The organism is Paenibacillus sp. FSL H7-0735, from assembly GCF_038008505.1.
In the GTDB taxonomy this organism is placed as follows: Bacteria; Bacillota; Bacilli; order Paenibacillales; family Paenibacillaceae; genus Paenibacillus_AQ; species Paenibacillus_AQ odorifer.
On the sequence record NZ_JBBOZH010000001.1, the window covers coordinates 1,730,146 to 1,845,488 of the forward strand.

Sequence of the window (115,343 nt, forward strand, 5' to 3'; positions counted from 1 at the left end):
TTCAACCGATCCTTGGTATTGGTCTGCTACTGCTGATGAACTGAAGAACCACCCGATTACGAAAGCGACAGTGGCCCATCCACAGCAAATTCTGTACCAACTTTATCAAAAAGAGGATGGTCAAACCAAAAAGAAAGAGATCCTGTTAGTGGCTTCTAAAGCTCTATTTGATCATTCGACCGGCCGTATCTATGGCACTATGTACATTGCAATTCGTGATAGCGATTTTAAGGCCTTCTATGCCAATTTTACGAGTGAAGGTAATGATGTTGTTTTGCTGAATGCAAAAGGGCAAATTGTATCCAGCAACAGGACAGAGCTGATTGGGCTGACCGATCAACAGCTGCTTCAAGAAGTAGTTGATGAACAGAGCACAGGAGACAATGGAGAATCTGTCTATGTGATGGGGAATGAACGGGTAGTATTCTCGGAATACTTGCCTGAATTTGATGTTTATTTGGTGAATCTGATCGATAAGAAAGCTGTAACGGGTCAGATGGTAAATGCTAAAGCAGTGTCGTTGACGATCATGGCTATCGTAGCCATTTCGCTTATTATTGTATTTTTAATTACCAGGAAAATGACGAAGTCCCTGCGTGTACTCGTTGAACAGATGTCGAGTATTCCTAAGGGGGGATTTGATAATCATGTGGATGTCGCCACTAGTAGTTATGAAGTTAAGGAGCTAGGAAATGCCTTTAATTTTATGCTTGATTCCCTACATGATTATGTTGATCGGTTGATGGAGACCCAGAAGCAGCAGCGTAATGCGGAGCTGGCCGCCCTTCAAATGCAGATCAATCCACATTTTTTATATAATACGCTGGCTTCTATCAAATTTCTGGTGCAACAGGGCAACAAGGAAAAAGCAGCTGGAACAATAAATTCGCTAATCTCACTCCTGCAAAACACTGTCAGTGATATTCAATCCACTATACCTGTTAGTCAGGAATTAGAATCGCTGAAGCATTATGTGTATATCAATCATGTAAGGTACGGTGAAAAGATCCGCGTGAATTATTTTGTGGAGCCTGAAAGCTTGGATTATCATATGCCAAAGCTAATTCTGCAGCCTTTTATCGAAAACGCGTTCTTTCATGCATTCAATCTTAAAGATGAGGGAAGAATTCTGATCATGATCGCCGTTCAGGAAGATCAGCTTGTATGCGAAGTTGTAGATAATGGTGATGGGATGGACCTTGATCCGAATTTGATGAAAGAAGAACAGCTGCCAGCCTCGAAGCACAAACGACAATTATTCTCCGGGATCGGTATACGGAATGTTGATGACAGAATCAAATTGTTGTACGGAGAGCGCTATGGTATTAACATTACAAGCAAACGAAATGAAGGTACGAAGATCATAATTACGCTTCCATTGTTAAAAAGCTAAAATTTTTACAAGAACCTAAAAATAGTACCAGAGTCGATCTTAGAGTAAAAATAGAATCCAATAATAACACCAAAGCTAACAAAGATACTGCCAAAGAAAGCGAATACAAAATGATAAGATGGAAGCGTAGCAGAGAAAACGCTTCCATCTTTATTATTTTACAGATTATCAAGGGGGTTACGAAGTGAAAAAATTATTATCCGTAATGCTGGCTAGTGTGGTTCTACTTTCGGCATGTTCCTCAGGTGGAACGAAAAACGAAACGAGCAACTCCGGAAGCGAAGGTAGCAGCAAGCCACAAGAGATCACAGTTTGGGCTTGGGACCCAGCGTTTAACATTGCAGCCATGAATGTTGCTAAAGAAGCTTATGCGAAAGTCAATCCAGACGTAACGGTAAACGTCGTTGAGAACGCGCAGGCTGATATCGTGCAAAAGCTGAACACAGGACTGAACTCTGGATCTACGAAGGGTCTTCCTAACATTGTATTGATTGAGGATTACCGTGCGCAAAGCTTTTTGCAAGCGTATCCGGATTCCTTTTATGAATTGACGGATGTTGTAAAAGCTGCTGATTTTGCGGATTACAAAATTGGCCCGACCAGTGTTGACGGCAAGCAATATGGTGTTCCGTTTGATTCTGGTGTAACTGGAATGTATGTACGTACAGACTATCTTGAGCAAGCAGGCTATAGCCTGGATGCACTACAGGATATCGACTGGAAGCAATATATCGAGATCGGTAAAGCTGTAAAAGAAAAAACCGGCAAAAGCATGATCACACTGGATCCCAATGATCTTGGACTTATCCGGGTCATGATTCAATCGGCGGGTGCATGGTATACGGGTGAAGACGGTCAAACTCCGACCATTGCAGACAACGCTGCTTTGAAAGAGGCGCTTGTATTGTACAAAGAAATGATGGATTCCGGCATCGTGAAAGTTAACTCAGACTGGAGTCAATTTGTAGGCGCATTCAATAGTGGTGAAGTGGCTACTGTGCCAACGGGTAACTGGATTACACCTTCAATTAAAGCCGAAGCTTCCCAATCCGGTAAGTGGGCAGTAGCTCCACTTCCTAAGCTGGCAGCCACAGCAGGCTCCGTCCATGCATCCAACCTTGGGGGCAGCTCCTGGTATGTAATGAATGTAGATGGTAAAGAAGCTGCTGCGGAGTTCCTTGCAAAAACATTTGCTTCTGATGCGGAATTGTATCAGACGTTAAATACAAAAGTTGGTGTTATCGGCACTTTAAAAGCTGCGGCAAGCGGAGAAGCTTATTCAGCTGCGGATGAATTTTTCAAAGGTCAAAAGGTCGTATCCGATTTTGCGGCTTGGACCGAACAAATTCCTAACGTCAACTATGGCATGAACACTTACGCAATAGAGGACATTATGGTTGTAGCAGTGCAATCTTATCTTGGTGGAAAAGATGTAGATACTGTTCTGAAGGATGCCCAGAAGCAAGCAGATACCCAAGTTCGCTAATCACACTTAGGCTGTACAATCTAGGCCCTTGCTTCTTCTTCTCCTGTAAATTGGATTTCTACAGAAGGATGGGTAGCAGGGGCTTTCATCTCTAATTTATCAGACAGAAGGGTGTGGAGTGGAGTGGAAACTGTAAAGCCAGGGCTAAGCCCTCAAAGACATAAGAGCACTAAAGGTCAACGGCAAATCCATCTGACAGGCTGGTTATTCGTTCTTGTGCCGGTCATTATGATCAGTATTTTCTATTTTTATCCAATGATTCAAGCCTTAATTCTATCCTTCAAGACAGGCAGAGGCAACAATCTTCAGTTTACCGGCCTTGATAACTATATTCGTCTGTTTAGCGACACCACTTTCCTTACAGCCGTCAAAAACACTTTTATTTACTTGATTATTCAGGTCCCAGTTATGCTGGTGCTGGCGCTCTTTATCGCTGTGCTGCTAAATGACGAAAGACTGAAATTTAAAGGATTTTTCAGAACGGCGATATTTCTGCCAACGGTAACTTCACTTGTAGCGTACTCCGTTGTTTTCAAGTACATGTTTGGAGCCGAAGGTATCGTCAATAAATTTCTGGTGAATCTGCATCTAATCAGCGAACCGATTCAATGGATTACCGATCCCTTCTGGGCCAAAGTTACTATCATTATCGCTATCACTTGGCGCTTTACTGGCTATAATATGATTTTCTATTTGTCCTCACTGCAAAATGTCGACAAATCAATATATGAGGCTGCTCATATAGATGGAGCGAGTGCATTTACACAATTTTTCAAAATTACAATTCCCCTATTGAAGCCGATTATCTTGTTCACGACGATAACATCGACCATTGGAACACTTCAGTTGTTTGACGAGGTGGTTAACATCACGAAAGGTGGACCCGGCAATGCAACCATGTCGATTTCCCAATATATTTATAACCTTTCCTTTGAATACACACCTAACTTTGGATACGCTGCAACCGTCTCCTATTCGATTGTTGTAATGGTGCTCATTCTGACGCTTATTCAGAACAAACTAGGAGGGGATAAGAGATAATGAAAACCAAACGCATGTTTACTTACGTATTTCTAATCATCGCTGCGCTGATCTCTATCTTTCCATTTATCTGGATGGTTATAAGCGCCACGAACCAGTCGGTTGATGTAACCAAAGGGACATTGTTGCCAGGTGCACATTTAGTGGAAAATATAAACAATCTATTTAGTTCAGTGGATATGTGGCAGGCTCTCTGGAACTCTGCAAAAATCTCTGTGGTGACTACTGTGCTTTCACTGCTAGTGGCATCGGCGGCTGGATATGGTTTTGAAATGTACCGCAGCCGGAGTAAAGATATCGTATTCAATATTTTGCTGGCTTCAATGATGATTCCATTTGCGGCGATTATGGTACCTCTATTTCAAATGTTCGCCAAAGTATCTAGTGTAGTGCCGTTTCTCGGTATCGATACAGCATCGGCAGTCATTCTTCCGACATTTACAACAGCATTCCTAATTTTTTTCTTTCGTCAAAGTACAAAAATGTTTCCTAAGGATATGATGGAGGCTGGGCGCATCGATGGGCTTTCGGAATTTGGTCTGTTCTTCCGCATTTATATGCCAACGATGAAATCAACTTACGCCGCCGCTGCGATAATCACATTTTTAAACAGCTGGAACAATTATCTGTGGCCTTTGATCGTATTGCAATCACCAGAAAATATGACTGTGCCCCTTCTTATCTCGAATCTAGGCTCAGGTTATGCCCCTGACTATGGTCTGATCATGTCAGCGATTGTCATTACGACCTTGCCGACAGCATTAGTGTTTTTCATGATGCAAAAGCAATTTGTGGCTGGGATGACGGGTTCGGTTAAATAAGTTAGCGTTCATGTGAAGAATAGAGGAGGAAGTATAGATGAAGCAGCAGGTTGAACGAAACCTCACTCCAAGTCTGGAATGGTTATCAGACCCGTCCATTTATGCAATAGGCAGAGTGCACGCGCATTCTGACCATCGATATTACCAAACGAAAAATGAAGCCGAAGCGCTTGGAGAAATGCCCTGGCGCCATAGCCTGAACGGCAGCTGGAAATTTGGTTATGCCCAAAATGCCATGGAACGACAGGTTCATTTTTATAAGGAGGACGTGTCTTGCAGAGGCTGGAAGGATATTAAAGTTCCCGGTCATATCCAACTTCAGGGTTATGGGCAGCCTCAGTACGTGAATACGATGTATCCATGGGACGGTCATGAGCATCTTAGACCTCCGATGATCTCTGAGGACCACAATCCTGTAGGCAGCTATGTCAAATATTTTGAAGTTCCTGCGGGCTGGGAGCAACGTCCGGTGTATATATCTTTTCAAGGAGTTGAATCGGCTTTTTATATATGGCTAAACGGGGAGTTTGTTGGCTATAGCGAAGATAGCTTTACACCGAGTGAATTTGATTTAACATCGTACTTGACGGAAGGCGAAAATAAGCTGGCGGTTGAAGTCTATCAGCGCAGCACGGGGAGTTGGTTGGAGGATCAGGACTTCTGGCGTTTTTCGGGAATCTTTCGTGAGGTGTATCTATACACCGTGCCGGATGTTCATGTGCGGGATCTCCACGTTCAAACCGATTTGGATGAAAAGTTTGAGCAAGGAACGCTGACGGCTGAATTGCAGTTGCTGGGTAAACCTGCCTCAAAAGTGCTCCTTGAGCTTAAGGATAGAGCAGGAAATCTTGTGGCTAGTACTGAAAGTGAAGTTTCAGGAGATTCCCTTTCGCTTACGCTTGCGGCAACAAAGGTGCAGCTGTGGAGCGCAGAAGCTCCTAATCTGTATACCCTTTACGTATCAGTTTACAACGCATCCGGGGATCTTGTAGAAGTTGTGCCGCAAAAAATTGGTTTTCGGAAATTCGAAATGATAGATAAGATTATGCACTTGAACGGCAAGCGTATTGTATTTAAAGGCGTTAACCGGCATGAGTTTAATCCGCGCTTTGGACGCAGTATTACAAAAGAAGATATGCTGTGGGACATAAAAACCTTAAAGCAGGCGAACATCAACGCGGTGCGGACCTCGCACTATCCGAATATGACACTGTGGTATGAGTTGTGTGATGAATACGGAGTCTATGTCATTGACGAGATGAATTTAGAGTCGCATGGATCATGGCAGAAAATGGGGGCAGTTGAGCCGTCTTGGAACATCCCCGGCAATAAGCCTGAATGGCAGGATATCGTGATGGATCGTGCGATTTCCATGGTGGAGAGAGACAAAAATCATCCCTCCATTCTAATTTGGTCCTGTGGGAACGAATCTTTTGCAGGAGAAGTAATTCTGAACGTAGCCAATTATTTTCGAGAGAAGGATCCTACTCGTTTGGTTCATTATGAAGGGGTGTTCCATAACCGTGAATATGATGATTCGAGCGATATGGAGAGCCGGATGTATGCGAAAGCAGCAGATATCGAAAGGTATTTAACAGAAGATCCGTTAAAGCCATATATTAGTTGTGAATACATGCATGCGATGGGCAATTCCGTCGGGGGGTTGCATAAATACACAGAGCTAGAGCAGAAGTATCCAATGTATCAGGGTGGATTTATCTGGGATTATATGGATCAGGTGATTGTGAAAAATGATCGATACGGTAAGCCCTTCATGGCTTATGGAGGAGACTTCGATGACCGTTCAACCGATTACAACTTCTCTGGTAACGGAATTGTGTATGCGGATCGGAGATGGTCGCCAAAAATGCAGGAAGTGAAATTTCTGTATCAGAACTTCAAGCTGCTCCCGGACAGTCAGGGTTTTACAATCAGAAATGAAAACTTATTTGTGGGCTTGGATGCTTATGAATTACAATACGCTCTGAACTATGAGGGTAGGGTCATCCAGCGTGGAACTGTCTTCGCTCAGGTTAATCCGGGCGAGGAAAAATATGTAGAAGTTGATCTACCCGATATTAAGAATCAGCCTGGCGAGTATAGCTTGGATGTTTCACTTGTCCTGAAGGAAGATTCTTTATGGGCGAATAGCGGTTATGAAATCGCTTTTGGCCAGCATGTTTTTCAAGTGGCAAATACGTCAGCCGAGGAGTCTTTAACAGATGCTAAGATAACATCTGTCGTGAATGATTTTCGCGTGGTTGAAGGAGATGTGAATATTGGCGTACATGGTCGTGACTTCTCCGTAATGTTCTCAAAGCAGGCGGGTACATTAATTTCTGTTAAATATTCAGGGCAGGAAATGATCTCTTCACCGCCGGCACCGCTCTTCTGGAGAGCAATGACAGACAATGACAAGGGGGCAGGAATGCATTTTGACTCTTCCCCTTGGTATGCAGCAAGCTTGACCCGTAGAACGTTAAGCTTCGAGCTCGTGGAGGAGAAGGACCGTGCGACGGTGACTTACGTGTACAAGCTTAGGGTATCAGAGGGAGTACGGGTAAGTGTAACTTACACAGTGTTCTCCGATGGAAGCATAAAGGTGAAATCAAGCTACCATGGAGCAGCGGGTTTACCAAAGCTTCCGCTCTTCGCTTTAAGCTTTAAGGTGCCAGCGGATTATCATCAGCTGAATTGGTATGCAAATGGGCCGGAAGAAAATTATATCGACCGTGCGTGTGGGGCGAGATTGTGTCGCTTCCAGAATCATGCGATGGATAATGTGTCGTCCTATTTGGTGCCGCAGGAATCGGGTAACCGCACAGGTGTGCGCGAAGTATCCATAATGAATGATTATGGCCAAGGCATTATAATATCTGCACCAGCTGCAGCCCCTGTTGAAGCCAATATCTCGCCTTACTCGGCAATGGAGCTGGAGAATGCGACACATCATTATGAGCTGCCGAACGTTCACTATACCGTTGTTACCATTGCTGGACGTCAAATGGGCGTAGGCGGGGATGACAGCTGGGGAGCTCCAGTTCTTGATGAATATCAAATCAATCCATCCTTAGATATGGATTTTGAATTTACAATTCGCAGAGCATGATTTTTTTGCAATATTTGAAGTTCATGTATTAGATGATAAATATTCCAGGCTCGGTTCAACGTTAAATTTGAACCGAGCTTTTTTATGCTCGTTATAATCCCGTATAATTTGAGCTCAGTAAAACCTTATAAAGTCCTTAGATTTGCTATATATGATCAACGTATAGCAAATGAGAGGATGATAAAGGATGGGAGAGTATATTTTACAAACTAATAATTTATGCAAGAATTTCAGGGGGCAGCGTGCGGTTAACGATATCAGCATAACCGTAAAAACTAATTCGATTTATGGACTGTTAGGCCCAAACGGCGCAGGTAAATCGACGACTCTAAAAATGATAACAGGAATACTTCGAGCGACGTCAGGACAAATTTTATTTGACGGTCATCCATGGACACGTAAGGATTTACTACACATTGGAGCGCTGATTGAGTCCCCGCCACTTTATGGGAATCTGACTGCTGTCCAAAATTTGAAGGTACACACGACAATATTAAACTTACCGGATTCTCGGATTCGGGAAGTTCTTGAAATTGTTGATTTAACAACAACAGGCAAAAAAAGAGCGGGACAATTCTCTATGGGCATGAAGCAACGTCTCGGGATTGCGATCGCTTTGTTAAATCAACCTAGACTCTTGATTCTGGATGAACCGACAAATGGGCTTGACCCGATTGGAATTCAGGAATTACGTAAGCTTATACGCTCATTTCCTGCACAAGGGATTACAGTTATTTTATCGAGTCATATTCTTCATGAGGTGGAGCAAATTGCCGATCATATTGGAATCATTAGTAATGGTGTTCTAGGGTATCAGAATGCAATATTTCCTGGTGATGATTTGGAGAAATTGTTCATGGAAGTCGTGAGTCGGAACAGACAGGAGGTAACCAGATGATCCACTATCTTTTATCCGACAATATTAAATTCAAACGAACATTTTCGCGAAAATTGATTGTCGTGGTGCCACTGTTTTTTCTTCTATTTTCATTTTTTACACAACAGAACCTGCAAACTGAAGACCACTATTTTATGGAAATGGTCTTTAATTGGTGGCCGCTGTTATTCATGACCATAGGATCTGCTTTGTTGTCTACACTATCGAATAACAAGGATCGTAAGGCTGGAGGATACCGCAGCTTAAGCAGTCACGGAATTAGCATCGTTAAACTTTGGCTCAGTAAAATTATTGTGGTGTCATATTATTTGCTGTTGTCTTCGCTGCTCCTTATTGCAGTAATGTACCTATCTGGTCATTTGTTTCCTTTGGGTGCAGCACCCTTATCTGAAATTACAACAGCCGCTATGGTTGTTTGGTTGACCTCTTTGGGGATGATTCCAATCTATCTATTCTTAGCTGAACAATTTGGGTCTGTAGTATCTATTCTTGCAGGTCTGTTTGGGATGATTGTGAGTGTACTAGCAGCGGATCAACCTTCATGGATTTATGTTCCGTGGAGTTGGGCTTTAAGGTTAATGTGTCCCATTGTTGGTGTACGTCCAAATGGTGTGGCTCTTTCAGCACAGGATGCTCTAAGAGACTCTTCGGTTATTTTACCTGGAATTGTGGTGTCGCTTGTATTCTTTTTGGTAACCCTCACCTTAACTAGCTGCTGGTTTAGTAGAAGAGAGGTGCGATAGAGATGGTGATACTCCGGCTATTACAAGCTGAATGGTTGATGACTAAGCACACTGCAATTCGTTGGTTGATATTCCTTGTTCCTGTTCTATATCCGATGATGGTACTTTGGTATTTTTCACAGCGTGCGGATCAGTTTCACATCTATGATGGTTATTTTTCATTAATAGCCTTTGGGTTGCCTGTTGGGATAGGATTATTCTCTGCTTTAATGAGTGGTTTAGAGGAGGGGGCAGGGGGATTCTATAATCTATTAAGTGCTCTTTCACGTCCGAAGTGTTATATAAGAAAACTCGGGTTCATAATCTTGGCGATGATATGGATCGTATTCGGTTCAACATCAATTCTAATACTGGGCATGAAACAAATTTTGCATATAGAGCAGATACAATATCTAATATTCTGGCAAGGAGCTTGTTGGGTAGTAGGCACTGCTCTAATCTTAATGATCTTTCATCTCATCTTAAGTTATGCTGGAGGTTTGGGACTTTCTCTAACGGTGGGTAGTGCAGGTACGCTAATTGCAGCCATCGTAGGTGGAACAATTGTAGGAGATAAAGTGTGGTTATACATACCGTGGGCCTGGTCGATGCGGATGATTCAACTTCCCTTGTTTTATGCACAACCCAACGGGTTCATTGAAACGGAAGTATTGAAGCTGCAACTTCTTCATTCCGTACCTGCTATACTTATTAGTACAATGATAATGACAATGTTAGGCTTGACATGGTTTCATTACTTTCAGGGTAGGAAATCATATGAATAAATAGGAGTGAGGTCACTGGCTAATATTTTAATAATAGATGATGAACCTGATATTTTGGCGCTAGTAAATAATATTCTTAGCAAAGATCACCATAGGGTTACGGTAAAAACAAGTGCACGACATATGCCTTTGAACGAGTACTCGACATTTGATTTAATCCTGTTGGACGTGATGATGCCAGATATCGATGGTTTTGAGCTCTGTACTCAAATCAGGGATATCGTAGACTGTCCGATTCTGTTTCTTACAGCTAAATCAATGGAGACAGATATTATGTTTGGACTTAGTGTAGGGGCAGATGACTATATCGTGAAGCCTTTTCGCGCAGGCGAGTTGAAGGCTCGGGTTAACGCTCATTTGCGGCGTGAGGATCGAGGGAAAAATCATATGTTAAGCGCATCTGGAGTGAAATTCAATCTCTCGGCAAAGGAGGTTTCTATTGATAAAGAGAAAATAAATCTCACTAAAAGTGAATATCAGATATGTGAATTTCTTGCTAGAAATAAAGGTCAGGTTTTTTCCAAAGAACAAATTTATGAATCGGTTTATGGCTATGACAGAGAAAGCGATAGCTCAACTATTACAGAACATGTAAAAAATATCCGCAGTAAGCTGAGTGCGAGGGAGGTTTCACCGATTGAAACCGTTTGGGGGATAGGTTACAAATGGGTGTGAAACGAATACGGCTCCGTACAGTCTTCATTCAATATTTATTATCATTAGGTGCGTGTACTCTATTATTGGCATTTCTGTGTTTAGGGGTATTTACTCTCTTAATGCAGTATGGAATGATTGTTCCAGCAAACCATACTGAGCAATCCATTGCAAAGTCTTGGGATGTTTTGCAGCGTGCGCCAGAAATTACGCAAGAAATGATCCCTTGGGGAGCGGAACATGCGGTATTGGATCAGCAAAAGAACTATATTTCAGGAAATATTCCTAAAGAACGCGCTCTAGATATATTGCAGAAGAATCAAAGCAGTTGTAATCTCATGGGTACAAACTGCACCGATGTGATTGAGCGGGAGCATGAGGTTATCGTACTGCAATATGCAATCGTACCGCAGTTCACCTCGAATTTTCTGCATAACACGCTGCCTAATCCGCAATTAACGTTATTGCTGTTTTTTGTAGTTCTGATGTTACTGGAAGTTATTCTGATTTCTGGATTTTTCGCTCGAAGACTGAGTCAAAAAATGGCTTCCTTGCAAGAAGCTGCACATCACATTGAAGCTAAGAATTTGGATTTTACTGTCGTGTATTCTGGGGTCAGTGAAATTGATGAGGTGCTATCATCCCTGGAACAGCTGAGAGAGGAATTGAAAAAGTCGCTAGAACAGCAATGGAATTTGGAACAAATGAAAAAAGAGCAGATTTCTGCGCTTGCCCACGACATTAAGACTCCTCTTACGATTATTCAAGGAAATGCAGATTTACTGATAGACTCAGATTTAGCGGAGAATCAGCAAGAATATATAGGGTATATTTCCAAAAATGCGGATCAAATCGAACAATACATGGCAACACTTATTGAGATTTCTAATACGAGGAAACAAATTTCTCCCCGCTCTAAATGGGTTAGAACGGAAGCTTTTATCCAGCAAATTCGTACGCAGTTAGATGCGTTGGTTGTCCCTAAGCATCTTCGGATAGAATTCCACCAGGACAATAATCTGCCCCCTGAGGTGTTGATAGACAATGAACTACTTCATCGGGCTGTGATGAATGTACTCGCTAATGCGGTAGAGTATTCCCCGTATGAGAGTGTGATTTATTTGCAGGTTGAGGCAAAACAAGATTGGTGGAGTATAACGGTAGCAGACAGTGGATCAGGATTTACGAGTGAAGGACTCCAATCTGCAGTTAAGCAGTTTTATCGAGGGGACAGTAGCCGTACCTCCAAAAGTCACTATGGATTGGGACTTTATATTGCCGACACCATTGTCAGGCAGCATCAGGGCAGTCTGCATATTAGCAATTCTCCCCTGACGGGTGGAGGTCAAGTTCGAATCGACGTCCCAGTTCGTGGAGTTAGGTAGAGGTTTATTACACCTCTTAGAATAACATTGGATAAAACTTCTGGTTTATCTGATGAAATTCTAAGGGGTGTATTTTTTATGACGATCAAAACCAAATTCTCAATTGTTGGAAAAGTAGATTAAAATATTGATTGCTATATACAATTAAATACAATAAAGTTGTCATATAGAGGATAATTTTGTCGATTTTTCTGCAAAAATGTTCCAATCTACACTGTATCAGGTGACATTAGGGTCTATGAGGTTCAAATCCTCTTCCTGAAAAAGACATAAGAAAGTGGTGCGCATAATGAGTAGCAACAGATTTGAAAACAAAGTAGTTATTATTACGGGTGCTGGTACCGGAATCGGAAAAGCTACAGCATTGAGAGTAGCAAGAGAGGGTGGTACTGTAGTAGTTGCCAATCGATCAGATGCTGGCGCTAACACAGTCGAAGAAATCAAAGCTTTAGGTGGAGAAGCGCTGTTTGTGCGGTCAGACGTTTCAGTTGAAGCAGACTGCAAAAATATCGTAGATCAAACCTTAGCAGCTTATGGAAAGATTGATTGCCTTTATAATAACTCAGCAATTACAGGAGATAATGCGGATGTTACAGAATATGATCCGATATTGTTTCAAAAGGTGATTCAGACAAATCTTAATGGCCAATTCTACATGTTGCATTATGCATTACCACATATGAAATCCGGTGCTTCCGTTCTAAACTGTTCCTCCTTGCATGGTATTTTTATTGGGATGGCAAATGATGCAGCTTATTCAGCAAGTAAACACGCCATTGTGGGCATGACTAAATCGGTTGCTAAAGAAGTGGGTCACCGTAATATCAGAGTAAATGCTATTTGCCCTGGTCCTATCCCTACACCAACCATGAACAGATACGAAAAGCTGTTGTCTGATGATGTAGAGATGCTTCAATCTCTTATCGCTTCTGGAACGGCTTTGGGCAGATATGGTACGCCTGAGGAAGTAGCTGCTTTTGCATGTTTCCTTCTAAGTGATGAGGCTTCATTTATTACAGGTACAGCACATGTGATTGACGGGGGTTACTCCGCAACTAAGTAATTAGACGGATTAATTTACTTATATAAGCATCTAGTATCGAAGGCTTTGCGGCGTATTCCTGTTCGGAAATCCTGTAGGATAAATGGACTGGAGTTGGAAGGCGCACGCAGAGCCTTTTTTAGTTGTTTCTAAATGATAACGGAATTACACAAGTGTGAATGAAATTAAGGCAAATATAACCATGGATATGTTGGAATTTGTAGAAATTTGTATTTTAATATAAATAAAAAAAGAAATTTGTCGATAATAATATAGGTAATAGGTATGAGTTAAAATATATTAGAAAGGATGTTGCAATAAAACGATACAGGAAATAGATGTCATTTACTATTGATTGTAACGATATGGCATCATTTAAACAAGGCAGTTTGTTCCAAACCCAGTTGCCAAAAGTAGAAGTTACTGAAAAGCCTGGGCAGAAATTTTTTTGTCTGTTGGAGTTACATACATTACTTTCTATTATTAAAAAATAACTATTAAAACTTGGAGGAATACAATTATGTCATACACAATTAAATACAACAAAAGTGAAAACCACATCGATGTAGTATCTATCGATTTTTCTGCTGAGGATGTTCCAGGATACTTGAAAGATTTTGAGAATATCATGAAGCTTGTTAGTCCTAAATTTACGGGTACAACTGATGTAACTGAATCTGCAAGTGTACTTTCTCCTGAAGTTGCAGCAATGTTGGCTCCAACAGGTGAGATGGCGAAAGCAGCTGGTCAAGCAGGATGGGCTTATGTAACTAAAAACCCAATTTGGAAAATGCAATTGAAACGTATTTTTGGCAGAGATTTTGCTGATGCTTACGATACCTATGAAGAAGCTAGAACAGTACTGAAAAAATTGCAATAATCTAATAAATAGAGTTAGCAAAAAGTGCGGAGAGCTTTCTCCGCACTTTTTGTTTTATCTATATTTAAAATTGAAAATCTTCATCCTTCAGTGGCTCCACATTAAGCGCCCGGACATATCCGTTGCCTTTCTTCGAGAAGAAGTCATGCTGCTTGGTGTGGGTGCTGATCCCGTTCTGAACAATCGGGTTGATCTCTTCCTCGTCAAATAGCGGATCATGGCCCAGATTCATCATCGCTTTATTGGCATTGTATCTTAGGAAAGTCTTAACCTCGTCCACCAATCCGATAGGGGCATAAATCTGCTCGGTATAACGCTCTTCATTCTCATGCAGCAGTCGAAGCAATTCTACCAGCGTATGGTGAAGTTCGCGTTGCTCGTCTTCTGGGAGCCCGTCAAAGATCTCTTGTGCCAGCACGCCGACATATACCCCATGGATGCTCTCATCCCGTAGAATAAGGTCGATGATCTCACCGCTGCAAGTCATTTTGCCCTGCCCAGCCAGATATAGGGGATAGAAGAAACCACTGTAGAACAAGTAGCTCTCGAGCAGGACGGAGGCTGCCATGGCAAGGTACAGGTCTTTAGGTGAGTCTATGTTTTTGTAATATTGTGATATGGTCTCCGCTTTGAACTGGAGGAAGGGGTTCTCTTCTACCCAGCGGAATACACTGTCGATCTCCTCTGTAGAGGACAAAGTGGTGAAAATACTGCTGTACGATTTGGCGTGAATTTGTTCCATCATGCCCATGAAGCCCAGTACGGCTTTACGTTGAAGGCCTTCGACATGCTCCATAATCTGCGGCATTCCGACTCCGCCTTGAATCGTATCCAGCAGTGTCAGACCGCCCAGCACCTTCATATAGGAGTCCTTTTCTTGCTCACTGAGCGTGAGCCAGGACATTTTATCATCGGATAATGGAATTTCATCGTCCGTCCAGAATTGCATAATGTTCTGATTCCAGAACATCAATGAGAAATCGTCGTCGGGACGGTTCCAGTTAACGGCTTGGATAGCGGTCATAATATTGCAATCTCCTTTTCTGCGGCTATAGCCTTCCTTTTAGATTGAGCAGGTGAGGCATTCCTCGACAGACAGCTTTTTGGTCCGGGTGTAATACAGCGACTTCAAGCCTTTATGCGCCGCATACAGGTAGGAGCGGGCCAGTTCTCTGGTGGAAACATCACTGTTAACATGCAGAACGGTCGAGATACCTTGGTCGATATGGGGCTGAATTTCCGCGATCAGATCGATTACCTTGAACTGGTCCATCTGGTAAGCCGATTTATAGAAAAACACATTGTCCGGCCGCAGGTACGGCATCGGATAATAAGTAGTTGAATTAGCATAAGTCCGAGTCTCAATCTGCTCAACAATCGGCATAACGCTTGAAGTGGCGTTTTGGATATAGGAAATGCTGGCCGTTGGCGCAATCGCCAAACGGTAAGCATGGTATAGGCCATTTGCTTTTACCGCATCCCGCAATTGTTCCCAGTCAGCTGGGGATGGGATATAAATATCTCCGAATAACTCTTGTACCCTTGGGGTAACCGGACGGTAATCGGTAGTCAGGTAACGCTCAAAATAAGCTCCCGTAGCATAATCAGAAGCCTCAAATCCATGGAAAGATCGGCCCGTCGCGGCAGCGATTTCCATGCTTTTCTCCAGCGAGTGGAAATTCATGGTCATAAAGAAGGTCCGGGCAAAATCGCGGGCCTGCTCGCTTTCATAAGCAATGTTGTTCTTAGCCAGATAGCCGTGCAGATTCATGACGCCAAGACCGACAGAGTGCATTTCCTTGTTTGCTTTGGCTACGCCTGGGGCATTGGAAATACTGGTCATATCGCTAACAGCGGTCAGGGCGATCATGCCCTCATGTACGGATTCACGGATTTTGCCATGTTCCATCACGTTAACAATGTTCAAGGAAGCCAGATTGCAGCTTACATCGCGGCGGATTGTACTCTCCTGTCCGTAGTCGGCAATCTCTGAGGTCTCCTGCAGCTGGAAGATTTCAGTACAAAGGTTGGACATTTTGATCTGTCCGACGTTTTTCAGGGCATGGGCCGCATTGGCATTGCTCTTGTTCATGATATATGGATAGCCAGATTCCAGCTGGATCATGGCAATTTTGGTCAGCATATCCCGTGCGCTCATAGCTTTCTTCTTTTTGACACGTGGATCGGCCAGCAGCTTATCATACATGTCATCCAGATCCATATCGTCGAGATGCGTTCCGTAGGCTTTGTACACACTGTAAGGAGCAAATACATGCAGCGCTTCATTGTCCTTCGCCAGCTTATAGAAGCGGTTTGGAATAATCAGGCCGATGGACAGGGTTTTGAGTCTTGTTTTTTCGTCGGCATTGATCTTCTTGCTGTCGAGGAATTCCAGAACGTCCCAGCCAAAAATGTTGTAATAGGCTGCTCCTGATCCTTTACGCTGACCCATCTGATCTGCATAGGAGAAGCCGTCTTCCATCAGCTTGAGTACAGGTATAATTCCCTTCGCAGCATCCTCAACACCCTTGATAGTTTCACCACGGGAGCGTAGCTTGGATAGGTTGACGGCCACACCGCCACCGATCTTCGACAACTGCATGCAGGTATTCAGCACATAGTTGATGGAATTGAGCGAGTCGTCCATTTCGATTAGGAAGCAGGAGACGAGCTCACCACGCCGGCTCTTACCGGCATTTAAGAAGGTTGGGGTCGCAGGTTGCAGGCGCTGTTCCATCATCGAACGGGCAAGTACCCCGGCAGTATCGGCGTTGCCGCGTCCCAGGTGAAGGGCGACTGCCGCCACACGGTCCGGGTAATGCTCCAGATATTGTTTGCGGTCATTGGTTTTTACAGCGTAATCCGTGTAGAATTTCGAAGCTGCCATATAAGATGGAAAACTGAAGTTGTAGGCGTGGGTAATCTGGTAGACTTCTTCAATTTCCGCCGTGCTGTACTGTTCGTAAAAATTCTCGTAGAAATCCTGTTCAATCATATAATCAACCTTGGCTTTTGTATTCGCAAAAGCCAGACTCCGGCGCTCTACATCCCGCATAAATTCGGCTACTGCCTCAAGATCTTTGTCTAACTGAAAGAAGCCACTTTCGTCTCTCTTCATCAACATGTTGTTTAATTCAATATGCCGCAACCCGGCTCACCTCCTGTTTAATCCGTTCTACATCGCCAAATGTACCCGATAACTCAAATTTACCGATAACGGGCACGTTATACCGATCTGCAATCAAGTCCGCGCTGTGCGCGAACAGCTCGCCCCAGTTCTTATTGCCGCTGGCGGCGATGCCTTTCAGATTGGCATTATTGTTCTTCAAGAAAGTAGACACCTTTTCTGGAATCTGTCCAAAGCCGGTGGTATATGTAATAAGCACATAGGGCTCGTCAATCGTCATATGCTCCTCAATCTGCACAGCCGGCAACTTAAGTTTGCTGATGAAGCGTCTGACATTTCCTGTTTTTGAATCATACGCGACTAGCATGGTGTCTGTCCCCCTGTAAATATTAAAAACTATTGAAAATAGTATGAAAACTGAATGGATAAGCTTTAAATACTGAAAAATCGTATCTATACTATATTTAGTGTGCGTTGTTTATTTTAATTACTATATGTTGAAAAGTCAATATGGGAACAGCCGTCTTAATAGCTGGGAAAGTGTCTCGTAAGCGGTTTTTTGGCAGGCTTTTAGGGCAGAAAGACCGGAGTATTAGTATTTTGCTAGTTTAAAAATAAAAATAAAAAAATTTGCAGGAGTAAGGGTGATACTTAGGGATGCTGCTGAGGGTGATGGCAAGCCAATAAATCTGCAAGGAACAGAGCCTGCTCCTTGCAGATTTATTGGCTTTATTTTTGCGAAGTGGGGTTATTCTTAATAATCTCTTGATCTCAAGAACGGTTGTTTACTCCGAGGCTTCGGTCAGGCGGTGAATCTGCTTTAAGTTGCTGCATGTATTCTCTGGGGGAAATTCCGGTTACCTTTTTGAAGACCTTGCTGAAATAGAAGGCACTCTCATATCCCAGCTTCTGTGAGATTTCGTAGATGCGACCTTCCCCGCGTGCCATCATTTCTTTGGCTGTCGTGATTTTGATCTCCGTGATATATTCCACATAGTTGACCTTGGCAACCTTGGAGAAAAGGTGGCTCAGATAGTTGGGACTGAAATTGAAGACATCTGCCACTTGATTGAGTGAGAGCTTAGTTCCGAGATTTCGTTTAATATACTCTTGGACATTTTTGACGAGCTGCTCCTTGTAGCTTTGTCTGCGGGTAGAGAGGATGTCCGAGCAACCGTCCCGGAACTGGATCAGCCAGCCGGCGATCTCTTCAATCGTATGCATCTGGTAGATAGCCCGGTAGCCCTCCGGTTCATTTTCGAAAATTTGCTCCACAATATTCTCACCGTCTGCAAGTAGTGAAGTGGCCATATACAGAATGTTGCAGGCGGCATCAGTGGCGGGAACCAGCAGGTCGGCCCGGCCGTCGAAGATTTCGATCATTTTGGAGATAATGGCGTATAAAGCTTGGGTATCCATTTCTTCAAAAGCACGGCGGATCTCTGTACGCAATTCGGAGAAATCAAACAACAGATGATCCTGCTCCAGCGACTCTCCTTCGGCAAAAAACACAAACGACTGTGCTTTAACCGCAGCAGGAAGCGCTTTTCGCGCAGCGAGGTAGCTTTCCCGCAGCAAATAAGGATCCTCGACCGCAAAGCCGATCGCGCCGATGATCCTTACATTGAAGTAGTTATGGAGTATGGAGGCCATATGGGTCAATAGCATTTCAATCTCAGGCATCCATTGCCGTGAATCCGTCCCGTTGACGGGCAGGGTTACAGCAAAATTGCGCAAGTCCAGACTGGTCACATAACAAGGTCTTATGGAAGTAAGCGTATCTTTGGCCATTTGGACGGTACTTGAGCACAGAGCAACCATTTTATCGCCGCGGGGCGGGACACTGTCTGGTCCCAAAATACGGCAAGTGCAGACTAGATAAGCAGGTTCCTTGAGCTCAAGGTTTAAATCATCTCTCTGCAGAAGGTACTGGTTTTTATTTGCGAATAAGTTATTGAACAGGCGGATGAAAAATTTATCGCGTTGGGCTTGTAGATTGCCTCTATGAGCAAGCATGGGATAGCTGTCTAGGGTTTGAAAAGCCTCCAATTGGGAAATTGCTTTCCGAATGGAGGCATCAAGTGCCTCTGGTGTCAGTTCTAGCTTCACTAGATAATCTGTGGCTTGCACTTCAATCGCTCCACGTGCGTATTCGAATTCCTCGTAGCTTGTTAAGATGATAAACAGCGGAAGCCGGCCGTGTTTTTTGCGTACCGCATTGGCAACTTCTAAGCCGCTTTTAATTGGCATTTTTATATCGCTGATTACAATGTCAGGACGAAGGGTGTCAATCATTTCTTCCTCTTGAGCCCCGTTGTGTGCAATGCCGACAATTTCTATATTATATTGCTCCCACTTCAGCATGGACTGCAAGCCGATACAGACCAGCGCCTCGTCATCAGCGATTAACAACTTGATCAATTCCATCACATCCTTGCTTGGTATGCTACTCTATTCCTTTTGCAGGAACGGCAGAAGAATCTTCATCCGGGTATATTGGCCCGACTCACTCTCAATCGAAAGACCGTAATTATCCCCAAATGCCAGGCGCAAACGTTCATTTACGCTGCGGAGTCCAATATTCTCGGGCATTTCTTTGCTTCCGTCACCTGGATTCGACAGAATCGTGGAGATTTCTTCTTCCTTCATCCCTACACCGTTGTCTTCAATCGTAACTAGAATATCGGCGAATCCACTTTTGGCCACCTTAATGAGAATTTCTCCTCTGCCTTTGGGCTCAATGCCATGGAAGATGGCGTTCTCGACCAGGGGCTGGAGCGTGAATCGTGGAATTAGGCCGGTTAGCAGTTCCTCGTTGTCAATCTCCTTTACCATAGAGACCGTACTGCCATAGCGGTATTTCTGAATCAGAAAATAATCATCCAGCAGGCTCAGCTCATCCTTCAGCGGCATCAGTCTACGGTTGTCTTTGGCGATGCTGCGCAGCAGTCTAGATAGTGAAGTGGTCATTTCTGCGATGCCGGTAGCATTCTGAATTGTAGCCATCCATTTGATCGAATTCAGTGTGTTGTACAGGAAATGGGGATTGATCTGACTCTGCAGCATCCGGTATTCCAGCTCCTGTTTCTGTTTCTCGTCAGCGAGCCGGCTGTCCATAAGCGCTACGATATCTTGGGACAGGCGGTTAATACCCCGTCCGACATCGCCAAGCTCGCTGTTCCATTCGATATTGCGGTCCAGCAGGAAATTGCCCTGGGCGATCTTATCAATCCGCTTCTTCAGTTTTTCCACCGGAAGACTGATGGTACGGGTCAGATACAGCGTAATGATAGCGCTTAAGACAATAACCAGGAGACAGACGCCGAGCATAACCAGAATCCATATATTTGTCTTGGGAGCGAACAGGTCATTGGATAAAGTCTGTGACAGAATGACTCCGCTGCGTACGGGATAAGATACCACGATATGGCTCTCTTTCTCGTCCGCCAGCTTGACCATGGACAGCTCGGTTTGCGGACCGACAGGTTTATCATTGGTATAGGCCACCGGTTCATACGGCTCTGCAATGGCGATGACCTGATCGCCGATGAGCTGATAATGATGATTGCCGAGCGTCAGCAGCAGCCGGGAATTCTTCGGCAGGGAGTACCCTTTCAGCTTGTCGGTAATAACAGTGGTATTCGCTAACAGGTACACTGTTCCAACGCGGGAAGCTCCTTTGCCGTAAATAGGAAAAACAAAAGGAATTCCGTTCGTGTTGGAGAGCGGGTCCTTGATCACCCGGTCCCATTTCTCCTCGGCATCGTTGCTAAGGCCGGTAATTTGACCGATATTGTGTATGGTAAGCGGAACAGAGGTGCCGGTTTTATCCACCTGCAGAAACTTTCCGTTGCTATCCGTAACAATCAGACGGCGGGCATAGCTGTTGGAGCGGTTGTTCAGGAAGTCCTGCTGCATCGAGTTGAATACATTAACTGCTTCCTTAGAGCTAGCCTTAGGTGAGCTGAAGTAGTCTGTGATCAGGGTATTAGTAGAAGAGTTAGTGCTGCAGGTCATCGCCAGCGATGACAGATCAATCAAATCCTGTTCAATAATATGGGATACCAGCTGCAGATTGAACTCGGTCGCCTGGATGGTTGTTTTACGCTGATAATAAGTAATTAATTCATAGCTAAAAAAAGACAGCAGCGACGCTATCAGCAGTGCGAATACGGCCATGAGCAGAATAATGCGACTTTTAATGGTGGATTTTCTTACCGTATTTAACACTCCTCTACAAAATGTGAAAACATATAAAGCGTTTTCATATACCATAGCATATTCCTGCGTTCCGATACAGGGGGAGGTACATAAGCTGAATATTTTACATGTTTTAGATAGAAAATTACAGGTTTGAACCGGAGCAGGGAAGAAGAACACAGAAAAGTGAATGAACTTTGTTTGATAATGCATGCCATTCTTGCGGAAAAAGCTATAAACTTTGAACTAAGCTCAGAAGAGCCGATCGTAGTTACACAATCAGAAGAAAAGGGGATATTTAAATGAAACTGAAAAGATTCTATGGCATAACCCTCGCCACAGTATTCTCCATGAGTCTGCTGGCTGGATGTTCTGGTAATAACAACAACGAAGGTGCTGCTGCAACGACAGCTCCAGCAACGGGGAATTCTGCAAACGCTTCCGCTGAACCGAGCCAGGAGCCTGTGACTTTGAAATGGGCCTTGTGGGATTGGGAAGCTACCGCTTACTACAAGCCGCTAATCGATGCCTATAAAGCTGAGCATCCGAATGTAACGATCGAATATGTCGATCTGGGGTCGACGGACTATATGACCATGTTAAGCACACAACTGTCCGGTGGCGCAGATCTGGACGTACTTACAATTAAAGATATTCCGGGCTACTCGAACCTTGTGAAACAGAATCACCTAGAGCCGCTTAAAAGCTTTATGAGTGGCAACGCTATTGATCCTTCGGTATATGGAGGTACTGTAGAACAAATCGAAGTGAACGATGAGGTGTATGCGCTTCCTTTCCGCAGCGATTTCTGGATTCTCTACTACAATAAAGATTTGTTCGACAAAGCAGGAGTGGAATATCCAAGCAATGATATGACATTCGAGCAATATGATGAGTTGGCCAGAAAAATGACTTCCGGCAGCGGTTCTGAAAAAGTGTACGGAGCTCACTACCATACTTGGCGTAGTGCGGTTCAACTGTTCGGTATTCTGGACGGCAAGAACACTGTTGTTGACGGAAACTACGATTTCTTGAAGCCAACCTATGAGCGGATCCTGAAAGAACAGGAAGACGGCATCGTAATGGATTACGCCACACTGAAGACTTCAAGCACGCACTATTCTGGCGTATTCTACAATAATTCCGTTGCTACTATGAACATGGGCAGCTGGTTTATCGCTACACAGATTGAGAAAGTGAAGAGCGGCGAGTCCCAATCGGCTAACTGGGGCATTGCGAAATACCCTCATCCGGATGGTGTGGAAGCCGGTACAACCCTGGGTACAATTACTTCTCTGGCTGTAAATCAGAAATCCAAACATAAAGAAGCAGCACTTGATTTCATGAAATTCGTGACTGGTGAAGAAGGCGCTAAAGTTATTGCTTCCACCGGAACCATTCCAGCGATTAAGAATGATGAAGTTATCAATTCCATTACTTCCATCGAGGGCTTCCCTGCGGATGAGAACAGCAAAGCGGCACTGACTACTGTTAAGACTTATCTGGAAATGCCTATGCATGAAAAGAGCGCGGACATCGAAGTTATTTTGAATGAAGCGCATGACAATATTATGACTAAAAATGCTTCGATTGACGAAGGTTTGGATGATATGAATGCTCGCGTACAGCAGCTCTTGAATAATTAACCTTAAGAGAGCCGGTTCTAAGGGCGGGTGAAAGCCCGCCTTTTATATTAAAGCGTATAGATTTGTGGGGAAGTTTTAGAAGGTTTGGAGGAGAAAGAATGCAGAACGAAACCATATTGGGTACAAAAAAGATCCCTAAACGTCATTTGTCAAAAGGTGTCCGGGAAAACCTGGTAGCTTACAGCTTCATTGCGCCGAACTTTATCGGATTTGCCCTGTTTACGCTGGTACCTATGTTTTTTGCCTTTATCCTTGCTTTTGTGAAATGGGACGGGGCCAATCCAATGAAGTTTATCGGGCTGGACAATTTCACCCGGCTGATCAGAGATACAACATTTCACAAAGCATTATGGAATACCATTGTTTACACTATTGGCGTAGTACCGTTCACCATGATTGTCGCGCTGGCGCTGGCGATTCTGCTTAATCAGAAGATAATGGCCCGCAATTTCATGAGAACCGTATTCTTTTTCCCTTATGTAGCATCCCTGGTAGCCGTTGCTGCCGTATGGAACTTTATCTTCAGTCCTACGATGGGTCCGATCAACAATATCCTGCATACCCTTACCGGTATCCCGCTGGAGGATCTTCCCCGCTGGGCGGCGGATAAACACTGGGCGATGTTCACAGTAATACTGTTCACAGTGTGGAAAAACATGGGTTATTACATGGTTATTTACTTGGCAGGTCTGCAGGGCATCAACCCTGAATTGTATGAGGCTGCTGAACTTGATGGTGCGGGCGCGTGGAGAAGATTCCGCAATGTGACGGTCCCTCAACTGGCGCCTACCTCTTTCTTTGTTCTGATGATTCTAGTCATCAATTCGTTCAAAGTCTACGATATCTTTATCAACCTATTTGCCGGCGCCGATAACCAGTTGAATGATTCTACAAGGGTTATGGTGTATCAAATCTACAATACGGCGTTCCGCTCGCTTGATTACGGATATGCCAGCGCCATGGCCATTGTATTGTTTCTGCTGGTACTTGGCATCACCATCGTCCAGTTCCGCGGCGAGAAGAAATACGGACAATAGGAGGATTCAAAAGATATGGTTGGTAAAAGTAAAGGACTTAGAATCAGCCTTATGGTTCTTGTGTATATTTTGTTGTTTGCGACAGTACTGGCGATGCTGGTTCCGTATATATGGATGTTGTCTTCTTCACTCAAGATGAACAAAGATGTGTTTTCCTTCCCAATGCAGTGGATTCCACAGAATCCGCGCTGGGAGAATTTCGCGGATATCTGGACACGCATTCCGCTGGGCCGTTTTATTTACAATACGGCGAAATTATCGATTATCGTAACGATTCTACAACTACTGACTTCCAGCTTTGCTGCGTATGCGTTTTCCAAACTGCATTTCCGGGGAAAAAACATTCTATTCCTTGGATATATTGCAACAATTGCGATCCCTTGGCAGGCTTACATGGTGCCGCAATTTATCCTGATGCGTTACATGGGGCTTAACAACACGCATTTGGCAATCATACTGCTGCAGGCATTCTCGGCATTTGGAGTATTTCTGATGCGCCAGTTCTATCAAGGTGTTCCGGATGAATTATGCGAGGCTGCCCGTATTGACGGCTTGAGCGAATATGGAATTTGGGCGCGAATCATGCTGCCGTTGTCCAAGCCAGCATTGTCTACATTGACGATCTTCACCTTTGTCGCCACCTGGAATGACTTCCTGGGGCCAATGATTTATCTGACGGATACGAAACTCAAGACCATCCAAATTGGACTAAGAATGTTCATCTCGCAATATTCCGCCGAATATGGCCTGATTATGGCCGCAAGTGTGGTTTCCATTATTCCGGTTGTAATTGTTTTTCTGGCTCTGCAAAAGTACTTTGTACAAGGTGTTGCAGCATCGGGCATTAAGGGCTAGAACCGTATTTCACCTGGCAGTTGCATTTTTTATAGGCTGCCAGGTTTTTTATAAGTCAAAGGGGTCTGTATAAATCTAGTGATTATTCGTTTAACAACGAAATGAATACGCTTTCTTTTATTGATTTACAATCAAAGGAGGAGAAGAGAATGAACAGAAGGCACTTTCGTAAAAGGTTTTTCTCAATAACGATGACTACTGCGCTCGTAGTTGGGATGTTTCCGGCATTCACTCTGTCTGCAGCCTCTGCTGCTACCGTAAATTCTATCTACGCTGCCGCCCATATGGGGGCGACAACAATTGCAGATACTACTCTGCCATCCAGCATTGATATCGGAGGCCAGAGCACAGCAGTGAACTGGAATATTGGTGCAGATACCTTTGCCGTGCCATACGATGCCGTGACCGTCAGCGGTACAGCGAACGGGGGGCCGGTCGTTGCCAGTGTGGAAGTTATTCCGCCCGCAAGTAATCCGTTGGTTTACTTTGTGGATAGCGGCAGAGGGGGCGATTCCGTAGGCAACGGGCCTACTTCCTCGCCGCTGTACGAAGCGATTCGCACGCTGAGCGGCAGCGATTTGCTCAACCAGTCCCCCGACCAGAAGTATACCAGCGGTACGGCGGACTGGGGATTTGATGATTCCGTAAACAAGGTTAAGAATTCCAAAGACGGGGGACTTACCGATCCAGCTACTGATCCGTCCCTATGGACTGTCGGACTTCGTGCCGACCCTGCCAGCAATCATATCGTGTATAAATTAAAAGCGCTTGAAGCTGGAACCTATACGCTCAGCAGCGGTTTCCATGATTGGTATGGCAGCCGCTCCCGTGTAATACGTCCTCAGATCGAGTATAAGGATGCTAGCGGGGCAACCAAGAACATCTTGTTTGACCAGTTCAACACTAATGTGACTAAGCTAATTTCAGGCGAATTCACCATTCCTGGAGACATTGACGTTAGTAGTCCAATGACGTTGACTTACGCCTATGTTGCTGACGAAAAACCTATTTTGAGCTGGTTCGCCGTTGCCAAGGGCGGAATCAAGAAACAGATCGAAGAAGCTACACAGAGCGCAGCTTCTATGGTCAAGCTTCTGCTTGACGGCAACGATATCCAAGCTGACAATGTCAACGGCCTTACGTTCAAGGGATTTGGCGTACTAAGCGCTAACAGCACCAGTGCGCTTTTGCTGGATTATAAGTCAGAGCATCCAGAGGCTTATGCAGAAATGCTTCAGATCTTATTTGGTGGAGAACATCCGCTCATGACGCATGTGAAAATCGAGATGGGCAATGACCGCAATAACTCCACCGGACCTGACCCGGCGACTATGCGTACGGCCGATGAAGAGGCAAATGTTACCCGGCATCCCGGCTTCCAGCTTGCCGCAGATGCCAAGGCAGTGAACCCTGATCTTAAGGTGAGCATCCTGAGATGGAGTGCTCCGGCCTGGGCGAATAACAACGACAAAATCTATACCTGGTACAAAAAAACCATTCTGGCCGCTTATCGTGAATACGGTTATATGGCCGATTACGTTAATCCTTATATCAACGAGCACGCTCCAGATTTGGCGTGGACCAAACAGTACGCTGAGAGAGTCAAGACTGACAGCGAAGGCTTCAACAGCACCGAAGAGCGGGAACTGTACAACCGGATCAAGTCTGTGATTTCCGATGAAGTCGGGATTGGTAGCTTCGGTGCCAGTATGGTGAGTGATCCTTCTCTGCGGGAAGCTGTACCGATTGCTGGATACCACTACAACACGGACGACGACAGCGCAGGCAATTTCAAAAAACTCGCAGAACAATATGATATTGAGGTCTGGAACAGTGAGGCGCAGTCTACCTTCAGTAATTCCTCTTTCCGTCCTAACAACAATATGAAAGATCCTACAGTGGCAGGAACCGGCATTGGTGGTGTCGGCAGTCCGCTGGAGATGAGTAACACGATTATTAAAGGATTCGTTAACTCCCGCCGGACGCACTTTATTTACCAGCCAGCCATTGGCTCCTTCTATGAAGGCGGACAATATTCCTTCAAGGAATTGGTCAGCATGCGCGATCCGTGGTCAGGCTGGATTCATTATGATGCGGGTCTTGTTACTCTGCAGCATTACAGCTGGTTTGCGAATGTAGGCTGGGAGAACGAGGATAATACTGCTGGGATCTGGCGAGCGGTTCCTCAAGCCAGCTCCACAGGTGCGACAGGCACCAATCCGGTCAGCGGCCGCAACGGTTCCCCTAGCTATATAACCCTTGCAGCACCTGATAAAAAAGATTTCTCGACGGTTATCGTGAACGACAGCGAGTATTCCAAAATCTACAAGCTGCAGACAGTCAATATGGCTTATACGGGTAATCCATCCATGGAAGTATGGGAAACCCGTGCTGCTGATGCAGGAGAAGCGTTCAACAGCAATTATATGCAGTATCTCGGTGATATCACTGCTGATGGCAGCGGGGTGTATACCGTTAAGGTTAAACCGTATTCGACCGTGACCGTGTCTACTTTGAAGAACAAGGACAAAGAAGAATATAATACACCGCTGCCTGTAGAAGGCGAGCGTACCGTACTGGATACCGATACTACAGGAGCGGGACACAGTACTGGGGACAACATTCTGTATGCTGATGATTTTGACTATTCTAAGCAAACTGTCGTGAAGATTGGTGCAGGCGGCCAATATGAGGGTACCCAGAGCTATATTGAATCCCGCGGAGGTTCCCAAAGCGTTACCCCGCGTTATACCCATGACCGCAATGGGGCATTTGAGTCCTATCTTCCGGACGGGTCTGACAATTATGTCCTGCGGCAGCAGCTGGACACGGGAACCATGGGGCTTGGCGGCACATGGAACAGCGGAGATCCAGTAACGGCCATCGGCGACAACCGGTGGATGAACTACAAGGCCAGTGTTGATGTTTCGTTCGAAACAAACAATACTCAGGGCGGAGCCAATTATGCTGCGATAGGTGCCCGTTATCAAGGAGGTGGCAGTTCCCACTCCATAACCGGTACACCGTATGTGCTGAAATTCTGGTTCGACGGCGGCTGGCAGCTGCTGGTCAACAATAGCGCAGTTGCGAGCGGAAATGCCGCGAACGGTTCCGGCGGCGTGAAGATCGACGGATTCGATACCGCATATGACGCATGGCATAATATTGCCGTTCAGGTTGCGGGCGATAAAGTGACCGCCTATCTGGATGGGGTGAAGCTGGCTTCCTATACCGATCCTACTCCTGAATTGTCCGGCCGGGTAGATCTGGCCAGCGGCTACTATCACGTCCGCTTCGATAATTTGAAGGTGGAGAAGGTTGAGGGCTACACGCCGTATTATTCAGAGCTTCTAGACAATCTTGAAATGTATGACCTGGCTGCTGCTCCGAACCCTAAATTGATATATACCGGGTCGTGGAGCCATATAAACGGAGCGGGCATGTACATTTACCAGCGTTCTCTTTCTACCAGCCAGGCTGTAGACGCTGCAATGGAATACACGTTTGAAGGTACCGGACTGGATATTCTAGGAGCGAATAACGGATCGGCGAAGCTTGAGGTAACGGTGGACGGAAAAGTTATTACTCTATCGGCTGATACATTAGCTTCCAAGGAGCTGTACCAGACGTACACACTCCGCGGGCTTAAATATGGCCAGCACCATGTGCAAATAAAGGTGGTAAGCGGCACCTTGGTTGTCGATGCGGTGGCGGTTGTTTCCGGGGAAGTAACCGGTACTGTAGATACTGCTGCTCTTCAGGCGGCGGTAACAGCCGCGAAAGAAATGAACAAACAGGATGAATATTCGGACAGAGACTGGCAGCTCTTCGTAGATGCACAGAGCGCTGCACAGGAAGCGCTGGATAATCCTATTTTATACAAATTGGATCAGGAAGGAGTTACTCAGCTTGAAGCACGCCTGATCTCCGCCCAGAACCAGTTGACTACGGGAGATATACGGGAGCTTGTCGCTCCTCAGGATTTGGCTACTTATGCCGGAAAACTGCCGAATCTTCCAGACAAGGTGGAAGCCACTCGGGCAGACGGATCCAAATTGCTGGTATCAGTAAAGTGGAATGTAAATGCGGCCAGCTTCAATAATCCGTATGAACGGGTAGCTGTAACCGGCACTTATGGAAATCTGAAAACGACTTGTTATGTGGAAGTGGTGCCGGAGGGGCTCTTATACTTCCTCGATGCTGGTGTATCGGTGGACGGTATCACGCCGCCGTATACATTAATCAAGGATTTTGTAGGTGACAGCTTGCTTAATAACAAGGCGGATCAGCCTTCGACAGGCAATGGGGTATGGGGGCATACCAGTACTAAGTACCTCCTCAAGGGGCTTGGTGGTGCTGTAGTTCCTTCTGATAAAAGTCAGACAGGTGTTTATGGTTCGGATACAAAAAATAATCCACTTGTATACCTGCTCCCTTTGAACGCAGGCAAATATACGATTACGTCATTCCATCGGGACTGGTGGAACAACACCAACCGCACGATGGATATTACGCTCAGCTATATTGACGCTGAAGGGAAAGAAGTGACCAAACCGGTCCGAACCGGCCTCGTCGCAGGTCCTAATGGCGCTATGATTAACTATGACTTCACGCTTCCGTTGAGCGGTACTGTGAAATACTCAATAAAAAATACGTATTCAGGCAATCAGGCTGCATTGGTCAGCTATGTGGCTGTAGCTAGAGATAAAGCCAGTGTTGCTAATGAGCAGGCTGTAAATGAGGCTAAGAGTATCATAGAAGGTGCGGTATACAGCGTGCAGAAGGAAGCGGCAAACAGCGAAGAAGCTGTCCAGACTTGGCTGCTGCAGACGATACGCGCTCTGCCCGGTCTCAATGATACTGGAGTTGCGATCGGTGAGATTACCTTGTCTTCCTTCCAAGAAGCAACCGATGAGACTAACGGCAGCTTCAGCTTTACGGTATCACTGAGTAAGGGAGAGGCTACAGCGGACAGTTCAGCGAGCGGAACAATCAAGCTGCCGGAGCCGGATACTGTTCAGCCTTTGATTACTCTGTTAGGTGATGCGACAGTGAATTTGCACATCGGTTCTGAATATACAGATGCAGGAGCGACTGCTTATGATGACAAGGATGGTGATATTACAGACCGTATAACTACAACAGTTAGCAGTGAAGTATACGGCTTGACTGCTCTCGATACGGCGAAAGCTGATATTTATACCTTCCATTATAATGTCAGCGATACTGCAGGCAATGCGGCTGCGGAAGTGACAAGAAAAGTAGTCGTTGCACTTGATCCGGATGTAATGAAGCCGGTGATTACACTGCTTGGTGAACCATCCATTCAACTGGAAAATGGCGCAAGCTATACGGATGCCGGAGCCACAGCGGTAGATGACCGTGACGGCGACATTACGGAGCACATTGTAGCAACGATTACGAAGAATGAGGAGAATGTGCTGGCACTGGACACTAAGGCGGCAGGCATCTACACCTATCATTATAATGTGAGTGATGCGGCGGGCAACGCGGCTATCGAAGTGACTAGAACCGTGACAGTGGGCGAAGCAGAGCAACCTCCGGTAGTGACACCAACACCAACACCAACACCAACACCAACACCAACACCAACACCAACGCCGGAACCGGAGCCAACAACAGCACCAACATCTCCGCCGGCGCCAACGGAAGCACCAGTGTGGACGGCAGCACCAACGCCAGCAGTCACCCCGTCCCCGGCGCCAACACCGCTGCCGCAGGCCGAAAAGGTTCTTGATCGAAAGGATTTCACGGCACCGGTTGGAGGAGTAATAACGGTTCAGCTTACTGAAGCTACAGAATCCATACTGCTTCCAGCAGGACTATCAGGAATCATCGGAGAGAACACTCTACGTCTGGCTTGGAGTAAGGTTGCTATCGATCTGACCCCAGAAGTGCTGAAGAGCATTCAAGAAAAAGCTATTGGAGGTCAAACGGAGGGGGCGCGAATTAAGCTCTCAGCAGTGAAGGTATCCAGAGATGCTGTGGAACAGTTAATCAATAATCGGGCTGCTAATGGTTCCGTACATTTATCTGCGGCAAGTGATGTGATCAACTTCAGCTTGGAGGTTGTTGCTGCGAACGGCACTGCTGTAACGGTAACTGCTTTTGATAAACCGTTGACACTTACGTTCAACGTAGATCCGGATGCCAATATAAGCTTGCTAGGCAGCTACTATATTTCTGCAAATGGTGCGCTTGATTTCATGGGCGGAACGTTGACTAATGGTAAGTGGACTGCTGAAATACGGCATTTCAGCCAGTATGCGGTCCTGGAATACGATAAGCTGTTCACGGATGTCAGCAGTGACAGCTGGGCCACTAATGTGATTAAGACCATGGCCGCGAAGCATATTATCGAAGGCATTTCCAGTACGGAATTTAATCCGCAAGGGGATGTAACTAGGGCACAATTCGCTGCTATGATTGCACGCGCGCTTGGGCTTAAGGCAGGAAGCCATGCAACATTTGGTGATGTGGATTCCAAGGCCTGGTATGCCGAAGCCGTTGCAGCTGTTAGCGGAGCTGGCATCGTGCTCGGACGAAGTGCAGATTCGTTCGCACCGGATCAGAGCATTACCCGCGAGGAAATGGCTGTGATGATCGTTCGTGCTTATGAATATTTGCAGGGAAGCGGGACCAATGAACCTGCTGTAGGATCGTTCAGTGATTATTCCCGGATTCATGACTGGGCGAAGAGCGCAGCAAATATCGCCGAACAGGCGGGACTGATCAAGGGACGCGGCAATAAGCAATTCGCGCCACAAGAGACGATGACCCGTGCCGAAGGTGCGCAAGTTATCTCCAATCTGCTGGGATATTTGTAAGTAGCATTTCAAAGAACCTGGCAGGCTGCATTAAGCGGGCTGCCAGGTTCTTTATAGATTTGGAGAGGCAGGGAGTGCTTAGGAAAACAGCGGCCGGAAGTCCAACTATTCACCGCAGTTGCGAGTGCATCTTTTTTTGAAAAATCCTTGAATTTGAGTTTTATAGCTCAGCTCTTTTACCATATTTCCCAGGTGGAATGCCCGTGATGTTCTTGAAGGTACGGATGAAATTGGCATAATCGTTAAAGCCGGACAGATAGCAGGTATCGGATACGGAGTTCCCGGCGGACAAGAGCTGCTTGGATAACGCTATTTTTTTGAGCAAGACGTAACGGTAGATGGTTCCGCCTGTCTGCTGTTTGAACAGATGGCTGAGATAATATTTATCGACGTTCAGTTCTCCAGCGATTTGCTCCAGTGACAGATTTAGATGCAAGTGGTTGTCGATATAGCTCATGGCTGATTGAATATGTGAGGAAATAATGCTGGGCACGGTGGATCGGGTACGGCTGTACAGCTCATTGATGAGGACGAGGATCTGAACCAGGTAGGTCAGAGCCAGAACTTCGCTCCCGTACTGCTGATTCTCTAATGTCTCAATCAGGCGGGAAGCAAGGGTTGTATACTCTGCAATCAGCGGTTCATCCATTTGCGCGAGATTATGTTCTCCGGGCTGGCGGTTCTGGAAACAAGCGAGCAGATTTGTAGATGCGGTACAGAAGGGATAGACAAGTGGAGCTTTGAAATGGATTGTCAACCGTTCATAAGGCTCTGGAGATAAATTGATGATTTTATGAATCTCGTGATTGTTGAACAACAGAACATTGCCCCGCTGCAGGGGATAGCTGAACTGATCTACAAAACCGTTCACCTTGCCGCCCAAGAACAGGAAAATCTCATAGTGATCATGGATGTGAAAATCCCTGGTAGGTGAGATGGGCGAGTTTCCGATACCTGCCAGAATATCTCCATCGAACGGCTCATAATACTGGGCATGCTTCATTGGAATTGCCCCTTTCAGATTGATCACAATATACGCAACAAAACATCATTATTCGCAAAGACATTGCAATAATACAACACTAAACTATAGTAGAAGATTACGCAATATAACAAGATTCAGGCGGTAGGCAAGAGAAATAGCTGTAGCTGATTAGACGCAATTGGAAGGGTGGAATTGTGCATGAATGGGAAGGAACAGCGTAAATACTGGCTGGATACAATGCTGCTGATCGGGGGGCCTGTGCTGAATGCTTTGGCTGAGCGGAAATTAAAGGAACAGCTGCCTACAGAGTTTCATAGGGATCGGAGCCAGTTTGCCCATTTGGAGGCTTTTGCGAGATTGGCTTGCGGAATGGCCCCTTGGCTTGAACTAGAGGGACTTGAGGGTGCGGAAGAACAGCTTAGAGCACGTTATGCAGGGCTAATGCTGGAAGCCATTGATGCCGCTGTTGATCCGAATTCACCTGATTATATGGAATTCAAGACCGAAGGCCAACCGCTGGTTGATGCGGCATTCCTGGCACACGCGCTGGTGCGTGCGCCAAAGCAGCTTGCCGGCAAGCTGAGTGCGCGGGTCAAAGGGAACTTAATAACAGCGTTGAAGCAGACACGCCGGACAGCACCAAGCGGAAGCAACTGGCTGCTGTTCAGTGCAATGGTGGAAGCCGCTTTGTATATACTCGGCGATCCTGAATATGACCGGATGCGCGTTGGTTATGCGGTCCATATGTTCATGGATTGGTATAAGGGCGACGGAGTTTACGGGGATGGCAAGGACTTTCACTGGGATTATTACAACAGCTTTGTTATTCAGCCGATGCTGGTGGATGTGGTAGCACTTTTTGAACAGGAGTCGGAGCAATATTCCGCATTGAAACCGCTGATTCTGGAACGGGCACAGCGATACGCTACTGTTCTCGAACGGATCATTGCACCGGATGGAACCTATCCCTTTATCGGGCGTTCGATCGTTTACCGTTTTGGGGCGTTTCAACTGCTGTCGCAGGCGGCGCTGCAGCATTTTTTGGAGGAAGCATTGCCCCCTGCACAGGTACGCTGCGCTTTGACAGCTGTGATTACGCGAATTATGGAATATCCGGATACGCTGGATGAGTCCGGATGGCTACGTCCGGGGGTATACGGTTATCAGCCGGAGCTTGCGGAGAGCTATATCAATACAGGCAGTCTTTATTTATGCGCCTCCGTATTCCTCCCGCTGGGGCTGCTCCCTTCTGATCCTTTCTGGTCAGGGGAAGAGATGAAATGGACTACATTAAAAATTACAGCCGGTGAGGATGTTATGAGAGATCATGCCTTGGAATAAAAAGTATTCAGCCATATTAGTGAAGAATAAGATGCTTCGCGGATCTGACTGATCTATAAGGAGGAAAAAAGGCATGAATAAACAGATGCTTTTGGAAATAGTGCATAAAATGAAGCCAGTCGATCTGAGCTTGTATTATCCAAAGGGGGAGGCGGCTGCTTTTTGGAAACAGGCGTTATCATCGGGAGTACTACAGGCAGATAGCAGCGAGATCCGCGCGGAGGCGGTAAGGCTGGACGGGCAGTCTATACCTGAATTGTCGTATACGTTATTTTCCATTTATTCGCGTACGGGTTCGAGGCTGGAATATGAGCGGGTCTATTTTGAACGGAGAAGAAGGCTGAATACTTATGTTTTTCTGGCTTTGCTGGAGCCGGATCATCCGGAAGTACTGGAGAAGCTGGAGGACATCCTCTGGGCTATATGCGATGAGTACACCTGGTGTCTTCCGGCCCATCTCCCAGCGGATCATAATGCAGCTGATATCAACCGGTATATTGATCTGTTTTCTTCCGAGACCGGATTTACTTTAAGTGAAGTTTTACTTTTGCTCGGGGAACGACTTTCGCAGCTTCTGAGATCCCGAATCCACCATGAAGTAGAGCGGAGACTGTTTCGTCCATTTCTAGAAAATGGCCCTTATGATTGGGAGACAGCGCGGCATAATTGGGCAGCGGTCTGTGCGGGATCAATCGGGGCTGCTGCCTTGCTGTCTGTGGAGGACCCGGCCATGCTTGTGGATATTCTGCTGAGGACAGAGCGCGCCATGTTGCATTACCTGGAAGGGTTCGGTGAGGACGGTGCCTGTCTGGAAGGCCTTGGGTACTGGAATTATGGGTTTGGTTATTTCACTTATTATAGCGATCTGCTCTGTTCCAGAAGCGCAGGCAGACTGGACTGGTTCAAGCAAAAGAAGGTAGCGCAAATCGCGCGCTTCCAACAAAAATTTTTCATTGACGGAAGTCATGTAGCCAATTTCTCTGATTCAGTGCCTCAGGTGCTAGTACATATGGGATTGTCCCATTATCTGGCGGAAGTCTGTACGGATGTCGAACGCCCCCCATCCGCTTTGCGTGCTCCTTACACAGAAGATCATTGCAGCCGCTTTGCACCGGCATTCCGCAATCTGATCTGGACCAGGGCAGGCAAGGAGGACGAAGCTTGGCGAGCCGCCAGCTATTTTCTCCCTGATGCCGCTTGGCTTGTCTCGCGTCATGTGTCGGAGGCGGGTTCATTCGGATTCGCCACTAAGGGCGGGCACAATGCTGAACCGCATAACCATAATGATCTGGGACATTTCATTCTGAGCGGCCGGGGAGAAATCTATGCATCCGATCTTGGGAGCGGAGAGTATACTGCTGATTATTTTGGGGCTGGCCGTTACCAGTATGACTGCAATGGATCGCAGGGTCATTCGCTGCCGATCATTGATGACCAGTATCAGCTGGCCGGTCGGGAGTTCAGCTCCACAGTGCTGCATGCATCGGCGGCGGAGGAGAGTGATGAGCTGACACTGGATCTGACACAGGCTTATCAGGTAACAGGACTACAGTCCTTAATCCGTTCGTTCGTCTGGTATAAAGAGGAACGTCCTCGGCTGGAGCTGACAGATACTTACCGGTATGCGGGAATTCCGGCGAGCTGGACGGAGCGGTTTGTCACCTGGCGTGAGCCTAAGCTCCTTCATCCGGGTACCTTGCTGCTGCCGGGGACTACGGCTCGCGGCGTTGAAGTGACATACGATTCGCTGAAAGTTGAGCCGGAGATTACTGTGCATGTGTACCGGGATCATTTTGGCATGGAGAAGCTCTGGTATAGTCTGGACTTCCATGTGCTTCAGCTTGGCGCGGAGGGCAAACTGCTATTCACTTTTCAATTTCTATAAAAGATGGGCATGAGCTTATAAAAAGTCCTCTATCAGAGGGTAGAGGCTAATTCGAATAAAGGCGGGATTTAGATGAGTAGATTAGTAGAGCAAGCTTGGGTAGACGAGGCTTGGGGCAAAGCCTTGGAGAAGACTAGAACGAACAGCCGGAGAATCGGTGCAGAATTCCCCCATGCCAGTCAAGGCGGTAAATACGTGCTTGAAGCACCAAACTGGTGGACGGCCGGCTTTTGGCCGGGAATGCTCTGGCAGCTCTATGCTGAGAGTGGTGATGAGGATTTGAAAGCGGTTGCTGAGCGGTGTGAGGAACGGCTTGACGAGGTGCTGGATGGTTATGTGAAGCTGGACCATGACCTAGGCTTTATGTGGCTGTTGACCAGTGTTGCGAACTACAAGCTCACGGGCAGAGAGGCATCACGAGTCCGGGCGTTGAAGGCAGCTAACTATCTGGCGGCCCGCTTCAATCTGAAAGGAAGCTACATCCGGGCCTGGAATCCATGGAGTGAAGGCGAGGATAACAGTGGGGTAGCCATTATCGATTGCTGCATGAATACCAGCCTGCTTTTTTGGGCCTCCGAAGTAACAGGGGATCCACGTTATCGACATATCGCTGAGGCGCATATGGATACGGTGCTGGAGCACTTCATCCGGCCGGATGGTTCGGTTTATCACATCGTCAACTTCAACCCGGAATCGGGCGAAGTGGTTGAGAAGCTTGGCGGGCAAGGTTATGCGCCTGAGTCGGCTTGGTCGCGCGGGGCGGCCTGGGCACTCTACGGACTGTCATTGGCCTATCATCATACGGGCAAGCAGAGTTATCTCAATACAGCCAAGCAGGTTGCGCATTTTTTCTTGACCCGTCTGCCCGAAGATCATGTTCCACATTGGGATTTTCGTGCTCCCGGTGAAGTTGGGGAGATTCGGGATAGCTCTGCTGGTGCCTGTGCAGCGAGTGGCTTGCTGTTGTTAGCTAGCCAAGTAGATGACTCGGAGGCGCATGTATATCAGAACGGGGCTATAAGAATTACAGAATCCCTTTATAGGAATTATGGAACTTGGGACAATGCAGAAGAAGAAGGATTGCTGCTTCATGGTACGAGTAACTATCCTGAGAATCGGAATATAGATGTTCCGCTTATCTATGGTGATTTCTTCTATGTCGAAGCGCTAGCCCGGCTAAAAGAAGCCGGACCGTTCTACTGGGAATAGGGGGCACATAATGCAGACTGAGAAGACATTTACGACTATTGCTAAAAATCCGCTAAAGACCCGGGAGGATCTGATCTCTGCTCTTGAACAGCTTACAGATCCGCTTCGGCCGCTCTACAGCAGAGGCGGTGCACGGCTGGCAATCGGCGGAACAGGAGCGAGCTATCCGGCTGCAACTGCAGAAATGGAAGGTTTCTCCCGGGTATTGTGGGGCTTAGTGCCCCTGCTCATGGGAGGCGGTGAAAGCGGGCTTTGGGATACTGTGCTGGATGGCATACGCCACGGCACGGATCCTGCCCATGAAGAATACTGGGGTGTAGTTCAAGATTATGACCAGCGTCTGGTAGAGATGGCGGTCTTCGGTTTCGCCTTAGCCGCCATTCCTGAACAGATCTGGTCACCACTTACCCAGAAGGAACAGGAGCAATTGTACAGTTGGCTGAATCAGATTAATTCCCATCCTTGCTATGACTGCAACTGGCTGTTCTTCAACGTGCTGGTTAATGTCGGATTCCGCAGAGTCGGCTGTCCCTACGACGCGGAGCAGCTGGAGAACAATCTGAAGCGAATGGATGATTTTTATCTGGGTGATGGCTGGTACAGTGATGGAATTAACGGGCATAGCGATTATTATGTTCCTTTTGCCATCCATTACTATGCGCTACTGTACGCGAAGCTGATGGAACAGGAGGACCCGGAACGTTCACAGGTGTTCAAAGAACGGGCCCGGCTTTTTGCCACCGAATTCTTGGGCTGGTTCGCTCCGGACGGATCTGCCCTTCCTTATGGAAGGAGCTTAAGCTACCGTTTTGCCCAGTCTGCTTTCTGGGGTGCCCTCGTCTATGCAGGCGTTGAAGTATTCCCTGTAGGTGTGGTCAAAGGATTAGTACTGCGCAATTTGCGCTGGTGGTTCAGCCAGCCGATCTTTGATGCCGGAGGCGTTCTGACGATTGGTTATACCTACCCCAACTTGGTCATGGCGGAGAATTATAATGCTCCCGGTTCCCCCTATTGGGCGTTAAAGACATTCCTGCCATTGGCTCTCAGCGCGGAGCATCCATTCTGGAAGGAAGAAGAACTGCCGCTGCCGGATATTCCTGCAGTTATAGTCCAGAAGCCTGCGCATCTTGTCATTGTCCGCGAACCTGCTTCCGGCCATGTGGCTGCCTTCAACAGCGGTCATCTATATACGAATGAACATACCCACACGTCTGCCAAGTATGAGAAATTTGTATACTCAACAGGCTTCGGATTCAGTGTGCCCCGCTCCGAATGGGGATTGTCTCAAGGGGCATTTGATTCCATGCTCGCTCTGAGTGAGAGCGGGGACAACTTGTATCGGGTCAGACGGCGGAATATGGAGACAACAATTGTGGACAATGTGCTGCACTCCGTCTGGAAGCCATGGACTAATGTGGAGGTTCGGACCTGGATCGTTGCTGGGCTGCCCTGGCATATTCGGATACACCGGATCGAGACCGGACGACCGTTGGACGCCGCAGAGGGCGGCTTCGCGCTTGGTCAGGAAGCGGGGGTGGAACAGCAGATCGGCCTTACAACCGCCGCAGTATCTACAGCATGGGGAACAAGCGGAGTCAAGGGTTTGATCGGCTATGAAAAGGCGGAGCTAATTTGGCCTAATGCCAACACAAACCTGCTTCATCCCCGGACTGTTTTGCCTACACTGACGACTTTCCTTGAACCTGGAATCCACTGGCTGGCTTCGGCTGTATACGGTGATCGGTCCGGAGATTCTTGCGGCGGTATTATAGAACAATCACCTGAGTCTATTTTGAAGGTTACTTTTGATAAGGACATCATAAAGGTTTTTACGTCTAGTGAAGCGGAAGTTATTATCAAAAGAGAGTGAGAATTACCGCTAACAACATCGTGTTAAAAGACAAGTGAATGAGTAGAGTATGACTGATTTCTCGTATAAAAAATAAATTTCTGTGGTTGTACAATTTCCCCCGTACAGGCACTTCTAGGCGCACGCCCACATACAATAAGGATGACCATGAACCCGTAAGGCAAACAGATCGGTTTCATTGTACAAGTGCGGGAGGTGTCGCCAAGTTGCCTGGATTCTTAAGCACGATTGCGTTGCTGATCAAAGAACTGACGCTGCTGGTATCATACGTAAGGAATAATGCATTTCCACAACCGCTCTCGGAGCAGGAGGAAAGCCGATACTTAGGGATGATGGCTGAGGGAGATGCCAAGGCCCGCAATTTGTTGATTGAGCATAATTTGCGGCTCGTTGCCCATATAGTGAAGAAATTCGATAACACTGGGGAGGACATGGAGGATCTGATCTCCATCGGCACCATCGGCCTGATTAAAGCCATCGAGAGCTATCGCCCGAACAAAGGGACGAAACTGGCTACATTTGCGGCTCGTTGTATTGAAAATGAAATCCTAATGCACCTTAGATCCTTGAAGAAAACGCGTAAAGACGTATCCCTGCATGATCCAATTGGGACGGACAAAGAAGGTAATGAAATTACACTTATCGATATCCTTGGCTCCGAAGCTGATGATGTCATTAAAGAAGTAGATCTGAAGATCGAAAAGAGTAAGATTTATCGTAATCTTGATATACTGGATGACCGGGAAAAAGAAGTTGTCGTGGGGCGGTTTGGATTGGATACAGGTGGAGAAGAGCGGACCCAGCGGGAAATTGCCAAGGAACTGGGGATCTCGCGGAGTTATGTGTCGAGGATTGAGAAAAGGGCGCTCATGAAGTTGTATCATGAGTTTTATAAGGCGAAGCGCTAGGATTTTAGATAATAACTAAAGATTCACTATAGATTTTATTAAAAGCGACTTGCCAACAAGGGAGTTGCTTTTTTGTTCTGTTATGTGGTTCTAGATGAATAAAAACAAGTGGTTTTGGAATAACAGACGGACTTCAATTGAAGGCTTAGATGAAGAATATCGGGAACTTGGAGAGTTTGGACTTGTGACCAGCGAGGACTAAGAGAAAATATGTCGACAAAACAGGTAGAGCGAGCGGTGAAGTAGAAGAAAGAAGTGCTAAAAAGTGCTCGAAGATCTGGATGCAAGACATGAGACAGAATGGTATGAAAAGATTGAGAGATCAGAAATGAAGAACCTTGATGATAAGAGACTGATAAAGAAGGTCTACGAGCAATACAATAGGGCCAGTAAATATCTTATCTAGGTCCTTAATTTTCAAAAGTGTTGAATTGAAAGTTATAACTAAATATTAATTGACTTAGTTCAACTCCTTATAGTTAGTATGTTACAATCTGGAAAGGTATCGTTTCCAGTCTGTCATAATACACTAAATCTATTGCAGAGATATAAGTTACTTTTACATAGATAGTATATTTCTCAGTGATAGAGCTTTTATACCAATCTACTAAGGGAATTGAAAACGCTGATATCTCTTGACTACGATTCTATAGAAAACAAGGTGTTCCTGAGATGACTTTGAAGAAAAGGATTTTTTTCATTTATTTAATAAGTTCGTTGATTCCGTTTGTTTTTATCAGCTTGATCTCATATTATACGATCAATTCGATTCTAACAAATAAACTTGAAACAGGTATCCAAAGTAATCTTAAGCAAGTGACCTTATCCTTGGATAACTCGCTCAGTAGCCTTAATCACATCTCGCAACAGTTTGCTTACGAAGGCACCATCCTGAAAGAACTGGATGAGCTAATGCGAACGGAGGAACCGTTTCGTCGGATGAAATTGCAGCATCAGTTCAAAAGTAAATTGAATTTGATCACCTTCACTAATCCGGAGATCGGCCTTGCAATGTACTATTTTGATAAAGATCAAACCTATCATTTCACCAATTTCCCAGTAAAGTATAGTTTTTCTCCCAACAAACTGCCTCTTTTTGCCCAATCTTATGGCATTACTTACTACGGGCCGCACGAAAGTTTTAACCGGCTTGATAATGAATACGTATTGTCTGTACTTAGAAAAGTGAATTTTCCCGGACGGGATGATGTGTATGTCTATATTGAATCAGGATTTCAATTATTGAAAAACATGCTTGATAATGAGGAGGCACAAAACAACTCTTCACGCTTGATTCTTCTGGATGCGGAGGGGAGGATCATATACAGTGAAGTTCCACGTCTGTTCAAGAGTGGAACATTTTTCCCTGAATCTGACAAAGGAAAAAATTCCGGCCATAGCAACGATTATTACTGGTTCCAACAAAAGAGTAAGCAAGGTTGGAGCGCAATTTCAGTTTTTGCGGAAGCGGATTTCAACCGGGAAAAGAACAGGTGGTTCCTTCAAATTTCTCTATTCTCTTTAGTGTTCCTTAGCGTGGCATTAATCATGGCCTGGGTCTTGTGGAAAATGGTCTACAGGCCGCTTAATTTGTTCCATAACGAAATCAAGATGATGACGCACGCCGAGCATCAAGTGACTCTTAAGTCAACGAAGATCCCGGAATTCGACAGTTTACTGCGACAATTTCAAAATATGAAGAAAAACATTTGGGAATTGTTCGGCGAAGTTAAGGAAAAAGAAAAGCAACGCGTTGATCTGGAAGTGGAAAAGCTGCTCTACCAAATCAACCCCCATTTTTTGATGAATACCTTAGATACCGCACACTGGCTGGCGGTTATGAACGGTCAGCATGAAATTGACCGCCTCATCCAGGCTTTGAATAAATTATTATATTATAATCTGGGGAAATTAGGCCGTCCTTCTACCATTGAGGAAGAGATTAATGCTATTAAGCAGTATTTGACGCTGCAGCAAATTCGATATGATTTTCAATTCGATGTCCGTATCCAGGTTGACGAAGTCTTGCTAAAAAAAGAGGTACCCCGGTTTATCCTTCAACCGCTCGTTGAGAATTCCCTGTACCATGGGCTTGACGATGAAGGATACATCCTGGTTATTGTCAGGCTGAACCAAGGTATAGAGATTGCCGTACATGACAATGGAGTGGGAATGTCCGATGAACATATTCAAAAACTGTTGACCAACAAGACATCAGAGCAACAGAAGTCAGGGATGGGAATCGGAATGAATTACGTTAAACGGACGATTGAATCCCGTTATGGTCAGCTGGCCAAGCTGGAGATTAAAAGCGAACCAGGCAAAGGAACTAGTATTTTCCTAACGCTACCGCTAGAAGAGGAGAGAGTATAAACATGATTAAGGTACTTGTTGTGGATGATGACAAATTGGTCCGTAAAGGACTAATTTCAATGATGCCATGGCAGGAATTTGATATGAAGGTTGTTGGTGAGGCGAGCAATGGGGAAAAGGCCCTCCAGTTTTTAGAGTCTCATTCTGTTGATTTAGTATTGACTGACTTAGGCATGCCAGTCATGTCGGGCATTGAGTTAATGCGGGTTTTACGCAAACGTTATTCAGAACTTCACGTTGTCGTTCTTACGGTGCATCAGGATTTTGAATATGTGCAAGAGGCGCTTCGGCTTGGGGCTATAGATTATATTTCCAAGGTCGATCTAGATTTAGAGAAGGAGCAGCTTGAAGACATGCTCGGAAGAATTGCCGACAGAATGCAAGGGCAAGCACGTCAAGGAATAGTCCACCAAGATGGGGCATTGGAGCAAGGATATTCCGTCGTGGTTCTTGATCACAAGGATTTAAAAGACTGGGCCGAGGAATTGAAATATATCCCTGATATCAAGGTGGTTGAAGTGGATCGAAACAACTGGTTAGTGCTTGCTTTAAATGGAAATGAGCGCGATCTATTTGATGAACTATCAAAACGTATCCGTTTGTTGCAGAACGTTGTGCTAATTCAATTGTCGGATCTGCAACAATTCACATTGACTCAAGTTCAGCGATGGGTTAGAAGCTTTACGGAAAAAGAGTTATTCTATGAATATAATCCCGACAACACGATTCTGTCGGTGTGCATTAATAAGAATTATGACGATCTGTATGAACAGAATCGGGGAGTAGGAGATCAACTGGAAGAGCCGAAGGAACTGTTGTTGTCTGGGGAGTGGCTTTACGATGATGTATTGTTCCAGCGGCTATTAATACAATTAAAGATGCTTCGTATACCGCAAACGCGACTGATCGGTTTATTATATTCTTTTGTTAACGAATGGAACAGAGCTTTTGCCGGAACGGTGTTTGGAAAGATCAAGCTTGATGAGACACTTCATTCCTGGTTTCAGATTGAGCGTTGGCTGGAGGATACCCGCACAATGATTCGGTACACAGCGCTTCAAACTAATTACTCCCCGGAGATTGTCAACTGTGTGCTGAAAGCGGAGAAAAAGGTGCGGATGAGATTAGATCAACCGTTGACCTCTGCCGAGGTGGCGAAAGAAATGAATATGAGCCGGAGTTATTTTAGTCAGTGCTTTAAAGATATCATTGGACGTACTTTCAAGGATTACGTTCGTGAATTACGGATGGAAAAGGCGAAGCAGTATCTGGTGCATACGAACAATACGATTCAATGGATTGCCGAGCATACTGGATATACGGATGAAAAATATTTCAGCCGCACCTTTCGCGATTTAACCGGACTACTTCCGAGTGAATATCGGGTTCGTAAACGTATTCCCCAATAAATCGTTGTGTTTAAGGAGGACCGCATGCTGAAAAGAAGTTTAATGATTCTGTTACTCATATCGCTAATATTATCTGTATCCGCTTGCAGTCAGAACAAAACCGATATCATCAAGGAAAGGGGGGAGGATCCAGCGTTCGAGAAATACGAAGTACCGACTACGCTGAATATCGTAATGGGAGTTGATCCCAACTACAAGTCATATACAGGGGAAACCCCCGCTAATAATCCGTGGATTAAGACAATTAAAGCCAAGTTGAATGTGAATATCCATATCGACTGGTTTGCTACACATGAGAATATGGATCAAAGAATTGACTTGGCGATTTCCAGTAATGTGCTTCCTGATGCAATGGTGGTTTCTCCCTATCAATTTAATCAAATGGTTGAGGCAGATGAACTGGAGGATCTGACAAAAGCTTATGAGGAGTACGCCTCACCGATCATGAAACGCATTATTGAAGGCACTAACGCGGGACTAAAGGAAGACGTTATGATAAACGGAAAAATGCTTGCTTTACCTTCAGCTAATCCTGAAGATTTTAGCATGATGTGGATACGGAAAGATTGGCTGGACAGATTGGGATTGGCACCTCCATCCACAATGAAAGAATTGGAGAGTGTAGCGAAGGCGTTTGTTGGACAAGATCCTGATGGCAATGGGCAAAAGGACACAATCGGCATTGCCGCTGGAACTTCCCTTTATGACGAATACAATGCAGGGCCAGGAAGTTTTAACCTGAATCCAATATTCTCTGCCTATGATTCATACCCGGGTTTTTGGCTGAAAGGTAAGAACGGAATGCCAATTTACGGATCGATTCAGCCGGAAACCCGAACTGCGCTGGCCGCACTTCGTGAGCTGTATGCCAAGGGGCTGATTGATCGTGAAATGGGAATCCGTGAGACGGAGGCGGAGGTCGTGATCGAGGGTAAGGCAGGCATATTCTTCGCTCCTTCCTTCGGGGGAGATTGGCCAATCCCGGAAGCGCTGAAGAATAATCCGCGGGCGAACTGGCAGGCTTACGCCTTGCCACTTGATACCGCAGGCAAATTTAATGTGAAGATATTCCGGCCGACGCAATCTTATATTGTTGTGCGCAAGGGCTATGAACATCCTGAGGCTATTATCAAAATTGCGAACTTGACATTGAGAGACAGGGAGAAATATGGGGATGTTTTTCAACCTTTACAGAATATGCTCGTACCACGGGATGAAGTTGCCTTTTCGGTAAGAGCTATTCAAGACGTGATGGCCGGAAGGCAGGAGGCGGGCAATTTTCAGGGGAAGGAAGAGTATCCGATGCTGGCAAGTGATCTGGAAACTATTTATAATGTCAAACGGCCTCCTTACGATAACACCGATATTCAATATTGGAATCTACGGGACGGTAATTTCAGACGTGCCTATTCCTTGCTGGTCGGAGGAAAGAACCTGTATGATCCGAATTTGAATAAGGTTTACAGCATCTACAATGAAGGCAGGAATTCTTTCGCGAAACAATGGAAGTATCTTGCGGATGAGGAGATGGATGTGTTTACACAAATCATTATGGGGGTGGTTCCGCTGGAAACGTTCGATCAGTGGGTCCAAAATTGGAAGCTCCAGGGAGGCGAGCAGATTACCGATGGGATTGCAAAGGCAATATCTCCTTAAGAGGATCTGAAGGTAGACATACGTCGCTCATCAGGAGGGGGAATGTCGTCTGGCACTAATCATTTATCCACCTTATCTCGGGACGGATTCCTATCTTAGGAATCCGTCCTTTCCTTGTATCCTTAATATATAGGAATCGAATTGAATTGAAAGCGATTGCAAATCTGTTTTGCGGCTGCAGCAGTATTCCTTTATTAATATGAGAGGTGTTTAAATGGATGAAATTGCATCTGACGAAAGTGAAACACTCCCGAATTTTGCTGGCCTGCTTCATGACGCTCGCAGTATCTGGATGCAGGCCGATCAGTGAAATTTCCGCTGTGCAAGTGGTAAGTCAAGGAGGGGTGAAGGCTTTAACAACAGATAAGGCCAACTATAAACCCGGTGAATCTGTGAGCTTCTCCCTCCAGTTGAGTTCGCCGGCGCCTAAGGCGGAGCTGATCATCCAGTACCGGCATTTAGGTGAGAAGATTGGCAGTCAAAAGGTGAAAACGGATGAAGGTCAGGCCTCATGGAGCTGGACTCCACCCAAGGAAGACTATAAAGGATACATGGTGGAAGTTTTTGTGTCCCGAGATAACAAGATTACAGATCAGATGAATATTGCGGTTGACGTTTCCTCGGATTGGAGCAAATTTCCGCGTTATGGTTACTTGTCTGATTTCCCGAGTATGGGTCAGGGACAAGTGGAGAAAGTCATTGAACGCTTGAACAGATTCCATATTAATGGAATCCAATTCTACGATTGGCAATACAAGCATCATGACCCGATCAAAACCTTTGACGGCAAACCTGCGAAAGAATGGGAGGATATCGCGAGCAGGAAGATTTCCTTCAATACAGTGAAAAGCTATATCAATCTGGCCCACAGCCGAAATATGAAGGCCATGAATTATAATCTCATTTTTGGCGCTTATGAGGATGCGGCCAAAGATGGGGTCAGTAAGGAATGGGGGTTGTTTAAAGAACGCGACCTAACTGATCAGGATAAGCATCCACTTCCGGGCTGGATCAGTGATATTATGCTGTATGACCCGAGCAATCCTGAATGGCAGAGCTATCTGATTGCGAAAGAAAAGGGAGTGCTTGAGCACTTGCCGTTCGACGGATGGCATGTTGATCAATTGGGAGACCGGGGAACGCTCTATAATTCGGAGGGGCAGATCGTCAAGCTTCCGCAAGCTTACGTTTCATTTCTAAAAGCAGCTAAAAAAGAGCTGGACGTCGATTATGTCATGAATGCGGTTGATCAGTACGGACAAGGATTACTGGCGGCATTGGCACCTGTTGATTTTCTCTATACAGAGGTCTGGTCCTATCCTGAATATGGGGATCTGAAAGAGGTTATTGACAGCAATAACCGCGCCGGCAGAAATAAATTAAATACGGTCCTAGCTGCTTATATGAACTATGAGCATTCCAAATCCGGACAGGGAATGTTCAATACACCGGGCGTGCTGCTGACGGATGCAGTGATATTTGCATCGGGCGGGTCTCATCTGGAGCTTGGGGAAAATATGCTGTCAAATGAATATTTCCCCAACAAAAATTTGTCTGTGCCGCCTGAGCTTGAAGCACAGCTGATTCGTTACTACGACTTCCTCACAGCTTACCAAAACATTTTACGGGACGGCCTGAAGAATTTGGAGCTTAAGGTCTCCGGGTCGGCAGACGTTGAAATCAAACCGCAACCTGAACAAGGGAGAATTTGGTCGTTCACAAAGCACAAGGCTGATACTGATATTATTCATTTCATCAATTTCATCGGTGCGACAACGATGGAGTGGAAGGACAATCAGGCGGAGCAAGCTGAACCGCCCGAGCTTGAAAAGGTGGACGTTGTCTTCCCTGCGAAACGGAAGGTAAGCAAAGTCATGTTTGCTTCCCCTGATTATTATCAGGGCTCCCCAATCATACTGAAATTTGAGCAGAAGGATGGAAACGTATTCCTGCAACTGCCGAAACTAAAATACTGGGATCTAATCACCGTCGAATACGAATGATGGAGCTTAAGCTTCAACGAAATCAATATGCAAATTATGGAGGGTCTTATGAAAAAGAGAATAACTGTTGTTTCTTCAATCATGTTAGTTTTCTCACTTCTGCTATCCGCTTGCTCCGGTAACGCTAACACGAACTCGGCAAATGTAAACAACTCGGAAGTCTACGGTGGAAATAATCAGAATACAGAAGGCCAGGAAGCCGAAACGAACTGGACAGACGAGGATGGAAACGGCGTAGCTGACTGGCAGGAAAAGCAAATTGAACTGGATTATGCCATGCGCTTCTACGGTGAAAATGATGATACGAACCCGATGTTCTTGAACATCCGCAAATTCATGGAGAAGTATCCGAACATCACGGTTGTCCGTGATTCCCAGTTCGCCATTGAGCAGTCAGATACGGATGAACTCGAAATTCTGACGGCGAGAGCGATGGAGGGAACGCTGCCCGATATTTTCTATTCGCCGCTGGCCGCCGAATCCTATGACCGTGAGCTTACGCTAGATTTAACATCCTATCTTGACAAAGACCCGGAGTCCAAATGGATTTCTGAAAATGCGAAAAGTTTTATGACCACGTATGACGGGAAGGGGATTTATGGGATTCCGTTCCAGTCTGTGTCCGAATTCCCTGCAGTAAACCTGAATCTGCTGAAGGAAAATAATATCGCTATACCGCCTTACAACTGGACCTATGCAGATTATGAACATCTGCGTTCGGAGGTCGCCAAACTTACTCCGAATAATCCGGTGTTCCCGGGAGGCATCGGTTTTATCGACCATGGCCCACACTATTTTGACGGTATTCCAAACGGCTGGAAAGGGTTTAACTCCGAAACCAAGAGATTTGATTTCGCGAACAGCAAGAAATACGGTATGTGGCTAGACCAGTTCGCAAAGGAAGATAAGCAAGGCTTATGGTTCTGGGATTTGCCGGAAGATGTCCGGAAGAAGAAGGTTGGCGAATCTACCAACCCTTGGGCAGACGGTTTGGAAGCGGTCGGAAACTTCTGGCTGTATTCACTGAGTACGGATGTGAATGAAATGATCAAAACCCGGAAAATGGATATCGATATTTACCCGATGCCGACTGCACCTGAGGGGGGCATCACGGATCTGCATGGATATTATGACACATTAAGCTTGTCCAGCGCACTGGATGAAGATCCGGTCAAAGCTGAAGCAGCCTATCAATTGCTTAAATGGCTGACCTACGGTGAAGAGGGGTTGAAATCCCGCTGGGCATTGATCGATGAGTATATGGGTCTTCCCGAAGATGCGCTAATACGGGCGGAGGATCAGCTGATGGACTTCATTCAGGGCTGGCCGGTTACGACCAATCCTGAAGTCTTGAAGAACCACCCCCTGGTTAAGGGCTTCCCGGAAGATAGTGAATTGGCCATCTTTAACTTCCAGGCATTCCAGAATGTCGACTTCCAGCAAATGCTGTCCAATCCGGTGCCTTACCCGAGACAGCTTCCGGGCGTCGTTAAAGCTTATGATACCTTGAACCCGTGGGAAATCAGAAATCAGATCAGAGACAAAGGCAAAAAGTACAGTGATGTCGCAGCGGAATGGGATTCAATGATGAACAAAACGCTTGATGATTACCTGGGCGAGTATAACGCTAAATAAAACAAACACTGCAATACCCATAACTACCGGTTAGGCGGAATCCGATCGGTAGTTATGGTCACTTTAGTAAAACTTGACGATGTAAGGTTGTGATCAAGTGCAAACCAAGGGAAAAATCGGGTATGTAATAGCCGGTTTTGGATTCATTGCAGTGGCTGCCGGAGTACTTGCCGTCAGCTTAACGGATAACGATGCCCGAACCGTGTTGTCGCAAGCCGAATCTCAACGGAGCATAGCGGCTGTCGAGGCCTATATGACCAACAAAAGCGGTGACAGTAACTACTACAATGTTCTCAAACAGTGGACCAAAGACCAGGTTGCTACTCCGATACTGCCTGAGAGCATTCCAATGAAGCTTGTCAAGGGCGGGCAAATCTATAGTTCTTCGCGAAGTGAAGGCTATGGCGGCGATGTCCTTTACGCTGCACCAAAGGATGTTCTGACTTATGAAGTAGAGGTCCAGGACGAGGGTCTGTATGAAATTTGGCTCGACGACTATATTTTAGAGCAGTCTACTTTAAACCCTGAGCTCCAGGTAGAGATCAACGGCAAGAAGCAGTATAACGAAATGAATGAGCTGAAGCTCGCAATAGATTGGAAAACACAGAATACGGAGCACAAGGTTGACCGTTACGGGGACGAACTGACTCCCAAGTCGGTGATCTCTGCGTCCTGGCGGAATGAAGGACTTTCTGATCCCAACTTCTTTTATACGGAGCCCATGAAATTCCATTTGAACAAAGGCAAAAATCTCATTTCGTTCACGCTGAAGGAGGGATATGTGCTGATCGGGAAGGCGTGGTTGAACAATACGGCCAGTCCCGAGCTTTCTTATAAAGAATATGCGGCGGCATATGGGGCAGAGAAGCCGGTTTCAGAACCTGTTGTGACGATTGAAGCCGAAGATATCGCCGTGAAAAGCAGACAAAGCATTCGGGCCAAATATGTCCGTAATTCGAGCATTACTCCCTATTCATACAAACACCGGCTGTTGAATGTGCTGGATGGTTATTCGTTCGGAGAAAGCGGTGACAAGGTCTCTTATCCGCTTGAGGTTAAGGAAAGCGGCTTCTATCATCTGACCTTCAAGTATTCCCAAGATACCAATAACGGGATGCCGACACACCGGCGTATTGAAATTGACGGAGAAGTTCCCTTCAGTGAACTGAAGTCTTATTCATTTGACTATTCCAGCGGCTGGACGAATGCAACTCTTCAGGATGAACAAGGTGTTCCTTATGAAATATATCTGGAAAAAGGGAAACATACCCTGTCGCTGTCCATTGATAATACTCGGATAAGAGATATTTATCATGAACTGCTCAAAACGGCTGAGATGATTGATTCCACAAGCCAAAGCGTTAACCGCTTGACAGGAGGGCTTGTCGATAAAGAGAGGAAATGGAATATACAAAAATATATTCCTGAAATCTCAACCTATCTGGAAGGAATTTCTGCAAAGCTTGAGGAGCAGAAGCTCGCCCTGATCGAAGAGACAGGTAATAGGGATTTACCTGCGCTGTCACAGCTTGAAGTAGCCAAGCAATTGGTGGAGGAATTTATTGGGGATTCGAATGAGCTGCCCCATTACATGGGCAAATTTATGGGCGACCAATCCTCCGCTTACGGACGGATTAAATCGGTCCTGCCTATGCTGGTGTATAATCCGATGCATCTGGACAAGATCTATGTTGGCAACAGCGAGGAATTGCCCAAGGCAGATTCCGGCTTGCTTACAAGCTCTGTCGAGAATGTTAAAGCTTTCTTCTATTCCTTTGGCAATCCCCGGTATGCAAAGGCCGGAGAGATAGATGATGACACGGTTGAGATTTGGGTCAATCAGTCCAGATTGTATGTAGAAATTATGCAGCGGATGATCGATGAGGAGTTTACGCCTGCTACTGGAATCAAGATCAATCTGTCCATATTGCCGGACGAAAACAAGATCGTGCTCTCCAATGCGGCTAACAGCACCCCTGATGCAGCGATGGGTGTCAGCTTTGGCAAACCCTTTGAATTGGCCATTCGGGGAATTATTGAGGATTTAAGGGGTTACGACGGTTTTTACAAATTGGCTGAAGAGTTCCATCCTGGAGCGTTTATTCCTTTTATTTACGATGAAGGTGTTTATGCATTTCCGGAAACTCAGGATGTCAAGCTGTTATTCTACCGGAAGGATATCCTAAAATTTCTGGGTGAAGAGCCTCCGCAGACCTGGGAGGATGTAGCGGGCCTTGTCCCAATGCTGCAGAAATATGATATGAACTTCTATACTCCGCTGGGATCAAATAATTCCTTTAAGGGATTCGATACCACGACGCCATTTCTATACCAGTTTGGCGGGCAATTGTACGATGAAACCGGAAGTAAGACCGCCATCAACAAAGAAGGCGCCTACAAGGGTTTTGAATTCATGACAGACCTATTCACGGTCTATAACGTGCCGATTACAACCTCAGAATTCTTCCAAAACTTCAGAAACGGGAAGGCACCAGTAGGAATTGGCGATGCTAATACCTACATTCAATTGAAGTATGCTGCACCGGATCTTGCAGGACAATGGGGAGTTCTTCCGATTCCGGGTGTCAGAAATGATGCCGGTGTAATTGAACGCTGGGATCCTACGTACGGCTCCTCCAGCATCATTTTTAAGAACAGTGACAAGAAAAAGTCGGCTTGGGAGTTTATCAGGTGGTGGGAAAGCGCAAATGTGCAAAGTGAGTTCTCTTACAATATCAAATCGACCCTGGGAGAGAAGTTCCTCTATATGACTGCGAATTTGAAGGGCTTTGCCGACAGTGCATGGCCTTCCGATTCGAAGGACGCGATCATGGAGCAGTGGGAATGGATTCAAGCGACCGGGAAGGTCCCGGGCGATTACGTGGTGGAACGTGAGATCAGCAATGCATGGAATGCGGTCGTCTTTAGTAAGCAAAATCCGCGAACGGCTCTGGATAATGCGGTCAAAACCATCAACCGGGAGCTTGAAAGGAAGCTGAAGGAATTTGGGTACATTGCTGACGGGAAATTGGTCAAACCCTATAAGGTTCCGACCATTGATAATGTAGAGAATTGGGTGAGAGAAAATGGAAAGTAGTACCCCGATTAACCGGAGATTGAAGCCTGGACTGAGCGGGAAAACCGAAAGCCGCTTTAAACGCGTAGCAGATTCTCCTTATCTGTTCATCATGCCTTATGCCATATTGTTTTTGTTGTTGATTGTACTTCCGGTAGTCATTGCCGCGGCGATGTCATTTACGTACTTTAATACAGTTGAATTCCCTAGATTTGTCGGGTTCCGGAATTACATCGACTTGTTTACAGGTGATACGGTGTTTCTCCAGAATGCGGTGCCGAATACGCTGCTGTACGGCATTATCGTAGGGCCCTTCGGATACATGCTGGCTTTTATGCTGGCATGGATGCTGTCCCAGGTGACTCACAGAATGAGAACCCTGTATACCGTTATTATCTATTCTCCGTCCATAACAGGCCCTGTCATGATGGCGGTTGTATGGAAAGTGCTGTTCAGCGGAGATCAGGCCGGCTATTTAAACTACTGGCTGCTGAAGCTGAACATCGTCCGGGAGCCGGTGCAATGGTTGCAGTCTCCGGAGCTGCTGATGCCGATCATGATATTTATCGCGCTTTGGGGAAGCATGGGTGTAGGCTTTCTGGCGATGCTGGCTGGTCTGCTCAATATTGACAGGACAATGTACGAGGCTGCTTATATTGATGGCATCCGCAACCGTTGGCAGGAAATATTCTACATTACGATTCCGTCCATGAAGCCGCAAATGCTGTTCGGTGCAGTGATGGCTATTATCGGCACATTTAATGCAGCGGGGATGGCCGCTACACTTAGCGGAGGGACACCGCCCCCCCAATACGTTGGATGGCTGATCGTTGACCATGCCAACGATTTCGGTTTTGTTCGTTATGAGATGGGCTATGCCTCTGCGGTTACTGTAGCTTTGTTATGCATTGTTATTTTATTCAACAAGGTCAGCTACAAGCTGTTCGGAGAATAAATAAATAGTGTTTATCCTTTCGTTAGTGTGGTGAGAAGAATGGTCAAGTTCAATCCCGATAAACTGCATAAAGACCAGCTGGGCTTTCATATATTTTTGCTTGTGTTGTCCATATTTATGGTCCTTCCGATTGTGTTTATCATTAATAATTCATTCAAACCGTTTACGGAGTTGTTTGCGTATCCGCCTAGGTTTTTCGTAAGCCAGCCGACTTTTGAGAATTTCCGTCTACTGCTTCATTTTTCCGCGGAATCAGGACTTCCGTTATCCAGATACGTATTTAACAGTGTCCTCACGACAACGATTGTTATTCTGTCGACGTTAGCGGTTAGTTCCATGGCGGCCTTCGGACTGTCCAAGCTGCATTTCAAAGGCAAGGAAACCTTTAACAAGATTAACACGCTGGCTCTGATGTTTGTGCCGGTCGCTGTAGCGATTCCGCGTTTTCTCATTATTGAGAAAATGGGTGTGTTCAATACCTACTTCGCGCACATTATCCCGATGCTGGCGATGCCAATCGGTATTTTCTTGCTCAAGCAATTTATGGATCAGGTTCCGGATGATCTGATTGAAGCCTCCAAAATGGATGGAGGAGGAAACTGGCGAGTATATTGGAGCGTGATGCTGCCGATGGTGAAGCCGGCCCTCGTGACTGTCGCGATATTGACCTTCCAGGCCAGCTGGGGCAATGCTGAGAGCTCTGCCAATTTCATGAACGATGAATCCCTGCGCACACTGCCCTTCTACTTGAACACCTTGGTGGCGCAATCGGGGAACATCGTTGCTGGGGCGGGATTGTCGGCCGTAGCCGGACTAGTCATGTTCCTGCCGAATCTGATACTGTTTATAATTTTACAAAATAAGGTCATGGATTCCATGGCTCATACGGGGATTAAGTGATATGGGAAAGTGGACAATGCAAAGAACGCTGAAATTGGTGACGGTTGCGCTAATCATGGTGTTTCTCAGTACGTCACAGGCTTATGCGGCCTCAGATGCTCCCTACTTCACTTACACCAGTGACAGTGAAGGTTATACGATCCGGACGCAGGACGCCTATACGCCAGTCACGCAGATTGGAGAAATCAACGGGCAAAGACTGGATACGCCCGAGCATGTGTTTGTGGATGAGCAAGACTACGTATATATTACGGACAGCGCATTGAACAAGGTATTTGTTTTGGACGGGAAATTACGCTTCTACAAGGAACTCACAAGTGATAAGTTCTCCGCGGTCCAAAGCACATTTGTAACGAAGGATTCCATCTATGTGGTGGATGCCGGGGCAGGACAGATTTATATCTTTGACAAATCCTCTTTCGCATTCAAAAAGGAAATCAGCAAGCCGGATTCGCCGATTTTTACTGAAGGCTACGATTTTAGCCCGACCCATATCGCGGTTGATTTAAGAGGCAATATTTACGTAAGAAGCGCTGGCTCGGTCAACGGTCTGATCATGTTGAACAGGGATGGAGAATTTATCACTTTCTTTGGAGGGAATCCGTTAAAGGTTCCTTTTCTTGATCAATTGCGGTCCAGTCTTCTGACCAAGACTCAGAAAGACAAACTGGAGAAGGTTCTTCCTGACGTTCCCAGCAATTTAGCGATTGACAGGAAGGGCTTTATTTACACTGTTACATCTTCTGTGGAATCTAACCCGATCAAGAAGTTCAATGTCTCGGGAACGAATTATTATCCGGATGGTATCATCGGGACCTATTCCATGGAAAGTGTATGGGTTGGAGGTCATAACACTGTCTATTCCGTGAGCTCGGATGGCTGGATCTTTGAATATGATGCCAATGGCAATCTGCTCTTTATGTTCGGAGGGAAGGATTTCAACTCCAGCCGCCTCGGGCTTCTGAATCGGCCTGTAAGCATTGCCTCCAATTCGACGGATGAAGTGATCGTAGTCGATCAAGGGATGAAATTGCTCCAAATCTACCGTTCGTCCGAATTCTCAAGTGCGGTACATCAAGCAATGGACGCCTATCAGAACGGGGAGTACGCCAAGAGCCAGAAGCTTTGGGAATATACGTTGAAATACAATTCAACTTTTGACAAGGCGCGAATTGGTCTGGGTGAGGCTTACCTTCGGGATGGAGAGGCTGGTGAGGCCTATGAAGAATTCAAGGATGCCCAGTACAAGGCAGGCATATCGGAAGCATTCTGGGAAATCCGCCAGTCCTGGCTGCAGAACCATCTAGATGTTATTTTCGCACTGTTACTTAGTTTATTGATTATTGGATATGCCCATAAATTTACGAACCGGAAATATCAATATTGGACCAAGATTAAGGATCGGCTGAAGGTTATCTACAAGGTCAAAGTCATTAGCGATCTGATGTTCATCTTCACCTTTCTGAGGCATCCGCTGGATGGATTCTACCAAATTAAATATCAGAACAGAGTATCCAGAAAATCGGCCACTCTGATCTACATGCTGATATTCGCCGTATTCATTCTGCATCATGATCACACCAGCGGTCTGTTTGTTGAAAAACAAGGGTACTTTCTTCATCAGTTATGGATCATTTTCGGGCTTGCGGTGTTATGGATGGTTTCCAATTATCTCATTTGCTCCATCAGCGATGGGGAAGGTAGATTCAGGGATGTCTATAATGCCACGGCATATGCGCTGAGTCCAATTCTGGTTGTTTTGCCTCCGCTTGTTTTGTTCAGCAACGGCTTGACGCTGGAACAATCGGTCTTCTATCACTTGCCGATTCAGGCCATGATGCTATGGATTGCCTTTCTGATGTTTTTTATGATCAAGGACATTCACAGCTATGAGGTTGGAGAGACGGTTAACGTCGTGTTCAAGAGTACGTTTACGATGCTTATCATCGGATTGCTCCTGTTTGTATTGTACTCGCTGGGCAGTCAATTACTTGATTTCGGGTATGACGTGATTACGGAGGCGAGCAAAAAATGGTAAAGAGATGGTTGAAATACGGAATAGTTCTTCTGATTGCAGCGGCACTCGGTATAAATTATTTAATTGGCGACAGCCAGAAGGTCGAATACGGCATAGCCGCTGCCCAGAATGATTATAAAGATATTATTGTGAACAATGCACAGCAGACTTGCTTCAATAGCGGCGCTGCCGCCGGCAGTGCCGCTCCAATTCCGGCTGCCTTCAGGATGGTGGCCGGCAACGAGAAGCTGGAGCTTTATCTGGAGGAAGAAACGGCAGCCATAGCGGTTAAGGACAAGTGCAACGGCAGCACGTGGTTCTCTTATGATGTCAGTGTGAATACGAAAGGTAACAAGTACAGCAATGAGGTTGCAGCCTATATTAAATCCGGGATTTCCATTGTCACGTATAACAAATTCACCTCCGGCCGAAGAACTATATTGGGAGATAATGCGAAGCTGACTTACCAGTACAGGGACGAGGGCTTTACAGCAACGATAGATTTCACCAAGGCTAAGATCAAGTTTGACCTTGTTGTTGCACTGCAAGAGGGAGATTTAATTATTCATGTCCCGCGCAGAAGTATCGAGGAATATAACCCCAAGCTTGGCAAGCCGGGAAACAACGACATCCGGCTAAGCGAGATTATTCCATATCCGTTTTTTGGCAGTGCTACTCATAAAGAGAACGGTTATATCGTCTTGCCTGATGGGGCCGGGGCTATTGTGAAGCTGAGAGAAATTCCGAAGTATGCGACTGGCTATTCGGCACCTGTCTATGGTCCGGATCCGGGATATGAAGATACTCCGGAGTTCACACCCAGGCGTACCGTTGTGAAGCCGCTTGAACGGATAACGCTGCCGATTTATGGCATTATTCATGAGGAAGGCCGCTCCGGCTTGCTTGTGATTGCCGAGGGCGGTGAGGGGTATGCGAATTATAATTATGTATCCCGTGATTTGCAGACGAATTTCTATCAGTCCTATTTTACTTATACCTATCGTACACAGTATGCGCAGGTGCAGAGTCGGACAAATCAGGAACAATCTGTTCTCAGCTTTCAGGAGGAGCCGAATCGGTTTGAGCTGGTGCAGCGCTATGTTTTTCTGGAGGGCGACCAATCGAACTATGTCGGGGTAGCCAAGGGCTTCCGCAGCTTCCTGATCCAGCAAGACGGGCTGCTGAAACAAGATAAGGGGAGGACACACGACCAGGTTCCGATGAAAATTGATTTCGTCAATAATGAATTGGCGATGGGAACACTGGGCGTGGAGAACGTGCCGGCAACAACCTATATACAGGCGCAGGAGCTCGTAAGGAAATTGAAGGAGAAGGGTTACTCAGAGCTGAGTGTTTCATTCAAGATGTTCGTCAAGGATGAGTGGGCTTATCGTTTCACCATGATGAATCAGCTTGGCGGAAGCAAGGCGTTTAAAGAAGCCGTGGATTATTTCTCCGTGAATGATATCAAGTTCAGCCATTATGTGGACTACGCGAGATCCTGGTACGAGAAGACGAAATATACGGCGAGCAAGTTAAACCGCAAGGATATGAGCGTGCTGAATGAAAACAAGGCACAGTATAATTATCTGAATAATCCTAAGTACTATTCCTTCCTCGCTGAACGGGATCTGGAGGCATTCAAGAAATATAAGATCGGCGAACTGGCCCTGGACGGATTCGGGAATAGTCCATTTACTCACTATGATCATGGAACAGTCGGTTATGCGAATGAGGGAATGGCGTACACTGAGAAGACTCTGAAGTATTTGAATGATAATGGAATTAAAACAGGCCTGTATATGCCTGATGCTTATCTGTTCAAATATGCCAGTGATTATTACGACACGTCGATCGTATCCTCCAATCTGATTTTCATTGATGCTACAGTTCCATTGGTGCCGTTAGTCCTGAGCGGTTATATGGATATGTATTCGCCTTACATGAACTTCTCATCCAATGATGCGGAGGCCATTCTTAAGCTGATTGAATTCGGGGTATTCCCTTCGTTTGTACTGACAGGTGAATCGACGTATGAGATCAAACGGACAGGTTCAAGTGATGTCTATGTCTCGCAGCTGAAGACTCTGGAGGACCGTATTGACAATTATTATTCGGTTGTTAGTGAAGCTCTAAATAATGTAATGGGTAGTGAAATGATCAACCATACGATCATTGACGACGGTGTTGTCCTTGTAGAGTACGACAACGGCAGCAAAATAGTGATTAATTACAAGGATACAGAGTATCGCTATCAAGACGTTAGAATTAAATCAAAAGGGTTCGTGATTCTATGAAATTGAGCATAAAAACCAAGCAAGGTTTAATGGGCGTTCTCTTTATAAGTCCCTGGATTCTCGGTTTTCTAGCCTTTGTCGCTTATCCGCTGTACAGAACGATCTATATGAGCTTCTACAAGGTATCCTTCGGATCGAAGTCCGGGTGGAGATACAATTGGGTGGGTATAGAGAACTACAAACGAATCCTGTTAGAGGAGCCAGACTTTGTCGTTGAAGCACAAAATTATTTTATCGGCACATTAGTGTATGTCCCGGTTATTATTGCTCTGTCCATTATTGTGTCGATGCTGCTTAACCAGAAAATAAGGGGAAAGGCAATCTACCGGTTGATGTTCTTCCTGCCAATTATTATTTTGAATGGGAAACTGATTGAGAATATGAGCACATATGGAGGCATGTCCATCACTGCCAATCACTTCATCCTTGAGACGCTGGGGACGATTATTCCATCTAAGGGAGCTTTGCTGCTGATTGTGAATCTGTTTGAGCTGATTCTGCAGTTGATGTGGTATAGTGCAGTGCCAATCCTGATTTTCCTCGCGGCGCTGCAAAAAATCAGCAAGGATATGTACGAAGCGGCATCCATCGACGGGGCATCGCCGTGGACTTCTTTCTGGAAGATTACCTTGCCCACCATTTATCCACTGGTAAGCATATGCGTAATTTATCTGGTGGTTTTCCTGGCAAATTTTGATTTGAATCCGATCAATACCATCATTATGGAGTCCAAATTCGACGGGTCCAGACGTGAAGGCTATGCTTCCGCGCTATCCCTGCTGTATTCCTTAATCCAAATCGCACTCATACTTATCCTGTATTTTGCGACCCGCAGCAGAAATTCCAAAGAGGGGGTGGCCAAATGACTCAACAACCGGTCCAAATCAAGCCGTATAAGCAATTGAAGCAGCAAATCGGAAGACGCACGCCTCCGCTCAAGAAGTTTCTGTTCGGTATGCAGATCAGCGACGGATTCGTATATAAGGCGGCAACCTATACGATTCTGACTATCTTCGGATTTATATTCCTGTATCCGCTGCTTTATATGTTATCGGCCAGCTTCATGTCAAACGTGGACTTGGTCGACAGCACGGTGAAATGGCTGCCGAGCAGTCTGTATACGTTCAACTATGAAATGACCTGGAAGGCATTGCAGCTGCCCGGCTCATTCCTGACAACGACTATGGTGGCGGGTGCTTCGACAATAAGTGTAATCATTTCTTCCGCTCTAGTGGGCTACGGACTAGCGCGTTTCCAGTTCAAAGGGAAAAATATCGTGTTGCTGCTGCTGTTGTTCACCTATATCGTCCCGAAGACTTTGTTTTTTATTCCGCGATTTCAGATTTTTATGGAGCTCGGTCTGAAGGGGAATCTGGGTGCGCTTATTATACCGGCATTGACCGGACAGGGAGAGCAGGCGGCTTTGTTTATTTTGATCTTCTTCCAGTTCTTCAAAATGATTCCGAAGGCGTTGGAAGAGGCGGCATTTATCGATGGGGCAGGTGCATTCAGAACGTTCTGGAGAATCGCTATCCCTATGGCGGGGCCGGCCTTTATTATCGTAGGCGTCTATGCCTTCTCGCTCTATTGGAATGAGACCTTTCTGACTTCATTCTATCTGGACGGCAAAATTCGGACGGTTCCGATGCTGCTCGGAGATCTACAGAACACTTACGGCGCTGCGGTCAAAGCCAGTCAAAGCGGAGACTTCAACCAAAATCCGAATTTGAACTTTACGGAGGCGAAGGCCTTTGCGGGAACGTTATTATCCATTATTCCGCTCGTTACCTTATATCTGATTGTTCAAAGATGGTTTGTGGAGAGCATTGACAAGACAGGGATTACCGGGGAGTGACAACAGAAGGAAGAAGGAACAAATCTGTCGGGGTCACAATAGTGGCCCTTTCTTTTTGTTGTGGAACAAACAAACGGAAAGGACGAATTATGAAAAATAAGAAAAATTCGCTCGGTGTAAGGCTTATTCAACTGTTTGCTGCTATAACGATTCCGCTTCTTTCCGTTCTTTTTGCAGGGGGATACTATGCCAAGGAAAATGTATTGGCTCAGGTATCCAGATCCTATCAGAATTTGGTCAACTCCAATCTGAAAATGATGGAGAGAAGTCTCGAGGATATAACTATTAATCTGGTAGATATTGTTGATCATGACGAGAATTTCCTTCAATTCAACCGTCCGGGGCTGAAAGATTCCGATTATTATTTTGCCCGAATGGGAATTATGCAAAGAAATCAAGCCTATCAGGCCTATTATCATAGCGTGGATATGTTCTATCTGTACTCCGGCGTCAATGATATGTTGACATTATCCAATGTATTAGGGAACACGGAGGAATATATGGATGAAATCAGAGCCTGGATCACGGGCAAGGTTCACAATGAAGATAAAATGGAACCACTCCGGTACAAATGGACAATAGTTAATATAGCCGGGGATTACTATATAAACCGGACAGTCGGTAATAACCTGAGCAATCCCAGTTATATCGGCGCGCTCATCCAAATCGATTCTATGCGTTCACCGCTGGGCAATCTGAACCTACAATCAGGCGGTGATGTGCTTATTGTGGATAATGAAGGAAATATCTTAACCAGTTCTTCGAAATCGATGGGCTATGACTTCAAGCTGCCACACGAGAAGATGAATCAGAATTCTTCATTTTCTTATATGCATGATGGCCGGAAATGGTTAGTTGTATCTAGCCAGTCATCCACCCTGGGGATCAATCTATCTGTGGTAATCCCCGATTCCGAGCTACTCCAGGGCTTGAATACATTCCAAATGATTATTAATGTACTGCCCTTCTTTATTTTGATCATTTTACTGGTTTATTTATATTATTTTCGCCGTATAGTCATTCGTCCGATTCTGGATTTGTTGGGCGGCATTCACCGCATCAGAAAAGGGTCTATGGAAGCCCAGCTTCCTTCTTCTAACTTGTTAGAGTTTCAAGCGCTGAATCAGGCCTTCAATACCATGGTTGTAGAAATACAAAATCTGAAAATTGACGTGTATGAGGAACGGCTAAATGCTCAAAAAGCGGAAATGAAGCATTTGCAAATGCAAATTAATCCTCACTTTTTTCTAAATACGCTCAATATCATTTTCCAACTCGCCGATCTGAAACGCTTTGAATTAGTAAAAAAGACAGTACGGCATCTGGTGCAGTATTTCAGATTCATGCTTCAGGTAAAGGATAACAGCATTACTTTGGAACAGGAGCTTGATCATCTCCGCAATTATCTTGAAATTCAAAAGATGCGATACCAGCAGTCTTTTGATTTTCAAATCACAATAGATGAAGACATCATCCTCGCTTCTATACCGTCCTTGATTGTACAGCCCTTTGTAGAAAATGCCATGCTTCATGGCATAAGTTTGAAAGCAGAAACATTCTATCTGGAAATTTGTGCAGTCAAGTCAGAAGAGAACACCGATACAATGATTATTGAAATCTCGGATAACGGAAGAGGTAGTACTCAACAAAAACTACAAGAGCTGAATTCACCTGATTATAGGCCAGAAACTGATGACGGCCACATTGGTATCTGGAATGTGAAACAAAGATTGGCTATGCGCTATCAGGGCAAAGCCAACATTCACTTCAGTGAAAATGAGCCGTCCGGATTCCGTGTGCGGCTTAGCCTGCCCATTGAATATATGGAAGGAGAATGATGAGAGATGCGTTTATTGATTGTAGATGATGAACAGTTCGCTGTGGAGGGGCTTCTCTACTGCTGCGAATGGAAAGCGTATGGGATTGAAGAGGTCTTGACGGCGAATAGAGCCGACAAGGCCAGGGAGATTATGAATGAACACAGAATAGAATTGCTGATTTGCGATATTGAAATGCCGGATGAAGATGGGCTTTCACTGGTTGGCTGGGTGAGGGAATATTCTCCCTGGACGGAATCGATATTTCTGACCTGTCATTCCGAATTTTCCTACGCCAAGAAAGCCGTTAACCTCGGGAGTTTTGATTATTTGCTGAAGCCTGTTGACACAGATGAGCTGTTGTCTGTCGTATCAGGTATGATAGCAGCCAACCGTGAGAAGGAAGAGTATGCGTCCTACAATCAAATGTATCATAAGTATCTAAATTTATGGCAAAAAGAAAAGCCGAAGCGTGTGGAACGTTTCTGGCAGGATTTGTTGTCCCGCAGTATCCTGTCTTTTGGGGATTTTGTTGACCGGGAGCTGGCGGAGGCTGGCGTGGGGTTAAATTCTGACGATCTGGTGCTTCCTATTCTGATCAGTATTGAGGAGTGGTCTAAACCGCTCAGTCCGCGGGATCAGGAAATCATGGAATATGCCGTGAAGAAAGCGGCGGAGGAATTTTTTACAGAAGAGCATCAAGGGGAGGCCGTCACAGACAAAAACGGGGTTTTGTTCATTCTGCTGTATGCCAAAGGCGCGATGGGAGAACAGGCGACTAGGAAGCTCAGAATTCAGCAACTCACGGACATAGGTAAACGTTTTATCAAAGCTTGCCGGGAGCTGTTCTACAGCATCGTAACCTGCTATGTCGGCTCATTCAAACCCCTTCAAGAGCTGCCGGGAATGTGCGAAAGCTTAAAAATCATGGAGCGTGACAATATTTCTCGCACACAATCGGTGCTTTTATACATGCCACAGGACCAGATGTTATTATCACCTAATTCGGATGATATCCTGCTCAATGATTTGATCTCTTATATGCTGAATGGCAAGCGTGAGTCCGCTGTGCAGTTTATTCATAATCTGACAGAGAAACTGGAAGCCAATCCTTGCTTTCAGGGAAGAAATCTAGACGCCTTGCATCAGGATACCTTGCAGATTATATATCACTTCTTGCAGGTAAGAGGAATCAATGCGGGAAGCATAGTCCTGTTTACAGACTGGACAACCGCCCGCATACGGGGACTGCTTCAGTACAGGCATTGGGCAGAAGGGATTGTATCGGCGGTCATGGAGGCGGAATTCGAGCGGCAGGAAAAGGGCGGTGTAATTGAGCGGTCCATTCGCTACATCCAGCAGAATATAGAGGAAGAGATCTCCAGGGTCAGCGTCGCTGATTATGTTGGATTGAACCCGGCGTATCTCTCCAGACTGTTCAAAAAAGAGACCGGCCAGAACCTCATTGATTTCCTGATCTCAGTGAAGATGAACCGCACCCGCGAGCTTTTGGATACCACGGATATGTCGGTAAGCGCGATAGCGCAGCAGGTAGGATACAGTAATTTTTCACATTTCACCAAAATGTTCCGCAAGCAGTTCGACGTCAATCCTCAGGAATATCGCAAAGTCACAAAACGATTAGACTGAGGTTATAAAAACGGCAGAGCAGTTGTTGGCATCTCCTTATAATAAAGCCATAACCCAATAAGAAGGTGTGGAACTATGGCTTCGGAAAAAGCAACACTGACACAATCTGGCATCTCGCAGCGCAACTCAAAATGGAAAATCATATGGAAGTACAGAGCCTTGATCGTTCTGGCACTGCCAGGTGTGCTGTTGATGCTGATCAATAACTATCTGCCCATGTTCGGTATTTTCTTGGCTTTCAAGGACTTGAATTATACGGCAGGGATATGGGGAAGCAAATGGATCGGACTGGACAACTTTAAGTTTCTGTTTGCTTCAAACGATGCTTGGCTGATCATTAGGAATACATTGCTGTACAACATTAGCTTTTTGCTTATCAATACGATATTGGCAGTGATGCTGGCCCTTCTCCTCAACGAGGTCAAGAATAAATTTGCCTCCAAATTCTTTCAGAGCACAGTGATCCTGCCTAACTTTATTTCCATGGTCATTGTCGGCTACATCGTTTATGGGTTTTTAAATCCGGAACTGGGGTTCATCAATAAATTTATTCTGGAGCCCTTCGGGATAGATCCTAGAAACTGGTATGCGGAAGCGCAGCATTGGCCTTATATTTTGACCATTGTCAACACCTGGAAGGGTGTGGGCTACTCGGCCGTAGTTTACCTCGCAGCCATTGTCGGGATAGACTCTGAATATTATGAAGCAGCCGTCATTGATGGAGCCAGCCGCTGGAAGCAAATGACGAAAATTACGATTCCGCTGATTGCTCCGATCATTATCATCATGACATTGCTGGCGATTGGCCGGATTTTCAACGCCGATTTCGGTCTGTTCTATCAGGCAACCATGGCATCCGGGATGATCAAAGAGACAACTGATGTTATCGATACCTATGTATACAGGGCGTTAATGGTTACCGGCGATACGGGACTCGCCTCCTCGGCAGGGCTGCTGCAGTCTGTTGTTGGTTTTACACTTGTCATTACCGTCAACCTGATTGTCCGTAAATTCAGCAAAGAAAATGCTTTGTTCTAAAAGGAGAAAACCATGGAAAAAAAACGAACTAATCCCTTTATCATTATTTTCCTGTCTTTGTTCAGCCTTGCCTGCTTGATCCCGTTTTGGCTTGTATTCATGATCTCGGTTGCTGATGAAGACTGGGTAACTGTTAATGGATACAGCTTCTGGCCCGGCAAATTCAGTCTTGTCGCTTATCAGTATTTGTTTGAAGATGCCGAAAAAATATTGCGGGCTTATGGCGTTTCTGCCTCGGTAACGTTGATTGGTGTTGTCATCAGTTTGTTTGTGACTTCGGCAATGGCCTATGCGCTGTCGCGGAAAGAGTTTCCGCTCAGGGGGGCGCTGAGCTTCTACATCCTGATTACGATGTTGTTCTCGGGAGGCTTGCTGCCCTGGTATCTTATCTACACCCGGTTTTTGCATGTTCAGGATACGTTGATGGCCCTTATTATTCCGGGTCTGATCGGCGGCTTCAACGTTATCATCATGCGGACATTCTTCACGAACAGTATACCGCCTTCACTGATTGATTCTTCCCAGATTGATGGTGCAGGTGAATTCCGGACTTACTTCAGCATTATTCTGCCGCTGTCCTTGCCTGTAATGGCTACAATTGGATTATTCACCACCGTATCCTACTGGAACGACTGGTTTACAAGCCTGGTCTTCATCCAGAATGAGAAACTGTTCTCTCTGCAATATCTATTGACCAAAACCTTAATGAACGCTTCGTTCCTGCAGACGATTGCGAATAAGGCTTATAGTTCCACCGCACAGGTCACAACACCGCTGGAATCCATTCGGATGGCGATGGCGATGATTGCAATCGGACCGTTGGTGCTGGTATTCCCTTTCCTGCAGAAGTATTTCGTAAAAGGTCTTACCGTGGGCGCTGTGAAAGGCTGATCCCAGCATAATGCTGGATTAGTATATGCAAGTAAAGGATTTAAAGAAAAACAGAAATATTCCAGGGAGGTCTACTATTTATGAAGTGGTTGAAAAAGAGTTCTGTTGTACTGACATCGTTGGTGCTGACTTCAGTTGTGGCAACCGGCTGTGGCGGAAATAATGCTGCGAATTCTCCGGCGGGCACAGCTCAGCCGGAGGGGACGGCCAGCTCCGAATTGAAACCTTACGAAGTCGTAATGGTATTCCCCGATGCGCCTCAGAATGACAATCAGCTGGTACAGGATGCAATGAATGATTATCTGAAAAAAACATATCCGGAAATGAACATGACGGTCAAACTGAACCCCATCGACTGGGGCGCATGGAGCGATAAAACGAACCTGATGATGGCCTCCGGAGATAAAATGGATCTGCTGTTTACAGCGGATTGGCTCGGATTCCAGCAACAGGTGACAAAGGGTGGCTTGCTGCCGCTTGATGATTTGCTCGCCAAATACGGCCCGGATATCGAAGCTGTTGAGAAGGATTATCATGATCCGGCTAAACGCGGCGGCAAGCTGTACGGTATCCATACCCACCAAGAGCTGGGCGGTACACAAGGGGTTTATTTGAACAAAGAGTTGGTGGACAAATACAACTTTGATCTCAGTGTCTTGAAGTCCGGAAAGGTCGAAGATCTGGAACCGATGCTGCAGACAATCAAGGAGAACGAACCGGGGATTACGCCTTTGGTAGCGCCAAGCTTCCCGCTTGAAGCTTACTATTCATCCACGAATCTAGATTCCATTGCAAGCATTGCGGCTATTAACACCGTGGGAACAGCAAAAGATGACTATACTGTAATCAACTCCTTCACAACTCCACGTTATATGGAGCTTGCCAAGCTGACCAACAAATGGTACAAGGCGGGGTATATTAACAAAGACGCACTGACACCAGGTCTGGATGCTTGGAAAAAAATTCAAGCCGGTAAAGGGTTTGCATTTGTTACTGACATGGATATTATCGCTGATATGGAGATTGGCAAAGCTGCCGTTTCACCGAATGGTTCGATTAAAGCGGGCCGCGAGATGCTGCAGATTCCGCTCAATATTGACCGTCTGCAGACCGGAAAAATGACGGCAACCATGTATGCGATTTCAAAAAGCTCTGAAGATCCGGAACGCGCCATGATGCTGCTTAATCTTTTCTATAAGGACAAGGAGCTTCTGACCCTATTCAACTTCGGTATTGAAGGAACACATTATGTGCTTAAAGACGGACAAATTGCGCTGCCGGAAGGAAAAACTACGGAAAATGTCGGCTACTACCATGATATTATGTGGCAAGTGGGCAATCAAATGCTTAACTATACACGTGTAGGCGAAGACCCGAATAAATACCAGAACTATGAGAAATTCAACGAACAGATTTCTGCTAACCCTTCGCGGATTTTTGGATTTATCTTTGATCCGGAGCCGGTCAAAAATGAACTAATCTCGATCGACAACGCAAATAAAACCTTTGTTGACGGGCTGAAGTCCGGCCAACTCGATCCTGAAGAAGCTCTTCCTAAGATGCTGGAAAAACAAAAAGCAGCTGGATCAGACAAAGTAATTGCGGAAGCGCAAAAGCAGTTGGATGCTTGGCTGGCTGAAAACGGCAAGAAATAAGCAGAGTGTGATTAATATTTTCATTTGTTAAGCGGATCTGTCGGTCAAAAGGGGCATGCGTTAGTTATGCCCCTTTTGATTGTAATAGATCATACAACGAAGAGGAGTGGAGTATTCATATGGAATATTCGATGCTGACTTATATAGATATTTATCCCGATCAAGCCCAGTACAAATCCGGCCAATCAGGCAGTATTATAGTCGAGCTGGAGACCCAAGAGGATAGGGTTCTGGAACTGGTTGTTGAGTTCTACAAATTAGAAAAGCAGGTTGCTGAAGAAACATTTGAGATCAGCCTGGAAAAAGGATTGAGACAAATTGCAAGCATTCCCCTGTTCACTGAAGATACAGAGTGGGCTGGTTACGGGGTCAAGGCTACAGTTTTTTACGATAAATTTGCAGTGTCAACAGCTTATACTTCGTACGATATTGCCGATCATTGGAGTCGGGCGCCTCGGTATGGATTCTTAAGCGATTTTCGCAAGGAAGAATCCGAAGAATTACGTGACGTCGAAAGTATGAACAAATTCCATTTGAATGTTATACAGTTCTATGATTGGATGTACCGACATGATGATCTTGTTCCGCATCAAGATGAATTTCTCGATCCGATGGGTCGAATGATTTCCTATAAAGTTGTTCGTGAAAAATTGACAGCCTTGCACGATAGAGGGATGGCGGCCTTGGCCTATGGGGCTGTATACGCGAGCCTTAAGGACTTTTTACAAGCACGGCCGGAATGGGGGCTTTATAATCGCCAAGGTGAGCCGTTTCAATTAATAGACTTATTTTATATTATGGACATTACACCAGGGTCCCCTTGGACTGATCATATTGTTGAACAATTCCGTCAAGCAGTAAAGGTAGGATTTGATGGAATTCATATGGATCAATACGGTTTTCCAAAGAAAGGGATACGTCGGGTCGAAGGAAGGGAAGAATTGGTTGATCTGGCGGAATGTTATCCGGCGCTTATTGATCGAACCAGCGCGGCAGTGAAGGAAATAAAAGCAGAGGCTGGGGTCATATTCAATAATGTGGGTAATTACCCCATTAGCAAAACGGCCTCTTCAGATCAGGAAGCACTTTATATTGAAGTATGGCCGCCAATAGTCCGATTGCGTGAGCTTAAAGGACTTATCGATAATGCAAGATCATTGGATAAAGACAAGCCGATTATCCTCTCCGCTTATCTTCCCTCTTTTTACCCGAGAGCTGGACATGACAAGGAATGGGCTGAGAACGGGGCGCTACTAACGATGGCATCCATATTTGCTAGTGGTGGATATCATCTCTTATTAGGTGAGGATAATGGAATGCTGACGATGCCTTACTATCCCGATTATGCAGTGATGCGGCCTGAATTTGTGGTTGAGGTGAGACGCTACTATGATTTCATAGTACGGTTTGGTACTTTGATACACAATACGCAATTGGAAGATGTGTCTTACACCTATACAGCAGGGGTTAATACCGAAATCACCTTCGAAGGCAGAGTGCCATTTGCACCGAATGGAGATATTGACTCTGTGTGGACCATCATCAAGCGGATGCAAGGCTATCACATCTTACAGCTAATTAACCTTGTCGGACTTGAGGATGATTACTGGGAGCATGGAAAGAAAAAGCGGCCTGAAACTCAAGATGGAGTTGTTTGCACTTTACTGATTGAACAACCGATTGAGTGCATCTATACAGCCAGCCCTGATGATTGTAATCAAGAAGTATGTTTCTTGGATTACGAAATTGTACCTCATGGGCAAGGACTAGCAGCCAGATTTAAGCTGCCGCCGTTGAAGGTTTGGTCCATGGTTGTAATTAAATTTAGCGTTTAGGAGTGCGTGATATGAATAAGACAAAGTGGTGGCAGACAGCTGTTATTTATCAGATTTATCCTAGGAGCTTTCAAGATAGCGATGGGGATGGAATTGGCGATCTCCGGGGAATTATCAACAGACTTGACTATCTCGAGCAGCTCGGAATCACTGCCATATGGCTTAGTCCTGTATACAAGTCACCAAATGACGATAACGGCTATGATATCAGCGACTACCAAGATATTATGACCGAATTCGGAACTATGGAAGATATGGATGAATTAATTGAAAGGGCCAAGTTGCGCAACATTCGGATTATTATGGATCTGGTTGTTAACCATACCTCGGATGAGCATCCATGGTTCATTGAAGCAAGTAAGGGAAAGGACAATCCGTATAGGGACTATTATATCTGGCGGGATCCTGTAAACGGTGGGGTTCCTAATTCCCTGCGTTCGACATTCAGCGGATCAGCTTGGGAGTTCGACGAAGTGAGCGGTCAATACTATCTGCACTTGTTCAGCCGCAGACAGCCAGATTTGAACTGGGAGAACAGTAAAGTCCGGCAAGAGGTGTGGGACATGATGAATTTTTGGCTGGATAAAGGCGTCGGCGGATTCCGTATGGATGTGATTGATCTGGTCGGGAAAATACCAGATCAGGAGATTACAGGAAATGGTCCCAAGCTTCATGAATATTTGCAGGATATGAATCGGGAAACGTTTGGAAAACATGATGTTCTGACTGTAGGAGAGACTTGGGGGGCGACTCCGGAAGTGGCTAAGCTCTACTCCAATCCGGACCGAAACGAGCTTTCGATGGTATTCCAATTTGAACATATTGGTCTGGATCAGCAGGATGGGGGAGAAAAGTGGGATCTAAAACCCTTGGCTGTAAGCGAATTAAAACAGGTACTGGCAAAATGGCAAACTGAATTGGGAAACGAGGGCTGGAACAGTCTGTTCTGGAACAATCATGATTTGCCGAGAATTGTGTCCCGTTGGGGAGATGACAAGAAATACCGAGTAGAGAGCGCCAAGATGTTCGCGATTCTGCTGCATTTGATGAAGGGTACGCCTTACATTTATCAAGGTGAAGAGCTCGGGATGACCAATTATCCAATTCAGGATATCAGCGAAGCGCAGGATATTGAGACTATCAATATGTATCATGAACGGATCGGGCAAGGGTATACCAAGGAAGATATCATTCATTCTATTAACGTCAAGGGAAGAGATAACGCCCGGACTCCGATTCAGTGGGATTGTAGTCCTAATGGAGGATTTACAACGGGAGATCCTTGGTTACATGTGAATCCGAATTATACGGAAATTAATATGGAAGCAAATTTGAAGGATCCAGATTCGGTTTTTCATTGCTACCGAAAACTGATTGAACTACGGAAGAATAACCCAATTATTGTATGGGGTGAATTTGAACTGGTGACGAATGTGCCGGATCAAGTGTTTATGTATTTCCGCAGATATGAAGGTCAGACTTGGCTGATAACAGCCAATTTCTGCAAGGAATCAACGAAGCTGGAATTACCAGAGCTGGGTCCTATCGAAGAATTGATTATTTGTAATTATTCGAGAGATAATGTGGATTTTAAGCAACTACATTTACAGCCTTATGAGGCATTTGCTGTAAAACTCGCGTAGGCTTTCATTTAAAACAGAGGTGGAAGACTTTTTGAAGAAAGGAAAGGGTGGTGAAATTGGCAAAACTGAAAATTGGTGTAATTGGTTTAGGTGGAATAGCAGACATGCATATTTCCGGTCTGTTAGCGAATGAAGAGGCGATCCTATGGGCGATTTGTGATTGCAAGGAAGAGGTACTAGCGAGAAGGGGAGAACAATTTAATATCCCGGAAGCACGAAGATACTTGAATTACAAAGAAATGCTAACGGACCCAGAACTTGAAGCAGTGACGATCGCTACGCCGAATTATAACCATTTTGAAATAGCCTGTGAGGCAATCAAGCATCGTAAGCCGTTTGCCCTAGAGAAGCCGGTGACTCTCGATGTACAGGAAGCTGCCGCATTGCGTGATCTGCTGGCTGAGGCTCATCTACCGCATATGATTTGTTTCAGTTATCGGTACAAATCGGCGGTAAGATATGCGAAATGGTTAATCAATCAGGGCAAAATAGGAGAGATCAAGCATGTCTACGGTCAGTATTTACAAGGCTGGGGGCTTAACGAGCGGCTTCCGCTAGTCTGGAGATTCAGAAAGAAGCTGTCCGGTTCAGGCGCGCTTGGAGACTTAGGTTCGCATTTGCTCGACCTTCAACGTTTTCTTGTGGGCAATGTAGAACGGGTGATGGCCGATGCCGATACGATTATCAAGGATCGCACCCTACTTGAAGGCGATGGCATGGGCGTGGTGGATGTTGATGATTTCTGTCATGTGCTGGCTCGGCTTGAAGGGGGAGCCTCGTCCACGATGGCCATTTCGAGATTCGCATTCGGGCGGGGAAACTTTCAGCAAGTGGAAATTTTCGGCGACCGGGGAGCGATTCTTTATAACCTGGAAGAAGAGGATGTACTATATGTTAAGTCTTCTGAGGATGGCGACGAGGTCTTCATAAAAGTAGATATTCCTGAAGAATTTCATGTGGATCAAATGACATCTTTTATTAATCTGGTTAATGGACAGGGCGACGGATGCGACGCCAATATGGAAGATGGATATATAAACCAACATGCCATTGATTCAATTATTGTCTCATTAACTGAACAACGGTGGATTTCAATATAAAGGGGAGGGCATATCATGTCTAAAATCAAAATTACAGTATGGAACGAGTACCGCCATGAAAGACACAACGAAGAAGTTAAAGCTATATATCCAGATGGTATTCATATGGCACTTGCCAACTATTTGAACACACAAGAAGATATGGAAGCAAAAACAGCGGTTCTGGATGATCCCGAACACGGATTAACTGATGAGGTGCTAGAACAAACAGATGTGTTGTTATGGTGGGGGCATTTAGCCCATGATGAGGTTAGTGACGAAATTGTGGAAAAGGTACGTCAAAAGGTGCTAAATGGCATGGGATTAATCGTTCTCCACTCTGGACATAACTCCAAAATATTTCAATCTTTAATGGGTACCAATACTGGTGCTCTGAAATGGCGCGATGAAGGTGAGAAGGAGCGAATCTGGGTCATTGAGCCGGGACATCCGATTGCCAAGGGCCTTGGAGAGTATATTGAAATTAACAAGGAAGAAATGTATGGTGAACGTTTTGAGATTCCAGCGCCGGATGAGCTTATTTTTATTTCCTGGTTCGAAGGCGGAGAGGTGTTCCGTAGCGGATGCTGCTACAAGCGAGGACAAGGCAATATCTTTTACTTCAGACCAGGGCATGAGACTTTCCCGGTATACCACCAGCCTGAGGTACTTCAAGTCATTAGTAACAGCATTCGTTGGGCGGCAAAAGTTGAACTTCCTAAAGTTTCTTACGGACGTGTAACCCCGTTGGAACTTATTCTTTAAAGCGTGAACAATGGTCACCATATCATGATTATTTTGTGTCAAGATCTTGCTCTCCCTAGATAAGGAGGGCAAGTCGTTTGTTATTGAGATTAAGAGCTCAGAGGTATGCAAACGTTTATTTTATAGTTAAAAGCATTCGCAAGAAGGAGGAAAGTGTCATTACTCCAACAATTAAAGATGTGGCTAAGGCAGCCAATGTTTCAGTATGTACTGTATCAAGGGTTATTCATAATCTAGAAGGTTACTCTCATAAAACTAAGCTCAAGGTGCTTCAGGCTGTGGAAGAACTGGGTTACTATCCTAACAAAGTAGCGAGAGGACTCGTTAATAAAAAAACACGAACTTTAGGAGTGCTTTTCCCCAGCGTATCAAGTTATTTTTTTTGTGGTATTCTTCATGGGATTGAAAAGGCTACCTATGATAAGGATTACACGGTCATTGTTTGCAATACTGCAGAGGATGGCAAAAGGACAAAGAACTGTCTGAAATTGCTCCAGGAAAAACAAGTGGACGGAATAATATTTACTTGCGAAGTTTTGAAGGATGAATATTATCTTCAATTACGGCAGAAGAAAACTCCCTTAGTGCTCGTCAATGCATATTCTCCAAAGTACACCATCCCTTTTGTAAAAGTAGATGATAAACATGCTGCCTATCAAGCTACTTCCTATTTAATCAATAAAGGGCACCATAATATTGCTATGATTGCCGGAACGCCATGGGATATGATAGCGGGAATTCCGCGTGTGGAAGGTTACCGGCAAGCGCTCGAGGAACAAGGGTTTATATTTAACGAGGCCAGAATAGCTTACGGAGATTTTCATATGGAAAGTGGCCGTGCGGCTATGGAAAAACTATTAAGAGAAGCTCCGCCGTTTACTGCAGTATTTGCAGCAAGTGACGAAATGGCAATCGGAGCCATGGGAATGGCCTTTGAGAAAGGTTTGAAAATACCAGATGATCTTTCTATGATTGGCTACGATGATTTGATGGTATCAAAAATTATATTTCCACCTTTAACGACAGTACATCAATCGTTGGATCAAATGGGGCGATTAGCGGTGGAAAAGTTATTATCTCTGATAGAGAAACCTCAGGAGATACCAATCAGCACTCTCATGAACCATTATATTGTTGAGCGGGAAACGGTGCGTACAATAATTTGATTTTTATATTATTTATTAGGTAAACGTTTACATTCGTTTCAGAGACATTCAGAAGATGAGACATAAACGTGTTATCTAAAATATTAATCCCAACAAAATATAGTTTTAGATACTTCGGTTGATCTAATAGCTGACTGAAAGACTCTTGCTTCATAAACAATATAGAAGTAGGACTGGGTACTGTGTCCTATTGTAAATAAATTACAAAATGGAGGATGTATAATGGTGAACAAGAAGAAGCCGTACATTGCATTACTTACACTTATCCTTTCGGCGCAGTTAGCACTACCTCTATCTGCGGGACCGCTGGGATCATCAACGGTGCATGCAGACAATGAGAACGGGAGCACATTAAGCAACCACTCAATTTCGAAAGCGATTACATACCTTGGGGTCAGTAAAGCTCGTTATTCTCCAGGTGAAGAGGCCGAACTTATCCTCAAATTGAAGGATGACGAACAGTGGCAGGGAAAGCTGAACGTAGAGATCTACAACCTGAATACACTGATCGCTAAAGGCAGTAAACCGATAACCGTCTTGAAAGGACAAGGCGATCTGTCGGTTAAATGGAAGACTCCGGCTGATGATTTTACCGGTTATCTGGTAAAAGCTTGGGTAAGCGGGGCAGCTAATCATAATTATGTTACGGCGGCTATAGATGTTTCAAGTGACTGGAAGAGATACCCGAGATACGGGTACACTAGTGAATTCAGCAGTGAGACTGCAGCGCAGAGTGACGCCAAACTAAAGCAGTTGTCGCAAGATTATTATCTTAATGGTTATCAATTTTATGATTGGATGTGGAGACACGATGTGTCCGTTTACTCCAAAACTGATGCAGACGGTAAACCGCTAAAGGATAGTGAAGGAAATTTTGTCGATGAGGAGATCAACGCTGATACTCATTATCTGGATCTGTTAAACCGGGAATTGTATCCGCTTACGATTAAACAGCAGGTAGAGGCTGCCCAGAAATACGGCTCAGCGGCAATGGCTTATGAGATGAACTATGCGGCGCGGGAAAATTATGAAGACTATGGCGTTAGTCCGGAGTGGGGGCTTTTTGGCAGTGAAGAGATTGATAAAACCAATCCGCAGCAGAGCCAAAACGGTTATCACTTCGATTTCAACGGTAAAGAAACAGCCCTCTATCTTCAGGATCCCGGGAATGTAGAGTGGCAGAATTATATTACCAAACAGTTTGACCGTGCTGTAAATGTCTTTGGATTTGACGGCATCCATCTGGACCAATGGGGAGCGAATGACAATAGTCATCTCTATGATTACAATGGCAACAAACGCTATTATTCCCTGGATTATGACAAGCTGATAAATTCGGTTAAAGATTCGCTGATAGACAATAATCCGGCAAAGAGCGATGTCACATTCAACATGGTGGGAGGAAATTTAGAGTACAGCGCTGTGCCAAATCCGGATACAAAGACGGACTTTGATTACAGCGAAATTTGGCATGATCGCAATCAGTACCGCGATCTTCAGAAAGTAGTGGAAGATACACGGGCGAAAAACGGCGGCAAGGCAATGGTGATCGCCGGCTATATGAACATGAAAGAAGCTACGGGTGTAAAAACACGCGGAACGGAAGCCGAGGATGTTCCTACTGCAGTAAATTTTCAATCCCGGATCTCCAAAGTTCAGGACAGCTGGGTGGGTAATTTCGGGCGCAAGGATACGGATGCGGTTACATTTACGGTTAATGCACCTGCAACCGGTATGTATAAGCTTATTCTCCATTATGGGCAGGGAAACGGCTCGGGTTATCCCGAAGGAAAGCTTACCATAAATAATGAAATTGCGGCTGAGGCTATTCCATTCAGCGCTAACACCGGTTGGAGCAATCCTTCGGCGACAACCGAAGTGACGGCAACGCTGAAGGAAGGCAACAATACGGTCAAGCTTACACTGAATACGAACAGTCTGTGGCTTAATCTGAATAGTCTCGAGGTACAAGGCGAGGACATTAAACAATCCTACGATGCAGTGGATGCAAAACTCGATACCGTAAAGGTGGACCAGTACAGCCATGTTTACTATTTTGATACGAAAAATGATTATGTGACATTCCATGTACAGGTTCCGACTGAGGGCAACTATCCGCTCGGATTTAACTACGCGTCCGATTGGCAGGAAGTAAGCCGCACGCTCATGGCCAACAATGTATCCCAAGGCGAAATTTCATTCCTTGGACAGGGAGACTGGACAAAGTTTGCCCACAAGGAGAATATGGCAAGCGTCTATCTGAATGCAGGCGTCAACACGATTACACTGAAGGCTCCCAAAGATGACTTGGGTATTAAGTTACGCTATATGACGCTTAATGGACAGCGATATGAAGCAGCTGAAGCTGAACTGCCGCAGACCAACAGCGTTACTTTCACGGAGAGCAAAACTGACAATTTCGGCCAAAGCGGCCAGACGGTAACTTACTCAGTGTATGCCGAACAGCAACTGGACAATTTGACGGTTATGTACCATGGAGGCAATAGCCCGGTTATGTCGGTGCTTGTTGACGGAGAGCCTGCTCTGGATGCCCAGAATATAACTTTTGCTAAGACGCCGGGAGAATGGGATGGTCCTATGCAAGCAAAAGAGTTGTTCGTAAATATTCCGCCCGGGAAGCACAAGATTACACTGAAGATGGAATCCTCCGGACAGTATATTAACGTTGGCGGGATTGTCGCCGGTGATTATGAATACAGTACAGGCGACGCAGAAATGAAGAACGGTGTAGTTGCGGTTGTCGGTTATGTCTCGGAGTTCAACAATGAGAATGACCGGATTGTATTCAATGTAAATGCGGTTGAAGCTGGACTGTATACACTCGGTTGGATCTATCAGAATAATGGAGCAGCAACAGTCAGCCGCAGCGTGTATTCAGGCGATCCTGCAGGAACCTTGGCATCTTTTGCACCAACGTCAGGCAGCCAATGGGGGGAAACAGTCCAAACCGGAATTTCCCTGGTTCAAGGGTGGAATCAGATTGTGATTCAAATGACGGAAGGGACAGACAGCGGTATCAAAGTGGACAAACTGAAAGTAACCAGTGATGGGCCGGAAGCAATAACCAGAATGTACGAAGCGGAATCCACTCAGGAGAAAAATGATTCGGCCTTCTCCCTTTATAAGGATACGGTACTCAACTTCAGCGAGGTAGGACAGCAGGTTACTTATCCGATATCCATTCCTCAATCGGGAGAACAAAGCCTGATCTTTACGTACTCCAATGCCGGAGAGTATACAAACCGCTCCCTTTATATTGATGGCGTACGGGCGAAGGACAGCAATGGCAATGATCTTGACGTTGCATTTAACGGCACAGGCAGTCTGGACGATTATTCCGAAGAGGCCTATGTGATTGTACCGTATATGGAAGAAGGTAACCACAAGATCACGCTGAAAATGGAAGAGGATGACACAGCAGGCATGATCCAACTCCGGGGTGTGACTGCAGGCTATTTCAACGAGCCGTCCGTTCGGTTAATGGACGCTGCGCTCTCAGTTATGGGGGCAACTCATATTGAACTCGGAACGGCAGATCATATCGCTGAAGGGCCCAATATGCTTGCCAACGAGTATTATCCGAACCGCAGTAAAAAGGTGAATCAGAGCACCAAGACAATAATGAAGGATTATTACAAATTCTTTGCCGCGTATGAAAATCTCTTGTATGACAGCCAGGCAGTCAATGATAGAGAGATTGCTGTCAAAGATACCGCGGGACAGCAGGTTGAGCTGAGCCGAGACGGTTCAGAAAATACGCTATGGTACACCGTTCGATCTGACAATAAGAACGAGCGTTATCAATCCTATGATGTAGTCCATCTGGTGAACCTGCTGAACAATGACTCTAACTGGAGAAACTCAGCCAATGAGCCGGATGTGCAGCACAATTTGCAAGTGACTTATCCGGTTCGACTGTCTGCTCAAGATGCTTCTGGACTCAAGGTTTTTGCGGCAACCCCTGATCAAAACGGGGGAACGATGCAGGAATTGGATTACACTTGGGATGGAGATCAGATTGTGTTGAATGTTCCAAGCGTCGAATACTGGACGATGCTTGTGGTGGATTATCAACCGCGGCAGTCAGAGGTTCAGAAGCTGTTCCCAGATACAGGGAACGAACCTTCACCATCTCCAGAACCTTCACCAACGCCAACAAATCCGGCAAAGCCAGGAACTTCTGCAGATGTAGCGCCGGTAGCGACTGCGGTGCAGATGGGTGAAACACGGATGATCACCGAGCAGGAGCTGAAATCCGCTCAAGGAGAAACTGTTAATATTGTGTTGAATGAGCAGGTCAAATCCATACTACTACCGCTAAATGCTGGAGAATTAATTGGCTCACGCAATTTGGTCATCCAAACAGATGGACTCTCAATGATTTGGAAGGCAGACAAGCTGAAGGAGATTGCCGCGGCAGATTCTAGCGGTAAGGGGGCTTATCTTGAGCTGAGAATAGGCAATGCGGGGGCTCCGTCTAACGGTGTTTTGAGCCCTTCTCAAGAGTATACTCTGAAAAGCAAGGTGTACACACTCGTGTTAGGAATCAAAGATAAAAACGGAAAAAGCTTAGCGACGCCGGGATTAAGTCTGCAAGCAACTGTGAAACTAGAGGTAACGAATGCTAAGCTTAAAGGGAAGTTGTTGGGGCTCTACATCAAAGAACAAGGAGATGGGCTATACCGTTACGCAGGGGGAGTATTTGATTCTTCTGCCGGCACCCTGCAGGCCCAACTGAACAATCAAGGTGAGTTCGCTGTTTATGAGAGGTTGAAGACATTCTCCGATGTGCCTAGTACCCATTGGGCTTACGAAGCAATATCTTCACTGGTGGCCAAACACGTCGTTACTGGCAGGACAGCGAATCATTATTCTCCATCCGTAAGCATTACACGGGCGGAAGTTACAGTTATGCTGGTGCGTGCGCTGGGTCTTCAGACTAGCGGAGACAAGGCTGTATTTGCAGACGTGCCTGACTCCTCGTGGTACGCGGCGGAGTTATCAGCCGCTTACAGCAACGGACTAATTCATGGTCGGACGGCGGAGAAATTCTCACCTGATGCACCTGTCACACGCCAGGAATTGGCGGTCTTGCTTTTACGGGCGTATCAATATGCCGGAGGACAGGCTGCAGGCAATATTACTGCTGAGTATTCTGATGCTTCAGATATTGCAGAATGGGCTCGGCTGGCGGTACGTCTCGCAACTTCATCTGGATTGTTTGTAGGAAATACAGACGGTCAGTTTTCTCCTCTGAACCCAAGCACCCGTGCAGAGATTGCACAAGCAATTGATCGGATGCTGAATCTGATAAACCGATAGATTCTATTAATTTAAAGAAGCGGCAGAAATTGTTGCTGCTTCTTTTTTACTAGCTGTTCTGTTTAAAGATTCATTTACTTGTGGTCGCTTTTTACTAGCCCTCAGGTCATACGGACAAGGTATGGAGTATCATAGTGCTGCTGACAATTCAGGTCTAGGAGGCCGCTTTGAAGAAAAGATGCTTGAATTGCAGGCACCTTTTCAGAAGATCAGGGATCGCTTACTCGCCGCGATGATAGGTTTGAATTTATTTTTCGGAAAGCGGAGTTGGAAGCGGTTACTCACCAAATCAATCCTCATTTTATGTTTAACACGCTGAATACGATTCGCTGGCTGGTTAAATTTGGAGATGAAAACAAAGCATATGAAGGGATCACAAACTTTAACCGTCTAATGGAAGCGTATATGGGGAAAACGGGTATGATGGTACCGATAAGAGAAGAATTGGACATTATTGCTAAATATACGGATATCTTACAGCTTCGTTATGATCTCATTTTTACCTTGCGTACCGAAGTCGACCCGGAGGCTCTCGAATTTATGATTCCACGAATGTTTTTTCAACTGATTGTGGAAAATGCTATTTTTCATGGTATTGTACCAAGCGGTCAGAACGGAGAAATCAACATTACGATTACAGATTCCCCTGAAAATATCGTTGTACAGATTAGCAATAATGGGATGGGAATAGGTGATGAGCAGTTGGAATGCTATCCCGGCTACAGCATAGACGCGACTTTTCCGAGGTAGGCATCGGTTTGAAGCATGTAGTGGAATGTATCCATCTTTATTTTCTGCCGGGCTCGGAATTGGAGGTATTCAGTAACGCCGGACAAGGTGCAGTCGTCCAGCTAAAGCTAATAAAAATGGCCATTACTAACACATGAAGAGAGGAGAGAGCGTCATGTACAAAGTGATGATCGTGGATGATGAACTGATTATTCGAGCTGGTGTGAAGGCAACTATCAATTGGGAGGATGAGCGGCTGCAGTTTGCCGGTGAATATTCCAATGGGGCGGAGGCGCTTCAAGCCTTGGAGGTCGAGCCGGTTGATATTCTTCTTACAGATATCAAGATGCCATTGGTTGACGGATTGGAGCTAACGAGACAAGCGAAACAAAAGTGGCCTGATATCAAGGTGATCCTTATTAGCAGCTATAGTGACTTTGATTATGTTCGGGAAAGCGTGGTGCTAGGGGCGATTGACTATATACTGAAGTCTACTATTGAGTCAGAGGAGCTTGCAGCGCTGCTGGAGCGTGCCATTCAATTGATCGAGAAAGACCGTTTGCTTCATCAGAGCGTATCTCGGTTTCAACAAAACGTTCAAGAGGTAAAGCGCAGAAAATCCGAGCATGATTTTAAGAAGGTACTTTCACAAGACATGGATGAAGACACGTTTGCGCAATGTTTATCAGAAGCTTATCAAGATAAAGGCTATTCGATGATCGTTTCCTTACTGAACGGGACCAAAGAATTACAGGAAAAGAAAGGGTTTCTTTACTTAAGTATGCTGAAGGTGGAATTGCAGGAACAGTTTTATTTGCATGATAACGATGGATTGTCCATTGTTATCAATGAATCGCAAATCGTGTTTTTGACGCCGCTGACAACAAACATCGTGAATTTAAAAGAGAATCTGGAGACGAGAACGGGCTTACGGCTTACCTTTGGATATGTCACGGAATCGCAACCGAAGAACTGGTTATCAAATTATCATAAGACTTGCAACGTATATGAACGTCACTTCTTTGATGGGAGCGGAGGCCTATATGATTACAGTCATAGCTGTCCCGATGGTTCTCCACAGCTCGAGGATACATATCATCCCGAACTGCTAATGAAGATCAAGGAGTTTGCACCGGATATGACGATCCGTTTAAACAGTTGGTTACAGCAATGGAAGAAAGAAAGCATCCAGGCTGAACATATTAAAAGGGAAGCATGCGATTTATTCTCAGGCCTTGTGGGTAAACATATCGATTTGCTCCTTCTACTTGAATATTGTGGGCAGCTTTTGAAGAGTGAGACCTTTCATGAACTATGGACTAATTTGCTTTCAGGTGTTCACGAATGCTGCAGAGCGATTGAAGCGGATGAGCCGTATAAATCGACGAACAGTGTTATTGATAAAGCAATGAAATTCATCCACGAGCATTACACAGAGGACATTACGCTTCAGACTGTAGCAGATCATGTTCACATCAGCCGGAACTACTTCAGTCTTTTATACAAGAAACATACACAGCTGAATTTTATTGATTATTTGATTCAATTGAGAGTGAAGCGGGCAAAAGAGCTTTTAAGAAACAAAACAACGAAAATATACGAGGTAGCAAGTGAATCGGGTTTTAATGATGTGAAATATTTCAGTAAATTATTTAAAAAGATGACCGGCTTGACACCTGCCGAATACCGAGAACAGTGTCAGGGAATCGAGCATAGGGAGGTTGAATAGCTTACGCAAAATTCTGTTGAGCGCTTTGCTCTTGGTCGGCGGCTGTGGACCGAAAATCCATCGAAAACGAAGGAATCAGCCCTATTGGCTGGGTTCCTTTTTTTGTATACAGTGGGAAGTGGATATTTTTATTGTAAAAACGAAATATAAGACACCTTGCGAAAAAAATGTCTTGAATTTTAGAAATGCAAGGAATATAAGACACCTTTTCAGATATGAAAGCGGTTACCGAATATTTCTATCGCTACTATAATGGAAGTTGATAATAGTAGGAAGGGGCAAATGGAAATGCAGAGTAAAGGAAAGAAGAAACATGCTTCGTTGAAGAAACAGTTGCTAATAATGCTATGTTTCTTGCTAGTTATACAGGGCGGCCTTGCAATGGCTGGCGATTGGTTAGGGTCGGTATCGCGGGTTTCTGCGGAGGAGCTGGGTGCACATTCCATGAAAACGCTGAACGTAAACAAGAACAAGTTTACATCGGGTGAATCCGTCGAGTTTACGATAGAGCTGGATGCAAAGGCAAGTACGCAAAGTAAGCTGGAATTGGAAATATGGCACCTTAACGAGAAAGTTGCGGAGGGCAGCTATCCAACGCAGACCTCATACGGAACGCTGAAGGTGAATTGGACTTCGCCGATAACGGGCAATAATCGAGAGTATACAGCCAAAGCGTATTTGGCAGAATCCCCTAAAAGCTATGTCACGGCCACGTTCGAGGTCGCCGGTGATACGGCGCATCAAGTCGAAGTACTTGACGGAAAATGGAGTATGCCGTTGGATGATCTCGCGCCTGATAGCAATGGCCGAGTTTCGATTGAATGGGCGGACGGAGCTGATCAACTGCTGCTGCCGCTAGGAGCCAGTGAGATAAAAGGAGCGAAAGCTTTTGTCATCCGAGGCAGCGGCGTAACCGTGCAAATTCCTGCATCGGTGCTGCGGCAGGTGGCTGATTTGTTGCCGGCAGAGAAAGCGAAAGGTGCGCATATCGCTTTCATTGCAAAGAAGTTGGACTCAAAGGAGAGGGATTCCTTAGCCAACAAGCTGAATGTGCCGGAAGATTCGAAAGCCTCCTTAGCCAGTGAAATCTACGACTTCGCGTTGAAAGCCATAGATACGGACGGCAACGCTAAAACGTCGGAAGCTTTCGCTGCACCAATCGAATTATCATTTCCGTTGGGTTCGGATGCTAATCCTGAACTAGCGGGAATTTACAATTTGACAAATTTCGGCGACTTTGAATATGTCGGTGGTGAATGGAATAACGGTTCTATGATAGCGGCAGTAACGCATTTCAGTCTTTACGCTGCTATGCAATATAGCCAGGCATTCACTGATGTTCCTGGCAATTACTGGGCTGCCAACGCGATTAAGACTGTCAGCGCGAAACATATCATGAACGGTATCGACTATGGCCAGTTCGCTCCAGATGGGCTCGTAACTCGCGCTCAATTCACGGCTATGCTGGTTCGCTACCTGGGGCTTTCGGCAAATGGGAAGAAGGCGAACTTCTCTGACGTAGCGGAGCAAGACTGGTTTGCCGATGTAGTTGAGGCTGCCTTCGAATCCGGCATCGTTACTGGAACATCGGCAAACACATTCGATCCTAATCGGACGATTACCTCAGAAGAGATCATTGCTATGGTTGTTCGGGCTTATGAGTATAAATTCGGTCCTTACTATACCGATGTGAAAGCTGTGTACACGGATGTAGCCCAAATCAGCGATTGGGCCAAGGTATTCATCGACAAAGCATCTGCTCTCGGTTTGCTGCAAGGGATCGGCAGAGAGCAGATTGCGCCTAAACAAGCTAAAAGTAGAGCGGAAAGCGCGCAAATTATGTACAATTTGATCTCAAATCAGCCGCGGACTTACGATCCAATTTATAAAGCTGAGGGCGGGGAATTGAGTAAAGGAGTATGGATCGGCGATAGTGGCCAGGGTTCCGGTGGCCAAGGCTCTGGTGGCCAGGGTTCCAGCGGCGAAGGTTCTGGTGGTCAGGGTTCCGGCAACCAATATTCTGAATATTATGAAGCTGAGGATGGGGCATTGGGTCAAGGCGTCTGGATCGGCGATACGATACAGGCTTCCGGCGGCCGATTTGTCGGTGGTATTGACTCCACTAACGACATGTCCAGATACGTGGAGTTGACGGTCAATGTTCCGGCAGCCGGCCCTTACAACGTTTATCTTTCCTACGCTAACGGCGGAGGCGATGCCAAGCTGATCTTGCTCGTGAACGGCCAAAATTACGGTGTAGATATCCTCACTCCCCACACTGGAGACTGGTCCATGTTTGGCAGAGGATCTGCGGATTTTACGGTTAATCTCCAGCAAGGGAGCAATAAATTAAAGTTTGCCAATAAAGAACAATATACGCAAATCGATTACATCAAATTGTCCGCACCAGGAGCAAAGAACAAGACGGTACGTGTGGCCGGCGGCTATGAGATTGATATGTCCGATCTCCCGAAAGTGCATTTCGGGGAGCATCCGGAATGGGCAGAACTCTTTGATAAAGCTTGGGACACTCATAAAGGGAATATCAGAAAAGCTAGGAGCGCATTAAATCCCACTCCAAATTCGTATTATGTGGATGAAGCTTATAACGATTACATTTATGCCTGGGACACGATGTTCATGACGATGTTTAATAAATACGGTCTGAATCAGTTCCCGACATTAAGTTCGCTGGATAACTTCTACTATCACCAAGTGGACAGCGCAGGTCCTGATGACGGCTTTATTGATCGCGAAGTCAGCGAGGTGACCGGTGAATTCGCGGCATGGAACGCTGCATACGATGACCCGAAATCGCTAAATCCCCCTCTATGGGCGTGGGCGGAATGGGAGCAGTACCTTGTTCATGGAGATGTCGATCGCTTCACGAAAGTGATCAACGGAAAGACGATCTTCGAAAGACTCATTTCCCACTTTAATTTCGTGGAAAGAACGCGGACGATGAGCAACGGTTTATACGGTAAAACGACCGGTCTCGCCAACGGGCTTGATAATACGCCGAATCAGGATCATGGCGACCTGACGCAAACGTATAATGATCTGAGCATTCAACAGGCGCAAGCGGCATATTACATTTCGCTTATATCCAAAGAATTGGGAGACACGAATAAAGAACTGGCGTTTAAAGCGAAATACGAGGAACTGAAGCAAAAAATTAATGACTTGTTATGGTCTGAAGACGGAAAGTTTTATTTTAACCTGGATCAGAACGGAAACTTCACGAATATCGCTACGCCAACGGGATTGTGGGCAATGGCCGCGAATGTAGCTACCCCCGACCGCGCCGATTCGATGATTAGAAATTACGCCTTGAACTCGGAGAAAATGTTCCGTCCGAACGGCTTATCTACGGTAACCTATGATTATGCGAACCCGAATAACCCCAACAGCAAGTTTTGGCCGATGGGCAACTATTGGGAAGGCGCTGTTTGGGCACCTACGTCTTATCAATATATGAAGGGATTGCATAACTACGGTTACAATGAGTTGGCGTTCCAGGAGGGTATCCGTCATCTTAATATGCTGACCGACGTATATGAGGCTGGCAAAACCGATGACAAGATCGGGCAGGCTACCTTCTGGGAGAATTATTCAAGCGAATATACGTTGATGGGGCAACGACAATTTGACCATGAGTATGCCCGCTCCCATTTTGTCGGTTGGACCGGAGATTTGGTGATAGGCAGCATGATTGAAGATGTGATCGGTGTTAGATTGAATGCGCCGGCCAATAAGGTGAATTGGAATATCAACCTTGTTGAAGAACACGGCATCAGCAATCTTTATATGAAGCATCAAGGTGTAGCGAATCGGATTTCCTTGTCCGCCGCCAAGCGCAAAAGCGCTGCTTCATCGGTGCAGATCACAGTCACCGCGTCACACGATTTTACACTGAATGTAACTAGCAATGGTGTGGAAAAAACGTTCCAAGTTGAAGCGGGGACCCATGACTACATCATTGCGGGCCAAGATGAGGAAGAAGCTTATCTGGCTGCTGGCGCTCACAAATTTGATTCGGCACACAGCGATCTGAGCAAAGCACAGTTGGATGCTAACGCGGCTGATTATGTGGTGTTCACCTCACAAACAAATGCGCAGATCAAAGACGGTATCCAGAACAGGCTGCAAAAAGGTAATTTGATCTATAATATCAACACCATTGGCTATCGAGCGAATTCTTCTGAAAATCCGATGAGCTTGGCTGACAATCAAGAAGCGACCGCGCTAGGCTTCAACAATGCGAAGAGTATTGTGAAAGCAGGTTACAGCGAGGGAGAGGAAGGCTTTATGCTCATGGTTCCCGTCGATAACGCCTTGAAAACATTGAAGGTGTTGGTGGGGGTAAAGAATGCTAAAGTAACCATTAAAAGCAGCCTGTCCGATGGCTCCAGAAAACGCCAAAGCCAGGTATTGTATGGAAACGATACAGAACAAACCTACTTGGTTGAAATTCCGTACAGAGCTTCCGCTGACGGCAATTATTTGCAGGTCGAAAATGTGATTGAACACGGAAACCTGAACGGTACCATTTCCTTGAAAGGTATTTTCTTGTACGAAGGCGGCAGTGAGATTCCACAACAAATGGATAAGGTCACAGTAAGCTCTAGCGACCGCCAACTTGTCATTGGGGCACAACCAATGGATTCGATCGACAGCTACCGGATTTACTACGGTACAGACCGGGCCGAATTGAATCAGGTCGTTGAAGCAAATAATCTGCCGTACACCATTACGAATTTGGTTAACTACAAAAAATATTACGTAGCGGTTGCAGGCGTAAAGGCAGGAACAGAAGGTACCCGCAGTGATGTGGTCAGCGGGATACCGGAAGAAAGGCCGATGTCGGACAGCGAACGCGCCACCAAGGATATTGAGGCTGCGTGGGACGTCGTGTTGAATGGAAACCAGAGCTTTGATGCCATTACAGGGAACTTGAACTTCGCGGTGCAAGGCAATCTGTATGGCAGCAATCTCATTGTTGAAAGTACTAATTCTGGCAATGTCTACGGAGTAATGTCAGATGGTACCGTAAAGAATCCAATCCAGCCGCACCTCAACGTAGAGGGCACACTGAAGATATCGTCCACTTATAATGGGACAACGGTACAAATGTCGAAGAATATTACAGTTGTGGCGCTGTCGCCGCAGGAAGTAGCTTCTGTTTCTGGTTCAGTCGTAGATTTCACCGGGAATACGCTGGATCTAACGGCTGAAGGTACCAAGGACTGGACGCAATATTATAGTGGAGACGAGAATGTATTCGCTCGGAAGCAAGGCGCGAATTTCATTACCGGCTTCAAGCGATTGAGTGCCGGAGACGGGAACGCAACCGATTCGCCGATCTCTTTCAGTGCTACGGATGCTGGCGGACATGCGCCAGCGAATCAGAATGTCATTACTCACCGTGCTTCCGGGCAGGTAGGGTTTGAATTTAATTTGCCGACAAGCGAGCAAGTGCAGCAAGTTCATGTATACCCGTTGGCCTATGATTCCGTTGTGCAGTTGGACTTCTTGGTCAATGGCAGAGTCCTTTACAGCGATCAAATCTCGCAAGTGAACGGTTCGAAGATCGGTAAATTTACGATCGATTATAAAGCATTGAATTTGACAGACCAAATCAAAGTACGTCTGCGTATGGTCACGGATTATCACACCAATTCCTGGGGAGGCAGCGCTGGTCTTGCGGCTGTAACGTTGCAAGAAGAGGCTAAACCAACGCCTTATGTTGCTGGTACAGTCGCAGATTTTACAGGGAATACGTTGAATCTAACGGCTGAAGGTACCAAGGATTGGACGCAATATTTTAGTGGAGACGAGAATGTCTTCGCTCGGAAGCAAGGCGCAAATTCCATTGCCGGCTTCAAGCGATTGGGTGCCGGAGACGGGAACGCAACTGATTCGCCAATCTCTTTTAACGCAACGGATGCTGACGGAGCTGCGCCAGAGGATCAGCATGTCATTACTTACCGCGGCTCCGAGTCGGCAGGGTTTGAATTTGATTTGCCGACAAGCGAGGAAGTACAGCAAGTACATGTATATCCGTTGGCCTATGACTCCGTTATGAAGTTGGAATTCTTAATCAATGGCAGGGTCCTTTACAGCGATCAACTCTCGCAAGTAAACGGCTCCACGATCGGTAAATTCACGATCAAGTATAAAGCGTTGAATTTGGCAGACCAAATCAAAGTACGCCTAAGTATGGTCACGGATCATCACACCAATTCTTGGGGAGGAAGCATCGGTCTTGCGGCTGTAACGTTGCAAGAAACGAATTAACTGGTGAAGAACATGGTTCCGATTAAGAGTCCTGTGGATGAGAAACTGAACCGTACCTAAATCGCACAATTGATATTCAATCTATTCCAGAAATGACAAAAGGGGAATGACTGCTGATGAGTCGCAAATGGCTTGTCTGTGGTCACTCCCCTTTTTAGACTTGAATATCATCTTTCGACTAAAGGAAGGTCACAAAAACGGAAGGGAGATCTAAAATAGGGCGGTATACTAAGATGAAACAAATGAATGTGAGGAGATGATAAATCATGAACACATTTCAAAAGAGGTTGTCGTGGGGCGGTTTGGATTGGATACAGGTGGAGACGAGAGGACACAGCGGGAGATTGCGAAGGAACTGGGGATCTCGCGGAGTTATGTTTCGCGGATAGAGAAGAGGGCGCTGATGAAGTTGTATCATGAGTTTTATAAGGCGAAGCGGTTAGGGAATAGGAACTGTCTCTCCAGCGTGTAGTCCAGAAATATCTACCAAATCGCCCTGTAAGCTTATGCTTGCGAGGCGATTTTTTTTACATAATTGGAACGTGAATTCTAGCATAACGTACGGTATATTAAGGTGAGAGTTGATGGGAACTCGATAGCGGATTGCTTATTAAAAGCTGAAATCAATGTATTTATAGGGGGGGGATTCTTTTGTCAAATTATTTTAAATTCGTTGCTATCTTCGGTTTAGTTTTTGTACTGGTTTCCTGTTCAGACAACAGCGTCAACAGTATTAATGATACGCTGCCGCAAGCGAATGAAATAGTCCACAAGGATGCCTTTGAAGAAAAGCTTGATCAGTATATGTCCAAGAACTATTCGGGATCTGTGCTTCTCGTCAAAGATAACAAGGTTATAATTTCCAAGGGATACAATATGGCGGACTATAATAATAACCTGCCTAATGGACGAGATACTATCCATCAAATCGGTTCGCTTACTAAAGCATTTACCGCTGCAGCTATCTTACAGCTTCAAGAGGCCGGTAAGCTGAGTGTCGACGACCCCGTAAATACATATATTAAGGATTACCCTAATGATAGAGTCACACTTTACCACTTGTTGACCCACACATCCGGGATCCCCAATTATACCAATTCTCCGGATTTTCTAAAATCAATAAACATTAAAATTAGCGTTGACGATTTAATTGCCAAATTCAAAGACAAGTCACTAGAGTTTGAACCGGGCAGCCGATTTTCTTACAGTAACTCCGGGTATGTGCTGCTAGGTGCTGTGATTGAGCAAGTTAGCGGACAGTCGTATGGCGACTATCTGAATGAGCATATTTTTACACCTCTCGATATGAAAAGATCAGGTTATTTAACAAAAGACAACAACCATACAGATATTGCTGTTGGGTATTCACTTATTACTCCCGACATCTCTGAGATAGCCCGGCCTATCGATATGACCGTCCCTTATTCAGCTGGCGGTATATATTCCTCCGTACAAGATCTTTATAAATGGCTTCTAGGGCTCGAGAACGGGACAATCATCAGTGATGCATCATGGGAAGCGATGCGCAAACCGAATCTGGATGAATACGCTTTGGGATGGGGGATACCCGATCCAATGGGGATGATGTACGCACATAATGGGGCAATCAATGGTTTCTCTTCTGAGATTTGGAGAGATATGTCTCAGGGGACAGCGGTCATTCTGCTCAGCAATGCAGAGGGAATCAACCTTGGGGATATGAGAGATGTGCTGTTACGCATGCTTGATTCGGAGGAATAGGCCTTACAGTTTGATGATATAACGAGGAATAAGCAATTATTTTTGACATCATATCGTGTCCACAACCTCAAAAAATTCGATAATACCGGAGAAGATATGAAGGATCTGATCTCCATCGGCACGATCGGCTTGATTAAAGCTATCGAGAGCTACCGCCCGAACAAAGGCACAAAGCTGGCCACTTTTGCTGCCCGTTGTATCGAAAACGAGATCCTAATGCACCTTAGATCCTTGAAGAAGACTCGTAAAGATGTATCTCTGCACGATCCAATTGGGACAGACAAGGAAGGTAATGAAATTACTCTCATCGATATCCTTGGCTCCGAAGCTGATGATGTCATTAAAGAAGTAGATCTGAAGATCGAGAAGAGTAAGATATATCGCAACCTAGATATTCTGGATGACCGGGAGAAAGAAGTTGTGGTGGGTAGGTTTGGGCTGGATACAGGTGGAGAAGAGAGGACACAGCGGGAGATTGCTAAGGAGTTGGGGATCTCGCGGAGTTATGTTTCGAGGATAGAGAAGAGGGCGCTCATGAAGCTTTATCATGAGTTTTATAAGGCGAAGCGGTGAGACTGATGACAATTACACAGTAATAATCCATTAATAATAAAACTTGAAAGCGACTTGTCTACGGATGAGTCGTTTTTTGTGTGGATAGGGTTCGCCCTACTTATGATACGGTTCATCGCACCATCTGTAACGGCAAGTTATAAGGCCATCCCTTTCGGGATGGCCCTTCCTGTAAACATGGTTACTCAAGTACTCTGTCATTTATAATTGAACTTATTTTAATTATTAGTTTCTAGTAATCTGGATACAATAGTTGCAAACTCAGCTCTAGTAATATCTTTTTCAGGCTTAAATGTACTGTCTGCGTACCCTGTAATAATATTATTGGATGCGAGTGCGTCGATGGAATCATAATACCATGCATTTCTTGTAACATCTTTGAATGATGTGTTTCCAGTACCAGTTAGCTTAAAGGCTCGAGTGATTAGTGCCGCTAATTCACTACGGCTAATCTTCTCATCTGGACGGAAGCTTCCGTCGCTATATCCGTTCATCAAGCCTGATCCGGCTGCTGCACCGATAAACTTATTCGCCCAATGAGTTGAAGCTACATCTGTAAAGTTACTTTCATGTCCTTCAAGTCCCATGTGCGTTGCAATTACCTTGATGGCTTCCGCACGAGTCAAACCTGAATTTGGACGGAATGTTCCATCGGAATATCCCGTCAATAATCCCTTAGCAATTAGTGCGTCAATGCTTGTTTTTGCCCAATGATTCATTGTATCTACAAAACTAACAACTTTCGGCTTATCTGCTGGTGTTATTGTTTCTGCAGGTGACGGTGTTTCTATAGGCGTTGTTATTGCTGGAGGTGTCACTGTACCTCCTCCAGTATTTGGATGGGTTGGTCCATTATCTGTGTTTGGATCAGGATTAGTAGAGTTTGAAACGTATTGAAGTGCTGGAGCAAATGTTGTAAGTAGTCTAGCTTGACTTTGTTGCTCAAGAGCGTAGCTCATGCCTAAAACTTTTGCATCGTCCCATGCTCTACCAACTAGTTGCATAGAGATAGAATATCCGCTGTCATTCGTTCCTACAGGAACAACTACCGTAGGTAGACCCATAGTAGAGGTTAATACGCCTGTGTTACGGTCTGAACTTAATTGAGAAGCTGCTGCGTCATTGTTATATACGTCGCTAATAAAACCTGCATAAACAACAGCATCAACACCATTCGCGTCCATCCAGCCTTTGATAACTTCCTTATAGTCAGTTCTATACTTAATGTAATCTTGTACAGCCTGTTCAGTCATACGAGTTGGGGTACTATATCCTCTTTGGTTATAGATAAGCACTTTATCTGAAGCTAGTACACTTGCTCCATCAATATAAGGGAAGTCCTTATGAAGCTCAATATAACGTGCCCAACCTTCAGTAGATCCATTAATACCTGAAGGACGACTAGGGCCTGATGGTACAGCTGACATTTCAACCATAGTCGCACCCGCTGCTTGAAGCTCTGAGAACTTATCCATCACTGCCTGTCCAGTATCATCATCAGCATATGCAGATACAAAGGATGCAGGAATATATCCAATTTTCTTTCCTTTCAATGCATTAGCATCCAGAGATTCCTTCCAATCCACTGGACGCTTATGATCTGCATCAGCAGTGACTGTGAAAATATCCTGTGGGTCCGTACCCGTTGTAGCATTCAATATAATGGCTAGGTCAGTTACTGTTTTAGCAATGGGACCTGCATAATCTTGTCCCCAAGTGAGTGGCAGTACACCTGTAGTACTTGCCATACCGTCTGTACCCCGGAAGCTTTTTAAGCTAGCGCCTGTAGTTGGTGCATAGAGAGATACCCCTGTTTGCGATCCCATTGCTGCTGCTGCAAAATCAGCTGCAACAGATACTGCAGACCCGCCGCTTGAGCCAAAAGATGTTTTCGATGGATAGAGTGCATTCCATGTTTGCTGCCAGCCGCTTTCACTAAAGCTTCCGCTGTTAGCAAACTCAGAAGTATTTACTTTACCAATAATTACAGCTCCAGCTTCCCGCAGTTTTTTCACTTGGAATGCATCAGAATCAGGCTGCCAGCCTTCAAGAGCTTTACTGCCACCGGTAGTAGGCATATCCTTTGTATCATAAATATCTTTTATCGCAATTGGAATACCCAATAAATCACCTTTTACACCTTGGGCACGGGCATCGTCAGCAGCTTTTGCTTGGTTAAGCGCAGTTTCAGATACATGCAGGAATGCATGGAATCCCAATTGTCCCTCATCGTATACCTTGATTCTATCTAAATAGGCTTGAGTAATTTGTACAGAAGTAGTTTTACCATTAATCATATCCTGCTGCATTTCTGCAATGGATTTATTCTTAACATCATACGGCGATGAAGTTACTAATTCTTTAGGTGCAGGAGCATTTGGAATAACCAGATGATCTCCAGTATCAAGTCCCTCTATAGCAGATATATCCCAGTTGCTAATCGAACGAATTTGTGCGTTTGTTAATCCTGTTACATCCAGCAGACTATTAAGTCCATCTAGCATAGCAACCAGATTTTTCAACCCTTCTTCACCAGCTTCTCCAACTTGCACATAATTTACTAGGGATTTCGATTCGCCCGGCCCAATATTTAGTGAATTAATGAACCCATAGAAATTCGCTTCATTTCCATGCTCAGCTAAGGGTATTGTGAATGGATCCTGTTGCTGATTACCTAGACCGGTTAATCCATTATCAAACGGCTTTGGAGATCCCACTGCAACGCCTAGCGGCTTATTGTTTTTGGCGCTACTATCTACAACAATCCATGAATCATCTGTAGTTACCTTTAGATCGCCTGAATAGGTTGCCTTAACTACTGAAGCATTTGTTGTTGTACCATATCCTAAAGAGCCACCGAATGATACATCAACTTTTATTGCCACATCATTTTTATTAGTGAAAGTATCAAAGAATCTCGTTCGATTATGAATAGTATCCACATACACCTCACGTGTTACAGTTACATTTCCTAGATTTACAGATTGAGCCGAAGTAAACTTATTAACGCCGTCATATTTCAAGTCAAACCCACGCATCATTTGACCATTCATCAGTGGAGCTGAAGGCGAGGACACTTTAACAAAGATATTGCCGAAACCTTGTACTTGTGTAGCACCAACTGTACGTAAACTTCCTGTGTCTAAGCTAGGAGCAAAAACATCGTGAATCTCCCATACTGTACCACTTTCTGAAGTAACTCTAGTTAAAGCGTCAGCTGTTTGGAAAGGAATTACACTCGTAGCAATAACAGATAACACAATTGAAGTAGCTATAAATTGCTTTTTACTCCAATTTTCTTTTGCTGGTGAAAATTCAGATCGGGTGGAACCAGAATGCTCTCTTTTAGTTTCACGTAGACGTTTGAACTTATTCATGTGCGTAATCTCCTTTTCCTGTATGTATTTTATTATTTAATGTTAGGAAATATAACACTAGTATTTGTTTCAGTCAATGAATATTATGAATTTAATATATTTTGAGTTTGAAAAAAAGGGAAAAACGGCTCTTTTAATTATTTCGTGTAACATATATGTAAACTATTTCGTTAAATAAATTACAATTTATGATAGGTTTGAAGAATCTATAGGATATTGAGTATCATCATCCGGCTGCATCACCAAAAACCTTGAATTTTACTTAACTTTATGTGAATTTGACGAAATGAAAAAGAAAGGAACAGCTAAAAATTAACGGAGAATATTATGTTTTTCATTTCATGAAAGTGGAAGATTCTATATCGGAGTATGGCATAAAGCAGAATCACTGATGATTCCAGATGCATAGCCGCAAGATCACTAATGGGCATCCTGAAAAGAGTGAAGTTTCTGCTGGGAAAGAAGCCATAAGAATAGCCAGATAGTGTATCTGGAATAAGTGGGATTTCATTGTGGAAACCATTTTAGCGGGTGGTAACGTTATAAGGCAGATGAGGATGCAAAGGAACAAGACTTTGAAATTATTGTGTTTTATGTGGGACTAGCAGATGTTCGGCTAAATATTGAATGTATCGCTCTACGTGTGAAAAACGGTGGCTATCATATTGAAACCGAGGATATTGTTAGACGCAATTTAACAAGTATGAATAATCTGATATCTCACTCAGAGTTGATTGTTCAAGTAAAGTGTTATTTAAATGGATTACCAGGATGTACACAAGAAATCAATCGGAAACTACAAATTAAATATAATATGCAAAAGGAAACCAATTCGAATCAGAATCGATCGTAATTGGTTTATTTTTTGACATCACATCGTGTCCATAACCTCAAGAAATTCGCATAACACTGGGGAGGACATGGAGGATCTGATCTCCATTAGCACCATCGGCCTGATTAAAGCTTTTGAGAGCTATCGTCCAAACAAAGGAAGCAAACTAGCCACATTTGCAGCACGTTGTATTGAAAACGAAATCCTTATGCACCTGCGTTCGCTCAAGAAAACACGTAAAGACGTATCCCTGCATGATCCAATTGGGACGGACAAAGAAGGTAATGAAATTACACTTATCGATATCCTTGGCTCCGAAGCTGATGATGTCATTAAAGAAGTCGATCTGAAGATCGAAAAGAGTAAGATATATCGTAACCTTGATATTCTGGATGACCGGGAAAAAGAAGTTGTGGTTGGGCGGTTTGGATTGGATACAGGTGGAGAAGAGCGGACACAGCGGGAGATTGCCAAAGAGCTGGGGATCTCGCGGAGTTATGTTTCGAGGATAGAGAAGAGGGCGCTCATGAAGCTTTATCATGAGTTTTATAAGGCTAAGCGGTAAAATCATAATCACAAGGTAGTATCCGTTAACCGGCATACATAGAAAGCTTCAAGGACCATATTAGAATTTTTTAGAAAAGATATAGTTCAGCGAATTTTTGTATTAAACCAACTCATAAAAATACATGAGAAAGGGAGAGGGCAAATTGTTAAGTGGTGCTCTGAAGAGTACATATATCCAGTCATCTTTTGCGATTATCCTGGGTATTGGGCATATTGCATTTTGGCTGTGAAGATATTTAGCTGTTGTTGCAATTAAAAAGAAAGGTACGGAAATCTTTAGTTAAATACAACACAAAAGCTTATTAAATATAACTAAATTTCAGTATCAAGCGAAATGAAAAACCACTTATGCTCGGAAATCCCAAGCTTGCTTAAGTGGTTAATCGTGCTTTTGAATCTTATAACAACCTTAAGTTGTCGGGTTCAATGCCCCTTGATACTCATCCATTAAATTGTCGATAATCTGCTGTACGGACAAAATCTCTTTAATCTCATGAACTCTGGACCCAGCAAAAACCAATCCGTTCTTAACATCTCCTCTAAGGGAAGTGAGCAGGGATTCCATTGTACAGAAGCGATGTGAACAAACCTTTAGACAATTATAGCATTTGACTATCTTTAATTTGGCATCATCACTGATCCGGTCCGTAAATTCATTCCGAATCGCTCTACCTTCTAGACCCACAGTAGACTTGATTAGGACAGTATCTCCTTGCTGAGCATCTACATACTTTTGCTTGAAGGCTAAGGGAGCATCACACTCAAGGCTAGCCACAAAACGGGTACCCATTTGAACACCAGATGCACCGATCCGAAGGGCTTTTGCGATATCATCCCCTGTTAGAATTCCACCCGCAGCAATAACAGGAATCGAAACGGCCTCTAAGACTTCAGGAAGGATATCAAACATGGATCTGTCTGTACCTAAATGGCCTCCAGCTTCGAACCCTTCCACAACGACTGCGGAGGCACCAAGTCTTTCGGAAATTCGGGCTAATTTGGCGGATGAAACAATAGTTACGACAGGAGTACCATATTCTTTACCCCAAGCATAAATATCTCTAGAAATTCCGGCTCCGGAAATAATAAAGTCAACCTTTTCCTCCAAAGCAATCTTCATTTTTTCGGCAAAGTCCTTCACTGCGAATAGTACATTTACACCGATGTAGCCATTCCCTTTAGAGAGTTCTCTTGTTTTGCGAATATGCATTCTCAGCTCATCAGGAGTGATCCCTGTACCAGAGATGGTGCCGATCCCGCCTGCATTGGCTACAGCAGCGGCTAGTCCACTTAAGGATATGCCTACACCCATTCCACCTTGAATAACAGGAACTCTCGATTTAATATGTCCGAATTGGATTGTTGGAAGTTTCAATTACACACCTCTTTTGCAAGTTGTTGACATTATTAATACTCCTCTAGAGTAATAAGATATATCGTAACACAGCTAATTCTTTCCCGGATGTGACTGTAAACATGCTCAAACTATGTTAAATATCATGTCTTTCAACTGTTTTCTTTAAGTTGTTGATATCAAGTGAAAATTTAAGAAAACGAAGTGACTATTAAAAAAAGGACAATGAATAACAAAAAAAGAGCCATCCATCCGGTAAAACCTTCATACTTCTATCAACGCTTTTCTATCAAGAAAGTGGATTTTGACATCGTATCGTGTCCACAACCTCAAAAATTCGATAATGCCGGAGAAGACATGGAGGACTTAATCTCCATCGGAACCATTGGTTTGATTAAAGCCATCGAGAGCTATCGTCCGAACAAAGGAACCAAACTAGCCACATTTGCAGCACGTTGTATTGAAAACGAAATCCTAATGCACCTTAGATCCTTACAGAAAACGCGGAAAGACGTATCCCGCGGCTGTCCTCGCAGTGGGCGTCATCCAGTTTTCCGCTGGCGAGAGGCTTGGCGTATTTCAACTGTTCAGCGAATACGGGTCAGAACACTGGCTTGCAAGCAAGCTTGTTGCTGTTAGTCTGGCAATAGTGCTTTGTGTTATTACAAGTATTTTGCTGTGCCATCGGCATTATTACAAGCAATATGGATAGGAGGGAAGAGTGGTGCGAGGAGCTGAGCTAAAACTTACCGCGGTGAACTTCTTGCAGATAATGGTCACCTGCTGCTAGGGAATGTGAATCTGGCTTTGCCGCCAGGCTGGTATGGTCTGGAGGGAGCCAATGGCAGCGGAAAAACAGCATTGCTCAAAGCGATAGCTGGCCTCGGCCTCTAACTGGCGGGCAATGGAGGCTTTTCTACCCTTATTATTTGCAAAATAATGTGTAGGGCGGTTTTTAAATGAGGATACGTATGAGGGGCAGATTAATAATCCGCTGACACTGAATTTGTATACGTATGTGGAGAACAATCCGTTAACTCATGTCGATCTAACAGGACACTATACTGAGAACCAAGTGGATTTGATGCTTACAACAGCTCGAATTGCTGGGAGTAAATCACAACTCTATTGGGATATTCGTAGCGATCTTGGTTCATCAAAACCTATTCAATATTTAGATGAAAAGGGCAGAAAGCAATGGCCGAATCTCTTTAATATGGCTACATCAGCTGAAAGTAGCAAGGAACAGGTTACATCGGCAAAGAATCAATTAATGAGAGATTATGGAAGAGTCCAAGCTATGGACGATGCTATGCTTGGCGCTGCTTTAAGTCTATTTGCCGGTGGAAGTAAAGATAAAGTTCTAAAAACTCAAGTAAGCGGTAAAGCCTTAAGAGTAATAAATAAAGAAACAGATATGTTAGCGGAATATTTGGGTTTTACAAAGACGAAATTAAAAATTAAGGATAAACCAGTGTATAAAAATGGTAAACTCTATATTGTCCAAGATCTTGATTTGCATATCGGAGGTATATAAAAAATGGCTACAAAACCAGAATATTTAGCTAGTAAAGATACTCGTTCAGGCACTTATGCTGCTTTATTAAATAGGATTGGAGATTATATGTATAAATTCTTTTGGAGGATTACTAAATATAACCCAACTAATCGTATAAAAGGAGTGTATAAAAATGAAGAATGGACTTCAATAAGTGAAGTGGGAAAAGTGTTTTCAGCTGAGAAATTCCTGTTAGAACATTATTTGGAAACTGAATCATTATATATAACGGCTATAAATTTAATAATGAATGAGAATAACTTAAACACAATTCAAGTAGTAGATCTAGAAAAATATTATTTTGACGTGGAGAAAGCTGAATTCCGTGACATCTACACTGACGAGATGAAAAGTGTTTATAACAGTGTGAAAAACGGCGACTATATCTCTATGTATGAATTGAAATTACTTTCTCAATTAATTTTAAGAGAAAAGATTTGGTGTAAATTTCAAAGTAGGGAGATGTTTGTTCACTTTGGTTTTGATTATTACATGTATATTGGGAGTGTGAAGGAATGTAAAGATTCTTTAATAAAGATCAGTAGTTCAGGTTTATTTGTTGAGAGTTTTGAATCACCTTATTTGGAAGAATAGTAGTGCTTTAGCCACATACGAGTGTAATAACTCTATGTGGCTTATTTTTTGTAATTTAGCATTTGACATTCTGAGTATGGCGGTTGTTGAGATTATAGTTATGATGCTCTAAATCGTCTAACCTCCGTCTACGATGCATTAAATCACACACGCTTTACGTACGATGGGAATGGTCAACTTGCGAAAGTCACAGTGCAAGATAAAGGTGGAACGGAGTTTTGGAAATACAGTTAATAAAATTATTAGAGAGACAGCAAAAGCGCAGCGTGCAGCTGAAAGATCAAGGAATGTAGCAATTCGTGAGCAATAAAGGAATTTAAGGCTGCAACGTCAATATGAATGTGAGAATGAGAGCATGCCATTAAACAGTCGATACGTGAATAAAAGGCATATGAAAAAGAAGAAAAAGCGCTATACATAGAAGGACGTAAAGAAGAAACTAAAGATAATAATGAAGAAGTTCATTACCGATTAAATGAATTTAAATCCATTATTAGTGAAACGCTCAGCCTTGATGACAAAATTTCTTTCGAATCACTGTACAAGAAGGATGATTATCCCGAGTTTGTTGAACCTTACGTTAAGCCACTTCCGGCTAATCCCTTACCAGTGAGAGAAGGCTTCTTTGCAGGAGTTGCTATGGAAGCCTCTTATGTGGAAAAGGTACTTGGCCTCGGGAAAAGAAGCGCTTCTAAGATCTATTGAAGCAGCGAAGAATGCATACCACTATGCCCTTAATAATCATGAGTCTATTCAAAATAAAATAAATGATTTAATTACGGGAAATACCTTATTTCCGCAAAATATCCATATAAAAACAAATGCTAATAAAGTCCATACTATTTAACAGAAATACTTATGAAAATATCAGTTCCAGTCCAAGTTCAAAAATAGTTTTAAATTTGATTGAAAAAATAAATTTTTTACCAAAAAGGGAGGGAATCAATTATGGGGAATTTACCTCTAAGTAAAATGGATTATGAGAGTATTAAAAAATTAAAGCAATTAAATAAAAATGATCTTTTAGATCTGATTGAAGGGTTATCGATATATTTAAAGGATAGGAATTTTCCTATATTTGAAGATGTTGTGGATTTATTACTTAATTTTAATAAGGAACTTATTCCACTCATCAATAGAATATTCGAAGGGGAGGAAAGTGATTGGAAATTAAATGTTTTAGAATATTTATTGCCTCAGTTTCCTATTGGAGTTCTTATTGAACTAGAAGTCAGTTTAATCAAGCTTGTTGAAACCCCAACTACATTAGATAGGGAATTAGAAGTTGATATGGCTGCTAAGGAAGTGTTAAAAAAACTCAGGCTTAAGGATGGAGCCGACCCTATCAATATGATTTTAGGTAGGAGGATAAAGATGGAGATCAAAAGATTAATCCCGAAAGATAAAATGGATATCGAGTCAGTAAATAAATTAAAAGCATTGGATATAAATTTAATTAAACCGATTATTCCTGATTTATTAGAGTGGACCGCAGATGCAAATTGGCCTACTTCAAAAGAAATTGGGAAGTTGCTGCTTCCGTTAGGCAGGGAATTAATTCCTCATCTCAGGAAAATTCTCGCTTCTGATGACGACTGTTGGAAATATTCAATACTTGTAAAGTTGGTTATAAATCTACCGAAAACTGTATTATCGGAGATGGAAGCTGACCTTAAAAGATTAGCCTTTAACCCAACTGAACGTGAAAAACAAGAATTAGTCGACGAAGAAGCAGCCGATATTTTATCACTTCTATATCAAATATGAAGAGTACTGAGGAGTGTTTTCCTATATTTCAATATGCAAGGGCACGTTTATTGTTTTATCAATAAATGATACTCTTGTATTTTGAAAATATTCTAGATAATATTGTCTTTGGCCAATTTGGATTGGATACAGGTGGAGAAGAGAGGGCGCAGCGGGAGATTGCTAAGGAGTTGGGGATCTCGCGGAGTTATGTTTCGAGGATAGAAAAAAGGGCGCTGATGAAGTTGTATCATGAGTTTTATAAGGCTAAGCGGTAGGGTCTTAGATAATAACTAAATAATCACTATTGAGTGTTTTAGAAGCGACTTGCCAATAAGGGAGTTGCTTTTTTGTTAAGAAAAGTAAAGAGCAGTGAAAGTGATGATATTTCAATGTAGAGACGGACTAATGGGTTTAATAATCAAAGTTTAACAGTCGAACCGAAGGAGATATTAAAGCTCAAAAAGAATGGGGATTAGGCAACTTGTTGATGAGATCTCTAAGAGGATTGTTTAACATAAAAATGGACAGCATGTACTTGCTTTATCAATAATGTGGAATTAACTAGATATATATGTAAAAATAATTAATTTCTTTTATAATGTTCATTTGAGGTAAGAGGTTCGCTTGAGAAGAAATTCAGAAGACCGGTAAGAACAAAGACCAAAAGTATTAATAAAGAATTTATTAGTATTGGAGTTCCCGGAAAAACAACACAAGTCCGGAGAATGAATCCGGATTGTGTCGATTATAAAGGGCTGGATGAATGGAAGCCGCTATAGCTGGTGGAAGACTCACGTATAATCAGCTGAGGCGGAATAATAATTCTGGTAGGTTCTGACTGATCGCCGTTGATTCGTTTGAGCAGCAGCTTGGCAGCCTCGCTTCCCCATTTATCCTGGAATACGGAAACGCTGCTTAGACCAGGCTTGGCAGTCTCCGTTTCCTGTACATTGTCAAAGCCAACGATGGCCATATGTTTCCCAGGCGTACGTCCTTGCAACTGCAGGCCGATCATGGCGCCCAGGGCAATGACATCATTGTTGCAAAAGCAGGCGGTTGGCGGATTGCTTAACTGCATCGCCTCTTGCACAGCGCGGGTGCCGCCGTCACGGTTGATCGGGCTTGTAATGATTAGAGCGGGATCGATCTCCAATCCAAATTGCTGCAGGGCTTGGCAGTAACCGGCAAAACGCTCCTTGTAGGATGTGTTTCCCTGAGGGCTGCCGCCCAGATAAGCGATGCGCCGGTGCCCTTGCTCGATGAGATGGCGCACGGCCATTTCGGCTCCCAGCCGATAATCCGTCCCGACATAGTCGGTATTCACGGTATCAACCTCACGTCCAATCAGCAGCGTGGGGATGTTTAGATTTTGCAATTTGGTGAACAGGGCGGGCGATGTAGAGGCGACAGGAGTCATAATAATGCCGCACACACGGTGCTCAAGCATTGTTTCCAGCACACGCTCCTGCTTTTCGGTTGATTCAAAGCTCATGCCCAGCAGCACATTGAACCGCTGTTCGTATAGAACATGCTCAATATGCGTCAATATATGTGGATAAAACGGATTTTCGATATCAGTGACAATAACGCCTATCGTTGAGGAACGCTGTAATCGAAAGCTGGCGGCTACGCGATCATATACATAGCCGAGCTTTTCCATGGAGTCCAGCACCTTTTTGTGTGTACTAGGTTTAATGGATTTGCTGCCGCGAACGACAAGAGAGGCGGTTGCTCTCGAAACGCCGGCATCATCGGCAACATCTTGTAGTGTAACTCTTTTTTCTCTAGAAACCACAAACTTTTCCTCCTCTCAACTACCTTCCAGTATATCATAATTCATTTGACAGAAAGGTTTAAAAAATAGTGTTGACAGGCTACTGTAGAGCTGATAACATAAATCAAAGTAAACTGATAGGAATTGTTTTAGGTTAAAATTAGATCGATCTAATTTATTTAGAAAAAGCATTTTCTGGGTGCATGAAAGGAGTGGATAGGATGGTCGGACAACTGGAGGGCAAACCTACGGAGCTTGTCGGTTCAGGCATAGAAATTCGTGATTTATTTAAATCATTTGGAGGTAGGGAGGTTTTGTCTGGTATTAATGTCAACATTACGGACGGGGATATTTTCGGACTTGTTGGGGTGAGCGGTGCGGGCAAGTCAACGCTTTTGCGCTGTATCAACGGTCTGGAGACCTTTGACCGCGGCAGCTTGCATGTCAACGGAGTTGAAATCCGCAGCATGCGGGGAGCAACACTACGCAAGTTTCGCAGCAATATCGGCATGATCTTTCAGCATTTCTCTCTGCTGGAGCGAAAAAATGTGTATGACAACATTATGTTTCCAATGAAATGCTTTGGCTACAATAAAGCGGTGGCTGATGCGCGCGTGAGAGAGCTGCTGCAGCTCGTGGAATTGACGGACAAGGAAAAGGCACTGCCGCGCGAGCTTTCCGGCGGACAGAAGCAGCGGGTTGCCATCGCCCGGGCGCTTGCTATGAACCCACGCATTCTGCTTTGTGATGAAGCGACAAGCGCACTTGATCCCAACATCACCAAATCCATTCTGGGTCTGCTCAAAAAAATTAACAAAGAGCTTGGCATCACCATTGTCATTGTGACGCATCAAATGGAAGTGGTAAAAGAAACTTGCAACAACATCGCGGTGCTCAGCAAGGGTCAGTTGCAGGCTGCCGGAGCGGTGCAAGATATCTTCCTGGAAAACTCCGGTCATCTGAATGATTTCCTGGGCGCACATGAAGTGAAAACTGGCGAGGATAACATTCTGTTTGAGCTTATTCAGCGACCAGGTCAGGAAGACATGCTTTCCCGCTTCGCCTTGTCAACAGGGGTGCCGTTTGAAGTTGTATGGGGCGGACTGGACCGTTATGTGGACAGTATCGCGGGGGCGTTCACCTTATCGGTCAGCAGGCAAGATTTTGACAAGGTCAGGGCCTATCTGGAGCAGAGCGGCATGGAATGGAGGAATTTGTAATGTATCAGTACGATTACCAGACTCTGCTCGATAAAATCATTTTTCCGGGGCTGCGCGATACGCTGATTATGTTGGGCGGCACCGTTGTGACCTGTACCCTGTTCGGTTTCATCTTGGCACTCATTCTCATTACTACAGATGCCAAAGGACTCAGGCCCAACCGAGCAGTCTACGAGACCTTCAGCGCCATCATTAATGTGCTGCGTTCTGTACCCTTTATTATTCTCATTATTACAATAATTCCGTTAACTCGCTTTGTTGTGGGGACGACCATTGGTACAACAGCTGCCATTTTCTCCATTACCATTGTAGGTTCTCCGTTACTGGCGAGATTGCTGGAGGGCTGCTTTAAGGAGGTGAATCCGAGTCTGATCGAGGCTGCTAGGTCATTTGGCGCATCCGATTGGCAAATAACATTTAACGTTATTGTCAGTGAGGCGATTCCATCCATCATTTCAAACTTAACGATTGGTTTTATTTCGTTGCTGGGCTTTACAGCTATGGCAGGGACCGTTGGAGCCGGCGGGCTGGGGGCAGTTGCGCTTTCCTATGGCTACCAGAATTTCAATGACACGATTATGTACACAACCGTTGTTATTTTAATTGTTATTGTTCAATTTATACAACTGGGCGGGAATATGTTGTACCGCAAGTTGAAATAAAACATCAGAAATGAGGGGTTTTACATGAAAAAACAGGCAACTGCCAAGCTGATTCTGATCATGACCACTGTCATTGTGCTGCTGGTCGGATGCTCTCAGTCATCCAGCTCATCCTCCGACGCACAATCGGATGCAAAGTCCCAAAAAATTGTGATTGGCGTGATTGCCAGGGAGCAGCCGGATATTGATTATGTGGCCGAAAAGCTGAAGCCGGAAGGCTATCAAATTGAGACGCAAGTCTTCAATGACAATATTGCCTTGAACAATGCGACTGCAGACGGCAGTATCGATGCCAATTATTTTCAGAATGAAAAATATATGAACAGCTTCAATGAAAGCAACGGTACAGAGTTGGTCGCTTATGGCCCGAATATTTATACAACACCGGTGCTGTTCGTATCCAAGAAATACAAAACTGTGGATGAGCTGCCGCAAGGAGCGAAGATCGGCATTGCCAACGATTCCGCCAACAGGGCGCGAGAACTGCAACTATTGGCGGACAATGGGCTAATCCAATTGCGCGAGGGTATTGACCTGCCAACAGTACTCGATGTTGTCGAGAACAGCAAGAAGCTCGAATTCGTTGAAATTGATCCGCGCAGCCGCGTAGGGGCTTTTGCTGATCTGGACGCCATGACTGCGCCGGCTATTACGGTAGCTCAAATGAATGATCCCCAGGTGACGATTGATACGGCGCTGCTACAGGAAACACCTGAGGTGTACAAACAATATGGCGGTATTTTGCTGGCTATTAAGAAAGGAACTGAAGAGAAGAATAAGGAATGGCTGGATGCTATCGTATCGGTGATGACTTCGAAAGAATATTCGCAATGGCTGCTGGATACGTACAAGGGAGTCAAGAAACCGTATAACGAATAATGCATCCTGAGTAATGGGAATGCGGAAATAAGCAAAGCGTTTGTCTGAAAAAACTAACTATAATGATAAAGGAGTGCTGAACCATGGCAACTGTATTGGCATACGCAACGACATCTCTGAAGGAAGAACAAAAGACAAAATTGGTAAGTGAGTTGGGCACGGCAGTAACAACGGGTCTTCGCCTGCCTCCGGAGCTAAGAACTATCTCCTGGATCGAACTTCCACAGGCATCGACAACACCTAAGGACTTTTATGAAATTACATTTTTTGTATACACCGCACCAGGAAAACCAGTTGAGGCGAAGCGGGACTTGGTTCGTAATCTGCAGGAGACTACGGATCGGGTGCTTTCCGGCTTGCAGGTAAAAACGATTGTCATCATTAAAGAACACGCCGATGAAAATGTGGGTGTGGGTGGGCAGCTCCGGTTGGATATTGTTGCTGCACAGGCGAATCAATAAAGTGGGAGGATACAGTCACGATGAGATATAAGGAGATTGGACAGAGCGGCATACAAGCCTCTGTCGTTACTTTCGGCGCTTTCGGTATTGGTGGAGGATTCCAGTTCCCAGATACCAATGATACGCAATCGATTCGCGCCATTCATGCCGCGCTGGATCTGGGCATCAATATAATTGATACTGCCCCGGTTTACGGCTTTGGGCACAGTGAGGAAATCGTTGGGCAAGCGATCAAAGGCCGGCGGGATAAGGTCATTGTTTCGACAAAATGCGGCTTGTGGTGGGGTGACGAGGAAGGCAGTTATCGTTTTACCTGGGACGGGCATCGCGTGAAGCGGAATTTGAGCCCGCGAACGATTCGCATGGAGGTGGAGCAAAGCCTGAAGCGGTTAGGGACGGATTATATCGATATTTACTATACACATAATCCGGCGATGGAGCCTTTTCTAACACCAATTGAAGAAACGATCGAGGTGCTGATGCAACTGAAGCAGGAAGGCAAGATTCGCGCCATAGGCGCGTCCAATTGCGAGCCGCATCACGTGCAGAGCTACATCGATTATGGTGAAATCTCAATCGTGCAAAAAAAATTCAATATGCTGTCCAGAGAACCCGAGCAGGCGATCCTGCCTCTGTGCAACGAGCACCAGATTAGCTTCCATGCGTATTCGCCGCTGGCGCAAGGGTTACTGACAGGACATATTCGGCCTGATCATGTGCTGGAGCCGAACGATCCCCGCCAGAACGATGCCTGGTGGCATGGACGCAACCTGAAGCTGGCCACTGAGTTTGCCGGCGGTCTGGTTGAGATCGGAAGTGAATATGGGGTTAGCGCCAGTTCTATTGCCGTAGCCTATTTGTTGAACAAGCATGCCAATGTCAATGTGATTTGCGGCATTCGCAAGGAAAAGCACCTTCATGAGAATATTGCCGGTGCCGAGGTAGTACTGCCGCCAAATGTCATAGCTGAGCTGGATTTCCGTCTACAAAAGCTGGAACTTGCAGCCGAGCTGTAAACCTGAAAGGGGTGAGCGATTATGACCAGTATGGAGCTGGACAAGCAGGTTGAACAGTTTCTAGCCGATCATCAAGCGGCGATTCTCGAAGATATCAAACGTCTGATTCGTGTGCCGAGCGTGGGCACCACCTTTCATCCGGATAGCCCGGAGCCTTTTGGTGCCGAATGCGCTGCTGTATTGCGTGAGGCGGAGCAGTTGGCCGCGCGGGAAGACTTGTCGGTAACGGCTTTTGCTGGCTATGGCATTAAGGTGCAGCTGGGAGACAGTGAGGAAGGCATCGGCTTGTTCGCCCATCTGGACGTGGTGCCCGCAGGGCGGGGCTGGAGCTTTCCGCCCTTCTCCCCGTTCGAGAAAGATGGGTTTCTATTTGGCCGAGGTGCGATGGATAATAAATCGGCTGCTGTGCTTGCGCTTTATGTACTGAAGTTTTTCAAAGAGACCAACGTGCGGCTGGATCATAATGCTTATGTATTTCTGGGCGTCAACGAAGAGAGCGGCATGCGGGATATCCGCTATTTCCTGTCCCAGCATCAGTCGCCGTCCTTCGGGATTGTTGCTGACGCTTATTATCCGGTATGCTATGCGGAAAAAGGGATTGTGCGAGCCGATGTGACTGGAAGCGCGTCCGACGAAAGGTTGCTGTCCTTTCAAGCTGGCGAGGATTACAATATGGTGCCCGCCGTTGCGGAGGCCCGGTTGCGCGGATTAACCTCATACGAAGTGCAAAAGCTGCGGTCGGAGGGGTTTGAAGTCGCGGAGCTAGAGGGGATAGCGGTTGTTCGCGCGCAGGGTAAGGCCGGGCATGCGGCGTTTCCTGCTGGGACGCAAAACGCGGCAAGAAAGCTGGCCGGGGCGGTCCTTGCGCATGAGCTGGTTGAGGATGCTGCGGCGCGTGCTGTGCTCACTTTTTTGTCACAAGCGCTGGGTGACCCTTACGGGGAGGGGCTTGGTATCACCCACAGGGATGAAACGGGTCCTACCACCAGCAATGCCGGCATCGTAGCGTGGGATGAGGGAACCGTTCGGATCGGAATCGATGTCCGTTACGGTCTGTCGCAATCCGCGGATGCGCTGCGGGAGCAGTTGGCAGCCTACTCGCGGCAGCATGGACTGTCACTGACTGAGTGGACGGACAGTCCGCCACACTACATGGACAAGGATGACCTGATCATAGCGGCCTTATGCAGGCTTGCCAACAGTGAGCTGGGCTTGTCGCAAGCGCCCTATGCAATGGGTGGGGCAACGTATGCCAGATGGCTGCCGCGCACAGTAGCCTTCGGCCCGCTTCGCACCGATGTACAGACTCCTTTTCCCGAAGGAAAAGGGAGCAGCCATCAGCCGGACGAGGCCATGCGCATCAGCCAGATCTGGGACGCATTCAAGATTTATATTAAGGCAATTGTGGAAATTGACCAGCTGCTGAGTGACCAAGAAGAGACTGGGTGAGGTGAGCAGCGCGGCGGGTTTCAGATAAGAAAATAAATATACACTTTTTATGCCCACGCAACTTGGCTGCCAAGGTTTTTAGCAGACATTAGAAGCTGGGCCTATTTTCATTTTCTGTGATAATAAAAAGACTTGGCTTCGAACTGGACAACTCTTTCTGTTGGGGTGTGGATTTCCATTGGCACAATCGGCCTGATTAAATCTATTGAGTGCTATCGTCCAATCAAAGGAACAAGGTTAGCCACATTTGCTGCTCGTTGTATTGAAAACGAAATCCTGATGCACCTGCGTTCGCTCAAGAAAACACGTAAAGACGTATCCCTACATGATCCAATTGGGACGGACAAAGAAGGTAATGAAATTACACTTATAGATATCCTTGGCTCCGAGGCTGATGATGTCATTAGAGAAGTAGATCTGAAGATCGAAAAAGCAGTGTTCCCTTCAAAATAATGCTCAGTGCTAACCGATCTGCTTATCCAAATCATTGAATACTATCAATAAAGATAACCGTCAAACAATAGAATATATGATATAATGACGTGGTTGTTGCAAGGTGCAATTTTAATATGAAAAATAGGATGGGCAATATGAAGGGTTATCTTTATAACGTTGATAAAAAACGATTGATTATTATGGTTATCGGCAATGTATTTCTGGGCATGGGAATCAGTATTTTTAAGCTGTCCGGCATGGGGAATGATCCCTTTAGCGGCATGGTAATGGCACTTGCAGAGTGCGTCGGTATAACATATGCAAATTTTCTGATCTTGCTGAACCTGGTATTGTTTGTAATCGAATTCATAACCGGACGAAGGTTTATTGGAGCCGGGACTTTTGTAAACGCAATCTTTTTGGGATATATCGCTACGTTCTTTCATAGTACTTGGCTATCTCTGTTGGGCGAACCTCAGCTGTTATGGCAGAGGGTGGTCGTCGTAGCGATTGGCGTGGTGGTATGCAGTTTTGGGGTATCCTTGTATCAGACATCGGCTGTGGGAGTAGCTCCTTACGACAGCCTGTCCCTGATTATGAGGGATAACTTCCCGAAAATATCTTATTTTTGGCACCGGATGTTTACGGATGCGCTTTGTGCTTTGATTTGCTTCCTGGCAGGAGGCGTTATAGGCTTAGGAACTCTAGTGTCCGCACTTGGTCTGGGACCCATTATTCATTTTTTTGATGTGAATTTTACGGAGAAGCTGCTGGCAAAAAAGCGTCCAAATTAAGAAAGGCGGGGCAGATCAATCTGCCCCGCCTTTACTGTAATTTGAAGGTTCATTTCTAATGAGTAAATGCACTCTTAATGTTATTTTTTTTATGAACATCTTCCGTGCCGCTATCCAAGGCGGTCTTGTAGTAGAAGCATTTATGTTCTATGACTTCCATCGTTTTTCTTAATTCTTCCATCTGTGCTTCTACGGAAGCTTTTCGCTCCAGGAACATGTCATATCTCTGCTGCAAGGTGGAGTCCCCCTCAGAGCACCACTCAATGAAATGTTTTATTTCCTTAATCGGCATCCCGGATGACTTCAGGCATTCAATTACTTTTAAAGCGTCCATATCCGTTTCTTTGAAAACGCGTTTCCCGCTGGGGGTTCTTTCTATAAAAGGCAAAAGCCCCTCCTTGTCATAGTAACGCAGGGTATGTGATGTCATATTAAAGTATTCTGCAACTTCACTTATGGAGTATGTCTTCATCATCTATCTCCAGTCTTAATTATATTTTGTGCTTGACTTAGAGTTAACTTTAAGTAATAACATAGGTTTTGTAAAGTCGGCATTACAGTTTTTTATATTAACTAGAAGAGAGGTTTCACTATGATAAAAGTTAATGCACGCGCTACATTCAGTCAGGAAGGCCCGTTCAAGCTAACTACAATCGAACGCCGGAATCTGCAGCCGCACGATGTTCTTATAGAGATTAAATACGCGGGCATTTGCCACTCGGATATTCATACAGCCCGCGGGGAGTGGGGACCGGTTAAGTATCCACTTGTTCCAGGGCATGAGATCGCCGGTATTGTCAGCCAGGTCGGTTCCGAAGTTACAAAGTACACAGTTGGCGATCGTGTAGGGGTAGGTTGTATGGTTGACTCCTGTGGAGAGTGCAGTAATTGCCAGAAAGGTGAGGAGCAGTATTGCCTGAGTGGAAATACGGGCACCTATGGAGCTATCGACCGGCATGGTCACTATACACAGGGCGGATATTCCACGCACATCGTTGTAACAGAAGACTTCGTGGTCCGGATTCCTGACGCTATTCCGCTTGACGCGGCTGCACCGCTTTTGTGTGCAGGAATCACCACCTATTCACCGCTGCGCCATTGGGGAGCCGCTCCCGGCAAAAAAGTAGCTGTAGTGGGTCTTGGCGGGCTTGGACACATGGCTGTGAAGATTGCTCATGCTATGGGAGCTGAGGTTACTGTGTTATCACAGTCACTGAAGAAGAAGGAAGACGGATTGCAATTAGGAGCGGATCATTATTATGCCACAAGCGATCCGGAGACATTTAAGCAGCTTGCCGGTTCATTCGATCTAATCGTGAATACAGTAAGCGCACAGATTGATATCGATGCCTATCTTTCACTTCTGGCGCTGGATGGTACATTAGTCAATGTCGGTGCGCCTGCTGATCCATTGGCAGTTAACGTATTCTCGCTGATCGGCCACCGCCGTTCGTTTGCCGGATCGATGATTGGCGGAATCCGTGAAACGCAGGAAATGCTTAATTTCTGCGCTAAACATAATATTGCATCTGAAATCGAGGTCATTTCTGCTGACCGGATAGATGAAGCCTGGGAGCGTGTGCTTGCTTCAGATGTCCGTTACCGGTTTGTCATCGACATCAGCACGATGGGGAATGAATAAGAGACGCCTTCTTTCTTGACATCGGTTCGTGTCCACAACCTCAAGAAATTCGATAACATAGCGGGAAATCGCAAGGAGCTGGAAAACTCACGCAGTTGTGTTTCGAGAATAGAAAAACGGCGTTGCTTCATACAGCAGCGTAGTGTATAAATGCTAAATAGGCAGAGCAGTGCTTCTACCATTGGGGTAGGAGGGCGGCTCTGCTTATTGTCGTTACTGCAAGTGAATATTTTGGATCAGCTGATTCTGCTGTTTTATGAAAAAGATGATTCTTTAAAGGTTGGAATTTTTAAAAATCAGGTTGAAAAATGCTATTTTCCCTAATAGAAAATCATGACACAATAACAATAAAGCGCTTACTTCATTAAAACATCCCAAGTTCATGAAGACTCTATACCACTTTTTGAAAATATTTACGATATTAAAAGTCGTATCGGCTGGCCGAAATTTCGGATTCCAAGCAAAGGTTGGAATTATTAAAAAAAGTTGGTACTAAACGTTTAACTCAATAACTTAGGGGGTCAAACGGTTGGACATATCTATGTGATTATGAAGGGGGAGAGGGAAATGAAGGTAGGTAAAGCATTCGGGGTAGGTATTCTTTCAACTGCACTAGCATTAAGTGTCATTGGCTGCGCGAAAGATGAGACAAACACAGCAACCAAGGCAACTGATGGACCCAAAGCATCTGAGAACGCCACCTCCAAGCCTGAGGAGAAGGTCAAAATTATCTATTCGATGTGGGGAAGTGCGGAAGAGGGAAATGTAACCCAGGGAGTGGCGGATAAGTTTAATGCTTCTCAAGACAGAATTGAAGTAGAAGTACAAGCAATTCCTTGGGAAAACTACATGACCAAGCTGAATACAATGGCTACGGCAGAGCAATTACCTGATACAGGGATGCTCAGAGAAGATGGGGTCGTTCAGTGGTCTACCCAAGGCATGCTGAATGATGTAAATACAATGTACGAAGGAAGCGACAGCAAACCACTGGATAGCCTAGCCTACAAATATCAAGGGAAAACCGTAGCCTACGCGGCTGCCAATGAAATCTTACTCCTCTATTACAACAAAGATATGTTCGACAAAGCCAATGTACCCTATCCCCCAGCCGCTCTGGATAAAGCGTGGACATGGGAGGAATTTGTAACAACAGCAAAGAAGCTGACCCTTGATAAAAATGGTAAACATCCTGATGAGAGTGGCTTTAATGAGCAGAGTATCGTTCAGTTTGGCGCATCCGTTGAAAACCTGCCATGGCAGCTTGAGACCTGGGCGCTTGGTAATGGTGGGGGGTTCTATTCGGGTGATGGGACTGAGGTGAGAATTGGAGAAGACGCCAGTATAGAGGGAATTCAGAAGGTTGCAGATCTTTACTTGAAGGATCATGTTGCTCCGTTGTCTGTCGGACAGACTGATGATGGCATTCAACGAACCATTATCGCGGGAACTGTTGCCATGGCTACTAACGGTGCGTGGAACGTGGGAACTAGTCTCAATACGGCTAAGAATGAAGGCCTGAACTATGGCGTTGCAGTATTGCCTTACATGAAGGATAAGGTTACCCTCAACACGGGTGGCGCCAATGTCGTGTTCTCCCAGACTAAGCATCCAAAAGAAGCGATGGAATGGCTGAAATGGTACAACTCAGAAGAAAATAACTGGGGCCTCATTAGCTCGGGAATCTGGATGCCGACACTGGAGAAGTGGTACACGGATGAGACCCTTACCCGTAAATGGGTCGAAAATCCTAACTTCCCTGTTTATGACGAATATAAATCTGCAGTAGTCGATTATGCGCAATCACCTGCTGTGAAGCCCGCAGCGTGGTTCTATACGAATCATACGACGGAGTTTAACACCTTACTCGGGTCGGTTCTAGGGGATGTATGGACGGGAAAGACGACCGCTAAGGATGCTATTTCTAAAAATCTGGATGCGTTGAAAGCAGCCCATTTAGGCAATTAGTAAAATCCGCAAAGAATGGCCGTTGCCAAGCTCACACCCGCGGCGGCCATATTATGATCTTCAGGTGGGGAGATAGAGATGGAAATGATTAATAAATCTCCGAAACGTCGTTCACGTATCCATGCAGGTGAGGCACGAGCCGCGTATATATTATTGATCCCTGCCTTCATTGGCCTGATCTTTCTAACGTATCTACCTCTTATTGGGGTGCTCGGGATCAGCTTAACGAATTGGACGGGACTTTCAGACCCCAAATTTGTTGGCTTCGAGAATTATATTAATCTATTTACCACTGATCCTTATATTAAAGATTCTATTATAGCTACGGTCTACTTTGCCGTCTTATCGGTAGTTGGGGGTATGATTTATTCACTTTTTATTGCGATGCTACTGAATCGTAAAATTCCGGCAAGAGGGTTTTTCCGAGCTGTTTTCTATGTACCGTACGTTTTGCCGGCAGCCGCAATATATGTAGGATGGTCTTGGTTATACGAAGCTAATTTTGGATTTTTTAACTTTATTCTCTCTGAGATTGGTTTGAACAAAGTTTCTTTTATCGCGGATTCCAGCTATGTCATTCCATCTCTATCCTTGATCTCGGTTTGGCTGTCAGGTAACTTAATTGTTATTTTCTTAGCTGGGCTGCAAAATGTTCCGGTCGTCTACCATGAAGCGGCTGAAATGGATGGTGCGAATGGATGGAAACGATTCTTGCATATCACTTTACCGTGCATGTCGCCCATTATCTTTTATAATTTGCTAATGAGCTTGATTGCCAATCTCCAAATTGTTACGCCGGCTCTTTCATTAACGAATGGCGGTCCGGGTAATTCTTCACGATTTTTAACTTATCTGATGTATGATCAAGCTTTTGTAAATTATAAATTGGGGTATGCTTGTGCGACAACGGCCGTTATTTTTGTTATTCTTGCAGGCTTTACTGGTGTATTATTCAAAACCTCCAATCTATGGATCTTTAATGAAGGAGGCGATGACAAATGAGTGTAGCCACATACGGAAGATTAAAGAGTAAAAAACGTAATAATCAATGGATGAACCTGATCTCGTTTGTCGTTGTCATTTTTTTTACTATACTCGTGCTCTTTCCAATCTGGTGGATATTTCGCACGTCGCTCATGTCGAATGCCGAGATATACAAATATCCGCCTTCACTGCTTCCAGGAAATTGGTTGTTTTCAAACTATTCAGAAACGCTAGAGATTTTTAAGTTTTGGAAATATTTATGGAACACCATGATTATTATTGTACCCGCTTGTTTGGCAGGAACCTTTACAGCGACCTTATGCGGTTATGCCTTTGCAAGACTGCGTTTTCGGGGCAAAAAATTGATTTGGGCGCTTTGTGTCGGTTCGATGCTTCTACCTGCCATGGTTACACTCATTCCGCTATATATTGGGTGGACGAGAGGCTTAGGAATTCATGACAGCTATCTGCCGTTGATTTTGCCTTATTTCTGTGGTGGTGGCGCTTTTAATATCTTTTTGATTAGGCAGTTTATCATGTCTATTCCGAGAGAGCTTGATCAAGCAGCAACGATCGATGGTGCTGGATATTACCGCATTTTGTTCAGCATTATTATGCCGGCCATTAAATCTGCTATGATCGTCGTCGCATTATTTATCTTTATCGGTTTATGGAATGATCTACTTCAACAGATGATTTACATAAACTCAAGCGATAAGTATACGATAGCCTTGGGACTAACCGCTTTTAGAGGTCAACTAAAGCAGGACTGGTCGCTGACGATGGCGGCTACGTGTATGTCCTTTGCACCGGGCGTCGTTTTTTATCTGATTGGTCAAAAATATTTCGTAGAAGGAATCACGTTGACAGGACTGAAAAATTAGCTCCAATGGCTAAAGATAGCGCACTGTAATCTGCTCTGAAGTGTTAATGGGGCACCTTTCTGCTAAGGCTTAAGTACAGAGCCTGGCGATATAGGGTGCCCTTTATTTGTGCTGTGAAAATATAATTTTAAAGATAAAATCCTTTATGAGATAGAAACAATCCCTTTTGCGGTAGTTGCTAGCCATCCTGTCTTATAGACTTGTTAATGTAAGGAGTCCCGTAAATCTTTGAACGAGGACTTCGCATATTCAGTCAAAAGAAGGAGAGAAAATCCACATTATGAACACTGTAACACAAATAAACAACAGCAAAGACAAGCAGACGCATTTTATTCTCAACGGTAATCTATGGAATATTATGGTCCAGTTATCATGGCCCGCTATCATCGCAATGGTTCTCTATGGCTTAAATGCGGTTATTGCCGCTGTATTTGTGGGAAGGTTTGTCGGAGAGGAAGCACTGGCTGGGGTTTCGGTAGCTTATCCTTTAACCCAGATCAGCTTGGGACTGGGCTCCTTGATCGGGGTGGGTGCCGGTTCTGCTTTAAGTTTAGCCCTCGGCAGGCAGGACAAAGAAATGCAGAAACGTTTGATGGGGAATGTTAATTATCTGTCCATCCTTGTAACGCTTGTCTATATGGTGTTAGGTTTACTTTTCTCCACACAGCTGGTGCGAATTATGGGAGGAGAAGGGGAAACTCTGGCTCTTGGAGACAGCTATTTTAGAATTACGGTGATCGGTTCATTTTTCTGGATTTATGGACTGGCTGCCAACATGATTGTGCGTGCCGAAGGGAAAATGAAATCGGCAGCCGTGGTAATGGGCATTGGACTGGCAGTTGATGTATTGTCCAATTATATTCTGGTAGCCTGGCTGGATTTTGGAGTAGA

Annotated in this window: 72 protein-coding genes and 7 pseudogenes (2 of these 79 only partly in view); 69 read left to right on the forward strand and 10 right to left on the reverse strand. The window is 45.1% G+C overall.

Features of this window, described 5'->3' with window-relative positions:
- The 12 genes from NSS82_RS07950 to NSS82_RS08005 all read left to right on the forward strand — a co-directional run.
- On the forward strand, positions 1 to 1,393 hold the 3' portion of the coding sequence (locus NSS82_RS07950) for a sensor histidine kinase (protein WP_076273977.1). 398 nt of this gene lie to the left of the window's left edge; the window shows 1,393 of its 1,791 coding nt (coding positions 399-1,791); its start codon lies off the left edge, out of view; the stop codon is at positions 1,391 to 1,393.
- A gap of 184 nt (positions 1,394 to 1,577) precedes the next feature.
- A complete protein-coding gene (locus NSS82_RS07955) occupies positions 1,578 to 2,879 on the forward strand; it encodes an ABC transporter substrate-binding protein (protein WP_036675885.1) in 1,302 nt (433 codons plus the stop codon).
- Positions 2,880 to 3,107: 228 nt separating this feature from the next.
- Positions 3,108 to 3,920 carry a carbohydrate ABC transporter permease gene (locus NSS82_RS07960; protein WP_235219373.1) on the forward strand — a complete coding sequence of 271 codons (813 nt, stop codon included), beginning with the start codon at positions 3,108 to 3,110 and terminating at the stop codon, positions 3,918 to 3,920.
- Positions 3,920 to 4,741 (forward strand): carbohydrate ABC transporter permease, encoded by an 822-nt coding sequence (locus NSS82_RS07965; RefSeq protein WP_036675882.1) that lies wholly within the window; start codon positions 3,920 to 3,922, stop codon positions 4,739 to 4,741. The genes NSS82_RS07960 and NSS82_RS07965 overlap by 1 nt, the downstream gene beginning before the upstream one ends.
- A gap of 37 nt (positions 4,742 to 4,778) precedes the next feature.
- Positions 4,779 to 7,850 carry a glycoside hydrolase family 2 TIM barrel-domain containing protein gene (locus NSS82_RS07970; protein WP_076273976.1) on the forward strand — a complete coding sequence of 1,024 codons (3,072 nt, stop codon included), beginning with the start codon at positions 4,779 to 4,781 and terminating at the stop codon, positions 7,848 to 7,850.
- A 187-nt stretch (positions 7,851 to 8,037) separates the two neighbouring features.
- Positions 8,038 to 8,748, forward strand: a complete 711-nt coding sequence (locus NSS82_RS07975; protein WP_076107213.1) for a lantibiotic protection ABC transporter ATP-binding protein — start codon at positions 8,038 to 8,040, stop codon at positions 8,746 to 8,748.
- Positions 8,745 to 9,491, forward strand: coding sequence for a lantibiotic immunity ABC transporter MutE/EpiE family permease subunit (locus tag NSS82_RS07980; protein WP_076273975.1), 747 nt, complete (start codon positions 8,745 to 8,747; stop codon positions 9,489 to 9,491). The genes NSS82_RS07975 and NSS82_RS07980 overlap by 4 nt, the downstream gene beginning before the upstream one ends.
- Positions 9,492 to 9,493: 2 nt before the next feature.
- Complete coding sequence (locus NSS82_RS07985; protein ID WP_076273974.1) at positions 9,494 to 10,255, forward strand: lantibiotic immunity ABC transporter MutG family permease subunit; 762 nt, start codon at positions 9,494 to 9,496, stop codon at positions 10,253 to 10,255.
- 15 nt (positions 10,256 to 10,270) lie between these two features.
- A complete protein-coding gene (locus NSS82_RS07990; protein WP_038574204.1) occupies positions 10,271 to 10,930 on the forward strand; it encodes a response regulator transcription factor in 660 nt (219 codons plus the stop codon).
- Positions 10,931 to 11,043: 113 nt separating this feature from the next.
- Entirely contained in the window at positions 11,044 to 12,294 is a 1,251-nt protein-coding gene (locus NSS82_RS07995) for a HAMP domain-containing sensor histidine kinase (protein ID WP_178944342.1), read from the forward strand.
- 289 nt (positions 12,295 to 12,583) lie between these two features.
- Positions 12,584 to 13,357, forward strand: a complete 774-nt coding sequence (locus NSS82_RS08000) for an SDR family NAD(P)-dependent oxidoreductase (protein ID WP_036675873.1) — start codon at positions 12,584 to 12,586, stop codon at positions 13,355 to 13,357.
- 499 nt (positions 13,358 to 13,856) lie between these two features.
- The gene (locus NSS82_RS08005) at positions 13,857 to 14,216 is read left to right on the forward strand and encodes a hypothetical protein (protein ID WP_036675871.1); all 360 of its coding nucleotides are present in this window, start codon (positions 13,857 to 13,859) and stop codon (positions 14,214 to 14,216) included.
- Positions 14,217 to 14,280: 64 nt separating this feature from the next.
- Here NSS82_RS08005 and nrdF read toward each other — a convergent pair whose 3' ends face one another.
- The 5 genes from nrdF to NSS82_RS08030 form a co-directional block, all read right to left on the reverse strand.
- The gene (nrdF, locus tag NSS82_RS08010) at positions 14,281 to 15,240 is read right to left on the reverse strand and encodes a class 1b ribonucleoside-diphosphate reductase subunit beta (protein ID WP_076099522.1); all 960 of its coding nucleotides are present in this window, start codon (positions 15,238 to 15,240) and stop codon (positions 14,281 to 14,283) included.
- 39 nt (positions 15,241 to 15,279) lie between these two features.
- Positions 15,280 to 17,364 carry a class 1b ribonucleoside-diphosphate reductase subunit alpha gene (gene nrdE / locus NSS82_RS08015; protein ID WP_076099523.1) on the reverse strand — a complete coding sequence of 695 codons (2,085 nt, stop codon included), beginning with the start codon at positions 17,362 to 17,364 and terminating at the stop codon, positions 15,280 to 15,282.
- Positions 17,351 to 17,710, reverse strand: coding sequence for a class Ib ribonucleoside-diphosphate reductase assembly flavoprotein NrdI (gene nrdI / locus NSS82_RS08020; protein ID WP_036675861.1), 360 nt, complete (start codon positions 17,708 to 17,710; stop codon positions 17,351 to 17,353). Before nrdI ends, nrdE begins: the two co-directional genes overlap by 14 nt.
- A 404-nt stretch (positions 17,711 to 18,114) precedes the next feature.
- Complete coding sequence (locus NSS82_RS08025) at positions 18,115 to 19,764, reverse strand: helix-turn-helix domain-containing protein (RefSeq protein ID WP_052096847.1); 1,650 nt, start codon at positions 19,762 to 19,764, stop codon at positions 18,115 to 18,117.
- 30 nt (positions 19,765 to 19,794) lie between these two features.
- On the reverse strand, positions 19,795 to 21,522 hold the full coding sequence (locus tag NSS82_RS08030; protein WP_244886431.1) for a sensor histidine kinase: 1,728 nt from the start codon (positions 21,520 to 21,522) through the stop codon (positions 19,795 to 19,797).
- 323 nt (positions 21,523 to 21,845) lie between these two features.
- Between NSS82_RS08030 and NSS82_RS08035 the strand changes: the two genes are divergently transcribed.
- The 4 genes from NSS82_RS08035 to NSS82_RS08050 all read left to right on the forward strand — a co-directional run bounded on the left by NSS82_RS08035 (position 21,846) and on the right by NSS82_RS08050 (position 31,929).
- On the forward strand, positions 21,846 to 23,189 hold the full coding sequence (locus NSS82_RS08035; RefSeq protein ID WP_038569278.1) for an ABC transporter substrate-binding protein: 1,344 nt from the start codon (positions 21,846 to 21,848) through the stop codon (positions 23,187 to 23,189).
- A gap of 98 nt (positions 23,190 to 23,287) precedes the next feature.
- Positions 23,288 to 24,226 (forward strand): carbohydrate ABC transporter permease, encoded by a 939-nt coding sequence (locus NSS82_RS08040; RefSeq protein ID WP_036675858.1) that lies wholly within the window; start codon positions 23,288 to 23,290, stop codon positions 24,224 to 24,226.
- A gap of 15 nt (positions 24,227 to 24,241) precedes the next feature.
- A complete protein-coding gene (locus tag NSS82_RS08045) occupies positions 24,242 to 25,081 on the forward strand; it encodes a carbohydrate ABC transporter permease (protein ID WP_080742424.1) in 840 nt (279 codons plus the stop codon).
- A 149-nt stretch (positions 25,082 to 25,230) separates the two neighbouring features.
- Positions 25,231 to 31,929 carry an S-layer homology domain-containing protein gene (locus NSS82_RS08050; RefSeq protein ID WP_081386782.1) on the forward strand — a complete coding sequence of 2,233 codons (6,699 nt, stop codon included), beginning with the start codon at positions 25,231 to 25,233 and terminating at the stop codon, positions 31,927 to 31,929.
- Positions 31,930 to 32,089: 160 nt separating this feature from the next.
- Here NSS82_RS08050 and NSS82_RS08055 read toward each other — a convergent pair whose 3' ends face one another.
- Positions 32,090 to 32,959, reverse strand: coding sequence for a helix-turn-helix domain-containing protein (locus NSS82_RS08055; RefSeq protein ID WP_141118462.1), 870 nt, complete (start codon positions 32,957 to 32,959; stop codon positions 32,090 to 32,092).
- 153 nt (positions 32,960 to 33,112) lie between these two features.
- Between NSS82_RS08055 and NSS82_RS08060 the strand changes: the two genes are divergently transcribed.
- From NSS82_RS08060 to sigK (NSS82_RS08225), 34 genes and pseudogenes are all read left to right on the forward strand, one after another.
- The gene (locus NSS82_RS08060; RefSeq protein ID WP_076273973.1) at positions 33,113 to 34,255 is read left to right on the forward strand and encodes a DUF2264 domain-containing protein; all 1,143 of its coding nucleotides are present in this window, start codon (positions 33,113 to 33,115) and stop codon (positions 34,253 to 34,255) included.
- Between the two features lie 73 nt (positions 34,256 to 34,328).
- Positions 34,329 to 36,140: a heparinase II/III family protein gene (locus NSS82_RS08065; protein ID WP_076273972.1), complete on the forward strand. Its 1,812-nt coding sequence runs from the start codon at positions 34,329 to 34,331 to the stop codon at positions 36,138 to 36,140.
- A 72-nt stretch (positions 36,141 to 36,212) separates the two neighbouring features.
- Complete coding sequence (locus NSS82_RS08070; protein ID WP_076273971.1) at positions 36,213 to 37,349, forward strand: glycoside hydrolase family 88 protein; 1,137 nt, start codon at positions 36,213 to 36,215, stop codon at positions 37,347 to 37,349.
- A 10-nt stretch (positions 37,350 to 37,359) separates the two neighbouring features.
- Positions 37,360 to 39,219, forward strand: a complete 1,860-nt coding sequence (locus NSS82_RS08075) for a DUF2264 domain-containing protein (RefSeq protein WP_038569286.1) — start codon at positions 37,360 to 37,362, stop codon at positions 39,217 to 39,219.
- 206 nt (positions 39,220 to 39,425) lie between these two features.
- The gene (sigK, locus tag NSS82_RS08080) at positions 39,426 to 40,127 is read left to right on the forward strand and encodes an RNA polymerase sporulation sigma factor SigK (protein ID WP_036675850.1); all 702 of its coding nucleotides are present in this window, start codon (positions 39,426 to 39,428) and stop codon (positions 40,125 to 40,127) included.
- Positions 40,128 to 40,799: 672 nt separating this feature from the next.
- A complete protein-coding gene (locus NSS82_RS08085) occupies positions 40,800 to 42,500 on the forward strand; it encodes a sensor histidine kinase (protein WP_042125229.1) in 1,701 nt (566 codons plus the stop codon).
- A gap of 2 nt (positions 42,501 to 42,502) precedes the next feature.
- Entirely contained in the window at positions 42,503 to 43,909 is a 1,407-nt protein-coding gene (locus NSS82_RS08090) for a response regulator transcription factor (protein ID WP_076273970.1), read from the forward strand.
- 24 nt (positions 43,910 to 43,933) lie between these two features.
- The gene (locus NSS82_RS08095) at positions 43,934 to 45,565 is read left to right on the forward strand and encodes an extracellular solute-binding protein (RefSeq protein WP_076273969.1); all 1,632 of its coding nucleotides are present in this window, start codon (positions 43,934 to 43,936) and stop codon (positions 45,563 to 45,565) included.
- A 218-nt stretch (positions 45,566 to 45,783) separates the two neighbouring features.
- Positions 45,784 to 47,568, forward strand: a complete 1,785-nt coding sequence (locus tag NSS82_RS08100; protein ID WP_076273968.1) for a glycoside hydrolase family 66 protein — start codon at positions 45,784 to 45,786, stop codon at positions 47,566 to 47,568.
- A 48-nt stretch (positions 47,569 to 47,616) separates the two neighbouring features.
- Positions 47,617 to 49,203: an ABC transporter substrate-binding protein gene (locus tag NSS82_RS08105; RefSeq protein WP_076273967.1), complete on the forward strand. Its 1,587-nt coding sequence runs from the start codon at positions 47,617 to 47,619 to the stop codon at positions 49,201 to 49,203.
- Between the two features lie 97 nt (positions 49,204 to 49,300).
- The gene (locus tag NSS82_RS08110; RefSeq protein WP_076273966.1) at positions 49,301 to 52,300 is read left to right on the forward strand and encodes an extracellular solute-binding protein; all 3,000 of its coding nucleotides are present in this window, start codon (positions 49,301 to 49,303) and stop codon (positions 52,298 to 52,300) included.
- On the forward strand, positions 52,290 to 53,234 hold the full coding sequence (locus tag NSS82_RS08115) for a carbohydrate ABC transporter permease (protein ID WP_076119311.1): 945 nt from the start codon (positions 52,290 to 52,292) through the stop codon (positions 53,232 to 53,234). The genes NSS82_RS08110 and NSS82_RS08115 overlap by 11 nt, the downstream gene beginning before the upstream one ends.
- A 39-nt stretch (positions 53,235 to 53,273) precedes the next feature.
- Positions 53,274 to 54,134, forward strand: coding sequence for a carbohydrate ABC transporter permease (locus NSS82_RS08120; protein WP_076119313.1), 861 nt, complete (start codon positions 53,274 to 53,276; stop codon positions 54,132 to 54,134).
- A 16-nt stretch (positions 54,135 to 54,150) separates the two neighbouring features.
- On the forward strand, positions 54,151 to 56,172 hold the full coding sequence (locus NSS82_RS08125; RefSeq protein ID WP_341109723.1) for a YIP1 family protein: 2,022 nt from the start codon (positions 54,151 to 54,153) through the stop codon (positions 56,170 to 56,172).
- Entirely contained in the window at positions 56,166 to 58,448 is a 2,283-nt protein-coding gene (locus NSS82_RS08130) for a DUF5696 domain-containing protein (RefSeq protein WP_076119315.1), read from the forward strand. The genes NSS82_RS08125 and NSS82_RS08130 overlap by 7 nt, the downstream gene beginning before the upstream one ends.
- On the forward strand, positions 58,445 to 59,314 hold the full coding sequence (locus tag NSS82_RS08135) for a carbohydrate ABC transporter permease (protein ID WP_076099587.1): 870 nt from the start codon (positions 58,445 to 58,447) through the stop codon (positions 59,312 to 59,314). Before NSS82_RS08130 ends, NSS82_RS08135 begins: the two co-directional genes overlap by 4 nt.
- Positions 59,311 to 60,303 (forward strand): carbohydrate ABC transporter permease, encoded by a 993-nt coding sequence (locus NSS82_RS08140; RefSeq protein WP_076099586.1) that lies wholly within the window; start codon positions 59,311 to 59,313, stop codon positions 60,301 to 60,303. The genes NSS82_RS08135 and NSS82_RS08140 overlap by 4 nt, the downstream gene beginning before the upstream one ends.
- An 89-nt stretch (positions 60,304 to 60,392) precedes the next feature.
- A complete protein-coding gene (locus NSS82_RS08145) occupies positions 60,393 to 62,141 on the forward strand; it encodes a sensor histidine kinase (RefSeq protein WP_076273964.1) in 1,749 nt (582 codons plus the stop codon).
- A 6-nt stretch (positions 62,142 to 62,147) separates the two neighbouring features.
- Positions 62,148 to 63,770: a response regulator transcription factor gene (locus NSS82_RS08150; protein WP_042125252.1), complete on the forward strand. Its 1,623-nt coding sequence runs from the start codon at positions 62,148 to 62,150 to the stop codon at positions 63,768 to 63,770.
- A 75-nt stretch (positions 63,771 to 63,845) separates the two neighbouring features.
- The gene (locus NSS82_RS08155; protein WP_076273963.1) at positions 63,846 to 64,808 is read left to right on the forward strand and encodes an ABC transporter permease; all 963 of its coding nucleotides are present in this window, start codon (positions 63,846 to 63,848) and stop codon (positions 64,806 to 64,808) included.
- 12 nt (positions 64,809 to 64,820) lie between these two features.
- Positions 64,821 to 65,699: a carbohydrate ABC transporter permease gene (locus NSS82_RS08160; protein WP_042125254.1), complete on the forward strand. Its 879-nt coding sequence runs from the start codon at positions 64,821 to 64,823 to the stop codon at positions 65,697 to 65,699.
- Positions 65,700 to 65,779: 80 nt separating this feature from the next.
- Entirely contained in the window at positions 65,780 to 67,354 is a 1,575-nt protein-coding gene (locus tag NSS82_RS08165; protein ID WP_076273962.1) for an ABC transporter substrate-binding protein, read from the forward strand.
- A 119-nt stretch (positions 67,355 to 67,473) separates the two neighbouring features.
- Entirely contained in the window at positions 67,474 to 69,189 is a 1,716-nt protein-coding gene (locus NSS82_RS08170; RefSeq protein WP_081386781.1) for a glycoside hydrolase family 66 protein, read from the forward strand.
- An 11-nt stretch (positions 69,190 to 69,200) separates the two neighbouring features.
- Positions 69,201 to 70,832: a glycoside hydrolase family 13 protein gene (locus NSS82_RS08175; RefSeq protein WP_076273961.1), complete on the forward strand. Its 1,632-nt coding sequence runs from the start codon at positions 69,201 to 69,203 to the stop codon at positions 70,830 to 70,832.
- 50 nt (positions 70,833 to 70,882) lie between these two features.
- A complete protein-coding gene (locus tag NSS82_RS08180; RefSeq protein WP_256718630.1) occupies positions 70,883 to 71,932 on the forward strand; it encodes a Gfo/Idh/MocA family protein in 1,050 nt (349 codons plus the stop codon).
- A gap of 15 nt (positions 71,933 to 71,947) precedes the next feature.
- On the forward strand, positions 71,948 to 72,676 hold the full coding sequence (locus tag NSS82_RS08185) for a ThuA domain-containing protein (protein WP_076273959.1): 729 nt from the start codon (positions 71,948 to 71,950) through the stop codon (positions 72,674 to 72,676).
- A gap of 77 nt (positions 72,677 to 72,753) precedes the next feature.
- Positions 72,754 to 73,842: a LacI family DNA-binding transcriptional regulator gene (locus NSS82_RS08190; RefSeq protein ID WP_256718629.1), complete on the forward strand. Its 1,089-nt coding sequence runs from the start codon at positions 72,754 to 72,756 to the stop codon at positions 73,840 to 73,842.
- Positions 73,843 to 74,064: 222 nt separating this feature from the next.
- A complete protein-coding gene (locus NSS82_RS08195) occupies positions 74,065 to 79,185 on the forward strand; it encodes a glycoside hydrolase family 66 protein (protein WP_143761406.1) in 5,121 nt (1,706 codons plus the stop codon).
- A 267-nt stretch (positions 79,186 to 79,452) separates the two neighbouring features.
- The gene (locus NSS82_RS08200; RefSeq protein ID WP_076099581.1) at positions 79,453 to 79,935 is read left to right on the forward strand and encodes a sensor histidine kinase; all 483 of its coding nucleotides are present in this window, start codon (positions 79,453 to 79,455) and stop codon (positions 79,933 to 79,935) included.
- Positions 79,936 to 80,089: 154 nt separating this feature from the next.
- Positions 80,090 to 81,643 carry a response regulator transcription factor gene (locus NSS82_RS08205; protein ID WP_076099580.1) on the forward strand — a complete coding sequence of 518 codons (1,554 nt, stop codon included), beginning with the start codon at positions 80,090 to 80,092 and terminating at the stop codon, positions 81,641 to 81,643.
- Between the two features lie 288 nt (positions 81,644 to 81,931).
- Positions 81,932 to 87,940 carry an MGH1-like glycoside hydrolase domain-containing protein gene (locus NSS82_RS08210; protein WP_178944341.1) on the forward strand — a complete coding sequence of 2,003 codons (6,009 nt, stop codon included), beginning with the start codon at positions 81,932 to 81,934 and terminating at the stop codon, positions 87,938 to 87,940.
- 280 nt (positions 87,941 to 88,220) lie between these two features.
- A pseudogene (locus NSS82_RS08215) lies at positions 88,221 to 88,412 on the forward strand (sigma factor-like helix-turn-helix DNA-binding protein); the annotation flags it as partial.
- Positions 88,413 to 88,591: 179 nt separating this feature from the next.
- A complete protein-coding gene (locus tag NSS82_RS08220; protein WP_076273957.1) occupies positions 88,592 to 89,680 on the forward strand; it encodes a serine hydrolase domain-containing protein in 1,089 nt (362 codons plus the stop codon).
- Between the two features lie 18 nt (positions 89,681 to 89,698).
- Positions 89,699 to 90,253 carry an RNA polymerase sporulation sigma factor SigK gene (gene sigK / locus NSS82_RS08225; RefSeq protein WP_076273956.1) on the forward strand — a complete coding sequence of 185 codons (555 nt, stop codon included), beginning with the start codon at positions 89,699 to 89,701 and terminating at the stop codon, positions 90,251 to 90,253.
- Between the two features lie 218 nt (positions 90,254 to 90,471).
- On the opposite strand, the gene NSS82_RS08230 is transcribed toward sigK (NSS82_RS08225), so the two are convergent.
- The gene (locus NSS82_RS08230; RefSeq protein ID WP_081386779.1) at positions 90,472 to 93,630 is read right to left on the reverse strand and encodes an amidase family protein; all 3,159 of its coding nucleotides are present in this window, start codon (positions 93,628 to 93,630) and stop codon (positions 90,472 to 90,474) included.
- Positions 93,631 to 94,535: 905 nt separating this feature from the next.
- Here NSS82_RS08230 and sigK (NSS82_RS08235) point away from each other — a divergent pair.
- Positions 94,536 to 95,027: pseudogene (sigK, locus tag NSS82_RS08235) on the forward strand (RNA polymerase sporulation sigma factor SigK); the annotation flags it as partial.
- Between the two features lie 411 nt (positions 95,028 to 95,438).
- Here sigK (NSS82_RS08235) and NSS82_RS08240 read toward each other — a convergent pair.
- Positions 95,439 to 96,404: an NAD(P)H-dependent flavin oxidoreductase gene (locus tag NSS82_RS08240; RefSeq protein ID WP_036675848.1), complete on the reverse strand. Its 966-nt coding sequence runs from the start codon at positions 96,402 to 96,404 to the stop codon at positions 95,439 to 95,441.
- Positions 96,405 to 96,713: 309 nt separating this feature from the next.
- Here NSS82_RS08240 and NSS82_RS08245 point away from each other — a divergent pair.
- The 5 genes and pseudogenes from NSS82_RS08245 to NSS82_RS08260 all read left to right on the forward strand — a co-directional run.
- Positions 96,714 to 96,902 (forward strand): annotated as a pseudogene (locus NSS82_RS08245) (sigma factor); the annotation flags it as partial.
- Between the two features lie 424 nt (positions 96,903 to 97,326).
- Positions 97,327 to 97,446 (forward strand): annotated as a pseudogene (locus tag NSS82_RS32660) (RHS repeat-associated core domain-containing protein); the annotation flags it as partial.
- A gap of 21 nt (positions 97,447 to 97,467) precedes the next feature.
- Positions 97,468 to 98,535 (forward strand): annotated as a pseudogene (locus tag NSS82_RS08250) (toxin C-terminal domain-containing protein).
- A 948-nt stretch (positions 98,536 to 99,483) separates the two neighbouring features.
- Positions 99,484 to 100,302 carry a DUF5071 domain-containing protein gene (locus NSS82_RS08255; protein ID WP_081384105.1) on the forward strand — a complete coding sequence of 273 codons (819 nt, stop codon included), beginning with the start codon at positions 99,484 to 99,486 and terminating at the stop codon, positions 100,300 to 100,302.
- A 101-nt stretch (positions 100,303 to 100,403) separates the two neighbouring features.
- Positions 100,404 to 100,559 (forward strand): annotated as a pseudogene (locus NSS82_RS08260) (sigma factor-like helix-turn-helix DNA-binding protein); the annotation flags it as partial.
- A 470-nt stretch (positions 100,560 to 101,029) separates the two neighbouring features.
- Here the strand turns inward: NSS82_RS08260 and NSS82_RS08265 are convergent.
- Positions 101,030 to 102,079, reverse strand: coding sequence for a LacI family DNA-binding transcriptional regulator (locus tag NSS82_RS08265; protein WP_076273952.1), 1,050 nt, complete (start codon positions 102,077 to 102,079; stop codon positions 101,030 to 101,032).
- Between the two features lie 200 nt (positions 102,080 to 102,279).
- Between NSS82_RS08265 and NSS82_RS08270 the strand changes: the two genes are divergently transcribed.
- The 8 genes and pseudogenes from NSS82_RS08270 to NSS82_RS08305 all read left to right on the forward strand — a co-directional run bounded on the left by NSS82_RS08270 (position 102,280) and on the right by NSS82_RS08305 (position 108,974).
- Positions 102,280 to 103,278 carry a methionine ABC transporter ATP-binding protein gene (locus NSS82_RS08270; RefSeq protein WP_076273951.1) on the forward strand — a complete coding sequence of 333 codons (999 nt, stop codon included), beginning with the start codon at positions 102,280 to 102,282 and terminating at the stop codon, positions 103,276 to 103,278.
- Positions 103,278 to 103,940, forward strand: coding sequence for a methionine ABC transporter permease (locus NSS82_RS08275; protein WP_036675839.1), 663 nt, complete (start codon positions 103,278 to 103,280; stop codon positions 103,938 to 103,940). Before NSS82_RS08270 ends, NSS82_RS08275 begins: the two co-directional genes overlap by 1 nt.
- 24 nt (positions 103,941 to 103,964) lie before the next feature.
- A complete protein-coding gene (locus NSS82_RS08280; RefSeq protein ID WP_036675837.1) occupies positions 103,965 to 104,819 on the forward strand; it encodes a MetQ/NlpA family ABC transporter substrate-binding protein in 855 nt (284 codons plus the stop codon).
- A gap of 83 nt (positions 104,820 to 104,902) precedes the next feature.
- Positions 104,903 to 105,280, forward strand: coding sequence for a tautomerase family protein (locus NSS82_RS08285; RefSeq protein ID WP_036675836.1), 378 nt, complete (start codon positions 104,903 to 104,905; stop codon positions 105,278 to 105,280).
- A gap of 20 nt (positions 105,281 to 105,300) precedes the next feature.
- Positions 105,301 to 106,296, forward strand: coding sequence for an aldo/keto reductase (locus tag NSS82_RS08290; protein ID WP_076178995.1), 996 nt, complete (start codon positions 105,301 to 105,303; stop codon positions 106,294 to 106,296).
- A 21-nt stretch (positions 106,297 to 106,317) separates the two neighbouring features.
- A complete protein-coding gene (locus tag NSS82_RS08295) occupies positions 106,318 to 107,745 on the forward strand; it encodes a Sapep family Mn(2+)-dependent dipeptidase (protein ID WP_076273950.1) in 1,428 nt (475 codons plus the stop codon).
- A gap of 171 nt (positions 107,746 to 107,916) precedes the next feature.
- Positions 107,917 to 108,180: pseudogene (locus tag NSS82_RS08300) on the forward strand (sigma factor); the annotation flags it as partial.
- 134 nt (positions 108,181 to 108,314) lie between these two features.
- Positions 108,315 to 108,974: a YczE/YyaS/YitT family protein gene (locus NSS82_RS08305; RefSeq protein WP_235219370.1), complete on the forward strand. Its 660-nt coding sequence runs from the start codon at positions 108,315 to 108,317 to the stop codon at positions 108,972 to 108,974.
- A gap of 55 nt (positions 108,975 to 109,029) precedes the next feature.
- Here the strand turns inward: NSS82_RS08305 and NSS82_RS08310 are convergent, their stop codons facing one another.
- Complete coding sequence (locus NSS82_RS08310; protein WP_036675831.1) at positions 109,030 to 109,446, reverse strand: MerR family transcriptional regulator; 417 nt, start codon at positions 109,444 to 109,446, stop codon at positions 109,030 to 109,032.
- 120 nt (positions 109,447 to 109,566) lie between these two features.
- Between NSS82_RS08310 and NSS82_RS08315 the strand changes: the two genes are divergently transcribed.
- The 5 genes from NSS82_RS08315 to NSS82_RS08335 all read left to right on the forward strand — a co-directional run.
- Complete coding sequence (locus tag NSS82_RS08315) at positions 109,567 to 110,616, forward strand: NAD(P)-dependent alcohol dehydrogenase (protein ID WP_076273949.1); 1,050 nt, start codon at positions 109,567 to 109,569, stop codon at positions 110,614 to 110,616.
- Positions 110,617 to 111,183: 567 nt separating this feature from the next.
- The gene (locus NSS82_RS08320; protein WP_076098906.1) at positions 111,184 to 112,584 is read left to right on the forward strand and encodes an ABC transporter substrate-binding protein; all 1,401 of its coding nucleotides are present in this window, start codon (positions 111,184 to 111,186) and stop codon (positions 112,582 to 112,584) included.
- A gap of 78 nt (positions 112,585 to 112,662) precedes the next feature.
- A complete protein-coding gene (locus NSS82_RS08325) occupies positions 112,663 to 113,586 on the forward strand; it encodes a carbohydrate ABC transporter permease (RefSeq protein ID WP_038569373.1) in 924 nt (307 codons plus the stop codon).
- The gene (locus tag NSS82_RS08330; RefSeq protein ID WP_076104755.1) at positions 113,583 to 114,452 is read left to right on the forward strand and encodes a carbohydrate ABC transporter permease; all 870 of its coding nucleotides are present in this window, start codon (positions 113,583 to 113,585) and stop codon (positions 114,450 to 114,452) included. The genes NSS82_RS08325 and NSS82_RS08330 overlap by 4 nt, the downstream gene beginning before the upstream one ends.
- Positions 114,453 to 114,732: 280 nt before the next feature.
- On the forward strand, positions 114,733 to 115,343 hold the 5' portion of the coding sequence (locus NSS82_RS08335) for an MATE family efflux transporter (RefSeq protein ID WP_036675823.1). Its footprint extends 787 nt past the window's final position; the window shows 611 of its 1,398 coding nt (coding positions 1-611); the start codon lies at positions 114,733 to 114,735; the stop codon falls past the right edge of the window.

Excerpts from the sequence above, each read along its gene's own strand:
- NSS82_RS07960 (WP_235219373.1), top strand. The coding sequence starts at position 3,108 with ATGATCAGTATTTTCTATTTTTATCCAATGATTCAAGCCTTAATTCTA.
- NSS82_RS08275 (WP_036675839.1), top strand. The coding sequence starts at position 103,278 with ATGTATCAGTACGATTACCAGACTCTGCTCGATAAAATCATTTTTCCG.
- NSS82_RS08120 (WP_076119313.1), top strand. The coding sequence starts at position 53,274 with ATGGTCAAGTTCAATCCCGATAAACTGCATAAAGACCAGCTGGGCTTT.
- NSS82_RS08050 (WP_081386782.1), top strand. The coding sequence starts at position 25,231 with ATGAACAGAAGGCACTTTCGTAAAAGGTTTTTCTCAATAACGATGACT.
- NSS82_RS08290 (WP_076178995.1), top strand. The coding sequence starts at position 105,301 with ATGAGATATAAGGAGATTGGACAGAGCGGCATACAAGCCTCTGTCGTT.
- NSS82_RS08040 (WP_036675858.1), top strand. The coding sequence starts at position 23,288 with ATGCAGAACGAAACCATATTGGGTACAAAAAAGATCCCTAAACGTCAT.
- NSS82_RS08165 (WP_076273962.1), top strand. The coding sequence starts at position 65,780 with ATGAAGTGGTTGAAAAAGAGTTCTGTTGTACTGACATCGTTGGTGCTG.
- NSS82_RS08150 (WP_042125252.1), top strand. The coding sequence starts at position 62,148 with ATGCGTTTATTGATTGTAGATGATGAACAGTTCGCTGTGGAGGGGCTT.
- NSS82_RS08135 (WP_076099587.1), top strand. The coding sequence starts at position 58,445 with ATGAAATTGAGCATAAAAACCAAGCAAGGTTTAATGGGCGTTCTCTTT.
- NSS82_RS08125 (WP_341109723.1), top strand. The coding sequence starts at position 54,151 with ATGCAAAGAACGCTGAAATTGGTGACGGTTGCGCTAATCATGGTGTTT.
- NSS82_RS08315 (WP_076273949.1), top strand. The coding sequence starts at position 109,567 with ATGATAAAAGTTAATGCACGCGCTACATTCAGTCAGGAAGGCCCGTTC.
- nrdF (WP_076099522.1), bottom strand. The coding sequence starts at position 15,240 with ATGACCGCTATCCAAGCCGTTAACTGGAACCGTCCCGACGACGATTTC.
- NSS82_RS08285 (WP_036675836.1), top strand. The coding sequence starts at position 104,903 with ATGGCAACTGTATTGGCATACGCAACGACATCTCTGAAGGAAGAACAA.
- NSS82_RS07975 (WP_076107213.1), top strand. The coding sequence starts at position 8,038 with ATGGGAGAGTATATTTTACAAACTAATAATTTATGCAAGAATTTCAGG.
- NSS82_RS07985 (WP_076273974.1), top strand. The coding sequence starts at position 9,494 with ATGGTGATACTCCGGCTATTACAAGCTGAATGGTTGATGACTAAGCAC.
- NSS82_RS08195 (WP_143761406.1), top strand. The coding sequence starts at position 74,065 with ATGGTGAACAAGAAGAAGCCGTACATTGCATTACTTACACTTATCCTT.
- NSS82_RS08140 (WP_076099586.1), top strand. The coding sequence starts at position 59,311 with ATGACTCAACAACCGGTCCAAATCAAGCCGTATAAGCAATTGAAGCAG.
- NSS82_RS08085 (WP_042125229.1), top strand. The coding sequence starts at position 40,800 with ATGACTTTGAAGAAAAGGATTTTTTTCATTTATTTAATAAGTTCGTTG.
- NSS82_RS08330 (WP_076104755.1), top strand. The coding sequence starts at position 113,583 with ATGAGTGTAGCCACATACGGAAGATTAAAGAGTAAAAAACGTAATAAT.
- NSS82_RS08090 (WP_076273970.1), top strand. The coding sequence starts at position 42,503 with ATGATTAAGGTACTTGTTGTGGATGATGACAAATTGGTCCGTAAAGGA.
- NSS82_RS08105 (WP_076273967.1), top strand. The coding sequence starts at position 47,617 with ATGAAAAAGAGAATAACTGTTGTTTCTTCAATCATGTTAGTTTTCTCA.
- NSS82_RS08305 (WP_235219370.1), top strand. The coding sequence starts at position 108,315 with ATGAAAAATAGGATGGGCAATATGAAGGGTTATCTTTATAACGTTGAT.
- NSS82_RS08115 (WP_076119311.1), top strand. The coding sequence starts at position 52,290 with ATGGAAAGTAGTACCCCGATTAACCGGAGATTGAAGCCTGGACTGAGC.
- NSS82_RS08005 (WP_036675871.1), top strand. The coding sequence starts at position 13,857 with ATGTCATACACAATTAAATACAACAAAAGTGAAAACCACATCGATGTA.
- NSS82_RS08065 (WP_076273972.1), top strand. The coding sequence starts at position 34,329 with ATGAATAAACAGATGCTTTTGGAAATAGTGCATAAAATGAAGCCAGTC.
- NSS82_RS08160 (WP_042125254.1), top strand. The coding sequence starts at position 64,821 with ATGGAAAAAAAACGAACTAATCCCTTTATCATTATTTTCCTGTCTTTG.
- NSS82_RS08100 (WP_076273968.1), top strand. The coding sequence starts at position 45,784 with ATGAAATTGCATCTGACGAAAGTGAAACACTCCCGAATTTTGCTGGCC.
- NSS82_RS08060 (WP_076273973.1), top strand. The coding sequence starts at position 33,113 with ATGAATGGGAAGGAACAGCGTAAATACTGGCTGGATACAATGCTGCTG.
- NSS82_RS08320 (WP_076098906.1), top strand. The coding sequence starts at position 111,184 with ATGAAGGTAGGTAAAGCATTCGGGGTAGGTATTCTTTCAACTGCACTA.
- NSS82_RS08130 (WP_076119315.1), top strand. The coding sequence starts at position 56,166 with ATGGTAAAGAGATGGTTGAAATACGGAATAGTTCTTCTGATTGCAGCG.
- NSS82_RS08155 (WP_076273963.1), top strand. The coding sequence starts at position 63,846 with ATGGCTTCGGAAAAAGCAACACTGACACAATCTGGCATCTCGCAGCGC.
- NSS82_RS08185 (WP_076273959.1), top strand. The coding sequence starts at position 71,948 with ATGTCTAAAATCAAAATTACAGTATGGAACGAGTACCGCCATGAAAGA.
- NSS82_RS08270 (WP_076273951.1), top strand. The coding sequence starts at position 102,280 with ATGGTCGGACAACTGGAGGGCAAACCTACGGAGCTTGTCGGTTCAGGC.
- NSS82_RS08255 (WP_081384105.1), top strand. The coding sequence starts at position 99,484 with ATGGGGAATTTACCTCTAAGTAAAATGGATTATGAGAGTATTAAAAAA.
- NSS82_RS08205 (WP_076099580.1), top strand. The coding sequence starts at position 80,090 with ATGTACAAAGTGATGATCGTGGATGATGAACTGATTATTCGAGCTGGT.
- NSS82_RS08280 (WP_036675837.1), top strand. The coding sequence starts at position 103,965 with ATGAAAAAACAGGCAACTGCCAAGCTGATTCTGATCATGACCACTGTC.
- NSS82_RS08035 (WP_038569278.1), top strand. The coding sequence starts at position 21,846 with ATGAAACTGAAAAGATTCTATGGCATAACCCTCGCCACAGTATTCTCC.
- NSS82_RS07970 (WP_076273976.1), top strand. The coding sequence starts at position 4,779 with ATGAAGCAGCAGGTTGAACGAAACCTCACTCCAAGTCTGGAATGGTTA.
- NSS82_RS07995 (WP_178944342.1), top strand. The coding sequence starts at position 11,044 with ATGATTGTTCCAGCAAACCATACTGAGCAATCCATTGCAAAGTCTTGG.
- NSS82_RS08045 (WP_080742424.1), top strand. The coding sequence starts at position 24,242 with ATGGTTGGTAAAAGTAAAGGACTTAGAATCAGCCTTATGGTTCTTGTG.
- NSS82_RS08170 (WP_081386781.1), top strand. The coding sequence starts at position 67,474 with ATGGAATATTCGATGCTGACTTATATAGATATTTATCCCGATCAAGCC.
- NSS82_RS07980 (WP_076273975.1), top strand. The coding sequence starts at position 8,745 with ATGATCCACTATCTTTTATCCGACAATATTAAATTCAAACGAACATTT.
- nrdI (WP_036675861.1), bottom strand. The coding sequence starts at position 17,710 with ATGCTAGTCGCGTATGATTCAAAAACAGGAAATGTCAGACGCTTCATC.
- NSS82_RS08175 (WP_076273961.1), top strand. The coding sequence starts at position 69,201 with ATGAATAAGACAAAGTGGTGGCAGACAGCTGTTATTTATCAGATTTAT.
- NSS82_RS08145 (WP_076273964.1), top strand. The coding sequence starts at position 60,393 with ATGAAAAATAAGAAAAATTCGCTCGGTGTAAGGCTTATTCAACTGTTT.
- NSS82_RS08325 (WP_038569373.1), top strand. The coding sequence starts at position 112,663 with ATGGAAATGATTAATAAATCTCCGAAACGTCGTTCACGTATCCATGCA.
- NSS82_RS08075 (WP_038569286.1), top strand. The coding sequence starts at position 37,360 with ATGCAGACTGAGAAGACATTTACGACTATTGCTAAAAATCCGCTAAAG.
- NSS82_RS07965 (WP_036675882.1), top strand. The coding sequence starts at position 3,920 with ATGAAAACCAAACGCATGTTTACTTACGTATTTCTAATCATCGCTGCG.
- NSS82_RS08310 (WP_036675831.1), bottom strand. The coding sequence starts at position 109,446 with ATGAAGACATACTCCATAAGTGAAGTTGCAGAATACTTTAATATGACA.
- NSS82_RS08210 (WP_178944341.1), top strand. The coding sequence starts at position 81,932 with ATGCAGAGTAAAGGAAAGAAGAAACATGCTTCGTTGAAGAAACAGTTG.
- NSS82_RS08230 (WP_081386779.1), bottom strand. The coding sequence starts at position 93,630 with ATGAATAAGTTCAAACGTCTACGTGAAACTAAAAGAGAGCATTCTGGT.
- NSS82_RS08000 (WP_036675873.1), top strand. The coding sequence starts at position 12,584 with ATGAGTAGCAACAGATTTGAAAACAAAGTAGTTATTATTACGGGTGCT.
- NSS82_RS08295 (WP_076273950.1), top strand. The coding sequence starts at position 106,318 with ATGACCAGTATGGAGCTGGACAAGCAGGTTGAACAGTTTCTAGCCGAT.
- NSS82_RS08070 (WP_076273971.1), top strand. The coding sequence starts at position 36,213 with ATGAGTAGATTAGTAGAGCAAGCTTGGGTAGACGAGGCTTGGGGCAAA.
- NSS82_RS08095 (WP_076273969.1), top strand. The coding sequence starts at position 43,934 with ATGCTGAAAAGAAGTTTAATGATTCTGTTACTCATATCGCTAATATTA.
- NSS82_RS08030 (WP_244886431.1), bottom strand. The coding sequence starts at position 21,522 with ATGGCCGTATTCGCACTGCTGATAGCGTCGCTGCTGTCTTTTTTTAGC.